Raw genomic sequence first — 115343 nt, 5'->3', positions numbered from 1 at the left:
CGGACGAGGTGATCGGGATCACCCGTCAGCAGGCCATCATCTCCGGGGTGACGGCCGCCTCGGTGTCCGGGATACCGAGGTCCCGGGCGCGCTTGTCGGCCAGGGCGAGCAGCCGCCGGATCCGCCCGGCGATCGCGTCCTTGGTCAGCGGCGGGTCGGCCAGGGCACCCAGTTCCTCCAGGGAGGCCTGACGGTGCTCGAGGCGCAGCTGACCGGCCGACGTCAGATGGTTCGGCGCGTCCTCGGACAGGATCTCCAGCGCCCGGGTGACCCGGGCCGCGGCCGCGACCGCCGCGCGGGCCGAGCGCCGCAGGTTCGCGTCGTCGAAGTTCGCCAGCCGGTTCGCGGTGGCACGCACCTCACGGCGTACCCTCCGCTCCTCCCAGGCCAGCACACTGGAATGCGCGCCGACTCGGGTGAGCAGCGCGGCGATCGCGTCGCCGTCCTTGATCACCACCCGGTCCACACCGCGCACCTCGCGGTCCTTCGCGGTGATGCCGATCCGGCGCGCGGCCCCGCGGAGCGCGAGAGCCGCCTCCGGGCCGGGGCAGGTGATCTCCAGCGCGCTGGAACGACCCGGCTCGGTGAGCGAGCCGTGCGCCATGAACGCACCCCGCCACGCCGCCACCGAGCAGCACACGTTGCCGCTCACCACGTGCTGCGGCAGTCCGCGGACCGGACGGCCGCGCACGTCGAGCAGGCCGGTCTGGCGGGCCAGCACCTCGCCGTCCTTGACGATCCGCACGATGTAGTGGCTGCCCTTGCGCAACCCGCCGGAGGCCAGCACGTGCACCTCGCTCGGGTAGCCGTAGACGTCGGCGATCTCCCGCCGCAACCGCCGGGCCACCGCGCCGGTGTCCAGCTCCGCCTCCACGACCACCCGGCCGGAGACGATGTGCAGCCCTCCGGCGAAGCGCAGCAGGGCCGCCATCTCCGCCCGCCGGCAGCAGGGCTTGGGCACGTCGACCCGGCTCAGCTCGTCTTTGACCGCTGCCGTCATCGCCATCGTGATGTCACCTCATGCGCCGGATCTTGAACAAACTGAGCCTTATTCACGACGGTGGAGACCGTCGTCCTTACCTTCGGCAACACCGGGGCTCAAGGTGGGTCGTGAACGAGCCTCGGTGTGTGCCGCACTACGTCTGTACTCAACGAGTGGCGCCCAATACTGGCACCAGGGCGGCGCCCAATGACTCAGGATCATGCCGTGGGCTGCCGTCCGCAACGGCCACGGGGACCAGAACCAGTTCCGCGCCGAGTGCCTGCGCGGCGGCCCGGACCGGCTCCGGCTCGCCGACCCATTTCGCGTCGGCCAGCACGGTGTCGACCCGGAGATCCGGAAGGTACCAGTGCAGCGCCGCCAGGTGATCGGCGGTGGAGAGCCCGGCCGTCTCCCGGTCCGGGCTGAGGTTCAGGGTGACCAGCCGGCGGGCCCCGCTGGCCACGATCGCGGCGGCGAGTTCCGGGACCAGCAGATGCGGCAGGACACTCGTGTACCAGCTGCCCGGCCCGAAGATCAGCCAATCGGCGTCCCGCACCGCGGCGATCGCCTCCGGACAGGCCGGCGGATTTTCCGGCACCAGCCGCAGCGAGGCCACCCGCCCGTCCGCGACGGCCACCGAGTGCTGGCCGGAGACGGTGACCCGGCTGCCGTCCGGCGCCACCATGTCCGCCTCGATGCCGACCGCGTGCAGCGCCATCGGCAGCACCCGGCCCCGCGCGCCGACCATCGTGGCGGCGTGGTCCAGGGCGGCCACCGGGTCGCCGAGCATCTCGATCAGTCCGAGCAGCAGCAGGTTGCCGACCGCGTGCCCGGCCAGGCCGTCCTGGCTGCGGTCGGCACGCCGCTCCACCCGCGGGCCCCGTCCCGGCACGGTCACCTGCGCCGGCACCGTCATCGAGGCGAACCGGTGCTGCATCAGACTCGCGGTCAACCGGTGCGCCGGATTGTCGGCGGCCAGCGCGGCGAGTGCCTGCCGCAGATCGCCCGGTGGCAGCAGGGCGTCCCGTTCGGCCCGGAGCCGGCCGCTGGAGCCGCCGTCGTCACCGACCGTGACGATCGCGGTGATATTCAGGTCGAGTCCCCGTGCGCTGTTCCGCAGAGCCCGCAACGACGCGCTCAACCCGTGCCCGCCGCCGAAGGCGACCACCCGGATCGCCGTCACTCGCGCCCCAGATCGCGGTGCGAGGTGTGTGCGGACAGGCGCATGCCGCTCAGCCGGGAGGTGAGTTCCTCGGCGATGGCGACACTGCGGTGCTTGCCACCGGTGCAGCCGATGGCGACGGTGAGGTAACGCTTGCCCTCCCGCTCGAAGCCGGGCGCGGTGGCGGCGATCAACCCGGCGTAGGTGGCGACGAAGTCGGTGGCACCCTCCTGGCCGAGGACGTAACTGCTCACCCCCTCCTCCAGGCCGGTGTGCTCGCGCAGCTCCGGCACCCAGAACGGGTTCGGCAGGAAGCGGGCGTCCAGCACGTAGTCGGCGTCCGGCGGAAGGCCGTACTTGAAGCCGAAGGAGAGCACGGTGATCCGCAGCCGGCGCGAGTCCTCCCCGCCGAACAGCTCCTCCACCCGGCGGCGCAGCTGGTTCACGTTCAGGTGACTGGTGTCGATGATCACATCGGACTGTTCGCGGGCCTCCGCGAGCAACTTGCGCTCGGCCGCGATGCCGTCGGCCAGCCGCCCGTCACCCTGCAGCGGATGCGAGCGCCGCACCGACTCGAACCGGCGGATCAGCACCTCGTCGTCGGCGTCCACGAACACCACGCGCGGCGAGAAGCCACGCTCCTTCAGAGCGCGGACCGCGCCCGCCAGGTCGGTGGAGAACGCCCGGCTGCGGACATCGAGAACCATGGCGGTCCGCCGGGCGGCGCCCCCGGCGGCGAACGCCAGCTCGGCCATCTCCAGCATCAGGGCCTGCGGCAGGTTGTCGACCACGTAGAAGCCGACGTTCTCCAGCGCCCGCGCCACCGTGCTGCGCCCACCGCCGGAGAGCCCGGTCACCACCACCAGGTCGGTCCCGGCCTCATCCGGTTCCACCACCTCGTCGGGTCCGAGGTCCGGCATCGCTTCGGTCACGCACGCCTCCCGCGCAATCACGCCCGCGCCGTTTTCGCGGACACAACATGGTAGGCCGACCGGGGCTACCGCCCCGTGGTCTTCCCCGTCTCGGGTGAACGCAGCGCGGCAAGCACGGATTCCGCGGTCTTCAAGCCGATGCCGGGCACCTCGGCGATCGCCTCCGGAGTGGCCTCGGACAGCCGCTTGAGCGACCCGAAATGGCGCAGCAACGCCTTGCGGCGAACCTCACCCAGGCCCGCCACCTCGTCGAGCGCCGACTCGGTCATCCGCTTGGACCGCCGCTGCCGGTGGAAGGTGATGGCGAACCGGTGCGCCTCGTCACGCACCCGCTGCAGCAGGTAGAGCGCCTCCGAGGTGCGCGGCAGGATCACCGGGAAGTCGTCGGCGGGCAGCCAGACCTCCTCGAGCCGCTTGGCCAGCCCGCACAGAGCGACATCGGTCACACCCATCTCGGCCAGCACCGCGGCGACCGCGTTGACCTGCGGCTGACCACCATCAACCACGATCAATTGCGGCGGGTACGCGAAACGCCGCGCCTTGCCGGTCAGCGGATCGATGCCGGGCAGCTCCCCCTCCTCCGGCTGCTCCATGGCCTTGAAGCGGGCGAACCGCCGCCGCATCACCTCGCTCATCGCGGACAGGTCGTCCATCCCGCTGCCGTCCGGGTTGCCGCGGACGATGAAGCGACGGTACTCGCTCTTGCGCTCGAGCCCGTCCTCGAAGACGACCATCGAGGCGACCACGTCGGTGCCCTGGATCTGCGACACGTCGAAGCACTCGATGCGCAGCGGCACGCCCTCCATGCCCAGCGACTCGGCGATCTCCTCGAGCGCCTTGTTCCGGGTGGTCAGGTCGCCGGCCCGGCGCAGCTTGTGCCGCTGGAGCACCTCGGCGGCGTTGCGCGCCACGGTCTCCATCAGCGCCTTCTTGTCGCCACGCTGCGGCACCCGCAGGCTGACCCGGCTGCCGCGGTGCACCGACAGCCACTCGGCGAGCGCCTCGTCGTCGTCGGGCAGCGCCGGCACCAGCAGCTCACGGGGCACGTCGTTCTCGCCGTGCTCCTCGCCGTACATCTGGGTGCAGAAGTGATGGACCAGATCGCCGGTGCTCAGGTCCTCGACCTTCTCCACCACCCAGCCCCGCTGACCCCGGACCCGGCCGCCACGCACGTGGAAGACCTGGACGGCGGCCTCGAGCGGGTCCTCGGCGAAGGCCACGATGTCGGCGTCGGTGCCGTCGCCGAGCACGACGGTCTGCTTCTCGAGGGCGCGGCGCAAGGCCACCAGGTCGTCGCGGAGGCGGGCGGCGCGCTCGAACTCCAGCTCCTCGGACGCCCGCAGCATCTCGCGCTCGACCCGCTTGAGGAACAGGTCGGTGCGGCCGGCCATGAAGTCGCAGAAATCGTCGACGATCACCCGGTGCTCGTCGGGACTCACCCGGGCGACGCACGGAGCCGAGCACTTGCCGATGTCGCCGAGCAGGCACGGCCGGCCGATCTGGTGGGCCCGTTTGAAGACGCCGGCCGAGCAGGTGCGCGCCGGGAAGACCCGCAGCAGCAGGTCGAGCGTCTCGCGGATGGCCCAGGCGTGCGAGTAGGGACCGAAGTAGCGGACGCCCTTGCGCTTGGCGCCGCGCATCACCTGCAGACGGGGGAACTCCTCGTCGAGCGTGACGGCAAGGAACGGGTACGACTTGTCGTCCCGGTATTTCACGTTGAAGCGCGGGTCGAACTCCTTGATCCAGGAGAACTCGAGCTGCAGCGCCTCGACCTCGGTCCCGACGGTGACCCAGTCCACACTGCCGGCCGTGGTGACCATCTGCTGGGTCCGCGCGTGCAGCGACCACACGTCCGCGAAGTAGGAGTTGAGCCGGTTACGCAGGCTTTTCGCCTTGCCGACATAGATCACCCGGCCGGCTGGATCGCGGAAGCGGTAGACGCCCGGGGCATCGGGGATGGTACCGGGCGCCGGACGATAGCTGGACGGGTCAGGCACAGATCCAACTTTAGTGCCTGGGACTGACAGAATTGCCCGGCCGGAGGCCCGGTGCCGCCGCCACGGCCCGGGCCTCCGGTCTCAGCAGAGGAGAACGACCGTCAGGCCGAGGCCACCACGTTGTCGCCGTCCAGCTCGACCTTGGTCGCGGCGAGCGGCTGAGCGGCCGGCCCGGAGACCGGGGAACCGTCCTCGATGGAGAAGAAGCTGCTGTGGCACCTGCAGACGATCTGCTTGTTCTTGATCTCGGTGACCTTGCAGCCCTGGTGCGTGCACACGTTGCTGAAGGCCTTGAAGGTGCCCTCCGCGGGCTGCGTGACGACCAGTTCGTCCAGGATCACGCCGCCGCCGACCGCCACCTTGGATGCCGCGACGAGCACCGTGCCGCCGCCACCGCCGGTGTTCCCGCCACCGGTGTCACCGCCGTCGCCGGCGGCGGTGCTGCCGGCCGGAATCGGGTTGTTGTTGAAGTCCGTCCCGTTCGGGTTGGTGCCGCTGGAGTCGGTGCCGCAGGCCGCCAGGGCCGCGGCGGCGCCGAGCCCGCCGGCACCCATCAGGACGACGCGGCGTGTCGAGGCGGTGCCAGTACGGTCCTGCTGGATCTCGGCGTCGGTCCTCGGCTGCACGTCAGTCATTTGTCGCCCTCCACTACCTGTCTTCTGCCGCTGATGTCACGCGGAGTCGCCCCGGGATACGGACCTTGACCGCGATCAGTTCAAACGTGCCGCGCGAGAATTCTCCCGCTTCCTCCGTGTTCGCCCCACCCATTTGCCGGGGTGGGATGAGCAGCGGTGCACCCGGCCGACCCTAGAAGACCAATCGGGTGGGGTAGCTGAGAGTCGTCTAAGAAGTTTCTAAATCAAGGAAGTTCCCGCATCAGGCCGTCGCCTTCGCCCGCGACCGCGTGGCGGTCCGGGTCCCGTTCGCCTTCGCCGCCCGGCCGACCGCGACCGACGAGCCGCCCGGCTCCCCGGACAGGCCCAGCATGTGCCGCAGGAAGCCGCCGGTGTGGCTCTCCTTCACCTCCGCCAACTGCTCGGGAGTACCGGTGGCGAGCACCAGGCCGCCCTTGCTGCCGCCCTCCGGGCCCATGTCGATCAGCCAGTCGGCCGTCTTGATCACGTCGAGGTTGTGCTCGATCGTGATCACCGTGTTGCCCTTGTCGACCAGACCGTTCAGCACGATCAGAAGCTTGCGGATGTCCTCGAAGTGCAGACCCGTGGTCGGCTCGTCGAGCACGTAGACGGTCCGCCCGGTCGAACGTTTCTGCAGCTCGGAGGCGAGTTTCACGCGCTGCGCCTCACCGCCGGACAGGGTGGTCGCCGGCTGGCCCAGGCGCACGTAACCGAGACCGACGTCGACAAGCGTGCGCAGGTGCCGGTGGATGGCCGGCAGCGCCGAAAAGAACTCCGCGGCCTCCTCGATCGGCATGTTCAGCACCTCGGAGATGGTCTTGCCCTTGTAGTGCACCTCCAGGGTCTCGCGGTTGTACCGCGCGCCCTTGCACACCTCGCACGGGACGTAGACGTCCGGCAGGAAGTTCATCTCGATCTTGATGGTGCCGTCGCCGGAGCAGTTCTCGCAGCGGCCGCCCTTGACGTTGAACGAGAACCGGCCGGGACCATACCCCCGCACCTTGGCCTCGGTGGTCTCCGCGAACAGCTTGCGGACGTGATCGAAGACACCGGTGTAGGTGGCCGGGTTCGATCGGGGGGTCCGGCCGATCGGTGACTGGTCGACCCCGACGACCTTGTCCACGTGTTCCAGCCCGGTCACCTTGGTGTGCCGGCCGGGCACCTGGCGGGCGCCGTTGATCTGGTTCGCCATGACGGTGTGCAGGATGTCGTTGACGAGCGTCGACTTGCCCGAGCCGCTGACCCCGGTGACCGCGATGAACTGGCCCAGCGGGAACGGGACGGTCAGGTTGCGCAGGTTGTGCTCGCGGGCGCCGTGCACGACGACCTCACGGCCGGGCGTCTGCGGCCGCCGGGTGGCCGGCACCGGGATCGACTTGCGGCCCGAGAGGTAGGCGCCGGTCGGCGAGTTCTCGTTCGCCAGCAGGCCCTCGACCGAACCGCTGTGCACGATGTGCCCGCCGTGCTCGCCGGCGCCGGGGCCGATGTCGACGATCCAGTCGGCGGTCCGGATGGTGTCCTCGTCGTGCTCCACCACGATCAGGGTGTTGCCCAGATTGCGCAGCCGCACCAGGGTCTCGATCAGCCGGCGGTTGTCACGCTGGTGCAGGCCGATCGACGGCTCGTCCAGCACGTAGAGCACGCCGACCAGGCCGGACCCGATCTGGGTGGCGAGCCGGATGCGCTGGGCCTCACCACCGGAGAGGGTGCCGGCGCCCCGGTCCAGGGACAGGTAGTCCAGGCCGACGTCGACGAGGAACCGCAGCCGGGCGTTGATCTCCTTGAGCACCCGCTCGGCGATCATCTTCTGGCGGTCGTCGAGCTCGATCGCGGCCAGCAGCTCGGCACACTCGCCGACGGACAGGTTGCAGACCTCGGCGATGTTCTTGCCGGCCACGGTCACGGCCAGCACCTCGGGCTTGAGCCGGGCGCCGCCGCAGACCGAGCAGGGCACGTCGCGCATGTAGCCCTCGTACTTGTCGCGCGACCAGTCACTCTCGGTGTCGTTGTGCCGCCGCTCGATCCACTGCACCACGCCCTCGAAGCCGGTGTAGTAGGAGCGCTCGCGGCCGTACTTGTTGCGGTACCGCACGTGGACCTGGTCGTCGGCGCCGTACAGCACGATCTTCTGGATCCGGGTCGGCAGGGCCCGCCAGGGCGTGTCCAGCTTGAAGCCCTCGGCGTTGGCAAGTGCCTCGAGAAGGCGGGTGAAGTACTCCTGGGTGGTGCCGCCGGCCCATGGCTGGATCGCGCCCTCGCCGAGGCTCTTCTCCTCGTCCGGGATGATCAGCTCGGGGTCGACCTCCTTCTTCGTGCCGAGGCCGGAGCACTCGGGGCAGGCGCCGTAGGGCGCGTTGAAGGAGAAGACCCGCGGCTCCAGGTCCTCGATGGCGAGCGGGTGGTCGTTGGGGCAGGCCAGATGCTCGGAGAAGCGGCGCTCGCGCTCCGGGTCGTCCTCCGGCAGATCGACGAAGTCGAGCAGGACGATGCCGCCGGCCAGCCCCAGCGCGGCCTCGACCGAGTCGGTGAGGCGCTGCTTGCTCGTCGCTTTCACGCTGAGCCGGTCGATCACCACCTCGATGGTGTGCTTCTCCTGCTTCTTCAGCTTCGGCGGCTCGGTGAGCGGGTGCACCACGCCGTTGACCCGGGCCCGGGCGTAACCCTTGGCCTGGAGCTCGGCGAACAGGTCGACGTACTCCCCCTTGCGGCCCCGGATCACCGGCGCCAGCACCATGAACCGGGTGCCCTCGGGCATCGCCAGGACCCGGTCGACGATCTGCTGCGGGGTCTGCCTGCTGATCCGCTCCTTGCAGACGGGGCAGTGCGGGATGCCGGTACGCGCGAAGAGCAGCCGCAGGTAGTCGTAGACCTCGGTGATCGTGCCGACGGTGGAACGCGGGTTGCGGTTCGTCGACTTCTGATCGATCGAGACGGCCGGCGACAGGCCCTCGATGAAGTCGACGTCGGGCTTGTCCATCTGGCCGAGGAACTGCCGCGCGTACGACGACAGGGACTCGACGTAGCGCCGCTGGCCCTCGGCGAAGATCGTGTCGAACGCGAGGCTCGACTTACCCGAACCGGAGAGCCCGGTGAAGACGATCATGGCGTCGCGGGGCAGGTCGAGGTTGACGTCGCGCAAGTTGTGCTCACGCGCGCCACGGATTGTCAGTCGGTCGGCCACGGCCAGCCTCTCTGCCTTAAAGACGAGTCCGTACAGGTGTTTGAAGTCGACCAGTCACTCTAACGACGGGGTACGACATTTTCTGGACCGGCCGCTCACTCTTACGAGTTAACCCGCCAGATCTCGACGCCGCCGACGAGCTCGGGCGAGCCGAGCGCATCCACCAGGGTGGCGCGTTGCGCGGCCACGTTGCGGTCGTCCGGGATCAGCACCACGACAGCCGCCCGCCAGTAGGCCAGATCCTCTCTGATCCGCCGCCGGTCGGTGTCGTTCAGCGCCGGCCGGTATCCATACTCCCGCACGCTCCACAGCAGCTGCGAGGTGTAACGGTGTGGGGCCCGCCACGAGCCGGTGTCGTCCCACGGCGGATCGGCCGGGCCCATGAAGTAGCCGCGCGGCGTGGCGTAGTCGAAGTTGTTGAGGGTGGCCCAGCGCTGGCCGGTACGGCCCGTCGTCACGTCCGGCAGTGGCACCGTGACCAGCGTCCTCCCCTCCGGGACGTACTGCCGCCAGATGCCCGCCGTGAGGAACTCCGGCATCGGGACGCCCTCGGCGACCGGCAGCGGCTTGGGGAACAGCGGCACGAGCGCCAGCACCATGCCGATCCGGAAACGCTTGCGGGTGATCGCCGGGTAGTCCCGGATCCGGTCGATCGCGAAGGCCAGCAGCACACCGGCGACCATGGCGGGCACCATCGCGAACCGGGTCACGCTCACCAGGTCGATCACCGGCACGTGGCTGATCAGCGCGAACGGCATCGGGATGCCGGTCTTGAAGCCGACCAGGCGCAACTCCGGGCCGAGCGACATGACCAGCAGCACGATGCCGGCGATCGCGGTGGCCCGCATCGCGGCCGAACGCCACAGGATGACGATCGACACGATGATCATCACGAGGCCGAACGGCCCGAAGAACGTGTTGTCCTCGGTCGCGCTGACGCTCAGCCGGCGGGTCACCGGGCCGATCCCGGCCAGCGACTGCCGGGCGAAGGCGCCCAGCGAGGCCAGATCCGTGACGTACACACTCGGCTCGAACGGCTGCCCGTGGTAATTGCCCGGACCGAAGAACTGGAACCACAGCGGGTAGCCGGTCAGCGCCCCGGAGGTAAGCGCCGCCACACCGAGCCCGGCCGTGAACCGCTTCCACACCCGCCGGGCCTCGTCCCGCTCCATCAGCGCGTACGACACCGCGAAGACGCCCAGCGTGAGCGCGAGGAAGAGCAGCGCCTCCTCGTTGATGAAGATCTGCAGGACGATCAGCAGGCCGAGGATCACACCGCCGCGCCACACCCGGCCGGTCTCGCGCAGCCGCAGAACCTGCCACACGATGAACGGCAGCACGTAGTTGCTGACGAAGTTCACGTGCCCGCTCGCGTGCGACACCATGGCCGGGGCGAACCCGCACCAGGCCGCGCCGATCACCGAGGCCAGCGGGCTGCGGCCCAGGTGACGCGAGAACACCCAGTACCAGGCGAACGCCGTACCGCCCAGACCCAGGGTGATCAGCAGGGCGACGGTCACCCCGCCGCCGAGGAAGTGGGTGACCGGGGCCAGCGGCAGGGACAGGGCCAGGATGGACGTGTTCGCCATCATGTTCACGCCGACCGGCACGTTGAACCGGTCCTCGTAGAACAGCGGCGCGCCGTCGAAGACGACCCGCTCGGCGTGCGCCAGCATGAACAGGAAGATCCCGTGGTCGTCCCGGTTGCCGGCCAGCACGTGCCCGTTCGGGTCGATCCAGAGCTGGAGCACGACGAACACGGCCAGGCCGAAGAACCCGAGGAACGTCCAGGTGTCGGTCCGGGTCCACCGGGGCCGCTTCACCACGCTCGGCGGTGCCTCCTCCGCGTCGTCCGCGACCTCTGCCGCCTGCCTACCGGTCACTTCATCCGCCGAACGCACCGGGCGAATTCTGCCAGAGCACCTTCCGCACCCCGCACCGCCGCCCAAACCCCGGCGCCCGCCCGGCCTGCGGGAGCGGGCAGCCACCCACGCCCCGCACACCCGGGAACGCGTGGCCCGTACCCGAGAATGTTCTAGAGACGATGCGGACCGGGTGGCGCGGGAGCACGCCGGGAACGGGCCATCCTCGCGGATTGCCGCCCGCTCTCCACCTCCACCTCCCGGCGGAGTTTGCGCCAGCTGGCCAGCCGCCTGGGCGGAAGCGAACCGTCGGCGAGAGCGTCCTGGACGGCACAGCCCGGTTCGCTCTCGTGCCGGCAGTTGTCGAAACGGCACCGTCCGGCCAGATCGGTGACGTCGGCGAAGGCCCGCTCGAGACCGCCCTCGGTGTCGAGAAGGCCGACACCCCGGATACCGGGGGTGTCGATGACGGCGCCGCCCTCGGGCAGCGTGATCATGTTCCGGTACGCGGTGGTGTGCCGGCCCTTGCCGTCGGCGTCCCGGATCGCCTGGACCGGCATCACGGTCGTGCCGGCCAGCGCGTTCGCGAGCGTCGACTTGCCGGCACCGGACCGGCCCAGCAGGGCGAGCGTGCGACCGGGCCCGGCGTACGCCCGCAGCTCGTCGACACCGGTGCCGCGCTGGACGCTGACCGGCAGCACGGGCACGCCGGGCGCCAGTTCGCCGATCTGCCGGGCGACCGCACCGGGATCGCGGGTGGTGTCGGTCTTGGTGAGAACGAGCAGCGGGTCGGCCCCGGACTCCCAGGCCAGCGCCAGGAGCCGCTCGACCCGGGCGTCGTCGGGCTCCGGATGGATCGGCTCGACGACGGCGACGGTGTCCATGTTGGCGGCCAGAACCTGGCCCGACGAGTCCTTGTCGGCGGTCCGCCGGATGAGTGTGGTGCGTCTGGGAAGAACCATCTCCAGGGTGGTCCGCCGGTCCGGCCAGTGGCGTAACACCACCCAGTCGCCGGAACACGGCAGCAGGGCGGGGTCACGAGCGGCGTCGATCATGACGCACCCGCCGAGTGTCGCCCGTGTCACCCCGGCCGCGGTCAGGACGGTACAGACGCCGCGGTCGGCCCGCAGCACCCGGCCCGGTGAGGTGTCCGGCCGGTCCCAGCGGCTGAACAGGGATGCGAAGTGTTCGTCCCAGCCGAGCTGGGACAGGGGAAACGACATGTGAACCCTTTACGGTCTTGATGGGGGACGGCGTTGCCTGCCGATCAGGCGAAGGCCCCCGGGTGAAGGGACGCGGCAAGAAGGAACGGCACGGTCCTCACCTCCTCCGCGGGTTGAGATCGTCGCGTCTGGCAACGACGGTACGGCCGTCGTCAGCCCAGGCGAAAGTGATTTCCTCCGGGGGTGCTTGCGGCACCGGATAGTGTCGTTGCGTGACGATCGATCCGCTGGTGTTGATGACCGACGTGGAGGACGCCACCGAGGCGCTCCTCCGGGCCGCGGAGACGCTGACCGATGGCGAGATCGGCGCTCCGTCGCTTCTTCCGGGCTGGTCGGCCGGTCATGTGCTCACGCATCTGGCGCGCAACGCGGACGCCTTGACCAATCTGCTGACCTGGGCGCGGACGGGGGTGGAGACCCCTGCCTACGCGTCGCCGGAAGCCCGCGCCGCCGGCATCGAGGCGGGCGCCGGCCGCCCGGTGGCCGAGCAACTGGCCGACCTGCGGGCCGCGCACGACCGCTTCGCCGACGCGGCCGCGGCCATGCCGGAGGCGGCCTGGGCCACACCGTTGCCGCTGGCCCGTTCAGCGGCAACGGTGCCCTGGTTGCGGCTGTGCGAGGTCGAGATCCACCGGGTCGACCTGGGCCGCGGCTACACGCCGGCCGACTGGCCGGAGGCGTTCGCGCTCCGCCTGCTGCGCGCGACCGTGAAGAACCCGCCGGCCGGCGCGCCCGCCATGGTGCTGCGCCCGTTCGGCCTGGAGCGTCCGCTGGTGATCGGCTCGGCGGACGCCCCCGTCGTCGGCGGGCCGACCCGGTCGCTCGCGGCGTGGCTCGTGGGCCGGGCCGACGGCTCCGACCTGACCGTCTCGCCGGACGGCGAGCTTCCCGAGCCCGCGAGGTGGAAATGAGCGAATACACCGGTGATGTGGTCCGCGGCGGTGCACCCGCGGTCCGTGACCTGGGCGGCGGCCTGACCCTGACGAAGGTGTCGGTCGGTCCGATGGACAACAACGCCTACCTGCTCAGCGCCGACGGCGAGCAGCTGCTGATCGATGCCGCCGGCGACGCCCGGACCCTGCTGGACCTGATCGGCCCGGCCGGGCTGCGGACCGTGGTGACCACGCACCGGCACGGCGACCACTGGCAGGCGCTCGCTGAAGTGGTGAAGGCCACGGGTGCCGAGTCGCTGGCCCACACCGACGACGCCGCCGAGATCCCGGTGGTGACCCGGACGCTGCGCGACGGCGACGTGGTCGAGGTGGGCGGGCACACCCTGGACGTGATCCACGTGGTCGGGCACACACCCGGTTCCATCGTGCTGGCCTGCCGGGGCGCCCATCTGTTCACCGGGGACAGCCTGTTCCCGGGCGGGGTCGGCAACACCCGCGGGGTGAAGGAGAACTTCGAGTCGCTCATCGGCGACGTCGAGCGCAAGCTGTTCGGCCGGTTCGGCGACGACACCTGGTTCTACCCCGGCCACGGCAGGGACTCGACGCTCGGTGCGGAACGGCCGCACCTCGCGGAGTGGCGCTCCCGCGGCTGGTGAACCGAACGTGGGGAGACCGGGGCGCTGACCTCGTCCCGGTCTCCCTGCTCCACTCAGGCGATCAGCCGCGGCCGGGCTTCGCGTTCGCGTTCACCTTGACGCCCTCGGCGAACGCCACGATCTGGTCGCGGGTCCAGCCGACGCCGTCCCAGACCTGGATCTCCAGATTCATGCCGGACGGTTGCTCGATGAAGAGCGTGATGCCGTCACCCTCGGTGCCGGGACGCTTCACGAAGAGGCCCTCCTGGTCACCTACCTTCACCTTCTCCGGCGTGCCCGGCATCTTGCCGTGCTCGTCGACGGACTGCAGCATCACGGCGACCTTGCCGACGAAGCTGTTCGGGTCCTTGTCGGCCATGCCCTCCGGGCCGACGGTCAGGGAGCTGTCGGTCACACCCTGGACCTCGTAACCGGCCGGTACCTGGGCCACCGTGAACGCGTCGGGCTGCTTGCCCTTGTAGGCCTTCAGCTCGAAGACCGGAGCCTTGGCGCCCGAGGTCGCCGTGCTGGTGATCGGGGCCTTGGCCTCGGGAGTGGTGGTGGCGGCCGGAGATCCGGCCGCGAAGGCGAACGCCGCAGCGACGGCGGCGACCGTGAAGGCCGAGCCGGCGGCGGCCTGCATCGTACGGCGGCGGCGCAGTGCCTTCTGCCCGCGGGCGAGGTCCGCGACGACCTGCTCCCGGGTCGGCTCAGTGCCCGGACCGGCGATCCGCGCCAGCCCGTCCTGAAGGTTCATCATGTCAGTTTCTCCTGTTCACAGAGTTGCCAGGGAGGGATTTGTGCCGAGGACCGCGCGGAGCCGGTCAAGCGCCCGGGCGGTCTGGCTCTTCACCGTCCCCTCGGAGCATCCGAGGGCGTCGGCGGTGTCGGCGACGTCGAGGTCGTAGAAGTAGCGGAACACCAGCGCGGCGCGCATCTTCGGTGGCAGCTCCTTCAGGGCCACGCGCAGCCCGTCGGAGACGTCACCGTTCACGTGTTCCGCCGCCGCCCGGTCGGGGACCTCGGCCATCGGCCGTTCGCTGCGCCGCCACCACCGCCGCCGCTCGTCGGTCAGCGCGTTCACCAGGGTCCGCCGGACGTAGCCGTCCGGGTTGTCGGCCCGCTGGAACGCCGGCCACGCGACGTACAGCTTCGTCAGCGTCGACTGCACCAGGTCCTCGGCCAGGTGGGCGTCACCCGCCGTGAGCAGAGTCGCGGTCCGCACCAGTGCGGCCCTCCGGCTGACCACGAACTGGTGGAATTGCTCATCACGCTCGTTCTTCACACGAGCCCCTCCTTCGCTCTCACGCCTCCCTGACGACTCCCACCTCCATCCGGTTGCATGAAGTCGCTGAGCAATCCGAGATACAGCTTGACCGGGGGCGCAGCGTACTCGTCGGAACCGTCCCGGATCAGGGCCTCGCGGGCCGGGGCGGCCACTCCCGGCAGCACCGAGGGACCGGACTCGAGCTCCAGGACCGGGATCTCACAGGCGTGCACGTCCTTGCACGCGCCGCAGCCGTACGTCCGAGGGTGGTGACCACGCTGAAGCCGCGCCCGACCAGCATCGCCGCATGCATCGCCGCCCCGGCGATGCCGACCACCGGCCCCGCCGCGACCTCCCGTGCGGCATGACGGCCCGGATCGCCGGACCAGGCGACGACGTAGCGGTCCGGACATGGCCGGACCCCAGCCGCCCGCGGTTGTCGGCATGTTCGGCACCACCGTGGATAGGCTGGCGTCATGCCGCTGTTCCCTCATCCACACCATCAGCCGGAGTGGCAGCCGCCGCACCTGCCACCGGCCGGCCCCGGTCTGCCCGGCTGGCTGGAGGAGCGACTCTTCGACCAGCGGATCGTGATGCTGCGCGGCCACCTCACCGCGGAGACCGCCACCGGGATCGCGGCCGCTCTGCTCACCCTCGACTCGGCCGGGCCGGAGGCGATCCACCTGCACGTGTCGAGTCCGGGCGGGGACCTGAGCGCCGCGCTGTCGGTGGTCGACGTGCTTGACGCGCTGACCGCGCCGGTGCAGGCGCTCGTCACGTCCGAGGCGGGCGGGGCGGCGCTGGCGGTGCTTGCCGCGGCGGATCAGCGGGCGGCGTACCGGCATGCCCGTTTCACACTCACCGAACCGCGCGCCGCCGGGGTGACCGGGACCGCCGACGAGGTCGCGGCCGCTGCCGGGCAGCATCTGCGGGAACTCGAGGAGGTCGTGGTCCGGCTCGCCGGAATCACCGGGAAACCGCGGAGCCGGATCGAGGACGACCTGTCCAGCGGGCGGCGCCTGAGCGCGGCCGAGGCCCTCGAGTACGGCCTGATCGGCGAGGTGGTGGCCCCGAAAAAGAACGGGCCCCGGTGAGAACCGGGGCCCGATCAGTAAAACCTGGAGCTCAGGACGCGACCTTGACACCCATGGAGCGGGCGGTACCGGCCACGATCTTGATCGCGGCGTCGAGGTCGTTCGCGTTGAGGTCCGGCAGCTTGCGCTCGGCGATCGCCTTGATCTGGTCGCCGCTGAGCGTGCCGACCGTGGTGGTCAGCGGGTTCGCGGCGCCGGAGTTGATGCCGAGGCTCTTCCGGATGAGGAAGCTGGTCGGCGGCGTCTTGTAGGCCAGCGTGTGGCTGCGGTCCTCGTAGACCGACACGATGACCGGGATGATCTCGCCCCGGTTCTTCGCGGTGGCCTCGTCGTACTCGACCTTGACGGCGCGCATGTTGGCGCCGGTCGGGCCGAGCATCTTACCGAGGTCGACCATCGCGGCGTTACCCGCCTCAAGCGCGAGGGTTACCTCATGGGTCTTCTTCTTGGGAGGCATTGGGTAAGGCTCCTTAGGGTGAGCTGCGGGCCGAGACAACGCAGCTCGCCAGCATCAACGACACACGACAACCCCGAGACCTTACTACCGTATCGACGAGAGGGTCAAAACGGGCTGGTAAGCGGGTCTCGGGTCCGCCGACCAGTGTAGCTCGCGGCTCCGGCACCCCCGGGACCGCCCCGGTTCAGAACCGGTCGCAGTCACACTCGCGCATGTTCGCCCGGATCAGGGCGGTGTATTTCGGGTTGGAGAGCTCCCGGTTCGCCAGGAAGGCCTCCTCGGTCGAGCCCTGTCCCATGTTGTACCCGTTGATCACCAGGTTGAGCAGGCACGGCGAGGCGTCGGTCTTGCACTTCGACGGGCTCAGATCGTAGTCCTTCTTGAAGTACTTCTCCCCGAAGTACTTCGTCAGCCAGGCCAGGTAGTTGGCGCCGAGGACCGCGTTCTGCCTGTGGTCCATGACGTCGTAGTTCTTCTCGAACCGCTGGTTGACGAAGTCCCGGGTGTCCGGCATGACCTGCATCAGGCCGTAGCCACCGTCACAGTTGCGGATGTTCGACACCCAGCCGCTCTCGTGCCACGCCACCGACCGGATCAGGTCGGCCGGCACCCGCAACTTCGGCGCCGAGCCCGGCCAGTACACCTTCGTCGCCGCCGCGTTCAGCGCGACCTTCGCCTTGGCGCGGGAGACCGCCTTGCCGACGTAGTCGGCGCACGGCGGCAGCTGCATGTTGAACGGGTCCTCGGTCGGCGACGGTTCCGCCGCGGGCTTCTTCGAGGTGGACTTCGGCTTCGGCTTCGGCTTCACCGTCGTCGGTTCCGGCTCCGGTGTCGCCTCCTCGACCGGTGTTTCCTCGGTCGTCGGCGCCGACACCGGTGCCTGCGCGGCCACGTTCTCCTTCTCGCCCGCCCCGGTCAGGCCACAGCCGCCGGCAACCATCAGAACCGCCGCCGCGGCCACAATCTTGATCTTTCGCATCGACGCGAGCCTCCCCCGTAAGACATCGACAGGGGACGCTAGCAGTGCCGAGTTGATCACCGCAGACCCGAAAACAGGACAGAAGACCACAAGATTCGGGTCTTGACCCCGTGTCACGAACGGCAACCTGAGCCGGGGACAATGGACGTCATGCAGACCCGCACCGACCTACGCAACGTCGCCATCATCGCTCACGTCGACCATGGCAAAACCACCCTGGTCGACGCCATGCTGCGCCAGGGCAGCCAGTCCCACGCGCGTGGCGAGATGGCCGACCGCGTCATGGACTCCATGGACCTGGAGCGGGAAAAGGGCATCACCATTCTCGCCAAGAACACGGCGATCAGCTACCAGCCCGCCGAGGGCGAACCCGTCATCATCAACATCATCGACACCCCGGGCCACGCCGACTTCGGCGGTGAGGTCGAGCGCGGCCTGACCATGGTCGACGGCGTCGCGCTGCTCGTCGACGCATCCGAGGGCCCGCTCCCGCAGACCCGCTTCGTGCTGCGCAAGGCGCTGCACGCCAAGCTGCCGATCATCCTGATCATCAACAAGGTGGACCGGCCGGACGCCCGCATCAAAGAGGTCGTCGACGAGACGTACGAACTCTTCCTCGATCTCGACGCCGACGAGCACCAGATCGAGTTCCCGATCGTCTACGCGTGCGCCCGCGACGGCATCGCCTCGCTGACGCAACCCAAGGACGGCACCGTCCCCGAGGACAGCGACTCGCTCGATGTGCTGTTCAGCACCATCCTCGAAACCATCCCGGCGCCGAAGTTCCACGAGGGCGCCCCGCTGCAGGCGCACGTGGTCAACCTCGACGCCTCGCCGTTCCTCGGCCGTCTCGCACTGTGCCGCGTCCACGAGGGCACCATCCGCAAGGGCCAGACCGTCGCCTGGTGCAAGACCGACGGCACGATCAGCAACGTGCGGATCTCCGAGCTGCTCGTCACCGAGGGCCTCGAGCGCAAGCCCGCCGAGAGCGCCGGCCCCGGCGACATCATTGCCCTCGCCGGCATCCCCGAGATCATGATCGGTGAGACCCTCGCCGACGCGGAGAACCCGATCCCGCTCCCCCTGATCACCGTCGACGAGCCGGCCATCTCGATGGTCCTCGGCACCAACACCTCGCCGCTGGTGGGCAAGGTCAAGGGCTCCAAGGTCACCGCGCGTATGGTCAAGGACCGCCTCGACAAGGAGCTGGTCGGCAACGTCTCGCTGCGGATCCTGCCGACCGACCGCCCCGACGCCTGGGAGGTCCAGGGCCGTGGTGAGCTGGCGCTGGCCATCCTCGTCGAGCAGATGCGCCGCGAAGGCTACGAACTGACCGTCGGCAAGCCGCAGGTGGTCACCCGGACCATCGACGGCAAGATCCACGAGCCCGTCGAGCGGCTCACCATCGACGCCCCCGACGAGTACATGGGCGCCATCACCACGCTGCTCTCCACCCGCAAGGGGCGCATGCAGGAGCTGATCAACCACGGCACCGGCTGGCTGCGGATGGAGTGGCTCGTCCCCGCCCGCGGCCTGATCGGCTTCCGCACCGAGTTCCTCACCGAGACCCGCGGCACCGGCATCATGCACCACCTCTACGAGGCGCACGAGCCGTGGTTCGGCGAGCTCCGCACCCGCCAGAACGGCTCCCTGGTCGCCGACCGGGCCGGTGCCGTCACCGGCTTCGCCATGATCAACCTGCAGGAGCGCGGCCAGCTCTTCGTCGAGCCGAGCACCGAGGTCTACGAAGGCATGATCGTCGGCGAGAACTCCCGCGAGGACGACATGGACGTCAACATCACCAAGGAGAAGAAGCTCACCAACATGCGCGCCGCCAGCGCGGACAACACCGAGCGCCTGATCCCGCCGCGCAAGCTGTCCCTGGAGCAGGCACTGGAGTTCTGCCGCGAGGACGAGTGCGTCGAGGTCACCCCGGCGGCTGTCCGGATCCGGAAGGTCGTCCTCGACCAGACGACCCGTGGCCGCGCCGCTGCCCGCCGCAAGCACCAGTAGGTTCGACCCCTTTTCGGCCCGCCTCCTTCTCCGAGGCGGGCCGGTCTGGTTTCCGGCTCGCCTCCTTCTCCGAGGCGGGCCGGCCTGGTTTCCGGCCCGCGTTCGGGTCGGTTCTGGGTGATATCTGGCCCACTCCGGGCCGTCGGGCTCGATCCGCCCGTGGGTCGGGTGCCACCCGGAACCTTGCGTCCCGGCGCTTCTCGCGGTTCGCGGTTTCGATCAAGACCTTCTCTGCTGTACGTCCGGAGCGGTCGGATTCGCCCACGCGCTTGCTGTCACGTGGTTCCGAGGTTTGCGTTGTTGCCGGGGTGCCTCACCCGCGTTCCGGCTCGGCCGACCGTGGCCCGCTGCGCCCCTGAGCTTTGGCGTCCCATGCCGGCGGGCCACCCTCGTCGCGGGCGAGTCGCCGGAGGTGCACTCCTACCTGGGCGGGCCACAGGCTGCGGCCCTCCCAGGGACTGCCGGAAAAGGGGCGGGCCCGGGCGACCGAAGTCGCCCGGGCCCGTGCCGGTTGGTTCTGAGACCTACTTGTTGGTCAGGAGCTCCCGCTTCTTGTCGCGGGAGGTCTTCATCAGGCTGGCCACCGTCGCTATGGCCAGGGTGCCGAGGATCACCAGTAGTGAGAGCCAGATCGGGATCTCCGGCGCCCAGTGGAAGCCCTCGCCGCCGTTGATGAACGACAGGCTGTTGGTGTGCAGCGCCTCGAGGACGAGCTTGACGCCGATGAAGGCGAGCACCACGGCCAAGCCGATGTTCAGGTAGACGAGGCGTTCCAGCAGGCCACCGAGGAGGAAGAACAGCTGCCGCAGGCCCATCAGCGCGAAGACGTTCGCGGTGAAGACCAGGTACGGCTCCTTGGTGATGCCGAAGATCGCCGGGATCGAGTCCAGCGCGAAGATCAGGTCGGTGGTACCGATCGCGATCATCACGATGAGCATCGGCGTGAAGAGACGCTTGCCGGTGGCGGAGACGGTCCGGAACTTGCCGTCGCCGAACTCGGAGGAGAGCGGCAGGGCACGCTTCGCCCAGCGGATGAGGATGTTCTCCTTGAACTCCTCTTCGTCGCTCTCGCCCTTGACCAGCGTGATCGCCGTGTAGACCAGGAACGCGCCGAAGATGTAGAAGACCCAGGAGAACTGTGTGATCAGTGCGGCGCCGGCGGCGATGAAGATGCCGCGCATGAGCAGCGCGAGCACGATGCCGATCAGCAGTACCTTCTGCTGAAGGTGCCGTGGCACGGCGAACCGGGCCATGATGATCACGAAGACGAAGAGATTGTCGACGCTCAGCGAATACTCGGTGAGCCAGCCGGTGTAGAACTCACCGGCAGCCTGGCCACCCGCGGTGACCCAGACCCCGATACCGAAGATCACGGCGAGGCCGACGTAGAACGCGACCCACCCGCCGGCTTCCTTCATGCTGGGCTCGTGTGGCCGGCGCCCGATGATGAGCAGATCGACAGCGAGAACTGCGATAAGCGCGACCAGCGTGGCGCCCCAGACCCAGGCGGAAACGTTCAACTAAGGACCTCCGGCAGACACGGGTCGTCGCTGTGCCCACCCAAAATCGGGGCGAGAACAGCGACGTGCGACTGTCGGAGGTCTCTTCCGCCACGGATATACCACCTCCGTGACCACCGGCCCCGGGTTCGCCCCGAAGGACGTTCCGTGTTGACGAGACCGGAGCGGGGGAATACTCCCCTCCCACAGGAGCCATTGTTGCGCATCCTCGGCGCGAACGGCACACCGGGAGCCCGAGAAGTGGTACGGCTCGCCGTCGAAACGCCCCATCCGGGCAGAACCGACATGTACCGCGCGACGCGCGGTCCCGTTTCGCCGCCGTTTTCCTCAGCCTACGCCCTGACCAGCAAAGATCCGCCGACTTCGGAATCCTCCCAGCTCGTGCGGCATCCTAGTATGCTGACTATCCGGTGCGTATGGGACGCTTGTGGACATGGTTCTCGAAGTCACAATGATCGTCGTCCTTCCCGGCCGCGAGGACGACTTCGTCGATGCCTACCAGCTCGCCCGCCCTCTGGTCGCCGGGAGCCCCGGCTGCCGCTCGGTCCGGCTGCAGCGCAGCCTAGGCTCGGCCACCCGCTTCGTCCTGCTCACCGAGTGGGACAGTCCCGAAGCCCACGAACACAACTTCCGCCGGACCGACCGGTTCGCCCAGTGGCGAGCCCTCATCGGCGGCGCACTGGCCCAGCCCCCACTGGCGGAGTACTTCACCGACATCCGGGCAGGCCAGGACCTCTTCACCCGTTGACCCCAGGCAGCGTTCTCGGGGACCTCCGGCGCCGGCATCCGAGATCCTCGCCGCCCGGGCCAACCTGAGCGTGGTGATCCGCGGTCCGATTCACGACACAACTCACCACACATCGCACCCCGGCGGCAGTTCGGTGACCTACGGCTGACATCGCGGCCGAGAACGCGCCACAACTCACCACACGAACCGCGGGCGCGGGGATCGCCGAGTGCGGTGCGTCACGGACCGGCTCGATGACGGCCGGGAGACGTCGTCGCCCGGCCCGGTGTGAACACCGTGGGGAGAGGACCCAGGGAGCGCCCGGCCCGGTGTGAACACCATGGGGAGGGGACTCAGGAACCCCCGGCCCGGTGTGAATACCGTGGGGAGAAACTCAGGAGCCAGCCGTCCGGTACCGGGCGCGCCGCCTGACGTCCTGGAAACCGATCCGCCGGTAGAGCGAGGCGGCCGGATTGTCGACGTTGACGCAGAGCCAGCCCTCCCGCAGCCCAGCGGCCGCCATTCGCCGCAACGCCTCGCGGATCAGCGCGCCGCCGAGGCCGGTCCGGCGGGCTGCGGGAACCACGCCCACCTGCTGGATCCAGCCCTCGGCCACGGAGACGAAACCGGCGTCCCCGCTATCCGGCAGGGTGGCCAGCAGCGACCACTCGGGCCGGAAGTCGTCGTCCTCAGCCGTGTCCCCGATCCATTCCTCGGCCGACGGGTCGGGGAAGCCCGGCCGTTCCCGGAACGATGTCGCGTACACGTCGAAGAACCGCCGCGCCGTGGCCGCGTTCCACTCGGTCACGGCAGTTCGCGCCGGCCACCCGGCCTCCCGCGGCAACGCGGCGGTCAGGTCGATCCGCATGACGTGCTCGGCGAAGAACTGCCGTAGCCCGCGCGACTCGAACAGGTCCTCGGCGTCCTTGGTGAGCCCTTCGGTCTCGACCGTCACATCCCCGCCGCTCTCCCCCGCCACCGCGAGCGCCGCGTCGAGAAGCCGGGAACCAGCGCCGTAGCCCCGGGCTGCCGGATCCACCATTCCGGTGATCATGGGCCCTTGCGGCCCCGGGCGGACCCCGACCGCGGCAAGCAGCCCACCACCGGGCCGACCGGCAGCGCTGAACCGGCCGACACCGGCCGGCAGACCAGCACCGTTCGGCTGACCGGCACCATCCGGCAAAGAGGCACCCTCCGGGAAATCAGCACCGTCGGGCAGAGCGGCACCCTGCGGGAGAGCAGCACCGTCGGGAAGAGTGGCACCGGCGGCCGCGACGTCGGAGCACCCAGGCGTCGCGTCCGCGGTGCGGATGGTGAAGGTCCGGGTGTCAGGGCGGGACCAGCGGCCTCGCACGAACCAGGGTTCGACCGCCAGGGGCAGCCCGCCGTCCGCTTCCCAGCAGCGCCGCGCGAGCACCACCAGCTCGTCCTCCTCGAGGGCCGGATCGTCGCTGATGATCTCGTGTGCCGCTGTCATGGCCGCCAGCCTAGTGACGCTCGCGGGAGCGGACGAACGCTTATTTCACCCCCGCCATGTCCATGCCACGCAGCTCCTTCTTCAGTTCGTGGATCTCGTCGCGGATCCGTGCGGCCAGCTCGAACTGCAGCTCCCGGGCGGCCCCGAGCATCTGCTCGTTGAGTTCCTGGATGAGCTGGGTGAGTTCGGCGCGGGCCATGCCGGCGCGGGCGGGTGTGGCCGCCGCCTTGCCCCTGGACCGGCTCTCCGGAACGGACGCCTTGCCGCGGGACATCTGCCGGCCGCCGCCGACCATCGGGCTGCCGACGACCTCCTCGGTGTCCTCGGCCTCCCTGTAGATGTCGTCGAGAATGTCGTGGATCTTCTTGCGGAGCGCCTGTGGCTTGATGCCGTTGGCCTCGTTGTGGGCGATCTGCTTGTCCCGGCGCCGATCGGTCTCGTCGATGGCGTCCCGCATCGACGGCGTGATCTTGTCGGCGTACATGTGAACCTCGCCGGAGACGTTTCGCGCGGCCCGGCCGATGGTCTGGATGAGCGACCGGCCGCTGCGCAGGAAGCCCTCCTTGTCGGCGTCGAGGATGGCTACCAGCGACACCTCGGGCAGGTCGAGGCCCTCCCGGAGCAGGTTGATGCCGACGAGGACGTCGTAGTCGCCCTTCCGCAGCTCCTTGAGCAGTTCCACCCGGCGCAGCGTGTCGACCTCGGAGTGCAGGTAACGCACCCGGATGCCGTTCTCCAGGAGGTAGTCGGTGAGATCCTCGGCCATCTTCTTAGTGAGCGTGGTGACCAGGACCCGCTCGTCCTTCTCGGTGCGCAGCTTGATCTCGTGCATGAGGTCGTCGATCTGGCCCTTGGTGGGTTTGACCACGACCTGCGGGTCGACCAGTCCGGTGGGGCGGATGACCTGCTCGACGAACTCGCCCTGCGCCTGCTCCATCTCCCAGTTGCCGGGGGTGGCGGACAGGAACACCATCTGACCGACGCGTTCCAGGAACTCGTCGAACCGCAGCGGGCGGTTGTCGGCGGCGCTGGGCAGCCGGAACCCGTGCTCGATCAGGATTCGTTTGCGCGACGCGTCACCCTCATACATGCCGCCGATCTGCGGGATGGTGACGTGCGACTCGTCGATGACGGTGACGAAGTCGTCGGGGAAGTAGTCGAGAAGGGTGAACGCCGGTTCGCCGGGCTGCCGGCCGTCCATGTGCATCGAATAGTTCTCGATGCCGTTGCAGAATCCGACCTGCCGCATCATCTCGAGGTCGTAGGTGGTGCGCATCCGCAGCCGCTGGGCCTCGAGCAGCTTGCCCTGCCGCTCGAACTCGGCGAGCCGGACCTCCAGCTCGGCCTCGATGTCGCGGATGGCCCGCTCCATCCGCTCCGGGCCTGCCCCGTAGTGGGTGGCCGGGAAGATGATCAGCTCGTCGACCTCTCGGATCACGTCGCCGGTGAGCGGGTGCAGGTAGTAGAGCTTCTCCACCTCGTCGCCGAACAGCTCGATCCGGATGGCCAGCTCCTCGTAGGCCGGGATGATCTCCAGGGTGTCGCCCCGGACCCGGAACGTGCCGCGCTGGAACGCCATGTCGTTGCGGGTGTACTGGATGTCGACCAGACGGCGCAGCAGCTTGTCCCGGTTGACGTCCTCGCCCACCTTGACCCGGACGGCCATGTCGACATATTCCTCCGGGGTGCCCAGACCGTAGATCGCGCTGACCGTGGCGACCACGATCGTGTCGCGCCGGGTCAGCAGGGACCTGGTGGCGGAATGGCGGAGGCGCTCCACCTCCTCGTTGACCGACGAGTCCTTCTCGATGTAGGTGTCGGTCTGGGCGATGTACGCCTCTGGCTGGTAGTAGTCGTAGTAACTGACGAAGTACTCGACGGCGTTGTTGGGCAGCAGCTCGCGGAACTCCTTGGCGAGCTGGGCGCAGAGGGTCTTGTTGGGCGCCATCACCAGGGCCGGCCGCTGCAGCCGCTCGATGAGCCACGCCGTGGTGGCGCTCTTACCGGTACCGGTGGCGCCGAGCAGGACGGTGTGCCGATCGCCGCTGCGGACCCGCCGCTCCAGTTCGTCGATCGCGGCGGGCTGGTCACCCGCGGGCTGGTAGTCGCTGACGACCTCGAACCGGCCGTCGAGTCGTGGGATGTCGAGCGCCATGCCACCACCGTACGTCGGGGGTATGACAAGAAAGCCCGCCGCCCGTGCCGATGGTGCACATTCGCCCCGGCCGGGCAGCATTGTCCGAGCTCAGCGGGGGCCCCTACGCTGGTCGGGCAGGCCGCTCGCGGCGGCCGCCGGCTCGGGCCCGTCAGGGCCGGATCCGCACCACGGTCGATGCGCGCCGAACGCCCTGGCGAGCGCACCCGAGGTGGGTCGTCCACGACCCGGTCGCCGCGAGAGCCCCCACTCCCTCGAGAGCCCTCACTCCCCGGGTTGCCAGCCGGTCGCCTCGGCCCAGTCGTCGGCCGCCAGTGCCTCCGCCTCGAACCACGGGTCCTTCGCCTCGGCGTACGCTGCCCGGTCCGGATTGTCCGCAGCCAGCCGCGCCTTCACCGCCGCGTAGGCGTCCCGTGCCGCCGGGACCGCCCGCAGGTGGTCGCGCATCAGGAGCGCGAACCGCCAGCCCGGCGAGCCGGCCACCCGGATGTGCAGGTTGACCCGGTAACCGGGGTCGGCGCAGCCGTGCAGCCGCTTCGGCCAGGTGGTGCCGGGATTGCCGTGGGCGCTGTCGGTCCAGTCGCCGGTCCGCGCCGGGAAGCCCAGCTCGCCGAGGCGTCCCGCGAGCCGGTCCGCCTCATCCAGGGTGCGCACACCGATCATCAGATCGAGGATGTCCTTGGCGGGCAGCCCGGGAACCGCGGTCGACCCGATGTGGTGGACGCCGACGTCCGCGCCGATCCCGTGCCGGATCCTGGCGATCAGCCGGCCCGCGGCCCGTGGCCACTCCGGGTCGGACGGCAGGATGCACAGCTCCGGACCTTTCACCACGGAACGGCCTGACCGGAGATTGCGGTCGAACTCCACCAGACGATCGCGCCACAGCTTGTCCACCCCGGCGTGCAGGTCGTCCAGGTCGCTCTCGTTCTCCAGGATCACGTCCGCGGCGGCGCGGCGGCTGGCATCGTCGGTCTGCGCGTCGATCCGGGCGGCGGCCTCCGCCACTGACATGCCACGCAGGCGGGTGAGACGTTCCAGCCGCACCCCACGGTCCGCCAGGACCACGATCACCAGATGGTACGAGGGACCGAGTCCCGCCTCGACCAGGAGCGGAACGTCGTTGACCACGATGGCGTCGCGCCCCGCCGCGTGCGTCAGTTCGGCGGTCCTGGTTCGTACCCGAGGGTGAATGATCTTCTCGAGGCGCCGCCGTGCCGCCTCGTCGCCGAAGACCCGGGCGCCCAGTGCCGGCCGGTCGAGTTCGCCGTCCCCGGTCAGCACCCCCGGCCCGAAGACCTCGACGATCTCGGCGAGCCCGTCGGTCCCCGGCGCCACCACCTCGCGGGCCAGCAGATCGGCGTCGATGACCACAGCTCCGTGATCGGCCAGGCGACGGGCGACCGCGCTCTTGCCTGCACCGATACCACCCGTGAGCCCGACTCTCAGCATGGATCGAGTATCCCCGGAGGGCCACCGTCCGGGCGCGCCGGGACCGGCTGGTTTCGCCAAAGAGCGAAAGGCCGCCCCGACCTGAGTCGGGACGGCCTTTCCGGGTACTACCGGCTGTTCTGCCTAGCGGCAGGTCAGCTCTTGCCGCCGGCCAGCTTCTCGCGCAGAGCCGCGAGAGCCTCGTCGGTGGCCAGGGTGCCCGCGGGCTCCTCGGCGGAACGCGCCGGAGCCGACGTGCTCGTGGAGGACGAGGTCGACGACGACGACGAGGTGGTCACGCCGCCGGCCGGAGCCGGGTTGAGCGCAGCCTCGGCGTCGGCGTCGCGGGACGCCTGCACCTGCTTGGTGTGGGCCTCCCAGCGCTCGCGAGCGTCGGCGTACTGCTTCTCCCACGTCTCGCGCTGCTTCTCGAAGCCCTCGAGCCACTCGCCCGTCTCCGGGTCGAAGCCCTCCGGGTAGATGTAGTTGCCCTCGGCGTCGTACGTCGCGGCCATGCCGTAGAGGGTCGGGTCGAAGTGCTCCTCGCCCTCGACGAAGCCCTCGTTGGCCTGCTTGAGCGACAGCGAGATCCGGCGGCGCTCGAGGTCGATGTCGATGACCTTGACGAGGACGTCCGAACCGACCTGGACGACCTGCTCGGGCAGCTCGACGTGACGCTCGGCCAGCTCGGAGATGTGCACCAGGCCCTCGATGCCGTCGTCGACGCGGACGAACGCGCCGAACGGGACGAGCTTGGTGACCTTGCCCGGCACGATCTGGTTGATCGCGTGGGTCCGGGCGAACTGACGCCACGGGTCTTCCTGGGTCGCCTTCAGCGACAGCGAGACGCGCTCGCGGTCCAGGTCCACGTCGAGAACCTCGACCTCGACCTCCTGGCCGACCTCGACAACCTCGGACGGGTGGTCGATGTGCTTCCAGGAGAGCTCGGAGACGTGCACGAGGCCGTCCACGCCACCCAGGTCAACGAAGGCACCGAAGTTGACGATGGAGGACACGACGCCCTTGCGGACCTGGCCCTTCTGCAGCTTGTTGAGGAACTCGGTGCGAACCTCGGACTGCGTCTGCTCGAGCCAGGCGCGGCGGGACAGAACCACGTTGTTGCGGTTCTTGTCCAGCTCGATGATCTTCGCCTCGAGCTCGCGGCCGACGTACGGCTGCAGGTCGCGGACGCGGCGCATCTCGACCAGCGAGGCCGGAAGGAAGCCGCGGAGGCCGATGTCGAGGATGAGGCCACCCTTGACAACCTCGATGACGGAGCCGCGAACGACGCCGTCGTCCTCCTTGATCTTCTCGATGGTGCCCCACGCGCGCTCGTACTGCGCACGCTTCTTCGAGAGGATCAGACGACCTTCCTTGTCCTCCTTGGTGAGGACGAGGGCTTCGATGTGGTCACCAACCGACACCACTTCCGCGGGGTCCACGTCATGCTTGATCGACAACTCGCGCGAGGGGATGACACCCTCGGTCTTGTAGCCGATGTCGAGCAGGACCTCGTCCCGATCGACCTTGACGACGGTGCCTTCGACAATGTCGCCGTCGTTGAAGTACTTGATGGTCTCGTCGATGGCCGCGAGGAATGCTTCCTCGGATCCGAGATCGTCGACGGTGACCTTGTTGGCGCTCGAGGTGGCCTCGATGCTGCTCGTCATGTGGACAGTTGCTCCGAACGGAATGGATTGGTGGTGTCTCTGCGCTCCACGGAACTGCCACCGGAAGCGGCACGAGCGAACGAGACGACCAACCCGAGAGCAGTCACATCAACGCAGTCGATCATGCCGAGACCGACGACCACGGAACCTGCTCCCTGCCGAGGCACACGATCCGCGAGCGCATCGACTAGCTTACCGTGCGCATTACCACAGGTTGCAAGCCCTCCTGAGTAGCGCGGCACATTGCCGGTCGAGAACCCGTCAGCATGCCCCTTATAGGCCGAATCGGGACGGTGGACACGCCTGCCGTACCGTGACTTGGTGACTTCGTCCCACTCGTTCGAGACCTCCGCCGGCCGTGTGACCGAATCGGAGGCGCGACGCGGCAACCGCACCTGGTGGGATCTCGACGCCGACGACTACCAGGACGAACACGGCTCCTTCCTGGGTGACGTCGACTTCGTCTGGTGCCCCGAGCGGCTGCGCGAGGCCGACGCACGGCTGCTCGGACCCGTACCGGGAAAAAAGATTCTGGAATTGGGCGCCGGGGCCGCGGCAGCCAGCCGGTGGCTGCGGCAACAGGGCGCCCAGCCCGTCGCCCTCGACCTGTCGGCGGGCATGCTGCGGCACGCCCGGGAGGCCGGAGACCGCAGCGGGGTACGGATTCCGCTGGTCCAGGCCGACGCGATGGCCCTCCCGTTCCCGGACGGCACGTTCGACATCGTGTGTACGGCGTTCGGCGCCATCCCGTTCGTGGCGGACTCGGGCGCGGCGATGCGCGAGGTGGCCCGGGTACTGCGGCCCGGCGGCAGCTGGGTGTTCTCCGTCACACACCCGATGCGCTGGATCTTCTGGGACGAGCCCGACGAGAGCGGGCTGCTGGCGCGCAACTCGTACTTCGACCGCACGCCCTACGTCGAACGCGACGACGACGGCACCGTCACCTACCTGGAACAGCACCGCACCCTCGGCGACCGGGTCCGCGAACTGGTGGCTGCCGGCTTCGTGCTGCGCGACCTGGTCGAGCCGGAGTGGCCGGAGGGGCATGAGCAGGTGTGGGGGCAGTGGAGCCCGCTCCGGGGACGCCTCTTCCCGGGTACCGCGATCTTCGTCTGCGATCTCCCGAGGCCCTGACGCCCGGCTCCCGGCTTCGCCACTGCCGCCCGGCGTCGCCGCCGCCGGACCTCACCGCATCGGCTTGCCCCGGCCCGCTGCCCCAGCGGCCTCACCGCCCCGCCGGCCCCGTCTCGCCCCAACGTCACGAGATCTGCGCTGAACCAGGCCTTCTCGCGCTGAGCCGAGGCCTTCTCGCGTCGGCCGGCAGTTTTTCCGCAGACCTGGCGGGTATCCGAACGATTATGACCAGTGCTGAGAAAAGCCTCAAAAAGGGCGACAAGGTGACCTGGCGGAGTCACGGCGAGAACGTCCACGGCACCGTGCAGCAGAAGATCACCGAGCGGACCGAGACTGCCGGACGGACCGTGGCCGCGTCGCCGGAAGAACCCCAGTACAAGGTGAAGAGCGACAAGACCGGGCGCGAGGCGGTGCACAAGCCGGGGTCGCTGGGCCATGGCTGACACCGACGTGCACGCCGAGTTCCGCGACGCCGTCAACATGACCGCGAGCGAACTGACGAAGTGGCTGGGCACCGACGAGTCCCGCGAAGTCGGGCAGAAGCAGTCGGCCGACGCCGAGTCGGTCGGCCACGACTCGGGCCGGAAGATCGTCCAGATTCTCGGCAAGAAGAAGGCCGACCTCACCGAGGACGACGAGCGGCACATGCGCAAGGTGGTCGGCTACGTACACCGGCACATGGCCCAGCGACCGGACGGTGACGTCAGCGAGAGCCGCTGGCGGCGGTCACTGATGAACTGGGGTCACGACCCGCTCAAGAAGGAATAGGCGGCGACACGCGACCTGACGTCCCGGACGCTGGTCCCGGTGAAGCGGAGGCATGCCCCCGAGGGCGCGGTCGGGAGCTATCCGGCTCCGGGACCGTGACGGTCGGCGTCGAGCACTCCGGCCAGGCGGGTCAACTGGCCGGGAATCGCGCGGTAGTAGACCCAGGTCCCCCGGCGGACGCCGTGGACCAGTCCGGCCTCGCGGAGGATGCGCAGGTGGTGGGAGATCGTCGGGCCGGTGAGCGGGAAGGCCTCGCTGAGGTCGCAGACACAGATCTCGCCGTCGGCCGCTGAGACGATCATCGACAGGAGACGCAGCCGGACCGGGTCGCCGAGTGCCTTGAACGAGCCGGCGAGATCTCCTGCCCGGTCGGAGTCCAGCGGGCCGTGGACCAGAGCCGCCACCGCGGCCGGCCCGGTCGACGTCCCGGGAGGCGCATCGGACACCGGCTCGGGACGAACCTCCATCGACATCGATCGGCTCGGCATCGGACCAGGGTGGCAGATCGTCGCAACCAGCGGCACCGATGCCACCCGGACGGGTTCACCGATCACCCGGCCGGGCGTCGGAGCGAGGGCCGGGCACCACCCGGGGGCGGCGGAGCGAGGGCCGGGCGCCACCCGGAGGCGGCGCCCGGATGGCGTCAGTGGTCGGCGCCGTTCCAGTCGCGGCCGGCGCCGATGGAGACCTCCAGGGGTACCGACAGCGGGTAGGCGCCGCCCATCTCGCGGCGGACCAGCTCCTCGAGGGAGTCGCGCTCGCCGGGGGCCACGTCGAAGACCAGCTCGTCGTGGACCTGCAGGAGCATGCGGGAGGCCAGACCGGTGTCGCGCAGCGCCTCGTCGACCCTCAGCATCGCGATCTTGATGATGTCGGCGGCGGAGCCCTGAATCGGCGCGTTCAGGGCCATCCGCTCGGCCATCTCGCGGCGCTGGCGGTTGTCGCTGCTCAGATCGGGAAGGTACCGCCGGCGGCCCAGGATGGTGGCGGTGTAGCCGTCCTTGCCGGCCCTCTGCACCACGGCCTGCAGGTAGTCGCGGACGCCGCCGAAGCGCTCGAAGTACTCCGTCATCAGCGTGCGCGCCTCCTCGGTGGAGATGCTCAGCTGGTTGGAGAGACCGAAGGCGCTCAGCCCGTACGCAAGGCCGTAGTTCATCGCCTTGATCTTGCGGCGCTGGTCGGGGGTCACCTCGCCGAGGCCGACGTGGAAGACCGACGACGCGGTGGCGGCGTGGAAGTCGGCGCCCGAGTTGAAGGCGGCGATCAGCGCGTCGTCGCCGGAGAGGTGCGCCATGATCCGCATCTCGATCTGGCTGTAGTCGGCGGTCAGCAGCTGCTCGAAGCCGGACCCGACGATGAAGGCCCGGCGGATGCGGCGGCCCTCCTCGGTCCGGATCGGGATGTTCTGCAGGTTGGGGTCGGTCGAGGAGAGCCGGCCGGTGGCGGCCACGGTCTGGTTGAACGTGGTGTGGATCCGCCCGTCGTCGGAGACCGACTTGAGCAGGCCGTCGACGGTCGACTTCAGCTTGGCGACGTCGCGGTGGCGCAGCAGGTGGGCCAGCAGCGGGTCGGCGGTCTGCTCGAACAGGTTGGTCAGGGCGTCGGCATCGGTGGTGTAACCGGACTTGATCTTCTTGGTCTTGGGCAGGTTGCGCTCGACGAAGAGGATCTCCTGGAGCTGTTTGGGTGAGCCCAGGTTGAACTCCCGGCCGACCACCTCGTGCGCGGCCTGCTGGGCGGATTTCACCTCGGCCGCGAAGTGCGACTCCAGCTCGGAGAGGTAGTCGGTGTCGGCGGCGATGCCGCGCTGCTCCATCTCGGCGAGGACCACCGAGAGCGGCTGCTCCACGTCGGCGAGCAGCCGCACCGACTCGCCGCCGTCGCGGGACAGCTCGGCGATCAGGACGTCGGCCAGGTCGAGGGTGGCCCGGGCGCGGAGCATCACGCCCTGCTCGGCGGTGGTGTCCTCGGCGTCGCCCTCGAAGGTGAAGGCGAGCTGCGCCTCCTGCGACTCCTCGACCTTCAGCTCGCGCTTGAGGTAGCGCAGAGCCAGGTCGTTCAGGTCGTAGGCCCGCTGGTCGGGCTTGGCCAGGTAGGCGGCGAGCGCCGTGTCGGTGGTGACCCCGGCGAGCTCCCAGCCGTGCGCGTGGAAGGCGAGCAGGGCCGGTTTCGCGTCGTGCAGCACCTTGGGGCGGGACGGCTCGGCCAGCCAGGCCGCGACGGCCCGCTCGTCGTTCTCGTCCAGGCCGGTCGGGTCGAACCAGGCGGCCGGGCCGCCGGCGGTGGCGACGGCGACGCCGGTGAGCCGGCCGGTGCCGCGGCCGAAGGTGCCGGTGACGGCCACGCCGACCGCGTCGGTCCCGGCGTGCTCCCGCAGCCAGGCGGCGACTCCACCGGAGCGAAGGACCTGCCCGTCGAGGTCGAAACCGGCCTCGGCCTCGGGCTCGACCGCGTCGAGGTAGGAGTAGAGGCGCTCGCGGAGGATCCGGAACTCCAGGGCGTCGAACACCCGGTGCACGGCTTCGCGGTCCCAGCCCTGCCAGCGCACGTCCTCGGGACGCAGCGGCAGCTCCAGGTCACAGATCAGGGCGTTGAGCTCGTAGTTGCGCATCACATCGGCCAGGTGAGCCCGCAGGCTGTCGCCGACCTTGCCCTTGATCTTGTCAACGTTCGCGATGATGCCGTCGAGTCCGCCGTACTCCTTGATCCACTTGGCCGCGGTCTTGTCCCCGACGCCGGGCACCCCGATCAGGTTGTCGCTGGTCTCGCCGACCAGGGCCGCCTTGTCACGGTACTGCTCGGGGCGTACGAAATATTTGGCCTCGATGGCGTCCGGGGTCATCCGCCAGACATCGGAGACGCCGCGCACCGGATAAATGATCGTGGTGTGCTCACCGGCGAGCTGGAAGGCGTCCCGGTCCCCCGTGGAGATCAGCACCTCCATGCCGCCGGCGCGGGCCTGGGTGGCCAGGGTGGCGATCACGTCGTCGGCCTCGTAACCGGGTTTCTCCAGCACCGGGATGCGGAGCGCCTCGAGGACCTCCTTGATCAGGCTGACCTGGCCCTGGAACGGCTGCGGGGTCTCCGAGCGGCCGGCCTTGTAGTCCGCGTACTTGTCGGTGCGGAAGGAATGCCGGGAGACGTCGAACGCGACCGCGATGTGGGTAGGCTTCTCATCGCGCAGCATGTTGATGAGCATCGACGTGAAACCGAACACGGCGTTGGTGGGCTGGCCGGTGTGTGTGCTGAAGTTCTCCACCGGCAGCGCGAAATAGGCACGATAGGCCAGTGAGTGGCCGTCGAGCAGCAGCAGGCGGGGGGTCTCGGCTTCATCGCTCACACCCCGGAACTCTAGTCGCCGGGTCTGACAATCCCGGGTACACCGTCCGGGGCCGCCACGTCACCCGCCCAAACGTCAGACCACTAGCGGAAAGTTACGGATAGGCAACTGTCCTGTTGCAACCGGAGCTTTGAGCTACCGCCGGGGTCTGAAGCTCATTAGGTTGCCACCATCAGCGTCATGGCAGTGGGGGCCACCCATGCACCCACCGCGCTGGACAAAGGAGAATTGATGATTCGCCGCAACTTCGCATGGCGCAGCGTCGCCGTGCTGGGTGCCGCTTGCCTTGCCCTGGGCGCGTGCTCGAACGACGGTGACCAGCCCACCACCGGCGGCTCCTCGGCCCCCGCGGCCACGGGTGGCGACGGTGTGCTGAAGGTCGGCACCCTGCTGCCGCAGACCGGCTCGCTCGCGTTCCTCGGCCCGCCGGAGTTCGCCGGTGTCGACCTGGCTGTCAAGGAGATCAACGCCGCCGGTGGCGTCCTGGGCAAGGACGTCGTGGTGAGCGACACCGACTCCGGTGACACCTCGACCGACATCGCCAGCCAGTCCGTTAACAAGCTGCTCGCGGAGAAGGTCGACGTCATCATCGGCGCCGCGTCTTCGTCGGTCTCCCTCTCCGTGATCGACAAGATCACCGGCGCGGGCGTCGTGCAGATCTCGCCGGCGAACACGTCGGACAAGTTCACCACATACAACGACAAGGGCCTCTACTACCGGACCGCGCCGCCGGACACCCTGCAGGGCCGCGTCCTCGGTGACCTCGTGGTCGCCGACGGCAACGCCACCGTCGGCCTCCTGGTCCTCCAGGACGCCTACGGCGAGGGTCTCGCCAAGAGCGTGACCGCTGCGGTCGAGAGCGGTGGCGGCCAGGTCGTCGCCCAGGAGGTCTACGACCCCAAGGCGGCCGACTTCTCGGCTGAGATCGGCAAGCTCAAGCAGGCCAACCCGGCCGCCATCGTGCTGATCGGCTTCGACGAGACCAAGAAGATCGTCCCCAAGCTGGTCGAGGCGGGCCTGACCGCGAAGACCAAGAAGTGGTACTTCGTCGACGGTAACCTGTCGAACTACGGCAAGGAGTTCCCGAACGGGACCTTCGAGGGCGCCAAGGGCACCCTGCCGGGCGCCAAGACCACCGAGGACTTCCAGAAGAAGCTTCTCGAGGTCGACCCGACCCTGAAGGACTACTCCTACTCGGCCGAGTCCTACGACGCCACCATGCTGGCCGCGCTGGCCGCTGAGGCCGCCAAGAGCGACGCTCCCGGCGACTACAGCAAGCAGCTCGCCGCGGTGAGCAAGGGCGGCGAGAAGTGCACGACCTTCCAGGCTTGCAAGGACGCCCTGGCGGCCGGCAAGGACATCGACTACGACGGCGTGAGCGGCCCGATCGAGTTCAACGACGCCGGTGACCCGGCCGAGGCGACGATCGGCATCTACCAGTACGGCGCCGACAACACCTACAAGAACGTCAGCTACTCGACCGGCAAGATCTGATCTGACCCGGTTTCAGCGAGGGCCCGGCCATTCGGCCGGGCCCTCGCCCTTTTCCGGCTTCTTGGTGACCGGCGCTCCAGAAGACACCACACATCACCACGGTGTACGGGGGCCGGCACGTCAGGGACCGCCTGCGCCGCCGCGGGAGCACGGCAGGGGTCCCGGCTGGGGCACGACCCCACCTGAGCGGCTACGGGGCAGGCAGACCGCCGCGGCACGGACGGTCGAGGGCGCCCGCACCGTCGTACCGCAGCAGGCTCTTGGAAGACGGCCCACCGGAAACGCGGCACACGCAAGGGCCCCGGAACCGATGATCGGTTCCGGGGCCCTTGCGTACGGAACTCAGGCCTTGGCCAGTGTCCCCAGGTAGAGCTCGATGACCTTCGGGTCGTGCATCAGGTCCTGGCCGGACGCGGTGTACGCGTTGCGGCCCTGGTCCAGCACGTAGCCCCGGTCACAGATCTGCAGGCACCGCCGCGCGTTCTGCTCCACCATGATCACGGTGACGCCGGTGTCGTTGATCTGCTTGGTCCGGAAGAACACCTCGTCCTGCATGGCCGGCGAGAGACCCGCCGACGGCTCGTCGAGCAGCAGGACACTGGGCTCCATCATCAGGGCCCGGCCCATCGCGACCATCTGCCGCTCACCACCGGAGAGCGCCCCGGCCCGCTGCTTGCGCCGGGTACCGAGGGTGGGGAACAGGTCGACCACGAAGTCGAAGCGCTCCTTGAAGCGCTTCGGCCGCTGGAACGTGCCCATCTCGAGGTTCTCCTCGATGGTGAGCGTGCCGAACACGTTGTTGGTCTGCGGGACGAACCCGATCCCCTTGGCCACAAGCTTGTTGGCCTTGAGGTTGGTGATGTTCTCCCCGCGCAGGGTGACCTCGCCAGACCGGACGTTCACGAGGCCGAAGAGGGCCTTGAGCAGGGTCGACTTACCGGCGCCGTTGGGGCCGATGATGCCGACCAGCTCGCCCTCCTTGGCGTACAGATCGCAGTTGTTGAGGATGTTGACGCCCGGAAGGTAACCGGCGATCAGGTCGTCGGCTCGGACCAGCGCGCCCTCGGCCGCCGCCACGTGCGCGGAACGGTCCTGGACCTCGTTGCTGGAGCTGCTACTCATCAGACTTGCCTCCCTCGACCTCGGCGGCCACCTCGTCGGGATCGTGCGCGGTGCCGTCGTGGTGCGCGCCCAGGTAGGCGTCGATGACCCGCGGGTCGGCCATCACCGTGTCGGGCGTGCCCTCGGCGATCACCTGGCCCTGGCCCATCACGATCACCCAGTCGCTGATGTCGCGGACCATGTCCATGTCGTGCTCGACGAAGAGAACGGTCATGCCGTCCTCGCGCAGACTCTTGACGTGGCCGAGCAGCGACTGCGTCAGCGCCGGGTTAACACCGGCCATCGGCTCGTCAAGCATGACCATGTCGGGCTGCACCATCAAGGCCCGCGCCATCTCCAGGAGCTTGCGCTGGCCACCGGAGAGGCTGCCGGCGAAGTCCTCGCGCTTGGCGTCGAGCTTGAATCGTGCGAGCAGCTCGTCGGCCCGTTCAGTGATCTCCTTCTCCTGGTCCCGCCAGGTGGCCGGGATCAGGCCCCGCCAGAAGGACTCGCCCTTCTGACCGGTCGCACCGAGCCGCATGTTGTCGATGACGGTCAGGCGGGACAGCGCCTTGGTGAGCTGGAAGGTCCGGACCATGCCCTGCCGGGCCACCTTGTGAGGCGCCACGCCGGCCAGGGGGTTGTTGTTGAACGTCCAGTTGCCCTCGTTCGGCTTGTCGAAGCCGGTGAGAAGGTTGAAGAACGTCGTCTTGCCGGCGCCGTTCGGGCCGATCAGCGCGGTGATCGCGCCGCGCTGGATCTCGATGTGGTCGACCTGCACCGCGGTGAGGCCGCCGAAGCGCCGCACCACCTTGTCGGCGACCAGGATCGGGTCCTTCTTCTTGGCACCCGGCTCGTGCGCGACGTCCTTGAGCGCTTCCCGTGCCTTTGCCACGCCGGGCGGGACATTGGTGTCAGCGGCCATCGAGCATGACCTCCTTCTTGTCACCGAACAGGCCCTGCGGACGGAAGATCAGCAGGAGCATGAGCCCCAGGCCGACCAGGATGTACTGGACTGCGCCCGCCTGCGTCTCGGTCATCAGCCAGGTCGGAATGTAACCCGCGCGGATCGCCTCCGGCAGTGTGGCGTTGACGAACGCCAGCAGGAACCAGAAGATCATCGACCCGGCGACCGGGCCGAAGACGCGGGCGGCGCCACCGAGGATGACGATCGCGTACGCGTAGAAGGTGAACTCGGTACCGAAGGTGTCCGGCTGTACCGCGGCGTTGCCCAGCGCGATGACGTAACCGCCGAGGGAGCCCAGGACACCACCGAGAACAAGGGCCTGCATCTTGTACGAGACGACGTTCTTACCGAGGCTCCGGACCGCGTCCTCGTCCTCACGGATCGCCTTGATGACCCGGCCCCAGGGGCTGCGCATCGCGAGGAACACGATGGTCACGGAGATCGCGATCAGCACCCAGCCGACCGTCATGATCCACAGCTCGCGGGAGCTGAAGCTGATCAGGTTGCCGATCTCCAGCGCCGAGCTGTACGGGTTCATGGCGTAGAAGTCGTCCGAGAACGCCTGGAGGCCGTCCGAGCCGCCGGTGTACTCGCTGAAGTAGCGGAACAGCAGGCGGACGATCTCGGCGGCCGCGATGGTCACGATCGCCAGATAGTCGGCGCGCAGCCGCAGGGTCGGGACGCCGAGCAGCAGCGCCAGGACGACCGCGCTGAGCAGGCCCACGATGAGGCCGAGCCAGAAGGGCAGGCCGAAGGTGGCAACCGTCATGGCCAAGCCGTAGGCGGCGACACCGAGGAACGCCGACTGGCCGAAGTTCAGCAGGCCGGTGTACCCGAAATGCACGTTCAGGCCGATCGCCGCCAGAGCGTAGGCGATCATCTGAGCGTTGATCAGCGACTCGAGGGAGACGCCGGCAATGATCTCGAAGTTCATCGGACTCCCCTCAGCCGATCCGCTCGCGGCGGCCCAGGATGCCCTGCGGCCGGACGAGGATGATCACGATCAGCACCGCGAGGGCACCGACATTCTTGAGCTCGGTCGGGATCCACAGGGTCGACAGCTGTGTGGCGAGACCGACGACGAGGCTGCCCAGCAGCGCACCGAACGCGGTCCCGAGACCGCCGAGGGTGACGGCGGCGAAGACCAGCAGGAGCATCTGGAAGCCCATCTGGTAGCCGACACCCTGGAAGACGCCGAGCATCACGCCACTCAGCGCGGCCAGCGCCCCACCGATGGTCCACACCAGGCGGATGATCGAGTCGACGTTGATACCGGACGCCGCAGCGAGAGCCGGGTTGGTCGAGACCGCCCGCGTTGCCTTGCCGAGCCGGGTCATGACCAGCGCGAGCGAGACCACGACCAGGACGACGATCGCGATGCCGTCCATGATCAGGTTCTTGGGGGCGACCGAGATCAGGCCGAGGTCGATACCGGGCTGGGCCACGTACTGCGAGAACTGCAGCGTGGAACCGCCGAAGATGTAGAGGTAGATGTAGCGGAGCACCAGCGCCAGGCCGATCGAGATGATCATCATGCCGATCAGGCCGGTCCGGCGGTTCCGCAGCCAGCCCCAGAAGATGCGGTCCTGGAAGTAACCGAACGCACCACCCAGTACGACCGCCACGACTGCGGCGATCTCCAGCGGCACACCGTTGTTGACGTTGAGGAACAGACAGACCACGGCGCCGAAGGTGATCAACTCACCGTGGGCGAAGTTGGTCAGGCCCATGGTGCCGAAGATCAGCGAGAGGCCGAGAGCGGCCAGCGCGATGATCAGACCGAAATGGATACCGGTGTAGACCAGGTCGAGAACCCGGCTCAACTGTGAGTTGTCGTCCTCGGGTGCCGGCGCGCCCGGGCCCGATGCGGCAGACGCACCGAGCGGGAACAGCACGTTACGTGCCGCGCCCTCGAACACCGTCAACGTCAGACTTGTTCGCCCGGTGGTGACTACCACGCCCTGCGGCAGCGTCGCGGGGTCGAGATCGACCTTGTAGGTGCCGGCCGCCTTGAGCGGAACCACCCACTTGCCGTCCGCACCGGACTTCGTCTCACCGGCCGATGTGCCGCCCTGGTCCGACACCTTGATCACAACGCCTGCCACTGGCTGGCTCGCATTGGTCAACGTGCCCTGCAACGCTTCACCCTCGGCCAAGGCGCTCGTGGCACCGAACCCGAGGGAAGTGAAGAGGAAACCGAGAACGGCCGTGAAGATGATCACGGCTCTACGCAACGATGCTCCTTGTGTTTAGCAGCAGAAATCCCCGCTAGACGTATCGCGGAAGGACTGGCGGATCATAGCTTGCCAAGGAGCCGTGCAGCCGGTCGTAACAAAGCCGTTACGGAGGCTCAACCTTTCGTCAAGGGCCAATAAAGAACCGGTGGCACGTGACCCGTACCACCGGCTCATGACCCTAGGACCAAACGGACTAAGCGGTCGGCGCGCCCCCGGTCGACTCCTGGAGGATGCGGTCCGCGACCTCACGCATCGTCATCCGGTTGTCCATCGCCGCCCGCTGGATCCACTTGAAGGCCTGCGGCTCGGTCATCGAGTACCTCGTCATCAGCTCGCCTTTGGCGCGTTCCACCGACTTACGCGTCTCCAGACGCTCGGTCAGGCCCGCGACCTCGGATTCGAGTACGGAGATCTCGGAGTAACGGGAGAGGGCGATCTCGATCGCCGGCACCAGGTCGGACTTCTGGAACGGCTTCACCAGGTACGCCATGGCACCCGCGGCACGAGCACGTTCGACCAGGTCACGCTGACTGAAGGCGGTCAGGATCACGACCGGCGCGATCCGGCCGCCGGCGATCCGCTCGGCAGCCGCCAGACCATCCATGATCGGCATCTTGATGTCCAGGATGACCAGGTCGGGCTTCAGATCCTCGGCCAGCCGGACGGCGGTCTCACCGTCGCCGGCCTCACCGACGACGTCGTAGCCCTCCTCCACGAGCATCTCGGCCAGGTCCAGCCGGATCAGGGCCTCGTCCTCGGCGATGAGCACCCGCTTGCGCTCCGCACCACCCTGCGTGTCGGCCACGGAAACCCCTACCCCCAGAACGTCGATGTCGCGACACCCCGGTATGTGGGTGTCGCCGCCCTAAGCCTAGTAGGTAGGCTGTCGGGGTCTCATCCTGGCGTGACCAACTCACGCCGTGCTGAGGCGGGATCATGCTGAGGCATAATCACGTCACGCGGAGGCATACAGCCTTCGGGTGATACCGCCCCTGTATTCCAACCGGCAGAGAAGATGGTCTCAAACACCATACAGTGTGGGTTCGAATCCCACCGGGGGCACAAAACACCGCGGCCGGCGCCGAGATGCGGAAACACGGCCGCCCCTCTCTGACGTCTGTCGATACGACGCGAGAGCGTGCACGGCGACCGCGGACATTTAAATCAGCGGCCCGTCCGGCCCTCCCATTCGCCGGCCAATCAATCACATGCCGATGACCGTCGCGTTACGGGTCCGGAATACAGCGGTAAAGCGGCCCTCAATCTGAGCGAATCTCGGGCCCCGGCCTGCCCAGGATGCTGTCATGGCAGGGGACAGCATCGTCGGGAGGCTCCATGTTGTGGTCCGGGTCGGCCGTCAGACGCGGCAGCATGTGGGGCTTCCTGATGTTCACGGGAGCGGCCTGGCTGGCGACCGGCTGGGCGGTGCTACGGCTGGAACCGACGAACGTCGCGGCGGTGGCCGGCCCGATCGTGCTCTTCGGCGCCCTCGGTGAGCTGATCCGGGCCCTGGCCGGCACCCGGACCTGGTGGATCAACGCCTTCCTCGCGGTCCTCTTCTGCGTGACCGGCGCCCTGCTGCTCACCGATCAGGACTCCACCCTGACAACACCGGCCGCGTTGATCGGCTGGTACCTGATGGTGCGCGGCGCGGTGGACGTGGCCGTGGGGATCATGACGCGGGGCACCGACCGCACCTGGAACCTGCTCGTCACGATCGGCGTGCTGCAGACCGGGCTGGGATTCTTCTCGGCGAGCCCGTTCGCTCGCGCGACCGACCTGGTACTCGTGGTGCTCGGCGCGCTCGGGGTGCTGCGGGCCGTCGCCGACCTGGTGACCGCGTTACGGCTGCGGGAGGTGGCCGGGCCACGCCGGGACGTGCTCGAACTGCCGCCGGAACGGGCCGCCGGGGTGAGCGGCTACACGGCCGGGCTCACCGACTACGAAGGCGCACCGACGCGATCACGGGCCCGGCACCGGGCCCGCCCGGGTGGCTCGACGGTCACGGCGGCCGGGCCGGCCACGTCCGGTGAAAGCTTCCACGAGCAGGTGGTCCGCACCACGGCCGACCTGGACGCGATGCTCGCGCAGGCGGGGATCACCGGCCCCCGCCCCGGCACCGCGCTGGAGATGCCGAAGGACATGCCCGCGGTCCCGGACACCCCGGCGGCCGTGGAGAGCGAGGTCGAACGCCCCGGCCGATGAGGCCGGGTCCCTGCCCGGCGGGGCCTCAGCCGCCGATCCGGCGAAGCCTCAGCCGCCGATCCGGCGGAGCAGGCCCTCCTGGACGGCGCTCGCGATGTGCCGCCCGTCACGGGTGAACATCCGCCCGTTGGCGAGGCCACGGGAGCCGCTGGCGGACGGACTGGCACTGTCGTAGAGGAACCACTCGTCGGCCCGGAACGGGCGGTGGAACCAGAGGGCGTGGTCGAGGCTGGCCCCGATGACACCGCCCGGCCCCCACACCTCACCGTGCGTCGAGAGGACGGAGTCGAGCAACGACATGTCCGACGCGTACGTCAGGGCGCAGGCGTGGATCAGCGGATCGTCGGGCAGCCGCCCGTCCAGGCGCATCCACACCCGCTGCAGGGGCTCGGCGTCGCGATCACCGGGCGGCACCCAGCCGGGCACACCCACGTAGCGCACGTCCACCGACCGCGGTGAGCCCTTGAACATGGCCATCCGCTCCGGATATTTGTCGGCCCAGTCGAGGAACGTGGGCACGTCCTCCGGAGCCGGCACGTCGACCGGGGCCGGGCTGTGGTGATCCAGACCTTCCTCGGGCACCTGGAACGACGCCGACATGAAGAAGATGGTCTTGCCGTGCTGCTTGGCCGTCGAGCGGCGGACCGAGAAGGATCGCCCGTCCCGGATCTCCTCGACGTGGAAGGTGATCGGCACGGTGGGATCACCCGGGCGCACGAAATAGCCGTGCAGCGAGTGCACGAGACGTGCCGGGTCGACGGTGCGGCCCGCGGCGACCAGCGCCTGCCCGGCGACCTGGCCGCCGAACACGCGCTGAGCCCCGGTCTGTGGGCTCTCGCCCTGGAAGGTGGCCGCGTCGACCTGCTTCAGATCGAGAAGCTCGAGAAGCTGGTCGACGGCGGCCTGTCCCTGCAACGTCACGCTGTCACCTTACGGCGCGGCGACGCGGTCCGGCGGGCTGCCGGCCGGTGCGTACGGTCACACCGTCGCAGGGTCGACGAGCGTCCCGAGCTGGTGCACCCGCAGGGTGTTGGTGGAGCCGGGCGCGTTCGGCGGGGAGCCAGCCACGACGACGACGTAGTCGCCGGGCTTGGCCAGGCCGAGACCCAGCATCTTCGCGTCGACCTGCCGGAACATGTCGTCGGTGTGCTCGACGAAGTCGGTCAGGAAGGTCTCCACGCCCCAGCTCAGGGCCAGGGTGTTGCGCACCTCGGCGACCGGGGTGAACGCGTAGAGCGGCAGGTCGCAGTGCAGCCGGGACAGACGCTTGACGGTGTCGCCGGTCTGCGAGAACGCCACCAGGGCCTTGGCACCGATGTTGCGGGCGATCTGGGAGGCGGCGACGGTCAGCGCGCCACCGTGGGTGCGCGGGTCGTGCTGCAGGCGCGGCACGCCCATGCCGCCGGCCTCGGTCGTCGTGACGATCTTGGCCATGGTGCTGACGGTGAGGACCGGGTACTTGCCGACCGAGGTCTCGCCGGACAGCATCACCGCGTCGGTGCCGTCGAGCACGGCGTTGGCCACGTCGGAGGCCTCGGCGCGGGTCGGCCGCGAGTTCTCGATCATCGAGTCGAGCATCTGGGTGGCGACGATGACCGGCTTCGCGTTCTCCCGGCAGAGCTGCACGGCGCGCTTCTGCACCAGCGGGACCTGGTCGAGCGGCAGCTCCACACCGAGGTCACCGCGGGCGACCATGACGCCGTCGAAGGCCAGCACGATCGCCTCGAGGTGCTCGACCGCCTCCGGCTTCTCCACCTTGGCGATGACCGGGACGCGACGACCCTCCTCGTCCATGATCTTGTGGACCAGGTTGATGTCCTCGGGCGCGCGGACGAACGACAGCGCGATCAGGTCGACGCCGAGACCGAGGGCGAACCGCAGGTCCTCCTCGTCCTTGTCACTCAGGGCCGGGACGCTGACCGCGACGTTCGGCAGCGAGACACCCTTGTTGTTGCTGACCGGGCCACCCTCGGTGACCAGGCAGTGGATGTCCTCGCCCTCGACACCGGTCACCTCGATGGCGACCTTGCCGTCGTCGATCAGCAGCCGGTCACCGACCTTGACCTCGTGCGGGAGCTTCTTGTAGGTGCAGGAGACGCGCTCCTTGGTGCCGACGATCTCCTCGCTGGTGATGACGACCCGGTCGCCGGTCTCCCAGCGGTGCGGGCCGTCGGAGAACTTGCCGAGGCGGATCTTCGGGCCCTGCAGGTCGGCGAGGATGGCGACCGGGCGATCGGCCTGCTCGGCGGCGGCGCGAACCAGCTCGTACATCTCCCGGTGGTTCTCACGGGTGTCGTGGCTGAAGTTCATCCGGGCCACGTTCATGCCCGCTTCCACCAGTCCGAGCATGCGCTCGGGTGACTTGGTGGCGGGGCCCATCGTGCAGACGATTTTTGCGCGGCGTGTCACGGCCATCAGGCTAGTCCTTCTCCTGGGGTGGCCCGGCGGCCGACCCCGGTCCTCGGCATGAACTGCGGGTGTCGACGGCGAGGTCAACCCGCGCCGTCGGCGGGGATGCGCTGCGTCGTCCGCGGGCTTCAGCGACCGCCGGTCCAGCCTAGCGGTCCCCTCACGGCGCCCGTCGGCACATGCCCCAACCCTTTGATCGGGTACGGACGACAAGCTCCCGGCCAGCAAAAAGAGCACCTGACCCATACACTGACGTCGATCGAAGCACCCGATGCGGCCACACCCCGGGCCGCCCGTCCGCACCGCACGATTCGGACGGATCGACACCCGACATTGCGTTGATACCCCGTTCGCCGATTAACGGCCGTTTTGGCGCGGGCCGGCGAAAAGCAGCGGCCCGCCACCGGATCGGGTGTTGTTCGCGACGGCGGAGACCGCATCCCGGACGCACGGGAAACGAACGTCCGGGTAGGTCGCGAACAATCCTCGAAGGTGACGGGCCCGCTTGCGGAAATGGGTCAGACGGACAGCGGCTGCGAGTCCGAACGGACCGGTGCCGGCAGTTCCCCGGCCGCTCCCAGGTACGAGTGGATGGCCGCGGCCGCGGCCCGCCCCTCGGCGATCGCCCACACGATCAGCGACGCACCCTTGTGCATGTCACCGGCCACGAACACGCCCTCGGCGGCGGTCTGCCACGTCAGGTCGGCGTCCAGGACGTTGCGCCGGTTGCGGGACAGGCCGAACTGGGCGAGCAGCGGCTGGTCCTCCGTACCCTCGAATCCGATGGCGAGAAGAACCAGATCGGCGGGCAACTCGCGCTCGCTGCCGGGAGTGATGCTGACCGTGCGCACGCCGTTGACCCTCTGCACCGACACGTCGGCGATGCGGATCGCGACCAGGTTGCCGTTGTCGTCGCCGACGAACTCCTGCACGGCGACGCCGAAGACGCGCTCGCCACCCTCCTCGTGCGCGGCGTAGTTGCGCAGGATCAGCGGCCAGGTCGGCCACGGGTCCTTGACGCCGGTACGCGCCTCGGGCGGCAGCGGGTACTGGTCGAGCTGAGTGATCGACGCGGCACCCTGGCGGTGGGCCACACCCAGGCAGTCGGCGCCGGTGTCACCGCCGCCGATGATGATGACGTGCTTGCCCTTGGCGTCGATCGGGGTGGTGTCCTGCAGCCCCGCGACGATCCGGTTGGCCGGGACCAGGTGCTCCATGGCCAGGTGCACGCCGTTCAGGTGACGGCCCGGCGTCTCCGGTGTGTCCCGGCCGGCCAGCGCGCCGGCGGCGAGCAGCACCGCGTCGTACCGGTCGCGCAGGTCGTCGGCGGTGATGTCGACGCCGACCTCGACCCCCGTCTGGAACTCGACGCCCTCGGCCGACATCTGCGCGAGCCGCGCGTCGATGACGTGCTTCTCGATCTTGAAGTCGGGGATGCCGTACCGCAGCAGGCCGCCGATCCGGTCGTCGCGCTCGTAGACCGTCACCGCGTGCCCGGCCCGCGCCAGCTGCTGCGCGGCGGCCAGGCCGGCCGGGCCGGAACCGACGATCGCGACCGACTTGCCGGAGGCCGACGGAGCCGGCTGCGGCCGGACGAAGCCCAGGTCGAACGCGTGGTTCGCGATCTCCACCTCGACCTGCTTGATCGTCACCGGGTCGTCGCCGATGCCGAGCACGCAGGCCGCCTCACACGGCGCCGGGCAGAGCCGGCCGGTGAACTCCGGGAAGTTGTTGGTGGCGTGCAGCGATTCCGCCGCCGCCTCCCACTGCTGAGTCCGGACCAGGTCGTTCCAGTCCGGGATGCGGTTGCCCAGCGGGCAGCCGTCGTGACAGAACGGGATGCCGCAGTCCATGCAGCGGGTCGCCTGGTCGCGGATCAGCTCCTCGCCCGCGGGCGGGTAGACCTCCTTGAAGTCCAGGATCCGCACCGGCACCGGCCGGCGCTTCGGGAGCTGCCGCTCGTAGCGGAGGAAACCGTTAGGGTCAGGCACTGGTGACTCCCATGACCGCCTCGTCCACGTTGCGACCGGCGGCTTCGGCGGTCCTGATCAGTTCCATGACGCGCTTGTAGTCGCGCGGCACCACGGCGGTGAAACGCTCGACCGCGGCACTCCAGTCCTTGAGCAGCCGGCCGGCGACGCCCGAGTCGGTCTCCGCGTGGTGCTTCTCGACGAGCGAACGCAGCAGGTCGCGCTCGTCGTCGGTGAGCGGGCCCAGATCGACCAGCTCCGGGTTGACCAGCGACTGGTCCAGGTCCAGCAGGAACGCCTTGCCGCCGCTCATACCGGCCGCGAAGTTGCGCCCGGTCGGGCCGAGCACCACCACGACACCACCGGTCATGTACTCGCAGCCGTGGTCGCCGACGCCCTCGACGACGGCCGAGCCGCCCGAGTTACGGACCGCGAACCGCTCGCCGACCTTGCCGCGCAGGAAGATCTCACCACCCGTCGCGCCGTACAGGATGGTGTTTCCGGCGATGGTGTTGTCCTCCGCCGTGAACGACGCGTCCTCGGCCGGGCGCACGATGAGGCGGCCACCGGACAGGCCCTTGCCGACGTAGTCGTTGCTGTCGCCGATGAGCCGCAGGGTGACACCGCGAGGCAGGAAGGCGCCGAACGAGTTGCCGCCGGTGCCGCGCAGAGTGAACGAGATGGTGTCGTCGGGCAGGCCGTTGCCGCCGTACCGCCGGCTCACCTCACCGCCCAGCATGGCACCGAGACTGCGCTGGTCGTTGGTCGCCTTCAGCTCGGCACGGACCGGCAGGCCGTCGGTCAGGGCCGGCTGGGCCAGCTCGATGAGCCGGTTGTCCAGAGCCTTCTCCAGACCGTGGTCCTGAGCCACGACACCGCGACGGGCCGCGCCCTCGGGCAGCTCGGGCACGTAGAGCACCGGCGACAGGTCGAGACCCTTGGCCTTCCAGTGGTCGACGGCCTCGGTCACGTTGAGGATCTCGGCGTGGCCGATCGCCTCGTCGATGGTGCGGAAGCCCAGCTCGGCGAGGATCTCACGGACCTCCTCGGCGAGGAACATGAAGAAGTTCTCGACGAACTCCGGCTTCCCGGTGAAACGCTCACGTAGCACCGGGTTCTGCGTGGCGATGCCGACCGGGCAGGTGTCCAGGTGGCAGACCCGCATCATGATGCAGCCCGAGACGATCAGCGGAGCGGTCGCGAAACCGAACTCCTCGGCACCGAGCAGCGCGGCCACCACGACGTCGCGGCCGGTCTTGAGCTGCCCGTCGACCTGCACGGTGACCCGGTCGCGCAGCCGGTTGAGCAGCAGCGTCTGCTGTGCCTCGGCCAGGCCCAGCTCCCACGGGGTGCCGGCGTGCTTGAGCGAGTTCAGCGGGGACGCGCCGGTGCCGCCGTCGTGGCCGGAGATCAGGATGACGTCGGCCTTGAGCTTGGCGACACCCGCCGCGACCGTGCCGACGCCGATCTCACTGACCAGCTTGACGTGCACCCGCGACCGCGGGTTGACCATCTTGAGGTCGTGGACCAGCTGGGCCAGGTCCTCGATGGAGTAGATGTCGTGGTGCGGCGGCGGCGAGATGAGGCCGACGCCCGGGGTGGCGTGCCGGGTCTTGGCGATCCACGGCCACACCTTGTTGCCGGGCAGCTGACCGCCCTCGCCGGGCTTCGCCCCCTGCGCCATCTTGATCTGCAGGTCGTCCGCGTTGACCAGGTATTCGCTGGTCACGCCGAATCGGCCGGACGCGATCTGCTTGATCGCGGAGCGGCGCTCCGGGTCGTACAGCCGCTCGACGTCCTCGCCGCCCTCACCGGTGTTCGACTTGGCACCGAGCCGGTTCATCGCGATCGCCAGTGTCTCGTGTGACTCGGCAGAGATGGAGCCGTAGCTCATCGCGCCGGTGGAGAACCGCTTGACGATCTCCGCTGCCGGCTCGACCTCGCTGATGTCGATGGCGGGCCGGTCGGACTCGAAGCGGAACAGGCCCCGCAGGTGGCCCGCCGCGGCGGACAACTCGTTGACCTTTTCGGTGTAGCGGCGGAACACGTCGTACTGCTTGCTGCGAGTGGCGTGCTGCAGCAGGAAGACGGTCTCCGGGTTGAACAGGTGCAGCTCACCCTCGCGACGCCACTGGTACTCGCCGCCGACCTCGAGCCGGCGGTGGGTCCGCTCGGCCTTGTTCGCCGGGTACGCCTTCTCGTGCCGCGCCTTGACCTCGGCGTGGATCTCCGCGAGACCCACCCCGCCGATCCGGCCGGAGGTGCCCGCGAAATAGCGCTGGAGCAGCTTGTTGTCCAGTCCGACAGCCTCGAACACCTGGGCGCCGCAGTACGACGAGACGGTCGAGATGCCCATCTTGGACATGATCTTCAGGACGCCCTTGCTGAGCGCCTTGATGTAGTTGCGGACCGCCTTGCGCGGCTCCACACCCACCAGCGCGCCGGTGGCGATCAGGTCCTCGGCGCTCTCGAACGCCAGGTACGGGTTGACCGCGGCCGCGCCGAAACCGATGAGCGTCGCCGCGTGGTGCACCTCGCGGCAGTCACCCGACTCGACGACCAGAGCCACCTGGGTACGGGTCTGCTCGCGCACCAGGTGCTGGTGCACGGCCGCGGTGAGCAGCAGCGAAGGGATCGGCGCCAGATCGGCGTTGGAGTCACGGTCGGACAGCACCAGGATGCGCACGCCGTCCTCGATCGCCTCCGACACGTGCCGGCAGATCTGGGTGAGCCGGGCCTTGATGCCGGCCGCGCCGTCCCGCAACGGGTACAGCCCGGAGACCCGGACCGCCTTGAAGCCGGGCAGGTCGCCGTCCTCGTCGATGGACAGGATCTTGGCGAGCTCGTCGTTGTCGATCACCGGGTACGGCAGGACGATCTGCCGGCAGCTGGCCGGGCCCGGCTTGAGCAGGTTGCCCTCCGGGCCGATCGTCGCCGCGAGGCTGGTGACCAGCTCCTCCCGGATGGCGTCCAGCGGCGGGTTGGTGACCTGCGCGAACAGCTGGTGGAAGTAGTCGAACAGCAGCCGCGGCCGGGTGGACAGCGGCGAGATGGGAGTGTCGGTACCCATCGAGCCGAGCGGCTCGGCTCCGGACCGCGCCATCGGCGCGACCAGGATCTTCAGCTCCTCCTCGGAGTAGCCGAACACCTGCTGGCGGCGGGTCACCGAGTCGTGCGTGTAGATGACGTGCTCACGCGCGGGCAAATCGTTGAGCTCGATCAGACCGGCGTGCAGCCAGTCCGCATACGGCTCGGCGGCGGCCAGCTCGGCCTTGATCTCACCGTCGTGGACGATGCGGCCGGCCTCGGTGTCGACCAGGAACATCTTGCCCGGCTGCAGACGGCCCTTGGCCACCACGTCGGCCGGGTCGGCGTCGATGATGCCTGCCTCGGAACCGAGCGCGACCAGGCCGTCCTTCGTGTGCCACCAGCGGCCCGGGCGCAGGCCGTTGCGGTCCAGCACGGCGCCGATGACGGTGCCGTCGGTGAATGCCACGGCGGCCGGGCCGTCCCACGGCTCCATGAGGCTCGCGTGGAACCGGTAGAAGGCGCGGCGGGCCGGCTCCATCCCCGGGTCGTTCTCCCACGCCTCGGGGATCATCATGAGCACCGCGTGCGGCAGGCTGCGGCCGGCCAGGTGCAGCAGCTCGAGGACCTCGTCGAAGCTGGCCGAGTCGGACGCCTCGGGCGAGTTGATCGGGAACAGCCGCTTGATGTTGCCCGGCAGGTTCGGCGTGGACAGCAGCGCCTCGCGCGCGGCCATCCAGTTCTTGTTGCCGCGGATCGTGTTGATCTCACCGTTGTGGGCGATCAGCCGGTACGGGTGGGCGAGCGGCCACGACGGGAAGGTGTTCGTCGAGAACCGGGAGTGCACCAGGGCGATGGCGCTCGAGACCCGCTCGTCGGACAGCTCCGGGAAGAACGCCGGGAGCTGCTCCGGGGTCAGCATGCCTTTGTACGTGACGGTCCGCGAGGACAGCGACGGGAAGTACGCCGCGACGCCGCGCTGCGAGGTCTCCCGTTCGGCCTGCTTGCGGATGCAGAACGCCACCCGGTCCAGCTCGATGCCGCTGAGCGCCTCACCGGCCCGGCCGGCGGGCGCGCCGACGAGCCGGTGCGCGGCCAGGAACACCTGGCGGATCGCGGGCCGGGCGTCCTCGGCGGTTGCGCCCAGGTCCGACGGGTCGACCGGCACCTCACGCCAGCCGAGCACCTCGCCGCCCTCGACGAGCACGTACTTCTCGAAGACCTTGATGGCACGGGCCGCATCGTCGGGGTCCGTGGGGAGGAACACGAGTCCGGTCGCGTACTGACCGGCGGGCGGCAGCTCGAAGCCGACCACGGCACGGTAGTACTCGTCCGGGATTCCGATCATGATGCCGGCGCCGTCACCGGTGTTCTGCTCGGCGCCTCGGGCGCCCCGGTGGTCGAGCCGGATCAGCGCGGACAGGCCCTTGGCAACCACATCGTGGGAGCGACGGCCGTGAATGTCGGCAATGAATGCGACACCACAGGCGTCTCGCTCCGTCTGAGGGTCATAAAGCCCCTGGGGGTGCGGATATGCCACCGGGCCTCCTGTCGTCACTGGTGTTTCATTCTGAGGTCGGGACGACGTCGGCCCTGCAAAGTCTCTTGAGTCTACGTTAAGAGCCTCTGACCTCCGCCAGATGCGGATTGATCACACCACGCACCGTTCACGTACCGGTCCGCGGAGGAACTGAATAGCACAGCCGGTGTGCCGACCGGTAGTCTCGCGCGATGGCGCCAGCGGATTCCGACCTCTTCGACCGACTCGAGCGGTTCTACGACGATCTGCCCCGCCCCTGGGCGCGGACCGAGGAGATCGGGTCACTCGTTCTCTTCATCCGCGAGGGAGAGGGCTGGCCCTACTATGCCCGGCCGATCGTGGGTTCGCACACCCCTTCGGCCGCCGACATCGCGGCGGTCCGTGTCCGGCAGCGTGAGCTGGGACTTCCGGAGAGCTTCGAGTGGGTGCACGAGACCACGCCCGACCTGCTGGCGGTCGCCCGCTCGGCCGGCCTGGACGTACTGCTCGCCCCGCTGCTCGCACTGGACCCGGCCGCCCTCGTCCCCGACCTGCCGCTGCGTGACGCACGTGTCCGATGGCTGGACCCGGCACAGCCGTCGTTCGCCGCGGACCTGCTTGCCGCACGCACCGTGGCCCGGCTCGGATTCGCCGCCCCGGCCTACCAGGCTCCGCTCGAAGCGGTCGAGAACACGCTGGTCATCGACGATGCCGGGCCGGCCGAACGGGATGCCGCCGCGCCGCTGAGCGCCGAGGCGGTGAAGCGGGCGCGTGACATGTTCGACAGCGGGGACTACCTGACCGCGGTGGCCGAGTCGCCGGTCGACGGCATCGTGGCCGCCGCGACCAGCCAGCGGTCCGGTGACGTCGCTGAGATCGTCGGGGTGGCGACGCTGCCGTCGGCACGCCGGCGCGGTTACGCCTCACAGCTCACCGCCACGCTCGCCGGACGGCTGCTTGCCGACGGTGTCCACCTGGTGTTCCTGTCCGCCGGCGACGACGACGTGGCCCGGCTCTACACCCGCGTCGGCTTCCGCCGGGTGGGCACGGCCTGCATCGCCGAACCGGCCGCCGCCACCCTCTAGGCAGCCACCGCGAATCCCTCACAGTTCCCACATGATGGTACGTGGTAAGCACCAACAGCCGCCCGGCCCATTACCGACCGACGACTCCCGACTCCCTCACCACGCCCTGCACCCACGGTCGATGATCGTTTCGAACGGGTGAACCGGAGTGTGAGATCTCCCATCCACCCGAACCCGGCTGGACACCACCGTTGTCTCAGTGCGGCTGAGACAGCGGTGGGGGCCAGCCGGTTACCGCCGCATGAGCCCGGCGCGGGCGCTGGAGGGCGGGAGCACCCGCCGGCGTCGCGTCGCACGGACGGGACATCAATGGAGCGGTTGTGTGCCTCACGTGCGTACCGAAAGAATTGAATTGGCGCATTGCCGGACGTGAACCGGTTGCCCCCATTCCCGGAGTGCTATTCCGGCGGCGCCCAATCCGAGGACGGGTCGAGAGAACGGGCCAGCATCCGCGGGCGCATGTGGTTGAGGGCGGCGTCACGGGCGCGCAACGCGAGCCGCCCGCGAGCCTGGACCACCGCCGACATCCGCCGGTTCTGCCGGACCACCGTGGTGGTACGCGGGTGGCGCAGGCGGCTGTAGGTCTCGACGGCGGTGTTCAGCGCGGCACCCGGCTCGGCGTCGGCCATCAGCCCGCGCAGCGTCGCCACGTCCTCGAAGGCGAGGCACGCCCCCTGACCCAGATGGTGCGGCATGGCGTGCGCGGCGTCACCGACCAGGACCACACCGCCCGGTCCGGCCGCGAAACCGTAGGAACGCGGCAGCGGGCGGAGCTCGCGGACGCCCTGCGGGACCAGATCCTCGGGCCGGGTCGCGGCGAGCAGCGCTCCGACCGATTCGTGCCAGCCGGAGAACCAGCGGCGCAGCAGGGCCAGCTGGGTGGTGGCCGACTCCGGGCGGGGAGCGCCCGCGGCGGTGGCGACCCAGTAGACGCCACCGCGACCGGCCGCGTGATCACCGAGCGGGATCGCCACGAAACGGTAGCCGGCGCCGAGGGTCTCGCCACCGACGCAGCGGTCGCCGTCGAGTCGCGGCACCCGGAACCCGGGGATGACGGCCTGCCAGGCGGCGAAGCCGGAGCCGACGGCCACCGACTCGGGCGCGACGGCGGCACGTACCCGGCTGTCGATGCCGTCCGCGCCGACGAGCAGGTCCGCCTCGATCGTCGTCCGGCCGTCGCCGACGACCGGCCGGGAGCCCGGCCCGGTCCGGATCACCGACGTGTCGAAGCCGGTACGGATCTCGACGTCACCGAGACCGGCGACCAGAGCGTCGTAGACGTCCTCCAGATGCGCGGCCGCCGGCGACGGACCGGCCCCGGCGCGGGCGCGGGGCGCGACCAGCCACTGCCCGTCCGGCCGGCGGACACCGCCGTCCGGAAGCGGCGACGCGATCGCGAGCCAGCCGCCGTCGGGGTGGAGGGACTGCAGGGCCCGCAGGCCGTTGGGCCACAGCACCACCGCGGTCGGTGGGGCGGTGACCCGTTCGGCCCGTTCCAGGACGGTGACCCGCCAGCCGGAACGGGACAACGCGCCCGCGGCGGCCAGGCCGGCCATCCCCGCGCCCACCACCACGGCCGTGCGCATAAGGGAGGTCAGCTCTCGTCTTTGTCGTCGGCGTCGCCGACCGTGGCGGAGACGGCCTCGCCCTCGTTCTTCCCGGCCGGCTTGTCGTCGGCGGGCACCTCGTCGTCCGGAACGTCCTCGGGCGGCAGGATCCCGGTCTCCTGGTACTCGCGGAACTGGGACTCGCTCACCACCCGGTAGGCGACCGGCACCTTGCGGGCGTCGCCCTTCGCGTCGGCGGTCACATCGACCTGCGAGACGTCGCTGTCGGCGTCGGCCGGTGCCGACGACGCGGTGTCGGGGGCGTCGATCGGCACGACGTAGCCACGCGGGCCCCGGACGACGGCGAAGTAGATCGCCGCACCGAGGAAGATGACGATCGAGGTGAAGACGTTGAGCCGGATGCCGAAGAAGGTGGTCGCCTCGTCAACGCGCAGCATCTCGATCCACAGGCGGCCCGCGGTGTAACCCATCACGTACAGGGCGAACGCACGGCCACGACCGAACTTGAACTTGCGGTCCAGCAGCCAGACCATCGCCGCGACGCCGAGGTTCCAGATCAGCTCGTACGCGAAAGCCGGGTGGTAGAGGTCGGGCCGGGTCACCGGCTCACCGTCGATCATCACGGCGTGCCCGGGGTTGGCCGAGTCCATCTCGTGCACCTCGAGGCCCCACGGCAGGGTGGTGACCTTGCCGTACAGCTCGTTGTTGAACCAGTTGCCGAGCCGGCCGATCGCCTGCGCGACCGGCAGCGCCGGTGCCAGGCTGTCGGCGATGACGCTCAGTGGCAGGCCGATCTGGCGGGCCGCGATCAGTGCGCCGACCGCGCCACCGGCGACCGCGCCCCAGATGCCGAGGCCGCCCTCCCAGATGTACAGCGCCCGGATCGGCTCGCCGCCGGCGCCGAAGTAGTCCTGCGGCGACGAGATCACGTGGTAGAGCCGGGCGCCGATGATGCCGAACGGGACCGCCCACACCACGATGTCGAGCGAGGTCCACGGCGCCACCCCGCGATGACGCAGCCGCTGCTCCAGAAGGAGCGTCGCGGCGACCATGCCGGCGATGATGCAGAGCGCGTAGGCCCGGATCGGGAACCCGAGCACGTGCCAGACCGACTCGGTGGGGCTGGGGATGGCGGCGATGTTCACGGGTGCACACGCTACCGCTGGGAAGCCACCCTGTGATGCCCAGGGCACCGGCCAAATTCGCCGATGCCCTCAGCCGTGTCTCAGCGCCGTGTGCGCATGCCGCCGGCCAGCTCGGCGCTGAGCGAACGCAGGTTCGCCAGGCCGGTGGCCCGGTCCGGAGCCTCCAGGACGCAGCGGATCAGCGCGCTGCCGACGATCACACCGTCGGCGAACGCCGCCACCTCGGCGGCCTGCTCGCCGTTGCCGACGCCCAGGCCGACACCGATCGGGATCGACGGATCGACCGCGCGGATCCGGGACACCAGGTCCGGGGCCTCCGAGGAGACGCTCGTACGGGCACCGGTGACCCCCATCAGGGCGGTGGCGTAGACGAAACCCCGGCAGTGCTCCAGGGTCATCGCGAGCCGCTCGTCGGTGGAGCTGGGCGCCACCAGGAACGTCCGGTCGATGTTGTGGGCGTCGGAGGCGGCGATCCACTCGCCGGCCTCGTCCGGGATCAGGTCCGGCGTGATCAGTCCGGTGGCCCCGGCCGCGGCCAGGTCACGGGCGAACGCGTCGACGCCGTACTTCTCGATCGGGTTCCAGTAGGTCATCAGCACGACGGTGGCCCCGGCCGACGCGACCGCCTCGATGATCTTCAGGGTGTCGCGGGTCCGGACACCGTTGGCGAGCGCGATGTCGCTCGCCTTCTGGATCACCGGGCCGTCCATCACCGGGTCCGAGTACGGCAGCTCGACCTCGATGACGTCGCAGCCGGCCTCGTGCATCGCGATCATCTGCTCGATGCTGTGGTCGACGGTCGGGAACCCGGCCGGCATGCAGCCGACCAGCACCGACCGGTTCTCCGCCTTGGCCTTCGCGAACGTCCCTGCGATGCTCACGTGTTCTCCCCCGGGACGATCGTCTCGGCCTCGTCGAGGATGCCGAAGTAGGCACCCGCCGTGTGCACGTCCTTGTCGCCGCGCCCGGACAGGTTCACCACGATCGTCGGCGTCCGGCCCAGCTCCTCGCGCAGCCGCGGGGCGATCTTCGCGGCACCGGCGAGAGCGTGCGCGCTCTCGATCGCCGGGATGATCCCCTCGGTACGGCACAGCAACTGGAAGGCCGTCATCGCCTCGGCGTCGGTGACCGGCTCGTAGACCGCGCGGCCGGTGTCGTGCAGCCAGGAGTGCTCCGGGCCGACGCCCGGATAGTCCAGGCCCGCCGAGATCGAGTGCGACTCGATGGTCTGCCCGTCCTCGTTCTGCAGCAGATAGGTGCGGTTGCCGTGCAGCACACCCACCGAGCCGCCGGTGATCGACGCCGCGTGCCGGCCGGTCTCCACACCGTCGCCGCCGGCCTCGAAGCCGTACAGGCGGACACCCTCGTCGGGAACGAAGGCGTGGAAGATGCCGATCGCGTTCGACCCGCCGCCCACGCACGCCGCGACCGCGTCCGGCAGCCGGCCGAGCTGCTCCAGGCACTGGGCCCGGGCCTCGATGCCGATACCGCCGACGAAGTCGCGCACCAGCTCCGGGAACGGGTGCGGACCGGCTGCCGTACCGAGCAGGTAGTGGGTGGTGTCAACGGTGGAGACCCAGTCCCGCAACGCCTCGTTGAGGGCGTCCTTGAGGGTCCGTGAACCGTTCGTCACCGGGATGACGGTCGCGCCGAGCATCCGCATCCGGGCCACGTTGAGCGCCTGCCGCTGGGTGTCGGTCTCGCCCATGTAGACGACGCACTCCAGGTCGAGCAGGGCGGCCGCGGTCGCGCTGGCCACGCCGTGCTGACCGGCGCCGGTCTCGGCGATCACCCGCGGCTTGCCCATCCGCTTGGCGAGCAGCGCCTGGCCCAGCACGTTGCGCACCTTGTGCGCGCCGGTGTGGTTCAGGTCCTCCCGCTTCAGCCAGATCTCCGCGCCGAGTGCCTCGGACAGCCGGTTCGCCCGGTAGAGCAGCGACGGCACGCCCGCGTAGTTCAGCAGCAGGTCCTGGAAGCGGGCCTGGAACTCCGGGTCCTGCTTCGCCGACCGGTACGCCGCGTCCAGCTCGTCGAGGGCCTTGATCAGGGCCTCGGGCACGAACCGGCCACCGAACCGGCCGAAGTGCCCGGCCAGGTCCGGCAAACTCGGCGCGCTCATCGAACCGGCCTCGGGGTGGCCGGGTGGTTCCCGGCGTTGACCAGTTCGGCCACCGCGTCACGCGGTGACTTCTGGGTCACCAGGCCCTCGCCCACCAGCACGGCGTCGGCACCGGCCGACGCGTACCGGATCAGGTCGTGCGGGCCTCGGACGCCGGACTCGGCGATCTTCACGACGTTCTGCGGAAGGCCGGGGGCGATCCGCTCGAAGACCGACCGGTCCACCTCGAGGGTGCGCAGGTCGCGGGCGTTCACCCCGATCACCTTCGCGTTCGCCTCGAGCGCCCGGTCCGCCTCCTCCTCGTTGTGCACCTCGACGAGGGCGGTCATGCCCAGCGACTCGATGCGCTCCAGGAGGCCCATCAGCACGTTCTGCTCGAGTGCCGCCACGATCAGCAGCACCAGGTCGGCGCCGTGTGCGCGCGCCTCGTGCACCTGATAGCTGGAGACCACGAAGTCCTTGCGCAGCACCGGGATCTTCACGGCGGCACGGACCGCGGCGAGATCGTCCAGCGAGCCGCCGAACCAGCGGCCCTCGGTCAGCACGCTGATACAGCGTGCGCCACCGGCCGCGTACTCACCGGCCAGCTCGGCCGGGTCGGGGATGTCAGCGAGCGCACCCTTGGACGGGGACGACCGCTTCACCTCGGCGATCACCGCCACCCCGGGCTTGCGCAGTGCCGCGTAAGCGTCGATGGCGGGCGGGGCCGCCGCCGCGAGCTCACGTACCCGCTCCAGCGGCACCTGTGCCTGACGTGCCGCTACGTCCTCCCGGACGCCGGCGAGGATCTCCTCGAGAACGTTCTGCGAAGCCGCTGCGCGCGCGGGTCCGCCACCGCCCGCTTCCGCCTGCTCGGATGTCACCGTAATGACTCCCCTCTCCGGGTGTCTTCGGCCTGATGCTAGGAGGTCACGGGGGGTGACGGGCTCCTGGGGGTATGGCGCGCCTCACGGAATGGACTGCGGCATAATGCCAGGCTGCCTGCCGCCGATGTCTCCTCGCTCACATCGTGCGCCCGGCCACCTCGCCGTTGTGCTGGGGTCCTTCCCCCGTTCGGTCGATACCACTTCACGTTGACACGAGTGTCACCGTGCGGAAATAGGACCCCACCATCATGTGACTCGGGCAGACTTGTCCCGGCGTCGGAGAAAACCGTCACGCCGCCAGCCAGCCGGACGATGATGCGGAGTCGACCCCATGGCCACTGAATCAACCCAGCCGATGAATTTCGTCGCCGTCTCCCGAGCCCTCGTCTCGGTGGCCGTCGAGGTCGCCACCGGGGTGCAGCGGGCCGTCGTCGGCCCGGACAGCGTGCGCACCGCGCGGGACAACGCGTGGGACGCCATCCAGGCCGACCGGGCCCGCGCCGCCGCCCGCGCGGAGACGGCCCGCGCGGTCGCTGCGATGCTCGCCGCCGAACCAGCCCGCCGCAGCGGGGCGCTCAGCGGCGCCTCCCGGTAACAGGTGGCTCAGCGGGCCGTGGGGTCGTCCCCACGGTCCAGGGCGTCCCACAGCTCACGACTGTCGGCCGGTCGCTCTACCGGCGAAGCCACGCCCGATGGGCCCGCGCCCGGCGGATCCACGGCCGGGCGGCGTTCGTACCGCGAGGACATCGCCGACCAGAGATGACCGTGACGCGCGGCCAGCACGCCGCCCGCCGCCACCGCCGCGCCGCCCAGGACGCACGCCGCCGGCCAGGCCGACCCCGCGAGGCCGGCCGCGCCCGGATCGATGCCCGCCTGCGCCAGTACCGCCCCGGCCGCGACGCCCGCGCCGGTCAGGGCCAGCAGCACCCCCAGCACCCGCCGGGCCACGCCGCGGGTCGCCAGCAACGCGCCCGTCCCGGCCAGCGCGACCACCGCCAGGCCGATCAGCCACGGCTGCACGTCCGCACCGGTCTGCTCGGTCCGCAGATCCGACAGACCGGGCCGCTGCTCCACCCTGACCGCCCACACCCGGGTCACCGCGAACAGGGTTAGACCCGCTCCGGCCAGGCACGCCGCGACAGCGGTCCGCTGGTCGCGTCTCATCGGGCGGCGCGCAGGGTCTCCGCGGACGCGATCGCGGCGAGCACGGCGGCGGCCTTGTTGCGGGTCTCCTGCTCCTCGGCTGCCGGGTCGGAGTCGGCCACGATGCCGGCACCCGCGCCCACGTAGGCGACACCGTCCTTGAGCAGCGCCGTCCGGATGGCGATCGCCATGTCCATGTCGCCGGCGAAACCGAAGTAGCCGACCGTGCCGCCGTAGAGGCCGCGCCGGGTCGGTTCGAGGCTCTCGATGATCTCCATGGCGCGGACCTTGGGTGCGCCGGAGAGCGTGCCGGCCGGGAACGTCGCGGCAAGCGCGTCGAACGCGGTCCGGTCGTCACGCAGCCGGCCGACCACGGTCGACACGATGTGCATGACGTGGCTGTACCGCTCGATCCGGGCGAATTCCGGCACCTCCACCGAGCCCGGCTCGCAGACCCGGCCCAGGTCGTTGCGGCCCAGGTCGACGAGCATGACGTGCTCGGAGCGTTCCTTCGGGTCGGCGAGCAGCTCGGCGGCCAGCGCCGCGTCCTGCTCCGGGGTGGCGCCGCGCCAGCGGGTGCCGGCGATCGGGTGCAGCAGTGCGGTCCGGTTGGCGCTGACCTTGAGGTGGGCCTCCGGTGACGAGCCGACGATGTCGAAGTCGTCGAAGCGGAGCAGATACATGTACGGGCTCGGATTGGTGGCCCGCAGCACCCGGTAGACGTCCAGCGGATCGGCGTCGGTGGGTCGCTCGAACCGTTGCGCCACCACGATCTGGAAGCACTCGCCGGCCCGGATCGCCTCCTTGGCCTCCTCGACCGCCTTCTGATATTCACCCGGAAGGGTTCGGCTGACCGGCTCGCCCGCGGGCCGGCGGTCCACCGTGGAGACCATCGGCGGGGTGGGCCGCGACAGCGCGGTGGTCATCGCGTCGAGCCGGCCGACCGCCTGGTGGTATGCGGCGCGCCGGGCCGTCTCACCGGCGTCCTCGTCCATCACCGCGTTGGCCACCAGCAGCGCCGAACCCTCGTGGTGGTCGAGCACCACCAGGTCGGTGGCGAGCATCATGCCCAGCTCGGGCAGGCGCAGGTCGTCGGCGGCGGTGGACGGCAGCCGCTCGAAGCGGCGGACCAGGTCGTAGCCGAGGTAGCCGACCATGCCTCCGGTCAGCGGCGGGAGGGTCTCGTCCAGGGTCCCGGTCAGGGCGGCCACCGTCTCGCGCAGCGCCGTCACGGGGTCACCGCTGAGCGGCACCCCGGACGGCGGCGTGCCGAGCCACGCCGCCTCGCCGTCCCGCTCGACGAGCGTCGCGGCGCTGCGCACCCCGATGAAGGAGTAGCGCGACCAGGCCAGGCCCTGTTCGGCGGACTCGAGCAGGAAGGTGCCCGGTCCACCGGCCAGTTTGGTGTAGACACCGACCGGGGTCTCGCCGTCGGCCAGCAGCTTGCGGGTGACCGGGACGACCCGCCGGTCCGCCGCGAGAAAGCCGGCCTCGTCCGGGAACGTGGCTCCGCTGGTCACTTCTCCTCCACGGGCAGGTCGTCGGTGAAGCACGTGTGGGTGCCGGTGTGGCAGGCCGCGCCGATCTGCACGACGGTGAGCAGCAGCGCGTCGCCGTCACAGTCCAACGAGACCCGTGTGACGTACTGGTGGTGGCCGGAGGTCGCGCCCTTCACCCAGTACTCCCCGCGGCTGCGGGACCAGTAGGTGGCCCGGCCGGTGGTCAGCGTGCGCCGCAGCGCCTCGTCGTCCATCCAGGCGAGCATCAGGACGTCGCCGGTGCCGTGCTCCTGCACGATCGCCGCGACGAGGCCGTCGGGCGTGCGCTTGAGTCGGGCGGCGATCGCCGGGTCCAGGGAGGTCTCAACATCGGGTACGGCCACGGACGCGATTCTCCCTCATCGCTTCGCGGGTCCGTAACGACCCGCAGAAGGCCCACGATCCGGTAACCGGGGGTGTGCTCGCGATCCTTCAGCGGTACCGTCGCCCGGGAAGCGCGGTACGTGCCTGACTGCCCGGCGCCCGCTGCCCGGTGTGCGGACTCAGGCATCCCGGCGGGCGCGGCCTCGCAACGGGAGTGGTGAACGCCAGATGGAGCCGACGTCCAGCCCCGACAACACCCGGTCCTCGAACGGCCTCGCCCGCTTCTGGCAGGTGCGCCCGGAGCCGGAGGTCCCGAGTCCCGATGAGGAGCCACCGGCGACACCCGCCGATCTGCTCCACGGCTCACCGCTGGGTACCTTCCGCAGCCGGCCGATCCCGCCGCTGGCGCCGATCGCCTCGGCGGCCCGCCATCCGGGTGCGGCCGATCCGTTCGGGCTGAACCGGGCGGCGGCCCGCGGTGCCCAGCGCAACCATCCCGCCGATGACCAGCAGGCGTCCGGCCCGCCGGACCGGGAACGGCACGGCGATACTGATCACTCCGTACCTCCGGACGACGAGGTGGAACCCGCGCAGGACGTAAAGTCCGAGGGCGCCTTCGGTGGCTTCGGCCTCGGGGGACGTACCGGGAGGTTCCTCTTCGGCGGACGGGACGACGGTCCCGGAGCCACGGATTCCGAGGACGGCGCTTCCCCGGCCGGTGAGTCTCAGGTCGGCGACGAGCCGACCGACCAGGAGACGGCCGGTGCCACACCGGCGGACGAGCCCGCGGACCAGACACCGCCGGACGCCGGCCAGGAGGCCGCCGAGGTGGCGGGACACAGCGACGAGAACGGACGTGAGGACATGAACGGACGGGCAGGCGCGCCCGGTTACGCGCAGACCGGCGAGGCCCACCCGGACGGGACGGGCGAGCCGGTCGACGAGTCGCCGGGGCAGGTTCCGGCCGACCCGCCGCGCGCGGCCTCCGGCTGGGCTTCCGTGCCCGGCATGACCCAGCAGGTCACGCCGGTGTCGGCCGGTCCGGTCTCGGGGGCACCGGTGTCACCGGCGTACCCGCCGAACCCGTACTCGGTCGCGGACTTCACCCCCGATCACCCGGCCGGGACCCTGCAGCCGGTGTCCGGCATGCCGGGCCGGGCTCCTGAGCCGGCCGACCCGGCGGCGCCCGCCCCGGTCTCCCCGGCTCAGGCCCCGAGCGCGCCGGTGTCCGCGTCGGCCTCGGTGCAGATCCCGGCGACCCGGACTCCACCGGATCTGACCATCGATCTCGGCGAACCGGGCGAGGGCGGCGGTTACGCCGGTCTGCCGCCGGCTGCGGAGGGCGGCTACGGCTTCGCGCCGGCGGGCTACAGCCTGGGCCGGCCGAGCGAGACATTCGGTGTGGCATCCGTCACTCCCGCGGCCCCGGCGGCCGGATCGGTCACTCCGCCCCCGCCGGAGTTCCTCACCTTCCCGCCGGCGCCGCCCGTCCGGCGTGCCCGTGAGGAGGCGGCCGCGGAGACGCCGGTCCCGTCGATGCGCCGGTCGGCCAGCCTGGAGGATGTGGAGCCGGTCCGCCGGAGCGCTCGCCGCGCCGCGGCGACCGAGGAGATGGCCCCCGCCGACACGGCCGCCGAGGAGCCGATGATCGGCCGTACCGTCTGGGACGAGGACGCGGCCCGGCACTTCCGGGCGGCGTGGCACGAGGTGAAGGCCGAGTTCGTCGACGACCCAGTCACCGCGCTGACCAGGGCGCACGACCTGCTCACCGACGCGGTCAACGAGCTCACCGAGGTGCTGCTGGCCGAGCGCGACGAGCTCGACCCGCTGCGCGGCACCGACACACCGGACACCGAGAGCATGCGGATGGCGATGCGCGGCTACCGGGAATTCCTGGAGCGCATCCTGTCCCTCTGACGGACAGGGTGGAAGACGAATGAGCCCTGCCACCCGCGGCACCGGGTGACAGGGCTCGAGGACGGGCTCCCACGGCCATGACGGCGGCAGAAGGTCGGCCGCAGGGGCCCGTCCCGATCAGGACCTCAGGCGGCGTTGCTGTTGCAGCAGCGGCGGCAGAGGATCGGGTGGAGCAGGTGCGCCAGGTCGTGCCGGTCGGTCACCGGGCGCGGGAAGGCGAGCCGGGCACTGCGGGTTCCCATGCGCACGAGAAAGCCGTACCGGTCCATCCGTACGACCTTCGGCTCGTCGCCGGGCCGCGCCTCGTTGCCCAGCTGCCGGCGCACGTAGTCGCTCATCTCGCCCATGTGGTGGTCGGCCAGATCGGCGATGAGGTCGAACTCGACGGCGCGCAGCGGGTCCGGGGTGGCCTCGGCGTAGTCGTCCGGGTCGATCTCGACGAGCTTCTCGTTGCGCTCGTAGCGGACCTCGGCGACCTCCATCCGGTAGAGCGTCTGGCTCTCGCCGATGTCCAGCAGGTCGCCGCAGGCGTCGGTGTCGGCGTAGTCGAGCGCCGCTGCGCGGGCGTCGTCGCCGTCGAGTTTCGCGGCCCAGCCGGAGATCCAGACCCGGCCCAGCGACGGTGATGTCGCCATGGGCGGGACGTCCCGGATGTCTAGAACGAGCGCGGTGTCGTCGTTACCGTCCTGCGGGCGCAACGCCCCGGCGAGAGTTCCCTCGCTCGGCACCAGAAGCAGGACCCGTCCCTGTGAGTCGGTCACGTGCCGGACCGGAAGCGGTCCCGGACGGCAGGCGATGTGGGCGACGGCGGGCAGGTGACCGGCGGCGAGAGTACGCGCGATCTCGGCGGGACTGGGTTGCATGACGAGCACCTCCGGGCACCGGTTAGGCTTACCTAAGTTAGGCAAGGCTAACCGTAACAGGAGATCGCAGTTGAACAACTCTCGACCCAAGGCGAAGCTCTCGCGGGCCCTCGGAATCCCTCTGACGCGTAAATGCGTCAAGTACTTCGAGCGGCGGCCGTTCCCGCCGGGCGTACACGGCCGTGGCCGTCGCAAGGCCTCCGACTACCAGGTCCGGCTGCTGGAGAAGCAGCGGCTGCGCCACCAGTACAACATCAGCGAGGTCCAGATGCGGGCGGCCTACGACGCCGCCCACAAGGCCGAGGGCAAGACCGGCGAGACCATGGTCACGCTGCTCGAGCGCCGGCTGGACGCCACCGTGTTCCGGGCCGGTTTCACCCGGACCATCTACCAGGCCCGTCAGCTGGTCGTGCACGGCCACTTCACGGTGGACGGCAAGAAGGTGGACCGGCCGGGCTACAAGCTGAAGCCGGGCCAGGTCATCGAGGTCAAGGAGACCAGCCGGCAGAAGCCGCCGTTCCAGATTGCGGCCACCGGCACGCACATCGACGGGCCGACCGCGCCGTACCTCTCCACCGTCCTGGAGGAGCTGCGGACCACGGTGATCCGTGCCCCGCAGCGGTCGGAGATCCCGGTGCTCTGCGACGAGCAGATGGTCGTCGAGTACTACGCCCGATAAGACGGTCCCGGCTCTTGAATCGCTGAAATGGCGGGCCTCTCGCAGCGGTCGCACCACCCCGCGGCCGCTGCGAGCGACGCGCTCATCTCACCGGGGATCCCCCGGTCAGCGTGTCTGTTCCAACCAGCTGGCGTAGAGCTTGGCGTAGATCGAACCCTCCTCGGCGACGAGAAGGGCATGCGGGCCGCGTTGCACGACGCGGCCCGCATCCACGACTATCACCTCGTCGGCGGCCTGGGCCGTGGAGAGCCGGTGCGCGATCGCGACCGTGGTCCGGCCACGGGTCACCAGGTCCAGGGCGTACTGCAGGCGCACCTCGGTGGCCGGGTCGACCGCACTGGTCGCCTCGTCGAGAACCAGCAGGTCAGGGTCGGCGACGTACGCGCGTACCAGAGCCACCAGCTGCCGCTCGCCGACGCTGAGCGACTCGCCGCGCTCGCCCACCGCCGTCTCGAGACCGGCCGGCAGGCCGGCGAGCCAGTCGCCGAGCCCCAGCTCGGTGAAGGCCGCGCGTAATTGGTCGTCGGTGAGTGAGGGCTCGGCGAAGCGGATGTTCTCGGCGATCGTCGCGTCGAAGAGGAAGCCGTCCTGCGGCACCATCACCACCCGTGCCCGCAGCGACGAGAACCGCACGCCGGTGAGCGGCGTCCCGGACAGCAGGACCGTGCCCTCGGCCGGATCCATCAGGCGGGTGAGCAGCTTGGCGAACGTCGTCTTGCCGCTGCCGGTCTCCCCGACCACCGCGTACTTCTTCCGGGCCTCGAGCTCCAGGTCCACGTGCGACAGCACGACCGGCCCGCCCGGGTAGCGGAACGACACGTCGTCGAAGCGCACCGACAGCGGGCCGGCCGGAAGCTCGACACCCTCGTCGTCGGGGTCGGCCACGTCCGGGTCCACGTCGAGCACGTCGAGGATGCGCCGCCAGCCGGCGACCGCGTTCTGCGCCTCGTTGAGCTGCTCGGTGGCGATCTGCACGGGCTGGATGAAGAGCGTCACCAGGAACAGGAACGCGGTCAGCCGGCCCACCGTGAGCTCACCGTCCACCCCGAGCAGGACACCGGCCACCACCACCCCGGCCAGGGCCAGGCCGCCGCTCAGCTCCCCGCTGGAGAAGCTGGCCACACTGGTACGCATGGCCCGCTGCTGAGCCGCGCGCAGGTCGTCGATGGACCGGTCGAGCCGCCGCCCGGTCCGGTCCGAGACACCGAACGCACGGATCACTGTGGCGCCCACCACACTTTCCGCGACCGTGCCGAGCATCACACCGCTGCGTTCGCGGACCGTACGGTAGGCGGCCGCCAGCCGTTTCTGGAACAGCCGGATCACCGCGACCGCCGGCCCGAATGCGAGCAGCACCACGATCGTGAGCTGCCACGAGTAGACGAACATCACCACCGTGGACACGATCAGCTGGCCGCCGGCGAGCAGCAGCTGCACCCCGCCGGTCTGCAGGAACTGCGAGATCTGGTCGACGTCGCCGGTCACCCGGGACACCATCGAACCCCGCCGCTCGGACTGCTGGTGCAGCATCGACAGGTCGTGGATGTGCCGGAAGGTCCGCGAGCGGATGCCACCGAGCGCGGTCTCGGTGACCGTGAAGAGCCGCCGGGTCATGAGGTAGCCGCAGAACGTCGAGACGGCCAGCGCGACCAGGGTCAGCGCCACCACCCCGAGCACGATCCGGGCGTCCGGGCCGCCGGGGGCGTTGATGCCGTGGTCGATGCCCTGCTGCACGGCGACCGGCACGGCGACCCGGCCGGACATCTGCAGGATCGCCAGGCCGATCGTCCCGGCCAGGCCGGTCCGCAGCTCCGGCGACAGCCCCAGCCCGCGCCGCAGGGTGACGAAGGTTCCGACGTCGCTCATTTCCCGGCCTTCTCGTACGCGGTGACAAGATCCCGGTAACCCGGCTGCGAGTCCATCAGCTCGGTGTGGGTGCCGGTCGCCACGACCCGGCCCCGATGCAGGTAGACCACCTCGTCGGCGAGCGCGATGCTGGCCCGCCGGTAGGCGACCACCAGCAGCGACGTGCCGGACTCGCGCAGCGCCCCGAGGATCGCGGCCTCCACCCGCGGGTCCACCGCACTGGTCGCGTCGTCGAGCACCAGCAGCCGGGGCCGGCCGGCCAGCGCGCGGGCCAGCGTGAGCCGCTGCCGCTGCCCGCCGGAGAGCGACGTGCCCCGCTCGCCGACCTCGGTGCCCAGCCCGTCCGGCAGGCCGCCGACGAACCCGTCGGCCTGTGCCAGGCGCAGCGCCGCCCAGACCCGGTCGTCGTCGGATTCCGGCCGGTCCAGAGCCACGTTGCCGCGGATCGTGTCGTCGAAGACGAACGGGATCTGCGGGACCAGCGCGGTCGCCGTGGCCAGCACGGGCGCCGACAGGTCGGGCAGTTTCATTCCGTCCAGGGAGACCGCGCCGGACTCCGGGTCGACCAGCCGCATGGCGAGCGCCGCGACGGTGGACTTGCCGGAGCCGGTCGCGCCGACCAGGGCCACCGTCTTCCCGGCCGGGACGGTGAAGGTCACGTCGGTGAGAACCGGCGGACCGTCGGCGTACCGGTAGCCGACCCGGTCGAAACGCAGTTCGGCGGGGCCGGAGCCGGGCAGCTCGCCGGAGCCGTACTCCAGGTCGCCCTCGGCGCTCAGCACCCACTCGACCCGTTCCCAGCCGGCGACGCTGCGCGGCAGCTCGCCGACCACCCAGCCGATCGCCCGGACCGGGAACGCCAGCACGGTGAACAGGAAAGCGACGCTGACCACCTCGGTCACGGTGATGGCGCCGGTCTGCAGCCGCCACGTCCCGAGAAACAGCACGGCCAGCGTGCCGACGCTGGGCAGGCTCTCCATCAGCGGGTCGAAGACGCCGCGCAGCCGGCCCACCGCGACCAGCGCGTCCCGCAGCTCGCTGACGAAGACACCGAACCGGCGCGACTCGTCGGCCTCCCGGCCCATCGTCTTGACCACCAGGGCGCCGTCGAAGCTCTCGTGCGCCACCGCGGCGACCTTGGCGCGCATCCGCTGGGCGTGGATCTGCCGGGGCGACATCCGGCGCGAGTAGAAGAAGTTCAGTGCGAACAGGGCCGGGAACAGTGCGACCCCGACCAGCGCGAGCACCCAGTCGGTGAGGAACAGCGAGACCAGGGCGCCGACGATCATCACGATGGTGCCGACCGCGAACGGCAGCGGCGCGATCGGTGCGAACGCGGCCTCGACGTCGGAACTCGCGTTGGAGAGCAGGGCACCGGTGGCGTGCCGCTGATGCCACTCCGGCGGCAGCGACAGGTAGCGGCGGGTCACCGCGCGCCGGTATCGCGCCTGCAGGCGGAACTGCATGAATCCGGCGCCCAGCCGGCGGGCCCAGATGCTGGCGATCCGCAGCATGCTGAGCCCCAGCAGGACGGCCACGGCCAGGGCCAGGCCGCCCGTGCCGACACGGCGCTCGGCGAAGGCGGGCACCACGACGTCGCCGATGACGGCACCCACGACGTACGAGTTCGCGATGATCAGAAACCCGAAGAAGCTACTGCCGATCGCACTGACGGTGAAAAGCCGCGGCTCCGTCCGGATCGCCCGGCCGAGCACCCGCAGTCCCCGTACCAGCACGTCATTGCCGGTGCTGCTGGTCACATTCCTACCTGACTGGTAAGCATTAGTCGGCACGTCCGACCTTACCGGTCCATCCTTGCCCACCACGCAGCCGTTTACATTGTGGCCACGATTACATCGTCAGGTGTCGCTTACCATCGGCTCATGACCAACTACGCCCGCAGCGAGCGGGAACTCCTGGCCGACCTGCTGCTCAGCGAAGGCCCGGACGCTCCGACGCTCTGCACCGGGTGGACCACGCGCGACCTCGCCGCGCACATCGTGGTCCGCGAGCGACGACCGGACTCGGCGGCCGGCATCCTCATCAAGCCGCTCGCCGGATACGGGGAGAAGGTGCGCCTGGCCCGCGCCGCGCTGCCGTACGAGGAACTGATCGCCCAGCTCCGTAACCCACCGGTCTGGAGCCCGGTGAGCAATCCGGTGGTCGATCCGCTCGCCAACACCATGGAGATGTTCATCCACCACGAGGACGTCCGGCGCGGCGGCGGCACGTGGGAACCACGGCGGCTGGACCCGGAGTTCGAGACCACCCTCTGGCGCAATCTGAAGCTGCTCGTCCGGGCCTCGCTGAGCCGCCTGCGGATCACCGCGTCGATCGAGCCGACCGGCCGGCCCGCGATCCGCAACGGCGAACGGCCGCAGATCCGGGTCATCGGTGATGTGGGCGAGATCGCAGTCTTCTTCTTCGGCCGTCAGCGGGCTGCCCAGGTCACCCTCGAAGGGCCTCCTGAGCTGGCCGAACGCCTCCGTACCGCCCGCCTCGGGGTCTGAGGAAAACGGTTCCGCCGGGGAGCCCTCCCCGTGGTTGGGTTCGCACCATGACCGCTAGCACCGACCTGTCCGTGTCCCAGGGTGCCGCCCTCTCCGTCGGCGCCGTCCTGGGCACCGGGCTGATCTCGCTCCCCGCGCTCGCCGCCGACGCGGCCGGGCCGGCGTCGCTGGTCGCATGGATCGCGCTGATCGCCCTGTCGGCGCCGCTGGCCTGGACGTTCGCCGCTCTCGGTGCCCGCTATCCGGACGGCGGCGGTGTCTCCACCTACGCCGGCATGGCGTTCGGCCCACGGGCCGCGGCGGCGGTCGGCTGGTGCTTCTACTTCGCGGTCCCGCTCGGTGCGCCGGTCGCCGTCGCCTTCACCGGCGGGTACGTCTCCGACGTCCTCGGTGGCGGCCGGGCCACCGAGCTCGGCACCTTCCTGGCGATCGTCGGTACGGCGTACGCGATGAACTGGTTCGGCCTGCGCGTCTCCGGCCGGATCCAGCTGGTCCTCTCGGTGGCGCTGGTGGCGCTGCTGGTGGTGACCGTGATCGCCGCCCTGCCGCACGCCCGCCTGTCGAACCTGACCCCGTTCGCCCCGCACGGCTGGGCCGGTGCCGGTGCGGCCGCCGCTCTGCTGGTCTGGGGTTTCGCCGGCTGGGAGGCGCTGTCCTCGCTCTCCGGCGAATACCGCGATCCCCGCCGTGACGTCCCCCGGGCCACCCTGATCGCGGTCGCCGTGGTCGGTGTCCTCTACCTCGCGGTCGCCACGGTGAGCGTGCTGGCGCTCGGCCCCGGCCTGGCCGGCAGCCGGGCGCCGCTGGCCGATCTGCTGGCGATCGGCCTCGGCGGCCCGGTCCGGGTCCTCACCGCGGTGGTCGCCGTGGTGCTGACCCTCGGCGCGGTCAACGCCTACTTCGCCGGGGCGAGCCGGCTCGGGGTGGCCCTGGCGGCCGAGGGCGCGCTGCCGGCCCGGGTGTTCGGGGCGCAGCGCCGCTCGCTGACCTTCCTCTTCCTCAGCGGTATCGGGGCCGTGCTGCTGCCGCTCGAGCTGCACACCGCCACGCTGCTGGTGACCGGCTGTTTCACCCTGGTGTACGTGATCGGCACGGCGGCCGCGCTGCGTCTGCTGCCGGCCGGCGGGTCCCGCGCGGTGGCCGGGATCGCGTTCGCCGCCGTGGTGGCGCTGCTCTGGCTGAACGGCCCGACGGCCCTGCTCAGCCTGGTGATCGCCGGTGGTGCCCTGGTGTACCAGGCAACCCACCGGCGGTCAGTGTCGCCCGGTCGATGAAGGCGTCCGCGCCGACCGGGGCGGTGCAGGCGTACGCCCCGGCCACCACCGCCTGGCCCAGGCAGTCGTCGTCACCGGCCCCGGACAGCCAGGCGCTCAGGAACGCGGCCGCGAACGCGTCCCCGGCCCCGTTGGTGTCGACGATCGGCGCGCCCGGGTCGGCCGCGTCCCGGTGCGTGACCCCGTCCCGGGTGTACAGGTCGGCGCCCCTCGCGCCGTCGGTGACGACGACCCGGCCGGCCACGCCGTCGGCCAGGATCCGCTCGGCGGCGCCCGCGGCCAGCTGGACGGCGCTGACGAAGACGATGTCCGCGCCGAGCGCGAAGTCGAGATGGTGCGGGTTGTCGCCGTCCCAGTCGTGCAGGTCGGTGGAGACGGTCACGCCTGCCTTCCGCAGCACCGGGATCAGGTGCCGGGCCCAGTCCATGATCGTCACGTGGACGTGCCGGATCCCCGCGGGCAGCGGCCGGTAGTACTCCTCGGGCAGCCGGTACCCGGGTACGTCGCGTCCGTCGTACAGCGACAGGCGCCGGCCGTCCGGGCTCATCAGGTTGACCGCCCGGCGGGTCCCGGCCGGTGCCGGCGCGGCCCGCAGGCCGATCCCCCATCCCTCGAACGCGGCGCGCACCCGGCGGCCCGGCTCGTCGTCACCCACCGTGTCGATCACCGTGACGTGTTCACCGAGCGCGCGCAGGGCGAGCGCCACACAGGTGCCGGTGTGCGAGACATGGTCCTCGATGGGGCCCCGCGGCCGCGCCGAGTCGGCACCGAGGACCGGCAGGTCCCCCACGTGCACCACGGTGTCGATACCGGTACCGCCGATCACGAGGAAGGTCATCCCCACAACGTAATGCGGCACCGGCAGGGGCCTGGAACCGGCACTCCGGCTGGCTAGGATGGAGGTGTTCAGCTCTAGCCGTGGTGCCGAACACACATTACCCTTCGGTAACACTCCGGTTACATACCCCCCGTTGAGGTTTAAGGCGGCACCCCATATGGCTCTCCAGGTTCCCTACCGCTCGATCCCGGACATGCTTTTTCAGCGCGTGGCGAAGACTCCGGACGCCCGGGCCCTCGCCGGCCCGAACGCGGACGACAGCGGTCCGGCCTGGCTGACCTGGCGCCAGGTGGGCGAGCGCACCCGGGCGATCGGTGCCGGACTGCGTGAACTGGGCATCGGCCTGGAGGACCGGGTCGCGATCCTGTCCAACACCCGTCTCGAGTGGATCCTGGTCGACCTGGGCATCAACGTGGCCGGCGCGGCCGCGACCACGGTGTACCCGACCACCGAACCGGAGGACACGTCGTTCATCGTGTCCGACTCCGGCTCAAAGATCCTGATCGCCGAGAACGCCAAGCAGGCGCTCAAGATCGCCGGCGCGGAGACCGCGGTGACCAAGGTCGTCCTGATCGACGGCCCCGCCGACGCCGGCGCCACCCCGCCGCAGATCACCCTGGCCGAGCTGGAGCGCCTCGGCACCGAGGCGCTGACCCGTGACCCGGGCATGATCGACGAGGTGGTCGCCCAGCTCGGCCCGGACAACGTCGCCACCCTGATCTACACCTCCGGCACCACCGGCCGCCCCAAGGGCGTCGAGCTGCTGCACAAGGGCTGGACCTGGGAGGGCGTGGCCCAGCAGGACCTCGGCCTGTTCGCCCCCGACGACCTGCACTACCTGTGGCTGCCGATGTCGCACGCGTTCGGCAAGACGCTGCTCTGCGGCATCCTGCACGTGGGCGTCCCGACCTACGTCGACGGCCGGGTGGACAAGCTGATCGACCTGCTCGCGGTGATCAAGCCGACGCTGATGTGCGCCCCGCCCCGCATCTACGAGAAGGTCTACAACAAGACCGTCACGAGCGGCCTCTCCGGCACCGGCCTCAAGCCGAAGATCTTCAGCTGGGCGGTTGCGACCGGCAAGAAGCGGGTGGCACTGCAGCAGGCCGGCAAGCCGGTCCCGGCCGGCCTGGCCGTCCAGTACTGGATCGCCGAGAAGCTGGTCTTCTCCAAGCTCCAGGCGAAGCTCGGCGGCAACATCAAGGTACTGGTCAGCGGTTCGGCCGCGCTCAGCCGCGACATCTCGGAGTTCTTCGCCGCGGCGAACCTGCCGATCCTCGAGGGCTACGGCATGACCGAGGCGTGCGCCGCGAACTTCGTCAATCGCAACGGCAAGCTGCGGATCGGCACGGTCGGCCAGCCGCTCGGTGACCTCGAGGTCCGCATCGACAGCGACGGCGAGGTGCTGCTGCGCGGCGCCCCGGTGATGCGCGGCTACCACAACCTGCCCGAAGCCACCGCCGAAGCGTTCACCGAGGACGGCTTCCTGCGCACCGGCGACATCGGCGAGCTCGACGCCGACGGCTACCTGAAGATCACCGACCGGAAGAAGGACCTGGTCAAGACCTCGGGCGGCAAGTTCATCGCCCCGTCGGCGATCGAGGGCGCGTTCAAGGCGGTCTGCCCGTACACCTCGCAGGCGGTCGTCGTCGGCCAGAACCGCAACTTCGTCACCATGCTGATCGCCCTCGACGAGGACGCCATCACGACGTGGGCGGCGAACGGCCCGCTGGCCGGCAAGAGCTACGACGAGATCGTCGCGGCGCCGGAGACACACGCGCTGGTCGAGGGCTACATCAAGGAGCTCAACGCCAAGCTGAACCGCTGGGAGACCGTCAAGAAGTTCGCGATCCTCCCCCGCGACCTCAGCATCGAGGCCGGCGAGGTCACTCCCTCGATGAAGATCAAGCGCCGCAGCGTCGAGACGAACTTCGCCGAGCAGATCGACAAGATGTACGAGGGCAGTCTCGCCCAGATCTGACACCTGCTCCACTCGAGGTCGGCGGTCCGCTTCCGGGCCGCCGGCCTCTTTTTCGTGTACGCCCGAAGCCCCCACAACCGCACCCACACGTACCGGGCCACCCACCCGCTGGACGGTGCCGCTGTCTCAGAGGCCCGGAGACCGCGGTAGCGCACAGCCGCGGGGTTGTGGCTGGACGGTGCGGCTGTGTCGGGCGGCTGTGGGCAGCGGCAGCGCGCGGCTGGATCGGATCTAGGCTGGGCCGGTGAGTGACGTCGTGCGATCGAGGGCTCAGCGCAAGGCCGACACCCTGGCCCGGCTGGCGGCACCGGTTCTGGACGCCTGGGTCGCCACCGACGGCCCGCATCTGGTCCCGCTGACGCTCGGCTGGTTCCAGGAGCGACTCGTCGTGGCCACCGGCCGCGACACTCCGACCGCAAAAAGCTTGATCGCGACCGGCCGTACCCGGATCGGCCTGGGCTCGACCCGCGACGTCGTCATGATCGACGCCGTCCTGGACCGCTGGCTTCCGGTCGCCGGCGCACCCGGGATCGGCGAGGCCTACGCCGCGCAGAACGACTGGGATCCGCGCACCGCCGGCCCGTCCTACGTATTCCTCATTCTCCGGATGGAGCGGGTCCAGGCATGGCGCGAGGAGGTCGAGATCGCCGGCCGTACCCTCATGCGGGACGGCGTCTGGCTGGACTGACCACAAAGGCCGACTGATCACAAGGACCGGCCGGATGCGGCGATCCGGTGGACGTCGCCCACACTACGAGCCATGCCCGCGCGGCACCGGTCCGGGTGCCGTCCGGCTGACGGCCCCGGCAGGGATGAAACCGGTCAGGTGATGACCACCGGGGTACGCCAGGCCGGGCGGGCCGCGTGGTCGAGGTCGTGGCGGACCGAGGCGATGCGCCGGACGGCTTCGCTGAGGTCGTCGGCGGGCAGGGTGAACGGCAGGCGCAGGAAGCGTTCGAGGGTGCCGTCGAGCCCGAACCGGGGCCCTGGCGCCAGCCGTACGCCCACGTCCTCGGCGGCACGGGACAGGGCGCTGGAGATCGGACCGTCGAGCTCGGCCCACAGGGTGACACCGCCGCGTGGCACGACGAGGCGCCATTCCGGAAGCTGTTCGCCCAGGGCGGCCACCAGGGTGTCACGCCGGAAACGCAGCTGGGCGCGGCGGGCGGTGACGATCTCGTCGGCGATCCGGAGCAGGTGTACGGCCACAAGCTGTTCCAGGACGGGACTGGCCATGTCGACACCGACCCGGATGGCGGCGAGCCGCTGAACGAGCGGGGCGGACGCGCGTACCCAGCCGATCCGCAATCCACCCCAGTAGGCCTTGCTCATGCCGCCGATGGACGTGACCCGGGAGTGCCGGTCGAAGACGGCGACGGGCGGCGGCATCGCGATGTCGTCGAGCGGAAGGTCCACGAAGGACTCGTCGACGATCAGGTCAGAGCCGGCTGAGTGTGCCGCTGCCACGAGACGTTCGCGCAGCTCGGTGGGCATGAGGTGGCCGGTCGGATTGTGGAACTCGGGTATCACGTACGTCATGCGGGGTCTGGTCTGCCGCAGCGCACCGAGGAGCATCTCGCCGTCCCACCCGGTTTCCAGGTCGAGGCCGTGGGTGCTGATCCGGGCGCGGCGGGCGGCGAGCGCGGCGAGCGCGTTGGGGTAGGTAGGTGTCTCGACGAGGACGGGTGCGCCGACCGGGACGGACAGGCGTAGCACCAGGTCGAGGGCCTGCTGGGTGCCGCTCGTGATGAGGATCTGCTCGGCTGAGGTGGGCACGCCACGTCTGCTGTAGGCCTCGGCGACGGCGGCGCGCAGCTCGGGCAGGCCGGTGGGGTGGTAGCCGGCGCTGCCCAGGTATCGGGGCAGGTCGTCGGCGGCGGCGCGGGCGGCGGGGACAAGTTCGACGGGGGCGGCGGAGGCCGCGCAGCCGAGGTCGATCATGTCGAGGTCGTCGTCGGGGGTCCACAGGCCGGAGGAGGCGACCCGGTGCCCGTGGGGCAGGGTGGTCCAGCTGCCGGCACCCCGGCGGCTGGCGAGGTGGCCGGTCTCGCGGAGTGCGCGGTAGGCGGCGGACACCGTGGTGCGGCTGATGGCGAGGGCTTCGGCGAGTTCGCGTTCGGCGGGCAGGCGTACGCCGAGAGCGAGCCGTCCGTCGGAGAGCAGCCCGCGGACCGCTCCGGCGAGGGCCGCGTAGTCGGGGCTGCGCCGGCGGCCCGGCAGAGAATGCCACCGGCCGAGCAGGCGAGCCAATTGGTCTCCACGAACCGACGTCGTCATAGCCACCTCCACAGAATTGGCACTTTAGCATCGGCTGATTGGCATCAATAGTGGCTGCTATGAACCTGTACCGTCGCGTCCCCCAGCTCTTCGCCGGGCTCCTGCTCTACGGCGTCAGCACGGCGCTGATGATCGAGTCGGGCCTCGGCCTCAATCCGTGGGACGTCTTCCACCAGGGACTCTCCGAAGTGACCGGTATCCGTTTCGGCTGGATAGTGCTGCTCGTGGGCGTTCCCGTGCTGCTGCTGTGGATCCCGTTGCGGCAGCGGCCGGGAGCCGGGACGGTGGCCAATCTGGTGGTGGTGGGGTTCGCCGCGGACGCGACGCTGTCGCTGCTGCCGGCCGGTGAGGGGCTGCCGACGCGCGTCGGGCTGCTGGTGTCGGGAATTCTGCTGAACGGCTTCGCGACCGGCCTGTACCTGGGCAGCCGGATGGGCCCGGGCCCGCGGGACGGGCTGATGACCGGCCTGGCCGCACGGTTCCCGAAGGTGCCCCTGCGGGTGATCCGCACCGGCATCGAGCTGACCGTGCTGGGCGCCGGTTTCCTGCTCGGCGGGACGGTCGGCGTCGGCACGATCGCGTACGCGCTGGCGATCGGCCCGCTCGTGCACCTGTTCCTCCCGAAGCTGTCGGTGCCGCCGCCGGTCCGCAGTGATCTTCCGGACACATTCGCTTCCCGGTGACGTCACCGCACGGCATCATTGCGACATGGGGGCCGGTGGCTGGAACTGGAACGACGCATGGATCTTCGTCTCCGCGGTCATCGCCGAGCGCCTGGAGCGCGACCGGGCACTGCACGCGGCATTGCCGGTGACCGGCGCTGCCCTGGCCGACGTTCTGGCCTCGGCCGACTTCCTGCACCACAGCGTGCCGACCCGCGAGGAACTGGAGACGTCGGTGCGCCGCCTCGCCGGAGCCGGCCTGATCATCGCGGAGGACGACCTGATCCGGATCGCGCCCCCGGGTGAGCAGCTGTGGCGGACGCGCCCGTTCAGTGGCCTGTCGTCCGCGGTGATGACGTTGCAGGCACAGCTGAACCGGCTGACCGAGCCGGGCGAGTCGGACTGGTCGCTGGACGAGCAGGCCTACAACGCGGCGGTCCGTGAATACAGCCTGCGGCTGGCCGACGGACGCTAGCGGACCGGGTTGCCGGCCTCGCGCAGGCTGTCCTTGACCTCACCGATGGTGAGGTCACCGAAGTGGAAGACGCTTGCCGCCAGCACCGCATCCGCACCGGCCTCGACCGCGGGCGCGAAGTGCGCGGTCTCGCCGGCGCCGCCGCTGGCGATCACCGGGATGTCGACGACGGCCCGCACCGCCCGGATCAGCGGCAGGTCGAAACCGGCCTTGGTCCCGTCGGCGTCCATCGAGTTCAGCAGGATCTCCCCGGCGCCGAGCTCGGCCACCCGCGACGCCCACTCGACGGCGTCGAGCCCGGCGCTGCGCCGCCCGCCGTGCGTGGTGACCTCCCAGCCGCTGGGCTGCCCGGCCGACCGGCGCACGTCCAGCGAGAGGACCAGCACCTGGTTGCCGAACCGCTCGGCGATCTCGGAGATCAGCTCCGGCCGGGCGATGGCCGCGGTGTTCACACCCACCTTGTCGGCGCCAGCCCGGAGCAGCACGTCCACGTTCTCCGGGGAGCGGACCCCGCCGCCGACGGTCAAGGGGATGAACACCGTCTCGGCGGTGCGGCGGACCACGTCGAGCATGGTGCCGCGGTCGTCGGAGGAAGCGGTCACGTCGAGGAAGGTCAGCTCGTCGGCACCGGCCGCGTCGTAGGCGGCGGCCAGCTCGACCGGGTCGCCGGCGTCACGCAGATCGACGAAGTTGACGCCCTTCACCACCCGTCCGGCGTCGACGTCCAGGCAGGGAATCACACGAACCGCGACCGTCATGCCCCAACCCTAACGAGCTCTTTCGTCACCGCCGGGCGGACCCTGACCAATCCCAGAAGCACACCGCCGACCACCAGCACACCGCCGGCCACCTCGATCGGCTGTACGGGCTCGTGGAGGAAAAGGGCGGCCGACGCGATGCCGAAGAACGGCACCAGCATCGAGAAGGGGGCGACGGTCGCCGCGCCGTACTTCTTGAGCAGGAATCCCCAGGCGGCGAAGCCGGCGAGGGTGGAGATCAGTGCGATGTAGAGCAGGGACAGCACCGCCCGGGTGTCGATCGCGCGCAGCGCGACCAGGTCAGCCGCCGGTCCGTCGAAGATCAGGGTGAGCACGACGAGCGGACCGGTGGCCACGGCACTGACCCAGACCATGAAGCGCAGCGAGTCCGGCGGGGACGCCTTGCGGGTCGCGACGTTGGACAGCCCCCAGGCCGCGGCGGCGCCGATCACCAGCAGGAAGGCGGGCAGCGGCGCGGTCGTGCGGGCCGCCACGAGGACGACGCCGGCAGCGGCGACGAGCAGTCCGGCCAGCTGCACCGGGCGCGGCCGTTCCCGCAGCAGCAGGACCGCGAAGAGCATCGTGAAGACGGCCTGACTCTGCAGGACCAGCGAGCTCAGCCCGGCCGGCATGCCCGCCTCCATCCCGATGAAGAGCAGGCTGAACTTGGTGACGGCGAGGACCAGCGCGACCGCGATCACCCAGCGCCACGGCACCTGCGGGCGGCCGACGAGGAGCAGGGCGGGAAAGGCCGCAAGCGCGAACCGGAGAGCTGAGAAGAGCAGGGGCGGGAAGGCGTCCAGCCCTACATGGATGACGACGAAGTTGAAACCCCAGACGGCCGCCACGGCGATCGCCAGAGCCAGGTCACGAGCTCTCATAGGTCCAGCCTCGTCCCGCCGGACCGTTAAGCACCAGCAAAATAACCTACATCCAGGATGTAGCATCGCTACATGATTGACCTGGGGAGACTGCGGGCGCTGCACGCGGTGGCCAGTTACGGCACGGTCATCGCCGCGGGCCAGGCGCTGCACTGCACACCCTCCGCCATCTCACAGCAGATCGGCAAGCTGGAACGCGAGATCAGCACCACGCTGGTGGAGAAGGACGGCCGCCGCCTGCGGCTCACCGAAGCCGGACGCCTCCTCGCCGACCACGCCGAACGGGTGCTGACCGGTCTCGACGAGGCCGAGGCGGCGCTCGCCGCACATCGGGACACGGTCACCGGGCGGCTCACCGTCTCCACCTTCGCGACCGCCTGCCGGGCCTTGCTGCCGCACGCCCTGCGCACGCTGACGGCCGCCCATCCGGGCCTGAGCATCAGCGTGATCGAGGTGAACCCGCACGAGGGGCTGGAGATGCTCCGCCGCGGCCACGTCGACATCGCCGTCCTCGACGACTGGCCGGAGGTCGCGCTGCGGTACCCGGACTGCGTGTCGAAGGTCCAACTCGGCGAGGATCACGCCGACCTGATCGTGCCCAGTGATCACCGGCTGACCGGGGAGGCGACCCTGGAGGACGCCCGGCACGAGCGCTGGATCGGAGTGCGGGCCGGCGACGTCTGCTACGAGTACCTGATCCGCAGCCTGCCCGGCGTGGTGCCGGACTTCCAGGTCGGCGAGTTCGAGACGCAGCTGACCCTCATCGCGGCGGGACTGGGGGTGGGGCTCATCCCCCGGCTGGCCCGCGCGGAACTCCCGCCCGGCACGCGCTCCGTCCGGATAACCCCGGTACCGACCCGCCGGGTGGTTCTCGCCTGGCGTGACTCCGCGGCTGCCCGGCCGGCGATCCGGGCAGCCGAGGAGGCACTACGCGAGGCGTGGAAACTCAACCAAGAACGGCAAGAGCTTCTCGTACGGTGAACGCGCCCGCATAGAGGGCCTTGCCGGCGATAACGCCCTCGACCCCGATCGGCTCCAGCGTCGCCAGGGCCCGCAGATCGTCCAGCGTGGACACGCCACCGCTCGCGATGATCGGCTTGTCGGTGGCGGCGCACACCTCGCGCAGCAGCTCCAGGTTCGGGCCGCGCATGGTGCCGTCCTTGGTGATGTCGGTGACGACGTAACGGGACGCGCCCGCCTTGTCGAGCCGGGTCAGCACCTCGTACAGGTCGCCGCCGTCGCGGGTCCAGCCGCGCGCCGACAGGGTGCGGCCGCGCACGTCCAGGCCGATCGCGACCCGGTCGCCGTACTCACCGCAGATCCGGTCGCACCACTCCGGGTCCTCCAGGGCGGCCGTACCGATGTTGACCCGCTGGGCGCCGGTGGACAGCGCACGGGTCAGCGACTCGTCGTCCCGGATGCCACCGGACAGCTCCACCTTCACGTCGAGGCGGCTGACCACGTCGGCGAGCAGCTCCGCGTTCGAACCGCGGCCGAACGCGGCGTCCAGGTCGACCAGGTGGATCCACTCGGCGCCGTCGTTCTGCCAGGCCAGCGCGGCCTCCAGCGGGTCACCGTAGGCGGTCTCCGAACCGGCGGCGCCCTGAACCAGGCGGACGGCCTGGCCGTCGGCGACGTCGACGGCGGGCAGCAGTTGCAGGGTCATGTTTCTCCTGATGGACGTAAGCCCGTGATGGGCGTTAAGCGCGGCGGCCGAGCACCACGACGACGAGGGCCGGCACGGCGAGAACGAGCATGGCGGTGAGGATGATGCGAAGGGGCAGGTCCGGGATCAGCGTCCAGACCGCGGCGACCGCGAGCAGCGTGGCGACGACGATACCGATCCGCTGCCGCCGGCTGCGGTGATAGAGGCGGCCGTCGCGGCCGAGCCGCGGCCGCAGCCGGCGCAGGTAGGCCTGCCGGCGCTCCCGGCGGACGACCCGCCGGGCCCGGACGGCCTTCTCCCGTTCCAGAACGGCGAGCCGCTCGGCCCGGCGTTTCGCGCGTTCCTTGCTCAAAGTGTCGCGACCCAGTTGCGCAGCAGAGCGAACCCCGCGTCCGCCGACTTCTCCGGGTGGAACTGGGCGGCGCTGAGCGGACCGGCCTCCACGACCGCCGCGAACGGCAGGTCATGGTTCGCGGTGGTCACCAGGGCGTTCTCCAGAAGATCAAGATCTTGGGCGGCGTACGAGTGGACAAAGTAGAACCGGGTCTCCGGATCTAGTCCCGCCAGCAGCCGCGACCCGGACGGGGCCGCCACGGTGTTCCAGCCCATGTGCGGGATCCGTTCGGCGGAGAGTTTCGTGACCGAACCCGGCAGCAGGCCCAGCCCTTTCGTCTCCACCCCGTGCTCCACGCCGGACTCGAAAAGGATCTGCATGCCGACGCAGATACCGATGACCGGCCGCCCGGCCGCCACCCGATCGGCGATGACCGGACCGGCGTTCAACGCCTCGATCCCGGCCATGCACGCCGCGTACGCCCCGACGCCCGGCACCACCAGGCCGTCCGCCTCGGCGGCCGCCGCCAGGTCACTGGTCACGGTCACGTCCGCGCCGGTCCGGGCCACCGCCCGCTCGGCCGACCGCAGGTTCCCCGACCCGTAGTCGAGGATCACCACCTTCGCCGCCATCAGGCCTCCCCCGGCCACCAGGCGAAACCGCCCGCGGCCGCCAGCACCGCGAGCACCGCGGTGATACCGACACTGAACTTCGTCGCGTCCGACTTGACCAGCTGGATCACCCCGCCGAGCAGGATGCCGGCCAGCGCGAACAGCACCAGGGAGATCACAGGACGCCCTTGGTGGACGGCAGCGCCCCGGCGTTGCGCGGGTCGATCTCGACAGCCTCACGCAACGCCCGGGAGAACGCCTTGAACTGGGCCTCCACCACATGGTGCGCGTCCGGGTGACCGCCCGGACGGCTGGCCCGCAGCACGTCCACGTGCAGAGTCACCTTCGCCGCGTGGCCGAACGCCTCGAAGATGTGCCGCGTCATGCTCGTCGCATAGACCGGGCCGATGTACGGCACGAGCAGCGGCTCGTCGTGCACCACATAGGCCCGCCCGGACAGGTCCACTGCGGCCCGGACCAGCACCTCGTCCATCGGGATCGTCGCCGAGCCGTACCGCCGGATGCCCCGCTTGTCGCCGAGGGCCTGAGCGAACGCCTCGCCGAGCGCGATCGCGGTGTCCTCGATGGTGTGGTGCGAGTCGATCTCCAGATCGCCCTCGGTACGCACGGTGAGGTCGAATCCGCCGTGCTTGGCGAGCTGGTTGAGCATGTGGTCGTAGAAACCGACCCCGGTGTGCAGGTCACCCTTGCCGGTGCCGTCGAGATCGATCTCGACGAGCACCTTGGTCTCGTTGGTGACGCGGTCGATGCGGCCGACGCGGCTCACAGCGCTTCCTCGCTTCGCAGTTGTCGGGGTTCGTTCCGCTCGCCGAGGATCTCTTCGGCGGCGCTGAGAAAGGCGGTCGTCTCCGATTCGGTGCCGGCGGTGACCCGCAGCCAGCCGGCCAGGCCCACGTCCCGGATCAGCACGCCCCGGTCGAGGAACGCCTGCCAGGCGGCCTTCTGGTCGTCTCCGGTGCGGAACAGCACGAAGTTGGCGTCGCTGTCGGCGACGGCCACACCGCGGTCCCGCAGAACGGAGACGATCCGGTCGCGCTGCACCTTGATCTGCTCGACCGTGGCCAGCAGCGCGGCGCTCTGCGACACGGCAGCCCGCGCGGCGGCCTGGGTCAGCGCGCTCAGGTGGTACGGCAGGCGGACCAGCTGCACCGCGTCGACCACGGCCGGGTCGGCGGCGAAGTAGCCCAGCCGGCCGCCGGCGAAACCGAACGCCTTGCTCATCGTCCGGGTCACCACCAGGCGGGGGTGGGCGGGCAGCAGCTCGATGGCGCTGCGGGTGCCGGTCCGGGCGTACTCGAAATAGGCCTCGTCGACAAGCACCATGCCGCGCGCCGCGCCGAGGACCGCGTCGATCACCATCGGGTCCAGGGCGGTGCCGGTCGGGTTGTTCGGCGAGCAGAGAAAGACCAGGTCGGGGTCGTGCCGGTGGATCTCGGCGACCGCCGCGTCGGCCCGCAGCCCGAAGTCGGGGTCACGCAGCGAGCCGATCCAGCGGGTACCGGTACCGGCGGCGAGCAGCGGGTGCATCGAATACGACGGGCCGAACCCCAGCGCTGTACGCCCGGGTCCGCCGAACGCCTGGAGCAGCTGCTGCTGCACCTCGTTCGACCCGTTGGCGGCCCAGACCGATTCGTACCCGAGGCCGTGACCGAGGTATCCGGCCAGGTCGGTGCGCAGCGCCACCGCGTCCCGGTCGGGGTAGCGGTTGAGATCGGCCAGCTCGGCGTCGAGGGTCTTGCGCATCGCCTCGATCACCGGCTGCGGCACCGCGTAGGCGTGCTCGTTCGTGTTCAGCCGGACCGCGACGTCGAGCTGCGGCGCGCCGTACGGCGTCTGTCCCCGCAGATCGTCCCGGATCGGCAGATCGTCGATCGTCGTCACCGGGCGAACCTCGCCGTCACCGCGTCGCCGTGGGCCGGCAGGTCCTCGGCGTTGGCCAGCGCCACCACGTGGCCCGCGACGTCCCGCAGTGCCTCCTCGGTGTACTCCACGACGTGGATGCCGCGCAGGAACGACTGCACCGACAGCCCCGACGAGTGCCGGGCGCACCCGGCGGTCGGCAGCACGTGGTTGGAACCGGCCGCATAGTCACCCAGCGACACCGGCGCCCACGCGCCCACGAAGATGGCGCCGGCGTTGCGGACCCGCATGGCCCACTCGCGCGCGTCCCGCGTCTGGATCTCCAGGTGCTCGGCGGCGTACTCGTCGACCACCCGCAGACCCTGCTCCAGGTCGTCGACAAGCACCACACCGGACTGCTCGCCGGTCAGGGAGGTGCGCACCCGCTCGGTGTGCTTCGTGGCCGCGACCTGCCTGTCCAGCTCGGCCTCGACCGCGTCGGCGAGCTCGGGCGACGGCGTGACCAGCACGCTCGCGGCGAGCGGGTCGTGCTCGGCCTGACTGATCAGGTCGGCCGCGACGTGCCGCGGGTCGGCCGTGTCGTCGGCCAGGATCGCGATCTCGGTCGGCCCGGCCTCGGCGTCGATCCCGACCCGGCCCTGCAGGAGCCGCTTCGCCGCGGTCACCCAGATGTTGCCCGGCCCGGTGATGACGTCGACCGGCTCGCACCGGTCGCTCTCGTCGATCCCATCGGAGCCGTACCCCAGCATCGCGATCGCCTGCGCGCCACCCACCGCATACACCTCGGTCACCCCGAGCAGTGCGCACGCGGCCAGCACCCGCGAGTCCGGCAGGCCGTTGTTGGACGCCTGCGGCGGCGACGCCACCACCAGGCCCTCCACCCCGGCCTCCTGTGCGGGCACCACGTTCATCACCACGGTCGAGGGGTAGACGGCCAGGCCGCCCGGCACGTAGAGACCGACCCGGCGGACCGGCACCCAGCGCTCGGTCACCGTGCCACCGTCGACCACCTGGGTGGTCACATCGGTGCGGCGCTGATCCGCGTGCACTTTGCGGGCCCGCTTGATCACCTCGAGCAGGGCGGCGCGCACGTCGTCCTCGAGTGTCTCGGCGGCCGTGGCGATCGCCTCGGCCGGCACCCGCAGGCGCTCCAGGGTGACACCGTCGAACTTCTCGGTCGCCTCCCGGATCGCGCTGAAGCCATGCTCATGGACCGCCTCGACGACCGGTCGAATCCGCTCGACGGCCACGGAGACGTCGAGCTGGGCACGGGGCAGCAGTCCGCGGGGGTCCCGTCGGGAGCCGCGCAGGTCGATCCGATTCAGCACCCGGCCAGTCTATGCCGCCCCGCGACCGGGTTTACGAGGTGACCGGGCGGCCCATGCGTTGAGACGTCAGCGGGACCACCATCGGCGCTTGGGCGACGGCGGGGCGACGAACGGCAGATCGGCGATCAGGTAGACCAAGCCGCCGACCACGTTGCCCGGCTCCGGGGTGGGCAGGTCGCCGGGCAGGCACACGTCCACCTCGAACCCGACCGAGCGCACCCGGGCAACCGAGAACTCGCCGCCGGTCGCCTCGACCCGCCGGCGCCCGGCGGCCAGGACGATGCCGTTGAGCCGGGCGACCGGCTCGCCGTTCTCGTGGTCGAAGGTCCCGTACGAGATGAACGACTCGGCACTCATTCGGGGCGGCCACGACCAGCCGTTCTCCACGTAGTGTGCGGGCGGTTCGCCGTCGTCGTCCCGCGGGCTCAGCAGGCTGTCGTCCGAGGCCGCAAACGTCTCCTCGTCGGCGTGCACACCGACCTGCACCCCGAGAGCCACCATCGAGGCCCGGCCGGCGAGCGCCGGACCGCCCGTGCCGAGCAGCCGCAACTGCTCCGCGGCCGTGGCCAGCATGGTGGTCTGCTCACCGTCGTCGTCGACCACGTTCGCCACCACCATGTCGTCGTTGACCCGGCGCAGTTCGGTCAGATTCGCACCGGGTACGCCGGCCAGGGACGGCAGCAGGTCGAGCACCTTCCCGCCCCGCAGGGTGAGCACGAGCCGGACCCCGGACGGGTCGGTCCAGCGGCGTACCGTGACCCCGTCCACCTCACCGATCAGCTCGGCGGACGGCAGGATCCGGTTGAGCAGAGTGTTCAGCCCGTCCCGGTCGAGCGATCCGAGTCCCAGGCAGTCGAAGTTCGAAGACACCGGGGCACGATATCGATCATGAGCACTCCGGGCGACCGAATACCGTCCCGGGCGGACTCGGCGGGTTGACCATGGTCGCGCGCGGACTAGGGTTAGAGCGTGAGCGATCGGCTGCCGGTCTTCCCGCTGAGCACGGTGCTCTTCCCCGGTCTGGTGCTGCCCCTGCACATCTTCGAGGAGCGTTACCGCACCCTCGTGCGTGAGCTGGTGGCCAAGTCGGAGGGGACACCGCATGAGTTCGGCGTGGTCACTCTCCGGCATGGCAGTGAGGTCGCGCCCGATACCGGGGAGGACGGCACCGCCCCCACGCCCCCCGTCGCCGCGGCGGACCTCTTCGAGGTGGGCTGCACGGCTGAGCTGAGGCACGTCACCGAGCTCCCCGACGGCCGCTTCGACATCATGACCGTCGGCCGCCGCCGTTTCTCGGTGGTCAGCGTGGAGCAGGGCGCCGAGCCCTATCTGACGGCCGAGGTGCGGTGGCTGCCCGAGGACGAGGAGCCGAGCGCGGCGTCACAGCTGCTGGCCCCGCGGGTTCTGGCCGCCTTCCGCGCCTACCTGGAGCTGCTGCGGCCCAACAGCGAGGTCCTCGAGCAGGTGCCCGACGACCCCACCGTGCTGTCCCATCTGATCGCGGCGACCGCGCAGCTCACCGTCGAGGAACGCCAGATGCTGCTGGCCATGCCCGACACGGCCACGCGGCTCCGCGCCGAGTTGCGGCTGCTCAACCGGGAGGTGGGTCTGCTGGCCCGGGTCCGCGCGGTCCCGGTCCCGCTCTCCGATCTGGCCCGCCCGGCCAGCCCCAACTAAGACCCTCTGCGGGTACGAACCACGACGCCCCCCCACCGCACCGGACGCAGTCCCGGACCACCGCGTGAGGTGGCGGGTGGCCCGGGCCGCGACGCGACCGCCGGGGCTGAGGCGGAACTCCCGAGCTACGCGTCCCCGCCCGGACGGGTTCCCTTCCCGGGCGCCGGGCCGTCCCCGGGTGGCGTCTCGATCCCGGCCGCTCCGCTGTCTCCCGGCCCGGCAGCCTGCGCATAGGAATCGCCGGCACCGGCTGGGCCGGTTGGTGCATAGGGATCGCCCGCACCGGCTGGGCCGGGTGGCGCATAGGGATTCGGCTCGTCGTACCCGGCCGCCGGTGGGTAGGGCACGGCCGGCCCCTCGGCGAAGGGCGCCGGGTAGCCGTGGTTCGGCCCGTACCCCGGCCGTGCACCCGGATGGTCCAGGTCCGGGTCGTTCGACCAGCCGGCGAGCAGGGTCAGCACGATCGCCGCGATGAACGCCGGCACCAGTTTCGGCCCGAGCGACTGCAGTTCCGGCGGCGCCAGGTAGGTCGCTCCCTGCGCCGCGGTCTCCCGCCAGTTCTGGTAGGCGTCCCGGCCGAGCCACTCACCGACCGCCGGAGCCACCCATCGACCGGCCACGAAGGCGCCACCCACGACCCCGAACAGCAGGAACGGCCCACGGTCCCGGCGCAGCACGAGCCACGAACCGACGGTCACGATCAGTCCGAAGCCGAGGCCGAGCAGGGTGAACCAGCCGTCGGCGGCGATGTACTGCTCGGGTGAGGCGTCGGTGACGAGTACCCCGGCGTCGCCCCCGTTCACCACCGGCACGGCCGGCGCGAGCCACGCCCAGAGCAGGCCGAGGAGCACACCGAGGACCATGATCGCCACGGCGGCGCCGGCACCGGCGGCAAGCGAGCGCCGCCACGGCCGGGGCGGGCCCTCCAGCCGCAGCCACTGCCGCCAGTCGATCGCCGGGCCGAACGGGCCGGGCGTGACGGGCACGGCCGGCTCGGGTCCCTCCGGAGGCTGGGACGGGCCGGCCGGCTGCTCAGTCGGGTACGCCACCCTGTGATCCTCCCAGATCGGCCGGGACGTCAGGCGACGGCCGAGGGGCCGAGGATCATCTTGAGGTCGGCACGCAGGGCCGGTGTCGCCGCCACCCGGACGCCGCCGAGCCGCATGACCGTGGTCCGGCTGCCGTTCTGCAGATGGACGTGCACCTCGGTGTCACCGGGATGACTCACCAGGATCTCCTTGAGCTCGTCGACCAGCGGCGGGGTGCACCGGGTGATCGGCATGGTGAGGGTCACCGGCTTGGTGTCCGGGTTGTGCGAGATATCCGGGATGGACATATCCATCGCCATGATCCGGGCCGCCCCGTCACGACGCTCGATCCGGCCCTTGACCACCACGATCGCGTCCTCGGCGATGTACTGGCCGACCAGTTCGTACGTGTTCGGGAAGAACAGCGCCTCGACGCCGCCGGCGAGATCCTCCAGTGTGGCCGAGGCCCACGACCGGCCCTGCTTGGTGATCCGCCGCTGAACGCCGGTGAGGATCCCGGCCAGCGTGACGACCGAGCCGTCCGGGACCGAGCCATCCTCGTTCAGGGTGGCGATGTTGGTGTCGGCCGCGTTCTGAAGCATCACTTCCAGACCGGCGAGCGGGTGGTCGGAGACATAGAGGCCGAGCATCTCCCGCTCGAAGGCCAGCTTGTCGCGCTTGTCCCACTCGCTGTCGCTGATCGGCGGCATGCTGACCGCGGACGATCCACCGGCGGTGTCGTCGCCGAACGCGCCGAACAGGTCGAACTGGCCGGCCGCCTCGTTGCGCTTGACGTCCGCGTACGCGTCGATCGCCTCGGCGTGCACGGCGAGCAGACCCTTGCGGCTGTGCCCCATCGAGTCGAACGCGCCTGCCTTGATCAGCGACTCGATCGTCCTCTTGTTGCAGGCCACCGCGTCGACCTTGGACAGGAAGTCGTAGAAGTCCTTGTAATCGGACTTGTCCTTGCGGCACCGGACGATCGCCTCGACCACGTTGCCGCCGACGTTACGGACGGCACCCAGACCGAACCGGATGTTCTTGCCGACCGGGGTGAACGGTCCGGCCGACTGGTTCACGTCCGGCGGCAGCACCTGGATACCCATGCGGCGGCACTCCGCCAGGTACATGGCCATCTTGTCCTTGTCGTCGCCGACGCTGGTGAGCAGACCGGCCATGTACTCCGCCGGGTAGTGCGCCTTCAAATAGGCGGTCCAGAACGACACCAGGCCGTACGCCGCCGAGTGCGCCTTGTTGAACGCGTAGCCGGCGAACGGCACCAGCACGTCCCACACCGCCTGGATGGCCTCGTCGGAGTAGCCGTTCTCGCGGCAGCCGTCCCGGAACGGGATGAACTCCTTGTCCAGGATCTCCTTTTTCTTCTTGCCCATCGCCCGGCGCAGCAGGTCGGCCTGGCCGAGCGTATAGCCGGCGAGGATCTGGGCGGCGCGCTGCACCTGCTCCTGGTAGACGATCAGGCCGTAGGTCGGCTCGAGGATCTCGCGCAGCGGCTCCTCCAGCTCCGGGTGGATCGGGGTGATCTCCTGGAGCTTGTTCTTGCGCAGCGCGTAGTTGGTGTGCGAGTCGACGCCCATCGGGCCGGGACGGTAGAGCGCCAGGACGGCGGAGATGTCCTCGAAGTTGTCCGGCTTCATCAGGCGCAGCAGCGAACGCATCGGCCCGCCGTCGAGCTGGAACACGCCGAGCGTGTCGCCGCGGGCGAGCAACTCGTACGCCTTGGGGTCGTCGAGCGGCAGCGACAGCAGGTCGAGCTTCTGACCGTGGTTGAGCTCGACGTTCCGGTTCGCGTCGTCGAGGATGGTCAGGTTGCGCAGGCCGAGGAAGTCCATCTTCAGCAGGCCGAGGGTCTCGCAGGTCGGGTAGTCGAACTGCGTGATGATCACGCCGTCACTGGCCCGGCGCATGAGCGGGATGTGGTCGATGATCGGCTCGGCGGACATGATGACGCCGGCGGCGTGCACACCGGTCTGCCGGATCAGGCCCTCGATGCCTCGTGCGGTGTCGATGACCTTCTTGACGTCCGGGTCGGTCTCGTAGAGCCCGCGGACCTCACCGGCCTCGTTGTACCGCTTGTCCTCCTTGTTGAAGATCCCGCCGAGGGTGATGCCCTTGCCCATGACGTCCGGCGGCATCGCCTTGGTGATCTTGTCACCGACCGCGAACGGGTAACCGAGCACCCGGGCCGAGTCCTTGATCGCGGCCTTGGCCTTGATCGTGCCGAACGTGGCGATCTGGGCGACCTTGTCCTCGCCCCACTTATCGGTGACGTAACGGATCACCTCGGCCCGCCGCCGGTCGTCGAAGTCGATGTCGACGTCGGGCATCGAGACGCGCTCCGGGTTGAGGAACCGCTCGAAGATCAGGCCGTGCGGGATCGGGTCGAGGTCGGTGATACCCATCGCGTACGCGATCAGCGAGCCCGCGGCCGAGCCACGGCCCGGGCCCACCGCGATGCCGTTGTTCTTCGCCCACTGGATGAAGTCGGCGACCACGAGGAAGTACGCCGGGAAGCCCATCGAGATGATGACACCGAGCTCGTAGTCGGCCTGTTTGACGTGGGACTCCGGGATGCCGTCCGGGAAGCGCTTGCGCAACCCCTCGAAGGCCACGTGCCGGAAGTACTCCTCCTCGGTGAAGCCGTCCGGGATGGGGAACCGCGGCATCAGGTTCTTGAAGGTGAACATCCCGTCGATGTCCACCTTCTCGGCCACCAGCAGGGTGTTGCGGCAGCCCTCCTGCCAGGCCTCCGAGGAGTCGACGGCACGCATCTGGTCGGCCGACTTCACGAAGTAGCCGGAACCGTCGAAACGGAACCGGTTCGGGTCGGCCACGTTGCTGCCGGTCTGCACGCACAGCAGCACGTCGTGCGCCGCGGACTGCTCCTCGTGCACGTAGTGCGAGTCGTTGGTGACCAGCGGCGGGATGCCCAGCTTCTTGCCGATCTCCAGCAGCCCGTCGCGGACCCGGCGCTCGATCGACAGGCCGTGATCCATGATCTCCAGGAAGTAGTGCTCCTTGCCGAGCGCCTCCTGGTACATCGCGGCGGACTTGAGCGCCTCGTCGAAGTGGCCCAGCCGCAGCCGGGTCTGCACGATGCCGGACGGGCAGCCGGTGGTGCCCATGATGCCCTCGGCGTGCTCCGCGATGATGTCGAAGTCCATCCGCGGGTACTTGCCTAGCTGGCCCTCCATGGAGCCGCGCGAGTTGAGCCGGAACAGGTTCTTCAGGCCGACCGCGTTCCGCGCCCACATGGTCATGTGCGTATACGCACCGTTACCGGAGACGTCGTCCGATTTCTGCTCCGGCCGGCCCCACTTGATGCGCTTCTTGTCCAGCCGGGACTCCGGCGCGACATAGGCCTCGACCCCGATGACCGGGGTCACGCCGGCGGCTTTGGCCTGCGTGTAGAAGTCGAAAGCCCCGTGCATGTTGCCGTGGTCGGTGATCGCCGCGGCCGGCATGCCGAGCCGCTTCGCCTCCGCGAGTAGTTCCTTGATCCGAGCCGCCCCGTCGAGCATTGAATACTCTGTGTGCACATGAAGATGCACAAACGAGTCAGACACCCGGACCCCCTCTTCCAAATGACAGCGCAGAGAAGCCTAGCCCCGGCGTACGACAGAACCTACTCCGCGAAGGGCTCCAACATCACCGACGCCGCGCGGAGCCAGGCCTGTCGCGTCTCCTGCTGGAGGTCGGCGTACTCGATCGACGAACCGACCTCCAGGGCCGGGTCGTAGGGCACCACGGCGACCGCCCTGGTGCGGGTCGCGAAGTGCCGTTTGAAGTCCTCGAGCAGCGGCAGGTTCCCCGGCGAGGGGCAGGAGATCAGGGTCACGGCGTTGGCCACCATCGCACCCTGCCCGCCCTCCTCCAGCACGTCGAGCATCCAGTCGGCGGTGAACGCGGCGTCCTCGCGAGGGACCGTGGTGATCACCAGCTGGTCGGCCGACCGCATCACGGTCTGCCAGTTCACGCTCTCCACGTTGTTGCCGGTGTCGACGCAGATCACGTCGTGGGTCCGGCGGAGCAGGTCCATCACGCGGCGCACGGTGTCCTGGTCGAGCCGGGCCGCGAACCGCGGGTTCTCCTCGCCGGCCAGCACGTCGTAGGAGCCGTCCGAGGCATGCCGCAGATAGGCGTCGAGCTCCTGCAGCAGGGCATCGCCGTGCAGGCTCTCGATCCGCATCAGGTCGGCCAGCAGGTGCTTTATCGTCCGTGCGTGCCGGGCGCTGCCGGCCCGCAGGCCGAGTGTGCCGCGCAGCTCGTTGTCGTCCCAGGCCAGGACACCACGCCCCCGGACGCTGCCGACGGTGGCCGCGGCCAGCACGGTCGCGGTGGTCTTGTGCACGCCGCCCTTGGGGTTGGCGAAGGCCAGCACCCGGGGCTTGCCGAGTTTGCGCCGCATGATCGCGACAGCCCGGTCCAAGCCGTCCTCGGACCGGGTCTGCCGCCACTCGATCCGGGCGGCCGCCGGGGCCGGGGAGACCGGCGCGGGAGCCCGGCCGGGCGCCGGCTGCGGTGGCATCTGCGGAGGCACGGTCTGCGGCGGAGCGGGCTGCGGTGGCGCGGGCGCGGGCGGGTAGGCCTGCTGGGGCGCGTACGCCGCCGGCGGCTGGGCGTAACCGTTGGCCGGGTAGTCACGCACCGATGGCGGATAGGCGGAGCCGTAGTCCCGGGGCGGCTGGGCGGCCGGCGCCGGTGGCGGCTGGACCGGCGGCGGGGCGGACCGCGGCGCCGGATCGAAGAAGCTGTGCTGCTGCGGCGAGGCCGGCTCGTTCTCCCGGCGGCTCTGCCAGCGCGGGTCGAGCGGGTTGATGGGCCGCTGCGGAACCGCGCGCTGCGGCTCGGCCGGCGGCCGCTGCGGCTCGTAGCCACCGGGCGGGGGTTGCTGGCCCTGGCGCGGGTCGAGCGGATTGACCGGGCGGCCCACCGCGGCCGAGCCACGGGTCGGCAACTGCTGGTTCCACTGCTGTTGCGGGGGCGTCTCCGGCTGCTTGGGCGCCTCCTCCGGCTCCTCGCTGCGGCCGGCATGCCGGGCTCGGTCGAGCAGCGCCCGCCAGCGCGGGGCTGGTTCCGCAGGCCGGCCCCAGCCGGTCTCGGTCCCGTCCACGGCTCGTCCTTTCTGCGCCTACCCGGCATCTTTCACGGCGATGGTCTCGCTCGCCCCTGACAGGCTACGGATGAGACCCTATTCGGGCCACCGGCCGACCGCCCATCCCCCGGTCGTTCTTGATCACACGACCAGGACCCGGTCGTGCACGATCTCCCAACCGCACGACATCGCCGCCGGAAGACCTAACGGCCGGGTTCTCCACTGGATGCCCCTGGAGACCCGTCCATTCCTTCGTGAGCTGGACTCGTGTCCGTTGCCGAGGGTACGGCACCCGAACCCTCGGAAGGGAATACGGCAGACGACGGTGTCGGACCTGAATTGCCGGGTGAGGCAGATGTCACATCCACCTCGATCGACGACGGTAACGGTGCCGGGGTGGCCGGGGCAACGCTCACCGTCATGGATGGCACGGCCGACGGCTCCGGTGGCACCACATCCACCTCCTCGGGCAGCGGCGGGCGGAACTCGGTACGGTCCAGTTCGCGAACCTCCGGCGCCGGATCCACCACCCGCACCCACGGCCGGGCCGAGATCCCGTCGAGCACCGCCGGCGTCGCCCGGACCACCGCGGCGAAGACGCACACGCAGCCGGCCCGATACGCCGCCGCCTCCTCGCCGGCCACCCGCGCGGCGGTCTCGTACGCCGCCCGCAGCCGCACCTCGTTGCGCCCGTCGCCGGTCAGCGCCCGGCTCAGCCGCTGATAGTCGGCCCGCTCCCGGTCCCGGGCCTGGGCCGCGCCGAGCATGCCCGCCGTGACGTCGCCCGGCAGGGCCACCACCGGGACACGCACCACCGGTGTCCGCGTGCCCGCCAGCGGAACCCGGGTGTAGACCTGGGCCGCGTGGGCCCCCGCCAGCATCGCGGGCAGGCCGTCGGCTGCCGCGTACCGCTCGAAGGCGACCAGGGCCCACGTCTCACCGCCGACCGGCGCGGACGGATCGGTGAGCCGGGCCAGTTCGTCCCGGGAGGACCGCAGGTAACCGGCGACCGACTGGCCCTCCACCACACCCACCCGGAGCACGTCGCCGGCCCGGTCACCGGTAGGCGACTCCCGGTCGGCCCAGAAGACCGCCAGGACCAGGGCGACGATAGCGGCCAGCGCCACTCCGGTCATGATCTGCAACCGGAGCGCGGCGCCCCCGAACCCGACGAGGACTGCCCGCATACGAGGAGCGGGGCCCACGTGTACTCCCGACGGTCAGCCGGCGTCCTGGAGGACGTCCAGCGCGTATTTCAGGTCGTCAGGGTAGTCGCTGACGAACCGCACCTGCTCATACGTCCGGGGGTGGACGAATGCCAGCTCCCGTGCGTGCAGCCACTGCCGGTCGAGTTTGAGCCGGGCCGCCAGGGTGGGGTCGGCGCCGTACGCCGTGTCACCTACGCACGGGTGCCGCATCGCCGACATGTGCACCCGGATCTGGTGCGTCCGCCCGGTCTCCAGCCGCACGTCCACCAGGCTGGCCGACCGGAACGCCTCGACCGTGTCGTAGTGGGTGATGCTCGGCTTCCCGTCGGACATGACCGCGAACTTCCAGTCGGCGGTCGGGTGCCGGTCGATCGGCGCGTCGATGGTCCCGCGCAGCGGGTCGAGGTGTCCCTGGACCACGGCGTGGTACCGCTTCTCCACCTCGCGCTCCTTGAACGCCCGCTTCAGCAGGGTGTAGGCCTGCTCGCTCTTGGCCACCACCATGAGGCCGGTGGTGCCCACGTCGAGCCGGTGCACGACACCCTGCCGCTCGGCGGCACCGCTGGTGGCGACGTTCTGCCCCATCGCGGCCAGTCCGCCGATCACGGTCGGGCCGGTCCAGCCGGGGCTCGGATGCGCGGCGACGCCGACCGGCTTGTCGACCACCACGATGTCGTCGTCGTTGTAGATGATGCCCAGTCCGTGCACCGGCTCGGCCACCACGGCGGGGGACGCCACCGGCGACGGCAGGGTCACCTCGAGCCAGGAGCCGGCCGCGACCTTCTCCGACTTGAGCCGGGGAACGCCGTCGACCAGCGCGTCACCCGACTCGACCAGGGTGGCCGCGGCGGTCCGGGACAGGCCGAACAACCTGGAGACGGCTTGGTCCAGCCGCATCCCGTCGAGCCCGTCCGGCACCGGCAGGGATCGCTGCCCGCTCACGCTTTACTTCCCTCTTCCGTCGTCGCCTGCTCGGCCGTCGCGGCCTTCTTCTTCTCACTGACCAGGCGCGTGCCGTCCCGCTGGCGGCCCGTCAGTTCGAGCAGCACGGCCAGGCACACGCCGACGGTGAGGCAGCTGTCCGCGATGTTGAAGACGGCGAACTTCTCCCCGTACGGCCCGAACACGCTGATCATGTCGACCACGTGGCCTTGGAACGGCCCCGGGGCGCGGAACAGCCGGTCACCCAGGTTGCCCAGGGCACCGCCCAGCACCAGGCCGAGCGAGAGCCCCCAGGGCACCGACCGCAGCCGGCTCGCCAGCCACACGATCACGCCGACCACCACCAGGGTGATCACCGGGAAGATCCAGGTGTAGTCGCTGCCGAGGCTGAACGCCGCTCCGCTGTTGCGCAGCAGCGACAGGTAGACCAGGCCGCCGAGGATCCGGACCGGCTCGCCGGGATCCAGATTCTCGGTGGAGAGGTGCTTGACCCACTGGTCGACCGCCATGGCGATGACCGCGGTCACGGCCAGGACGGCCACCGCACGGGGCGTGAACCCCCGGGTGGCCTGTTCGTCGGCGTTCAGCGTCGTTCCTCCAACTGCTTGCACGAGACACAGAGAGTGGCGGAGGGGAACGCAGCCAGCCGTTCCACCGGGATCTGGTTGCCGCACCGCTCACACCAACCGTAGTTGCCCTGCCCGAGACGATCGATCGCGCGTTCGACCTGTGTGATCCGTTCGAGCAGGTTGTTGGCCAGCGTGATCTCCTGCTCCCGCTCGAACGTCTTGGTCCCGGTGTCGGCCTGGTCGTCCCCGGCCGAGTCGGCCAGCCGCTCGCGCTGCAACTCGGTGATCTCGCTGAGCGACTGATCGTACTCGGCCTGCAACTCGTCGAGCCGCGCGACCATCGCCTGCCGGATCTGCTCGGTCTCCGCCTCACTCCGGGTACGCTCCGCGGCGGATCCGCCGGTCGTGCCGGACCGGGTCTGGCTTGCCTTGGCCATCGTCGCCCCCTCGGCCGCCGTCCGGCGGCTATCAGCGGTCTACGGAACCGGGCGGCCGATTCGCCGGGCCGCGCCGTTCCCTGGTCTGTCCCCGTGGTGTCCGGGCCATCGGGCGCCCGGGTCCGGCGGGCGGCCTCGGTTCGCCGCCGTAGATCTTCCCCTACCTGCACAAAGGGCGCGGCTGGAAAACAGCCGCGCACTCCGGAGGGTGGCAAGAATACGGAACGTGAGGTAGCCGGACAACCCGTCACCACTCGGCAGACCCGGCAAAAAGCGGCAAACCACCCGGCCACTCATGAGATTGCCAGCTTCGAACCACGGGTGACGGAATGACCACTATCCGTCGTCGCGAAGTTCGCTGAGCCGCCGTTCCCAATCACCCTCCGATGCCGTCACGGTGAAGACCTTGTCCCGGCTCGTCGCACCCAGCCGCAGCGACACCGCAGCCGGTCGCAGCCCCAGCGCGGCAGCAAGCGCCCGGCGCACCGCCTCGGTCGCCTTGCCGTCCACCGCGGGCGCGCCCACCGCCACGATCAACGCCGGGCCGTGCGGCCCGTCGTAGCGCCCGCCGACCCGGGTACGGCCGGCGCCCGGACGCACCCGCACCGGTACCGACACCCCGGGATCCGGGGAGCTCACCGCTGCTGAGCGACCGCGGCGACCAGCCGGTCCACCGGCCGGCACAGCCCGCACGGACTGAAGCCGAGCTCGACCGCCTCGTTCGCCGGCAACGGTTCGGTCAGCCGTCCGACCAGGTGCGGGCAGTCGGCCATGTGGTAGCGGGGCCGTCCGTCGACCACCAGCACCTCGGTGTCGAACCGCGCCACCAGCACGGCGTCGGCGGGCCGCACCGACTGCGGCAGAGGCTCGTCGTCCGGGTCGTCGTCGTCCGGCTCGTCGAACTCGTCGCCCTGCTCGGGCGCCCCGGGGGCGGCCGCGGCGGGCCGCCAGGCCTGCTCGTCGGCATCGTCGTCCGCGGACACACCGCCGGAGCGGGCGGCCGAATCATCCGTGGAGTCAGAATCGGCATAGTCTGCGCCGACCGGCACCAACGGCTCTCCACGGTCACCCAGACGGGTGGCGGTGTCCCGGGCACCGGCCGCGCGGGCCTCGTCCACATCGATCGATGGCGATTCCCGGGAGTGCGCCTCGTAGTCGGCGGATTCGCCTGCGGAGGGCATCGGCGCGGGGGCAGAATCTTCCGCGAAGGCGGGAGCGGGAGCCGCCGGCTCGTCGAACTCGGGATCGTGCTCGGCACGGCGATCGGGCCGGCCCACCGGGACGTGCATCGCCCCGGATGCCTCCGCCGCCCGGCGGGCGGCAGCCTGACGGGTGCCGATGACGAGAGCGACCGCGGCCAGCAGGCTGACCACGATCGAGGTTATGAGAAGACTGCTTGAGCCGTTGACCAGGCCCAACGCGAGAAACAGAACCGCGACGGGGATGAGCAGGAGACTAGCAACGATCATGGCTCATCCTCGTCGCGGTGCGGTGGGCTGGGGTCAGCGGCCCGATTCGATGGAGTTGGTGCGGCCACCGCTGTAGGAGCCGGCGAGACCGGCCGCGGCGAGGCCACCGGAACCACCGACGGCACGGCCCGAGTCGGCCCGCGTGAGCTCGGCCTCGAGTCCCTGACCACGACCGTCCAGGTCACGGAGCTGGCTCTCCAGGTACGCCTTGAGCCGGGTGCGGTACTCCCGCTCGAACTGCTTCAGCTCCTCGATGTGCTTCTGCAGCGCGGTCCGCTTCGCGTCCAGCCCACCCATGGCCTCCTGGTGGCGCTGACGAGCGTCGCGCTCGAGAGCGTCGGCCTTGGCCCGGGCCTCGCGGGTGACCTCCTCCGCCTTGGAACGGGCGTCGGAGAGAAGCTTGTCGGCCTCACGGCGCGCGTCGGCGACGTGGTCGTCGGCGGTCCGCTGGGCCATCATCAGCACGCGCAGAGCCTGCTGCTCGCCGTCCGCACCGCCGGCGGGGGCGCCTGGGCCGGGGCCCTGGGCACGAACCTGCTCCAGCTCAGCCTGCATCTGACGGGCCGCCTGCTCGGCTGCCGTCTTGTCCCGCTGCACGCGGTCCAGCTGCGCTTTCAGGTCGTTGAGCTCGACCGCGAGCCGGGGGTCGGCACTCGGTCCCGCCGGTGCACCGCCACGGCCGCCACGCTCCACCTGCGCACGAAGCTCGTTGTTCTCCTCGATGAGACGGGCGAGTTCGCGCTCCACCTCGTCAAGGAAAGCGTCGACCTCCTCCTCGTCATACCCCCGCTTGCCGATCGGGGGCTTCTTGAAGGCGACGTTATGAACGTCGGCCGGGGTCAGCGGCATCGAAACTCCTCGGGTCAGTCGCGGCCGCGGTTGGGGCTGCTGTCTAGCTGTAGTTCAGGATCAGTTTTCTCAGTACGACGTCCATGAGCACGAACAGGATAACCAGCAGCACGATGGAAGCCAGGTCCAAACTCACGTTACCAATGCGCAGCGGTGGGATCACACGCCTCAACGCCTTGAGGGGCGGATCCGTGACGCTCCACACGGTCTCGAGTGCGGCCGACGCCCCCCGGCTCGGCTGCCAGCGCCGTCCGTACTGGAGCACCGCACTCAGCACGAACCTGGCCAGCAGCACGATGAAGAAGAGGTAGAGCGATATGTAGAGAATCTGGAGCACGATCGACAGCACGTCAGGTGGATCCCTCGTTCGGGTCAATCAAATCCGGGCCTCAGGTCAGCCTTGGGGTCGCGATCGACTGGCGGCCACCCTGAACTGATCGACTGCGGGGCCGATCAGCCCTGGGTGAAGAAGCCGCCCTCCGCGATCTTGGCCTTGTCCTCCGCGGTGACCTGGACATTCGCCGGAGAGAGCAGGAAGACCCGGTTGGTGACGCGCTCGATCGTACCCCGGAGACCGAAAGCCAGCCCGGCGGCGAAGTCGACCAGGCGCCGGGCGTCCGACTCATCCATCTCGGTGAGATTGATGATCACCGGCACACCGTCGCGGAAGTGCTCGCCGATCGTGCGCGCCTCCCGGTACGTGGTCGGATGCAGCGTGGTGATCTGGTAACGCTGCTCCTCCTCGGCCGGCCGCTGGTGCACCGGCTGCGGGTGGGCCACCGGCTGCGGCTTCAGCGCCAGATTCTCCCGGGTGGAGTAGGTGAGCGCCGCGGGCTGCTCCGGCGCCGGCGCGGGCCGGGTGATGGAGCGGACGCTCGCCCGATCGAGACGCTCGCTGTCCTCCCGGTCCAGGTCGGCACGGGCGGCGATCCGCTCGCGCTCGCGGCGCTCGGTGCGCGCCCGCGGGACGGTACGCTCGTCCTCGTCCTCGTCCTCGGCGAACTCGTCCGAGTAACGGTCGCTGGAGTAACGGTCCCGGTCACGATCCCGGTCGCGATCCCGATCCCGGTCGCGCTCACGCGAACGGTAGGAGGTCTCCCGGTAACCACGGTCGTCGTACCCGCGCTCGTCGTCCTCCTCGACGAGGCCCAGCCAGACGCCCGCCTTGCGAAACGCGCCGCCGCTCATGCCCGTCCCCCCTCTCGGGAGTCAGAAGCGCAGCCCGCCGACAGCATGAACTCCCTCCGGTCGCTCATGCCGTCTCTCCCTGCCGAGAGTCCATGCCCCCACCTCCGTCCGCTGTTGCGGCGCGCGCCCCCTCCGGCGTGCCGCGTCCCCCCTTACGAGCCGGAAGGCCGGATCCAAATCGGACCTTCACCTCACGACCCGCTACGACGCCGCGTCGTCCAATGCGAGACCCGTGCCGGTTCGTCACGTTGAACAACACCTGTGTAGTTTGCTGCCCGCCGCAAGGCTACCGCAGCGAGTTTCGCATCCCGAGTAAAGAAGTACCGATCCGTACGTGTGTCGCCCCATGCAGAATCGCGGCCTCCAGATCGCCGCTCATACCCGCCGAGACGGTTGTCGAACCGGGGTGACGGGAGGCCATTTCAGCTGCCACGACAGCCAGCCGGGCGAAGGCCTGGCCGGGGTCCTCGCCCAGTGGTGCGACAGCCATCAGACCACCCAGCCGCAACCCCGGCGACGAGGCCACTGCGTCGGATACCCGCCAGAGATCATCACCGGTCACGCCGCCACGCGCAGGATCACCGTCGAGGCTCACCTGGACGAGGACCTCGAGCGGGACCTCACGGTCGGCGGCGGCCCGGCCGAGCGCCTCGGCGAGCCGCACCGAGTCCACCGATTCGACCACGTCGGCGTACCCGATAACCGATTTGGCCTTGTTGCGCTGCAGCTGGCCGATGAAGTGCCAGCGCGGGGCTGCCCCTCCGGCGCGCACGGCCGCCGCCTTGGCGGCAGCCTCCTGATCACGGTTCTCGCCGACGTCGGTGACACCGAGCCCGGCGAGCAACAGGACGTCGCTCGCCGGGTAGGTCTTGGTCACCGCGGTCAGGGTGACCGCGTCCGGTGGCCGTCCGGCCGCCGCGCAGGCACGCGCGATGCGCTCCCGCACCCGTTCGAGAGAGGCGGCGAGCTCAGCGCGCCGTCCGGCGTCGGTCAAGGTTCAACCTTCTTGGGGTACGGGAGAAAGCGTCGCGGGACAACGAGGAACGGACGTTCAGGAACCGTTCTTCAGGAAGTCCGGCACGTCGACGTCGTCGAAGAGCACCCGGCTGCGCGGCGGCGGGGTGGTCGTGGACGGCGGCGGGGCGACCGGCGTGGCCGGGACCGGGGGCAGGTGGCTCCCGGTCGACGGGGCCGGCACCTTGCGGGCGGGCTCGGACGGCTTGTAGGCGGGCGCACCCGCGTCGAAGCCGGCCGCGATCACCGTGACCCGGACCTCGTCACCGAGAGCGTCGTCGATCACCGCACCGAAGATGATGTTGGCGTCCGGGTGGGCCGCATCGGTCACCAGCTGTGCCGCGTCGTTGATCTCGAAGAGACCGAGGTCCGAGCCACCGGCGATGGAGAGCAGCACGCCGCGGGCGCCGTCCATGCTCTGTTCCAGCAGCGGGCTGGAGATCGCCTTCTCGGCGGCCTCGACCGCCCGGTTGTCGCCACGGGCACTACCGATGCCCATGAGGGCACTGCCGGCGTTGCTCATGACGCTCTTGACGTCGGCGAAGTCCAGGTTGATCAGACCCGGCGTGGTGATCAGGTCGGTGATGCCCTGGACACCGGAGAGCAACACCTGGTCGGCCTGACGGAACGCGTCCATCATGCTGATGCCGCGGTCGCCGAGCGCGAGCAGCCGGTCGTTCGGGATCACGATCAGGGTGTCGCACTGGTTGCGCAGCTCGTCGATGCCGGCCTCGGCCTGCACCTGGCGCCGCTTGCCCTCGAAGTTGAACGGGCGCGTCACCACGCCGATCGTGAGGGCGCCCAGTTTGCGCGCGATGTTGGCGACCACGGGCGCACCGCCGGTGCCGGTGCCACCGCCCTCGCCACAGGTGACGAAGACCATGTCGGCGCCCTTGAGCACCTCTTCGATCTCGTCCCGGTGGTCCTCGGCGGCGTTCTTGCCGACCTCGGGCTGGGCGCCGGCGCCCAAGCCACGGGTGAGTTCCCGGCCGACGTCCAGCTTGACGTCGGCGTCGCTCATCAACAGCGCCTGGGCATCGGTGTTGATCGCGATGAACTCCACACCCTTGAGCCCAACTTCGATCATGCGGTTGACGGCGTTGACGCCGCCACCGCCGATGCCGACGACCTTGATTACCGCGAGGTAGTTGTGCGGAGGTGTCATCGGGCTCAGCCTTCCCTTCCGGGGTTGGCGGATGTCGACGGCCCCTGCGGTCCCGGGAACCGCACTTCGACATCCGCTGTCCTACAAGGGAGGGCGAGGAAACCCTCACCCTCTACTAGAGGTTCAGAGTTATGTCAACCAGTTGAACCTCTCGACGCAACGTATGCGGACATGCCGCCGCAACCAAAGACCCGGGGCGGCGTGTCGCGTGCGCTTAGGAGGTGAGTATCCGACTCACCCGTAACCTTGGACCTTTTATTGCGTTCATCACGCTTTGTCCGATTAACCGCTGCGTCAGCGAATGGTCACCACTTTCACGGCGCTCACGTCGATCTCGTCGCCCTTCTGCTTCAGCAGTACGGTCGCGACGGTGCTCTTGCGTTCGCTCTTGGTGTCGTCACCCCAGATGACCACCCGCCCCTTGCGCAGCTCCAGACGGATCTGCACGGGTGACGGCACCGAGATGGCCACCAGCTGCTCGCGCAGCTCCTCACTGAGCGCGGCCAGCACGGTCAGCGCCGATGCGGTGTTCCCGTCCCCGGCGCCCGGTGTGGCCAGCCGGGCCAGCGGCAGCCCCTCCGGCGGAGCGGCCACCGCGCGGAACGGCACACCCTCGTCGTCGATCAGCAGGAACCGGTCCTGCGCCGGCACGGCGGCCACCGCCGTGCGCTCCACCACCTCGACCACCACGGCCGACGGCCAGCTGCGCCGGACCAGCACCCGATCCACCGCGGGCAGCCCGCGAACCCGGGACCCGACCGCGTCCAGATCCACCCGGGCGAGAGGGCGGAGCGGCTCGACGGCCGCGGCGCCCCGGATCTCGTCGGCGGTGAGCGTCACGGCGCCGACCACCCGCACATCCCGGACCCCGAGCACCGAGGTGCCGTAGACCAGCCAGGCCAGCCCGCCTACGACCAGCAGCACACCGGCACCGATCAGCCAGGGCATGGCGGCACGCAAACGCCGCTGCCGGGCACGCGCCATGAACCGCCGGGCCGACGGCGGCACGGCGTCCGTGTCGGCCCGGACCAGCCGCCAGTTACGTGTGCCCCCGCCGGCCACCGGACTCAGCCCGCCAGGTCCGGCTGGTGGTCGGCCTCCGCCAGCGCGGCGAGCAGCTCGTCCCCCATCAGCGAGATCGGCGGCGCGCCCATCGTCACCACCACGTCGCCGGGACGGCTGCGCCGGACCACCTCGGCCGGCACGTCCTCCCAGTCCGGCACGAACACCTTGCGCCCGGCCGGCAGGTCGATCGCCGCGGTCAGCGCCCGGCCGCCCTCGCCCGGCCCACGGGTCTCCCCCGGACCGAAGACCTCCATGCAGATCACCTCGTCGGCGACCGCCAGGCCGTCGGCGAGGTCGGCCTCCAGGTCCCGGGTGCGGTACACCCGGTACGGCTGGAAGACCACCAGCAGCCGCCCGTCCCCGGCCACCTCGCGCAGCGTGCGCAGCGCCGCCTTGACCGAGGTCGGGTGGTACGCGTACTCGTCGTACACCCGCACGCCGGCGGCGATGCCCTTGCGCTCGAAGCGGCGCCGGACACCGGGGAAGGACTCCAGTGCCTCGGTCACCTTGGTGAGCTCGATGCCCAGTTTCAGGGCGGTCAGGACGGTGGCCGCGCTGTTCAGGCCCATGTGGGTGCCGGGCAGGGCCAGCTTGAACTCGCCGAGCGGCTTCCCGTGCAGCTCCGCCCGGTAACGCACGCCGCTGGTCGAGGAGGTGATGTCGAAGATCCGCAGATCGGAGCCGGCCGACTCGCCGTACGTGTAGACGGTCTTGCCCTGGGCCTTGAGGCCCGCGATGAGCTCGTCGGTGCCCGGGCCGTCCGCGCAGGTCACCACGAACCCGTCGGCCAGGCCGCCGAACTCGAGGAACCCGGCCTTCAGCGTCTCCAGGTCGCCCCAGTTGTTGAGGTGATCGCCCTCGATGTTGGTGATGATCGCGACGTGCGGGCGGTAGATCAGGAACGTCCGGTCGTGCTCGTCGGCCTCGGCCACGAAGTGCGGGCCGGTGCCGTGGTGACCGTTGGACCCGGCGGCGGACATCTCACCGCCGATCACGAAGGACGGGTCCTGCCCGGCGTGCTGCAGGATCACCGTCATGATCGAAGTGGTGGTGGTCTTGCCATGGGTGCCGGCCACCGCGATGGTCTGCCGGTCGGTCATGGCCGCGGCCAGTGCCTCGGAGCGGTGCAGCACGCGCAGCCCGCGCCGGCGGGCCTCGACCATCTCCACATGATCCTTCGGGATGGCGGTCGAGTAGACCACCGTGTCCACCCCGTCGAGGTTGGACGGCTCGTGGGCCATGTGGATCGTGCCGCCGAGCGCACGCAGGGCGGTCAGCGCGGGCCACTCGCGCAGCTCGCTCCCGGAGACCGGCACACCGCGGGTGAGCAGGAGCCGGGCCAGGCCGGCCATGCCGACCCCGCCGATCCCGATCAGGTGCACACTGCCCAAATCCTCGGCGGTCATCTCACCGGCCGGCGTCAGCTCCGCCGTGTTCACAGTTCCACTCCCTCGATAAAGCTCACTCAGCTCACCGCTTCGAGAACGAAGCGCAGCAGTTGCTCGTCGCCGTCACGACGTCCGTACCGTGCGGCGGCCTCACCCATCGCGGCGAGCCGCTGCCGGTCCCGCGCCAGCGGGATGATGTTGCTCTCGATCCAGTCCGGGGTCAGTTCACTGTTGTCGACAAGCATGCCGCCCCCGGACTCGACCACGGGCAGCGCGTTGCGGCGCTGCTCCTGGTTGCTGAACGGGTACGGCACGTAGATCGCCGGCATGCCGAGCGCGGTCGTCTCGGCCACCGTGATCGCTCCGCCCCGGCAGAGCATCAGGTCGGCGGCAGCGTAGCCGAGCTGCATGTCCGACAGGTAGGGCACGACGACGTAGGGAACCGGCAGGTCGCTCGGCACCTCGAACGGGTCGTTGCGCCCGCCCTGCACGTGCAGCACCTGAATGCCGGCGTGCGCCAGCCGCTTCGCCGCCGCGGCCACCGCCAGGTTGATCGTGCGGGCGCCGGACGAGCCGCCGGAGACGAACAGCACCGGCAGGTCCGGGCGCAACCCGAAGTGGTAGAGCGCCTGCGGGCGCAACGCTGGCCGGTCCATCCCGGTGATCCCGGTGCGCAGCGGCACGCCGACGAGCCGGGCGTTGCGCAGCGACTCGGCCTGCTCCAGCTGGTGCGGGAACCCCACGGCGACCCGCTTGGTGAACTTCATGCCCATCCGGTTCGCGACACCGGGCGGCACGTTGACCTCGTGGATCACGATCGGCATCTCCCGGCGCCACGCGGCCAGATACGCCGGGACCGACACGTACCCGCCGAAGCCGACGACCACCTGGGCCTGCACCTCGTCGATGATCTCACCGGCCGCCTGGGCGGACTTGTACATCCGGTCCGGCGTGCGAAGCAGGTCCAGGTTGAGCGTCCGGGGCAGCTGGAACGCGGGGATGACCCGCAGGTCGTAACCGGCCGCGGGGATGAGCTCGTTCTCCATGCCCTTGGGGCTGCCCAGGGTGGTGATCCGGATGTCCGGGAAGTGGCGCCGCAGAGCGTCGGCGAAGGCGAGCAGCGGATAGATGTGACCGCCGGTGCCTCCTCCGGCGAGCACGACCGACCGCAGCGGACCCATCACCGTCTCCTTCCCTCCCCCACGCCCTCGGGTACCGCCCGGTTGCCCGGCTTCTTCTGGGCAGCCGGACGTTGCTCTCCGGGCCGCCGCGGCGGGGGCAGCGGCGGCAGCGGGGCCCAGACTAGCCGTACCCATCGAGGGGTCGGACGGGCGTTCAGGGCCCGGGCCGCGTCGGGCTCCGCGCGGGCGAACGACGCCAGGATGCCGACCGCCGCCATCGTCACGACAAGGGCACTGCCACCTGCGGAGATGAACGGCAGTGGCAGGCCGGTGATGGGCAGCAGCCCGACCACCCCACCCATGTTGATCACGGCTTGCGCGACCAGCCAGGTGGTGATCGCGGTCGCGGCGAGGCGCCGGAACGGGTCGCTCACCCGGCGCGCGATCCGGAAGCCGGTGTACGCCAGCACCGACAGCAGCGCCAGCACCACGGTGCAGCCGACCACGCCGAGCTCCTCGGCGACGATCGCGAAGATGAAGTCGTTGCCCGCCTCCGGCACCCAGCCCCACTTCAGGGCGCTCTCGCCGAGACCGACCCCGAACCAGCCGCCCTCGAAGATCGCCGAGCGGCCCTGGATCAGCTGATAGCAGTACTCACCGGCCGGGCTGGAGGTGTCGCACTGCTCGAGCGGCTCCAGGAAGGCGGTCAGCCGCCGCCAGCGGTAGTTGTCCGCTTCGGCCGAACCGGAACCGGCGCCGCGGGAGGCGGCTGCGATCAGCAGGCCCACACCGGCCAGGCCCAGCACACCGAGTGCACCGAAGACCCGCAGCCGCACACCGGCCGCCCAGAGCAGGCCGACGATCAGTGCCAGCAGCACCAGCATCGTGCCCAGGTCGTTGTAGCCGACCAGGATGAAGAGCAGCCCGACCACCGGGAAGAGCGGCATGGCCAGCTCACGCCAGTGGCCCAGGGCCGGGCCCTTGCGGGCGATCATGTCGGCACCCCAGAGCACCATGCCCAGTTTGGCCAGCTCGCCGGGCTGCATGCTGAACGACCCGAGATAGAGCCAGTTCAGGTTGGCGTGGACGGGGCCGAGCTCGGGACCGTCGGTGCCGACGTGCACCACTCCCGCGGCGCCCAGCACGTGGAGGCCGGCCAGCGCCGTCAACAGGACGATCGCCGACCCGAGCACCACCCGGCTGAGTGCCCGCAGGGTCACCGCCGGCAGCCGCTGGAAGATCCAGAACGCGACCAGGCCGAGCAGCGCGTAGACGACCTGGCTGCTGATGTCGGTGAAGGCGTTACCGGTCTTCGCGTACGCCTTCACGCTGGTGGCCGAGAAGACCATGGTGAGCCCGATCAGCAGCAGCAGACTGCAGCTGGCGATCAGCAGGTAGTACGACGACAGGGGTCTGGCCAGCAGCCCGTGCACCGCGGGCAGGAGCTGCCGGCTCAGTGACGGGCGGGCCATGTGAGAACGGTCGTCCGCCATACCCCCATCATCGTCCGATGTCCACACATGGACGCACACCGTCGATGGCGTGTCGCACGGGGCTTTGTCACCTGCGCCACGCGGACGCGCTCCCCATCAGATCGGCATCACGGCGCAGATTGCCGTACGGATCCCGGTTTGGGTCAGTGCCGGGCTGAAGGTGAACACCCACTGCTTCGGATCGGCGGGCTCCTGCTTGCTGGAGGTCACTACCGAGGTCTCCGATGCTCCCGGCGTGAAGTAGCCGTGAATCGCCATGCTGCCCACCGGGCAGGACACCCAGGCCGTGGTGACACCGGACACCGGCCAGCTCACCACCGTCAGTCCGGAGACGGCGTCAGCGCCGGCCGGCCCTGTTGGGCCTGCCGGTCCGATCGGGCCTTGGGCACCCGTCGCCCCGGTGGCACCCGTCGCCCCGGTGGCACCCGTGGCCCCGGTGGCACCCGTGGCACCGGTGGCTCCGGTAGCACCGGTTACTCCCGGCGGACCGACCGGGCCTGTCGGACCGGTCGCGCCCGCGGGCCCGGCGGGGCCGACGTCCCCAGCAGGCCCTTTCTCCCCGGCGGGCCCTCTTTCCCCCGCCTGCCCTCTTTCCCCCGCCTGCCCTCTTTCCCCGGCCGGCCCAGCAGGCCCTCGGTCCCCGGCGGGACCCGACGCGTTCCACTGGCGCAGGACCTCGCCCGGACGGCAGGCCGTCGTCGTGGGCAGCATCCAGCGGATGACGCCGTTCTTCGCCATCACGCAGACCTTGATCACCTCAGGGTCGTCCATGAGGCGCGACGGCACGACCGGACCGGCGGCGACCGCCGCGGTGGCACCGGGCAGCGCCATCGCGACGGCCCCGGCCGACGTGAGCAGGAATCTCGAGATCATCGAAATGACCCTCCGCAGGAATCAACAACGCTCGGTAGTTGGCGCAGTTGAGCCTAGGAATGATCTGATCTCTTCCGGATGAGGACCGGCATTCTGACCGGGCCGGCCCTCCTCGCGTGCTAGCCCATGACCGCCAGGTGCTCGCTGTAGAACAGGCCCAGACCGATCGCGGCACAGATGCCCGCGATGATCCAGAACCGCACCACGATGTTGACCTCGCTCCATCCGGCCAGCTCGAAGTGGTGCTGCAGCGGTGACATCCGGAAGACCCGCTTGCCGGTGGTCTTGAACGAGATGATCTGGATGACCACGGACATCGTGATGATGACGAAGAGCCCGCCGATGATGACCGACAGCAGCGTGGTGCGGGTGGCCACGGCAAGACCGCCGATCAGGCCGCCCAGCGCGAGCGCGCCCGTGTCGCCCATGAAGATCCGGGCCGGATTGGTGTTCCACCAGAGGAACCCGACACAGGCGGCGGCCGCGGCGGCCGCGATCATCGCGATCTCGAGGGGGTCGCGTACCTGATAACAGTGCTCCGCGGTGGCCGAGCCCGCCGCGCCGACGTAGTCGTCGTCACCGCACCAGTGCCGGTACTGCCAGAAACCGATGAGCGAGTAGGCACCGAGTACCAGGATCGACGCGCCGGTGGCGAGGCCGTCCAGACCGTCGGTGAGGTTCACGCCGTTCGACATCGCCATGATCACGAAGACGAACACCATGACCGAACCGACCTTGCCGACGTCCAGCCAGCTCACGTCCCGGATGAAGGAGATCTGCTCGCTGGCCACCGTCTGGCCGTTGGTGCTGGGGAAGTAGAGCGCGGCGATACCGAACACGGTGCCGATCACGAGCTGCCCGAGGAGCTTGCCCTTGGCGCTGAGACCGTCCGAGTTGCGTTTGCGCACCTTGAGGAAGTCGTCCATGAAGCCGACCGCGCCGCAGAACACGAAGAGACCGAGCAGGACCAGGGCGGTCATGGTCGGCTTCTCCTGGGCGATCTGCCGCTCCGGGAGGGTGGTCAGCGCCAGGTGGCCGGCGGCGTAGGCGAAGAGGGTGGCGAGGATGAACGCCACGCCGCCCATCGTGGGAGTGCCCCGCTTGCCCAGGTGGGTCTGCGGGCCGATGGTCCGGATCGGCTGACCGGCCTTGAGCGCCGAGAACACCCGGATCGCGAGTGGGGTGCCGAAGAGCGAGATGAGAAAGGCGACCGCGGCCGCGACGATGACTGCCCTCACGTGGGCTGAACCTCCTCTAGCGGGACCGAGCCGGCTTCCCCGTGGCTCCGGGGTTCGCTGCGCTCACTCCTCGCCACGGGACGCAGCCAGTCGGCGACATCCCATGTGCGGTACCGGGAACCCTTGACCAGCACGACATCGTCGGCGCGCAGGTCGTGGCGCAAGATCTCGATCGCGGCGGCCTGGTCGACGGCGAGGAGCCCCGTGCCCTGCCAGCCGGCCACTCCGGCGGCGCCGTCCAGAATCGGACCCGCATCGCCGGTCACCGCGATCAGCCGGTCCACCCCGAGCTCGGCGGCGAGCCGCCCGACCTCGGCGTGACCGGACACCTCGTGCTCACCGAGCTCGGCCATGAAACCGAGAACGGCGGTGGTGCGTCTGCCTCCGCTCATCGCCGCCAGGGCGCGCAGTGCGGCCGAGGTGGACGACGGGTTGGCGTTGTACGAGTCGTCGATGACCGTGACACCGTCGGGCCGGGCGAACACATCCATCCGGCGCTCGGAGGCGATGCCGACCTCGCCGAGCGCGACGACCAGGTCGTCGAAGGTCATCCCGGCGGCAAGTGCCACGGCGCCGGCCGCCAGCGTGTTCGCGACCTGGTGCTCCCCGGCCACAGCTAGCTGGACGGCGCCGGTCCGCGAACCGTCGGACAAGATGTAAGAGGCACGTCCGGCCGCGTCGAGCGTGACATCCGAGGCGGTGAGCGACCCGGTCGACCCGACCAGGACCACCGAGGCCGATGTACGCGAGGCCATCGCGGCCACCAGCGGATCGTCCGCGTTCAGCACCGCGACGCCGGACGACGGCAGCGCCTCGACCAGCTCGCCCTTGGCCAGCGCGGTGCCCTCCTTCGACCCGAACTCGCCGATGTGCGCCGTACCGATGTTCAGGACGACGCCGATCGACGGGCGGGCGATGCCGGTCAGGTACCTGATGTGCCCGATGCCACGGGCGCCCATCTCCAGCACCAGGAACCGGGTCTGTCCGGAGGCCCGCAGAACGGTGTACGGGAAACCCAGCTCGTTGTTGAGCGAGCCGGGCAGCGCGACCGTGGGCCCGAGCCGGGACAGCAGCTGCCCGATGTAGTCCTTCGTGGTGGTCTTGCCGGACGAGCCGGTCAGCCCGACCACGGTGAGTCCGTCGAGCCGGGACACCACGGCCCGGGCCAGCGCGGCGAGAGCGGCCAGCGGGTCGTCGACGACGATCCCGGGCACGCCGGTCTCCCGCGAGCCCAGTACGGCCGCGGCGCCCGCGGCGGCGGCGACGCCCGCGAAGTCGTGGCCGTCGACCTTCTCGCCCTCGAAGGCGACGAACAGGCCGCCCGGCCCGATCTTGCGGGAGTCGTACTCGACGTCACCGGTCACGGTCACGGCCGGGTCGTCGACGACCCGGCCACCGGTGATCGCGGCGATCTCGGCGAGGGAGAGCGGAATCATGCGCGGGCCTCCAGAGCGGCGGCGAGCTCGATGCGGTCGTCGAACGGCAGCACTTCGCCGTTCACCTCCTGCCCCTGTTCGTTGCCCTTGCCGAGCACGGCGATCACGTCACCGGCCGTGGCCAGGCGGACGGCCTCGGCGATGGCGGCACCACGGCCGGCCACTTCGATGACCTTGGCGGCCGAGGGCGCCTCCTCGGCACCACGGCGCACCGCCGACCGTACGACAGAGGGGTCCTCGGTCCTGGGATTGTCATCGGTGATGATCACCAGGTCGGCGCCCTGCGCCGCGGCCTCACCCATCAACGGTCGTTTGCCCTGGTCCCGGTCGCCACCGGCGCCGATCACGCAGATCAGCCGGCCGCCCCGGGTGATGGCGAGACCGCGCAGCGCCGCGAGCGCCGCCACGATCGCGTTGGGCTTGTGGGCGTAGTCGACCACGCCCAGCACGTCCCCGGGCGACGGCACCAGCTCGAGCCGGCCGGGCACACCCCGGCAGGCGGCGATGCCGTCCCCGGCGAGCCGGGCGTCCACGCCGGCCGCGACCAGCAGCGCCAGAGCGAGAAGCGCGTTGGCGACGTTGTGCAGGCCGGGCAAGGCCACTCCGGTCTCCACCGTCACGCCGTCCGGGCCGTGGGCGGTGAACCGCTGACCGAATGCGGACGGCCGGACATCGGTGGCCCACCAGGTGGCCGCCGGGTCGCCGGCCGCCGAGTACGTGACGGTCGACGGTTTGAGCAGCGGACGCAGCGCCGGGTCGTCGAAATTGATCACCTCGGCGGCCGAGCGGCCGTCGAAGAGGCGGGCCTTGGCCTCGAAGTAGTCCTTCGAGGTGGGGTGGAAGTCCAGGTGGTCCTGACCGAAGTTGGTGTAGCCGCCGGCCGCGAACCGGATGCCGTCGGCCCGGCCCATCACCAGCGCGTGGCTGGACACCTCCATGACCACCGCCTCGACACCGCGCTCGACGCCGGTGGCGAGGATCGCCTGCAGGTCGGTGGCCTCCGGGGTGGTCCGCACGCTCTTGACCACCAGGTCGCCGAGCCGCGTCTCCACCGTGCCGACCAGGCCGGTGACCCGCCCGGCAGCCCGCAGACCGGCCTCGACCAGGTACGCGGTGGAGGTCTTTCCGGCCGTGCCGGTGATGCCGATCATCTCCAGGCGCCGCGACGGCTCGCCGTAGATCGCCGACGCCGCCGCGCCGAGCACCGCCCGGGGATCGGCGGCCACCAGCACCGGCAGGCCCGCCGCGACAGCCGCGGCGGAACCGGCGGGATCGGTCAGCACGGCCACCGCGCCGGAGCGGGCGGCGTCGGCGACGAACTCCGCGCCGTGCCGGTTCGCGCCGGGCAAGGCCGCGTACAGATCACCAGGACGCACCTCCCGGCTACTGTGCGTGACACCAGTGACCGGGACGTCACCGCCGGTCAAAGCTGCCGGTAGCAGCTCCGCGAGCCGCCTCAACAGGCACGGCGCGACGGTCTCGGGACGTGGAATGCCGGACACGGCGTCAGACCCTACCCCGTCCCTGAGGGCTCGCTGTCAACGCCATGCGGCCCGCGTCATTCCTTGATCGTGAAGGTTGGCGGCTTGCTACCGGACGGTGGCACATGGTTATGAACGAGGACGTAGGACATCATGTCGCTGAACGCCGGTGCCGCCACGTCACCGCCGCCGCCGCTGCTGACGTCCATCGACACCGCGATCACGTACCGCGGGTTGTCGGCCGGGGCCATGCCGATGAACGAGCTGGCGTTGTGGCTGGTGTACTGCCCGTCGATGAGCAGCTTGCCGGTGCCGGTCTTGCCCGCCACCCGGTAACCGGTGACCCGCGCGGCCCGTCCGGTACCGCTGTCGGTCGCGACCACCGCTTCCATCATGTAGCGCAGCTGCTGCGACACGTCGGCGTCGAGCACCCGGTGCGTCGACGGCGCCGGAGCCGGGGTGACCTTGCCGTCCTCACCGGAGATGGTGGCCTTGATCAGATGCGGCTGGATGTAGACGCCGTCGTTCGCGATCGCGCCGTATCCGGCCGCCATCTGGATCAGCGTGGCCGAGACGCTGTGCCCGATCGGCACCGAGCCGTACGAGGAGCCGCTCCAGTCCTGTGGCGCCAGCAGCGCGCCCTCGGCCTCGGCGGGCGCACCCTCACCGGTCGCCTTCCCCAGCCCGAACTTCTGCTGGTACTCGTAGACCTTCTCCTTGCCGAGACGGTCGGCGATCAGGATCGTGCCGACGTTCGACGAGTGCGCGAGCAGTCCCGGCATCGTCATCCGGGTGCCCTTCTTCTCCTTGTGCGTGTCCTCGAAGAGGGTGTCGCCCTTGCGGATCGCCGGACCGATCTCGAGCAGCTCGTCCGGCTTGATGAGACCCTCCTGCAGGGCCGCACCGAAGATGAACGCCTTGTGACTCGAACCGGGATCGGTGACCACGCTGCTCGGCATGTCGATCCGCTTCTCGGCGGCTACCGCGTCCGGGTCGGCCGCGTTGTACGACGGATAACTGGCCTGGGCCAGCACCTCGCCGGTCCGGGCGTCGAGCACCACCGCGCCGCCGACCGTCGCGTTCTTCTTCTTGCCGGCCGCGTCAAGCACCCGCTGCACCTGGAACTGCAGGTCCTGGTCGATGGTGAGCTGCAACGAGTTGCCCGGCCGGGCCGGGGTGTCCTGCTGGAACCCGCCCGGGATCGGCGCGTTCAGGTTGCCGGCGCCCCGCTCGAACACCCGGTTGCCGTCCCGGCCGTGCAGCAGGTCGTCGTACCGGGCCTCCAGCCCTTCGAGGCCGCGGCCCTCGACACCGGTGAAGCCGATCAGGTTCGACGCGAGGTCGCCCTGCACGTGACGGCGCGCGTCGGTCGCGGTGTAGATGCCGGGCAGGCGCAGCGCGTCGACCTGGTCGGCGACCGTGATGTCCACGCCCCGGGTCAGGTAACGGAACCTCGACCACTTGCCGCCGACCAGCTGCTTGCGCTGCATGCTCGCGTACAGCTCGGACCTCGAGACGCCGAGCAGCCGTGCCAGCTTCTCGGCCGTACCGGGCAGGTCCTTCTGCAGGTCGGTGTTCTCCGGGTCGGCGTAGACGTAGCGCGCCTCGACGCTGTGCGCCAGCACGTTGCCGTTGCGGTCCAGGATGCTGCCGCGCGGAGCGGGGAGCTTCACACTGCTCAGCCGGTCCTGCCGCAGCTCCAGCAGGCTCGCGGCCTCCTCCGGGGAGGTGGCCACCTGCAGCACCACCAGCCGGACGCCGATGGTGATGAAGAGCGAGAGCGCGAGGACGGTGCCGAGCCGCAGCCGCCGGGTGCTGTTCGCGAGCTTCGGCGGTTCGCTCGGGACCGGCCGGCGGGCCGAGGTCCGTCGTGGTCCTTCTTTTTCTCTGGTACGGGTACGGTCAGCCCTCGCCCGGTCAGCGGCGCGCGCCCGGTCCGCGGTGGCCCGGTCACGGCGCTCCGGCTCACGGACACGGCTCTGCTCCCGCGGCTTGGCCTGCTCGCGGGTCTTGGCCTGCTCGCGCAGTTTGGCCTGCTCGCGGGCCTTGGCCTGCTCACGCGGTTTGGGCTGCTCGCGGGTCTTGGGCTGCTCGCGGGGCTTCTCCTGGTCACGCTGGGCGGGCGGCTCGGCATTGCGGCCACGGGTCCGGGAACGCTGGCCGCTCTCACCGCCGTCGAGCACCTGCAGCGCCGGCCGGAACGGGTCGGCGTTACGGCCCGCACCGCGCGGCAACCGGCCCCGCTCGGCCACGGTACGGCCGCGCGGGGTGTAGGCGCGCGCGTCCCCGATGCTGGAACGGCCACGCCGGCCCTCACGTGGGTCGTCGGCGGATTCCTCACCGGGCAGGTCACGTGACGAACCGCGCCGGGGTGGTGTCCCCCGGCGCGGTTCCTCGTCGTCGGCTCGCGGCGACATCGCTGCCCTACCGCTCGGCCACGGCGGACGGTGTACCCGTCTCGCGCAGCCCGTCATCGGTGGTCGGCGCGGTCGGGCCGCGGCCCGGCGCCGGCGGACGAACGATGTCGCCGTTGGGCAGCCAGATCACCGCGGGCTCGTCGGCTTGGACCAGGCCGAGCCGGCGCGCGGCCGCGTGCAGGTTGCCCGGGCCGGAGAGCTCGTAGATCTGCCGGTCCAGTTCCTGCTGACGCTTGTCGAGGGTGGTCTTCTCCTTGCGCAGCGCGTCGAGCCGGAAGGACTGCTCCATGGTCTTGGTGTTGATCAGCAGGATGCCGACCACGCCGACCAGCACCACGGCGATGATCGCTGCGGCGAAGGTGGCCCGCGGCGCGCGGACCGGAAGCGGCGGCGCCACCCAGAGCCGCGGACGGCTCTGCGGCGGCGTGTCGCCACTCACCTCGATGGACAGCGCGGTGGCACCGTCGACCGGTGCGGACGCGTCCGTTGCCTTCTGGCTCCGCATCCCTGACCGGCGCGTGTCGCCCCGCTCGGGACGGCGTGTCCCCCGAACGCCGGCACCCGTGGTCTCGGCATCGCGGCTCACCCGGCGCGTGTTGCGCGGCTGCGCCGGCCGGCCCCCCGACCGCGGCGCCTCGGATCGCTCGCTCATGCTCGTCCCTCCCCCTCTACATTCGCCCCGGGGCGTATCCGCCCTCGTCCCCCGCGCGTTGTAGACATTCGGGGCCGTTCGCGGTCGGCTCCGAACGCCTTCTCCAACTTCGTGACCTGCTCCTGCTCGTCGATCCGTTCCACCGCCCGCAGCTTCACCGAGGCCGCCCTCGGGTTCGCCGCCACCTCCGCCTCGATGGGCGGCTCGGACCCACGGGTCAGGAGCCTCAGGCTGGGACCGGTCCCGGGCAGTTCGACCGGCAGGTCGACCGGCCCGGTACTACGCGACCTCGCGGTGAGTTCGCGCTTGACGATCCTGTCCTCCAACGATTGATAACTCATCACCACAAGACGCCCCTTGGGCGCCAGCGCGTCCAAAGCAGCCGGAACCGCTCCTTCGAGCGCCTCCAGCTCGCCGTTCACCTCAATGCGTAGTGCCTGAAACGTCCGTTTTGCGGGATTTCCACCCGTTCGCCGCGCGGCGGCCGGGATGGCGTCCTTCACCAGCTCGGCCAGCCGTGCGGTCGAGGTGATCCGCGCCTTCGCCCGCTCCCGCACGATCGACGAGACAATCCGCGGGGCGAACTTCTCCTCGCCGTACTGCCGCAAAACGCGAACAAGATCACCCGGCTCGTAGCCGTTCACGACTTCCTCGGCGGTCACGCCGCGGGACTGGTCCATCCGCATGTCCAACGGGGCGTCCTGGGCGTACGCGAATCCGCGATCCGCCTCGTCCAGCTGCAACGAGGAGACCCCGAGATCGAACAACCCACTGTGGATCGCCGGAATCCCCAACTCCTCGAGAACCCGCGGCAGCTCGTCATAGACGGCGTGGACCAGGTGCGCCCGATCGCCGAAACGGATCAGCCGGTGCCGTGCGTGTGCGAGCGCCTCGGTGTCCCGGTCGAGTCCGACCAGGACGACGTCCGGGAATCGCTCGAGAACCGCTTCGGCGTGGCCCCCCAAGCCGAGCGTGAAGTCGACATGCACGGCGCCCGGCAACTCGAGGCCGGGAGCCAGCAGTTCGAGGCAGCGTTCCAGCAGCACCGGCACATGCGTGCCCCGCGGCTCCCCCATGTCGACCCCCATTGCCTCAACAGCTCGCGTCCCACTCGTTTGTTACCTGCGCTGTCCGGCCCGGTCGTCCATCCGTACCGCCAGATCCCCATCCGCTCTCATGTCCCGAGCCGGCGAACCGGCCCTGGACACGCGCCTGGCGCCGGGGAAGAGGCGCCAGGAGCGGGAGCGGCTGGAGATCTCGCAGTACGGCGGTAGTGACGTCGTCCGGGCCGACTCAGCGGCCAACGAGTGCCACGCCCTACAGCCCGCCGGGCAGCACCCCCTCCTCGATGTCGGCGAATTCCTGCTCGCTCGCCGAGAGGTAGTCGTCCCACGCCTGCTTGTCCCAGATCTCGACCCGGGTGCTGGCGCCGATCACCACAAGATCACGACCAAGGCTGGCATACTCCCGCAAATGGGCAGGAATCGTTACCCGGCCCTGCTTGTCGGGAACCTCGTCGTGCGCACTGGCGAAGAACACCCGGCCGTACGCCCGGGCCGCCTTGTTCGTAACCGGTGCCTCGCGCAGCTGACCGGCGATGCGCTGGAATTCCGGCATCGGGAACACATACAGACAGCGCTCCTGCCCCTTGGTGATCACGACACCTCCCGCCAGCTCATCACGGAACTTCGCCGGGAGGATCAGCCGGCCCTTTTCGTCCAGGCGCGGAGTGTGCGTGCCGAGAAACATCGGCCCCCACCCCTTTGCCGTGGCGCCCGCTCCTTCGCGGAGGGAGTGGACCGCCTGTCAACTCGGGCCGGCAGGTCCGGCGTCATTCCTCCGCCCTGCCACTGAGCTCCACTCTACTCCACTTCCCTCCACCTGCAACCCAAAAGCGAACGCTCGCGGGCCGTCTTCCCGGACGTAATCCCAGTTCACAGGCGGTGGAGCGAAGTGGGGGTGGTGACCATGATCAACAAGGTCCGGTTTCCGACATGGAGGCGTTCGGGTCGAAAAAACCCCGTCGAAATGGCCGCCGGCGCTCCGGTTGAGCCCCCCGTGGAGGGAAGTGGAGGCTTCCGTGGAGGAAAGTGGCGATGCGCGAACCACCCCGATCCACTTCGTTCCGTCGCCGCGGATCCACATCGCCCGGTCGCCGGCCTCCACATCGCTCAGCCCCCATTGGTCCCCGGGGCACCCCCAGCTCCCCCACCCCGCCGACTCCCCCACGGCACCTACCGCCCGGCGACCACCCACCTCCCGTCCGCCGCTTGAGACCCCACTCCCCGCGCCGTCCCTGGCATCCGGCGACTCCTCCTGCCGCCCAACTCACCCAACCCCGGCCGGCACACACCGCTGCCTCAGGCCCACCGAAACAGCGGTGGAGCACGGCCGGAAACGGAGACGCCCCGGGGGGCGGAACCACGTCCGGGGCAACGCCCACCGGCGGCGCGGGGGTTGGGGTAGAAAAA

100 protein-coding genes and 1 tRNA gene are annotated in these 115343 nt (G+C 70.1%); 23 read left to right on the top strand and 78 right to left on the bottom strand.

Annotated elements, in window-relative coordinates; translation table 11 throughout:
- Nucleotides 1–25 precede the first annotated feature (25 nt).
- The 8 genes from whiA to rsgA form a co-directional block, all read right to left on the bottom strand.
- On the bottom strand, nt 26–1006 hold the full coding sequence (whiA, locus tag AB0G04_RS23335; RefSeq protein ID WP_360986311.1) for a DNA-binding protein WhiA: 981 nt from the start codon (nt 1004–1006) through the stop codon (nt 26–28).
- 142 nt (nt 1007–1148) lie between these two features.
- A complete protein-coding gene (locus tag AB0G04_RS23330) occupies nt 1149–2165 on the bottom strand; it encodes a 2-phospho-L-lactate transferase CofD family protein (protein WP_360986308.1) in 1017 nt (338 codons plus the stop codon).
- Complete coding sequence (rapZ, locus tag AB0G04_RS23325; RefSeq protein WP_360332881.1) at nt 2162–3064, bottom strand: RNase adapter RapZ; 903 nt, start codon at nt 3062–3064, stop codon at nt 2162–2164. Before rapZ ends, AB0G04_RS23330 begins: the two co-directional genes overlap by 4 nt.
- A 77-nt stretch (nt 3065–3141) precedes the next feature.
- Nucleotides 3142–5073 (bottom strand): excinuclease ABC subunit UvrC, encoded by a 1932-nt coding sequence (gene uvrC / locus AB0G04_RS23320; protein WP_360986305.1) that lies wholly within the window; start codon nt 5071–5073, stop codon nt 3142–3144.
- A 101-nt stretch (nt 5074–5174) separates the two neighbouring features.
- Nucleotides 5175–5708 (bottom strand): Rieske (2Fe-2S) protein, encoded by a 534-nt coding sequence (locus AB0G04_RS23315; protein ID WP_360986302.1) that lies wholly within the window; start codon nt 5706–5708, stop codon nt 5175–5177.
- A 241-nt stretch (nt 5709–5949) separates the two neighbouring features.
- The gene (uvrA, locus tag AB0G04_RS23310) at nt 5950–8889 is read right to left on the bottom strand and encodes an excinuclease ABC subunit UvrA (protein ID WP_360986299.1); all 2940 of its coding nucleotides are present in this window, start codon (nt 8887–8889) and stop codon (nt 5950–5952) included.
- A 101-nt stretch (nt 8890–8990) separates the two neighbouring features.
- Nucleotides 8991–10790 (bottom strand): hypothetical protein, encoded by a 1800-nt coding sequence (locus tag AB0G04_RS23305; RefSeq protein ID WP_360986296.1) that lies wholly within the window; start codon nt 10788–10790, stop codon nt 8991–8993.
- Nucleotides 10791–10924: 134 nt separating this feature from the next.
- The gene (gene rsgA / locus AB0G04_RS23300; protein WP_360986293.1) at nt 10925–11974 is read right to left on the bottom strand and encodes a ribosome small subunit-dependent GTPase A; all 1050 of its coding nucleotides are present in this window, start codon (nt 11972–11974) and stop codon (nt 10925–10927) included.
- A 212-nt stretch (nt 11975–12186) separates the two neighbouring features.
- Between rsgA and AB0G04_RS23295 the strand changes: the two genes are divergently transcribed.
- Together AB0G04_RS23295 and AB0G04_RS23290 are read left to right on the top strand one after the other, a co-directional pair.
- The gene (locus AB0G04_RS23295; protein WP_360986290.1) at nt 12187–12885 is read left to right on the top strand and encodes a maleylpyruvate isomerase family mycothiol-dependent enzyme; all 699 of its coding nucleotides are present in this window, start codon (nt 12187–12189) and stop codon (nt 12883–12885) included.
- On the top strand, nt 12882–13523 hold the full coding sequence (locus AB0G04_RS23290) for an MBL fold metallo-hydrolase (RefSeq protein ID WP_360986287.1): 642 nt from the start codon (nt 12882–12884) through the stop codon (nt 13521–13523). The genes AB0G04_RS23295 and AB0G04_RS23290 overlap by 4 nt, the downstream gene beginning before the upstream one ends.
- 61 nt (nt 13524–13584) lie before the next feature.
- On the opposite strand, the gene AB0G04_RS23285 is transcribed toward AB0G04_RS23290, so the two are convergent.
- The 3 genes from AB0G04_RS23285 to AB0G04_RS23275 form a co-directional block, all read right to left on the bottom strand.
- Nucleotides 13585–14262 carry a hypothetical protein gene (locus AB0G04_RS23285; protein ID WP_360986284.1) on the bottom strand — a complete coding sequence of 226 codons (678 nt, stop codon included), beginning with the start codon at nt 14260–14262 and terminating at the stop codon, nt 13585–13587.
- Between the two features lie 15 nt (nt 14263–14277).
- Nucleotides 14278–14787 (bottom strand): SigE family RNA polymerase sigma factor, encoded by a 510-nt coding sequence (locus tag AB0G04_RS23280; protein WP_360986281.1) that lies wholly within the window; start codon nt 14785–14787, stop codon nt 14278–14280.
- A 127-nt stretch (nt 14788–14914) separates the two neighbouring features.
- Nucleotides 14915–15247, bottom strand: a complete 333-nt coding sequence (locus tag AB0G04_RS23275) for an aspartate/glutamate racemase family protein (protein ID WP_360986278.1) — start codon at nt 15245–15247, stop codon at nt 14915–14917.
- Here AB0G04_RS23275 and AB0G04_RS23270 point away from each other — a divergent pair.
- Nucleotides 15246–15863, top strand: a complete 618-nt coding sequence (locus tag AB0G04_RS23270; RefSeq protein ID WP_360986275.1) for an ATP-dependent Clp protease proteolytic subunit — start codon at nt 15246–15248, stop codon at nt 15861–15863. The two genes, AB0G04_RS23275 and AB0G04_RS23270, sit on opposite strands and share 2 nt — an antisense overlap.
- Nucleotides 15864–15894: 31 nt before the next feature.
- Here the strand turns inward: AB0G04_RS23270 and AB0G04_RS23265 are convergent, their stop codons facing one another.
- Nucleotides 15895–16320 carry a 50S ribosomal protein L11 gene (locus AB0G04_RS23265; protein ID WP_360986273.1) on the bottom strand — a complete coding sequence of 142 codons (426 nt, stop codon included), beginning with the start codon at nt 16318–16320 and terminating at the stop codon, nt 15895–15897.
- 184 nt (nt 16321–16504) lie between these two features.
- Nucleotides 16505–17299, bottom strand: coding sequence for a lytic transglycosylase domain-containing protein (locus AB0G04_RS23260; RefSeq protein ID WP_360986270.1), 795 nt, complete (start codon nt 17297–17299; stop codon nt 16505–16507).
- Nucleotides 17300–17449: 150 nt separating this feature from the next.
- On the opposite strand from AB0G04_RS23260, the gene typA reads away from it, so the two are divergent.
- The gene (gene typA, locus AB0G04_RS23255; RefSeq protein ID WP_360986267.1) at nt 17450–19312 is read left to right on the top strand and encodes a translational GTPase TypA; all 1863 of its coding nucleotides are present in this window, start codon (nt 17450–17452) and stop codon (nt 19310–19312) included.
- Nucleotides 19313–19836: 524 nt separating this feature from the next.
- Here the strand turns inward: typA and AB0G04_RS23250 are convergent.
- On the bottom strand, nt 19837–20832 hold the full coding sequence (locus AB0G04_RS23250) for a TerC family protein (RefSeq protein WP_360986264.1): 996 nt from the start codon (nt 20830–20832) through the stop codon (nt 19837–19839).
- Nucleotides 20833–21265: 433 nt separating this feature from the next.
- Between AB0G04_RS23250 and AB0G04_RS23245 the strand changes: the two genes are divergently transcribed.
- Nucleotides 21266–21580 carry an antibiotic biosynthesis monooxygenase family protein gene (locus AB0G04_RS23245; RefSeq protein ID WP_360986262.1) on the top strand — a complete coding sequence of 105 codons (315 nt, stop codon included), beginning with the start codon at nt 21266–21268 and terminating at the stop codon, nt 21578–21580.
- Between the two features lie 373 nt (nt 21581–21953).
- Here AB0G04_RS23245 and AB0G04_RS23240 read toward each other — a convergent pair whose 3' ends face one another.
- The 4 genes from AB0G04_RS23240 to rpsA form a co-directional block, all read right to left on the bottom strand.
- On the bottom strand, nt 21954–23036 hold the full coding sequence (locus AB0G04_RS23240; protein ID WP_360986259.1) for a GNAT family N-acetyltransferase: 1083 nt from the start codon (nt 23034–23036) through the stop codon (nt 21954–21956).
- A 40-nt stretch (nt 23037–23076) separates the two neighbouring features.
- Entirely contained in the window at nt 23077–25191 is a 2115-nt protein-coding gene (gene uvrB / locus AB0G04_RS23235; RefSeq protein ID WP_360986256.1) for an excinuclease ABC subunit UvrB, read from the bottom strand.
- A gap of 264 nt (nt 25192–25455) precedes the next feature.
- Complete coding sequence (coaE, locus tag AB0G04_RS23230; protein ID WP_360986253.1) at nt 25456–26640, bottom strand: dephospho-CoA kinase; 1185 nt, start codon at nt 26638–26640, stop codon at nt 25456–25458.
- A gap of 134 nt (nt 26641–26774) precedes the next feature.
- A complete protein-coding gene (gene rpsA, locus AB0G04_RS23225; protein ID WP_360986250.1) occupies nt 26775–28289 on the bottom strand; it encodes a 30S ribosomal protein S1 in 1515 nt (504 codons plus the stop codon).
- A gap of 321 nt (nt 28290–28610) precedes the next feature.
- Here rpsA and AB0G04_RS23220 point away from each other — a divergent pair, with 321 nt between their 5' ends.
- The 3 genes from AB0G04_RS23220 to AB0G04_RS23210 all read left to right on the top strand — a co-directional run bounded on the left by AB0G04_RS23220 (nt 28611) and on the right by AB0G04_RS23210 (nt 30191).
- Nucleotides 28611–29423: a class I SAM-dependent methyltransferase gene (locus AB0G04_RS23220; protein WP_360986247.1), complete on the top strand. Its 813-nt coding sequence runs from the start codon at nt 28611–28613 to the stop codon at nt 29421–29423.
- Nucleotides 29424–29647: 224 nt separating this feature from the next.
- Nucleotides 29648–29866 (top strand): DUF2945 domain-containing protein, encoded by a 219-nt coding sequence (locus AB0G04_RS23215; RefSeq protein WP_360986245.1) that lies wholly within the window; start codon nt 29648–29650, stop codon nt 29864–29866.
- Nucleotides 29859–30191 (top strand): DUF3140 domain-containing protein, encoded by a 333-nt coding sequence (locus AB0G04_RS23210; RefSeq protein ID WP_360986242.1) that lies wholly within the window; start codon nt 29859–29861, stop codon nt 30189–30191. The genes AB0G04_RS23215 and AB0G04_RS23210 overlap by 8 nt, the downstream gene beginning before the upstream one ends.
- Nucleotides 30192–30268: 77 nt before the next feature.
- On the opposite strand, the gene AB0G04_RS23205 is transcribed toward AB0G04_RS23210, so the two are convergent.
- The gene (locus AB0G04_RS23205; protein ID WP_360986239.1) at nt 30269–30679 is read right to left on the bottom strand and encodes a metalloregulator ArsR/SmtB family transcription factor; all 411 of its coding nucleotides are present in this window, start codon (nt 30677–30679) and stop codon (nt 30269–30271) included.
- A gap of 155 nt (nt 30680–30834) precedes the next feature.
- On the bottom strand, nt 30835–33531 hold the full coding sequence (polA, locus tag AB0G04_RS23200) for a DNA polymerase I (RefSeq protein WP_360986236.1): 2697 nt from the start codon (nt 33529–33531) through the stop codon (nt 30835–30837).
- A gap of 231 nt (nt 33532–33762) precedes the next feature.
- On the opposite strand from polA, the gene AB0G04_RS23195 reads away from it, so the two are divergent.
- A complete protein-coding gene (locus AB0G04_RS23195) occupies nt 33763–35025 on the top strand; it encodes an ABC transporter substrate-binding protein (RefSeq protein WP_360986233.1) in 1263 nt (420 codons plus the stop codon).
- A 342-nt stretch (nt 35026–35367) separates the two neighbouring features.
- Here AB0G04_RS23195 and AB0G04_RS23190 read toward each other — a convergent pair whose 3' ends face one another.
- The 5 genes from AB0G04_RS23190 to AB0G04_RS23170 form a co-directional block, all read right to left on the bottom strand.
- Nucleotides 35368–36147 carry an ABC transporter ATP-binding protein gene (locus tag AB0G04_RS23190; RefSeq protein ID WP_360986232.1) on the bottom strand — a complete coding sequence of 260 codons (780 nt, stop codon included), beginning with the start codon at nt 36145–36147 and terminating at the stop codon, nt 35368–35370.
- Nucleotides 36140–37051: an ABC transporter ATP-binding protein gene (locus AB0G04_RS23185; RefSeq protein ID WP_360986229.1), complete on the bottom strand. Its 912-nt coding sequence runs from the start codon at nt 37049–37051 to the stop codon at nt 36140–36142. The genes AB0G04_RS23190 and AB0G04_RS23185 overlap by 8 nt, the downstream gene beginning before the upstream one ends.
- On the bottom strand, nt 37041–38027 hold the full coding sequence (locus tag AB0G04_RS23180; protein WP_360986226.1) for a branched-chain amino acid ABC transporter permease: 987 nt from the start codon (nt 38025–38027) through the stop codon (nt 37041–37043). Before AB0G04_RS23180 ends, AB0G04_RS23185 begins: the two co-directional genes overlap by 11 nt.
- 10 nt (nt 38028–38037) lie before the next feature.
- Nucleotides 38038–39327 (bottom strand): branched-chain amino acid ABC transporter permease, encoded by a 1290-nt coding sequence (locus tag AB0G04_RS23175; protein WP_360986223.1) that lies wholly within the window; start codon nt 39325–39327, stop codon nt 38038–38040.
- Nucleotides 39328–39523: 196 nt separating this feature from the next.
- Nucleotides 39524–40135, bottom strand: coding sequence for a response regulator (locus AB0G04_RS23170; RefSeq protein ID WP_360986220.1), 612 nt, complete (start codon nt 40133–40135; stop codon nt 39524–39526).
- A 183-nt stretch (nt 40136–40318) separates the two neighbouring features.
- On the opposite strand from AB0G04_RS23170, the gene AB0G04_RS23165 reads away from it, so the two are divergent.
- A tRNA-Leu gene (locus AB0G04_RS23165) sits at nt 40319–40392 on the top strand.
- Between the two features lie 273 nt (nt 40393–40665).
- Nucleotides 40666–41535, top strand: a complete 870-nt coding sequence (locus AB0G04_RS23160) for a DUF308 domain-containing protein (protein ID WP_360986217.1) — start codon at nt 40666–40668, stop codon at nt 41533–41535.
- A gap of 48 nt (nt 41536–41583) precedes the next feature.
- On the opposite strand, the gene AB0G04_RS23155 is transcribed toward AB0G04_RS23160, so the two are convergent.
- The 4 genes from AB0G04_RS23155 to gltB form a co-directional block, all read right to left on the bottom strand.
- A complete protein-coding gene (locus AB0G04_RS23155; protein WP_360986214.1) occupies nt 41584–42456 on the bottom strand; it encodes an acyl-CoA thioesterase II in 873 nt (290 codons plus the stop codon).
- A gap of 57 nt (nt 42457–42513) precedes the next feature.
- Nucleotides 42514–43950 (bottom strand): pyruvate kinase, encoded by a 1437-nt coding sequence (gene pyk / locus AB0G04_RS23150; protein WP_360986211.1) that lies wholly within the window; start codon nt 43948–43950, stop codon nt 42514–42516.
- Nucleotides 43951–44462: 512 nt separating this feature from the next.
- Nucleotides 44463–45935 (bottom strand): glutamate synthase subunit beta, encoded by a 1473-nt coding sequence (locus tag AB0G04_RS23145; RefSeq protein WP_360986208.1) that lies wholly within the window; start codon nt 45933–45935, stop codon nt 44463–44465.
- On the bottom strand, nt 45928–50499 hold the full coding sequence (gltB, locus tag AB0G04_RS23140; RefSeq protein ID WP_360986205.1) for a glutamate synthase large subunit: 4572 nt from the start codon (nt 50497–50499) through the stop codon (nt 45928–45930). Before gltB ends, AB0G04_RS23145 begins: the two co-directional genes overlap by 8 nt.
- A 173-nt stretch (nt 50500–50672) precedes the next feature.
- Here gltB and AB0G04_RS23135 point away from each other — a divergent pair, with 173 nt between their 5' ends.
- On the top strand, nt 50673–51545 hold the full coding sequence (locus tag AB0G04_RS23135) for a GNAT family N-acetyltransferase (RefSeq protein ID WP_360986202.1): 873 nt from the start codon (nt 50673–50675) through the stop codon (nt 51543–51545).
- Between the two features lie 398 nt (nt 51546–51943).
- On the opposite strand, the gene AB0G04_RS23130 is transcribed toward AB0G04_RS23135, so the two are convergent.
- The 5 genes from AB0G04_RS23130 to trpC form a co-directional block, all read right to left on the bottom strand.
- On the bottom strand, nt 51944–53131 hold the full coding sequence (locus AB0G04_RS23130; protein ID WP_360986199.1) for an NAD(P)/FAD-dependent oxidoreductase: 1188 nt from the start codon (nt 53129–53131) through the stop codon (nt 51944–51946).
- Between the two features lie 8 nt (nt 53132–53139).
- Entirely contained in the window at nt 53140–54258 is a 1119-nt protein-coding gene (gene lgt / locus AB0G04_RS23125; RefSeq protein ID WP_360986196.1) for a prolipoprotein diacylglyceryl transferase, read from the bottom strand.
- Between the two features lie 80 nt (nt 54259–54338).
- Nucleotides 54339–55139: a tryptophan synthase subunit alpha gene (trpA, locus tag AB0G04_RS23120; RefSeq protein ID WP_360986194.1), complete on the bottom strand. Its 801-nt coding sequence runs from the start codon at nt 55137–55139 to the stop codon at nt 54339–54341.
- Nucleotides 55136–56377, bottom strand: coding sequence for a tryptophan synthase subunit beta (trpB, locus tag AB0G04_RS23115; protein WP_360986191.1), 1242 nt, complete (start codon nt 56375–56377; stop codon nt 55136–55138). Before trpB ends, trpA begins: the two co-directional genes overlap by 4 nt.
- Entirely contained in the window at nt 56374–57165 is a 792-nt protein-coding gene (gene trpC / locus AB0G04_RS23110; RefSeq protein WP_360986638.1) for an indole-3-glycerol phosphate synthase TrpC, read from the bottom strand. Before trpC ends, trpB begins: the two co-directional genes overlap by 4 nt.
- Before the next feature lie 409 nt (nt 57166–57574).
- Between trpC and AB0G04_RS23105 the strand changes: the two genes are divergently transcribed.
- Entirely contained in the window at nt 57575–57838 is a 264-nt protein-coding gene (locus AB0G04_RS23105; RefSeq protein ID WP_360986188.1) for a hypothetical protein, read from the top strand.
- A gap of 8 nt (nt 57839–57846) precedes the next feature.
- On the opposite strand, the gene AB0G04_RS23100 is transcribed toward AB0G04_RS23105, so the two are convergent.
- The 3 genes from AB0G04_RS23100 to hisI are packed head-to-tail and all read right to left on the bottom strand — an operon-like array spanning nt 57847 to nt 60268.
- Nucleotides 57847–58407 (bottom strand): Trp biosynthesis-associated membrane protein, encoded by a 561-nt coding sequence (locus AB0G04_RS23100; RefSeq protein WP_360986185.1) that lies wholly within the window; start codon nt 58405–58407, stop codon nt 57847–57849.
- The gene (locus tag AB0G04_RS23095; protein ID WP_360986182.1) at nt 58404–59906 is read right to left on the bottom strand and encodes an anthranilate synthase component I; all 1503 of its coding nucleotides are present in this window, start codon (nt 59904–59906) and stop codon (nt 58404–58406) included. The genes AB0G04_RS23100 and AB0G04_RS23095 overlap by 4 nt, the downstream gene beginning before the upstream one ends.
- On the bottom strand, nt 59903–60268 hold the full coding sequence (hisI, locus tag AB0G04_RS23090) for a phosphoribosyl-AMP cyclohydrolase (protein ID WP_360986179.1): 366 nt from the start codon (nt 60266–60268) through the stop codon (nt 59903–59905). The genes AB0G04_RS23095 and hisI overlap by 4 nt, the downstream gene beginning before the upstream one ends.
- Before the next feature lie 208 nt (nt 60269–60476).
- Between hisI and AB0G04_RS23085 the strand changes: the two genes are divergently transcribed.
- Entirely contained in the window at nt 60477–62165 is a 1689-nt protein-coding gene (locus AB0G04_RS23085) for a hypothetical protein (protein ID WP_360986176.1), read from the top strand.
- Nucleotides 62166–62290: 125 nt separating this feature from the next.
- Here AB0G04_RS23085 and AB0G04_RS23080 read toward each other — a convergent pair whose 3' ends face one another.
- Entirely contained in the window at nt 62291–63028 is a 738-nt protein-coding gene (locus AB0G04_RS23080; protein ID WP_360986173.1) for a DUF2470 domain-containing protein, read from the bottom strand.
- 70 nt (nt 63029–63098) lie between these two features.
- Between AB0G04_RS23080 and rpsD the strand changes: the two genes are divergently transcribed.
- On the top strand, nt 63099–63707 hold the full coding sequence (gene rpsD, locus AB0G04_RS23075) for a 30S ribosomal protein S4 (RefSeq protein WP_106317011.1): 609 nt from the start codon (nt 63099–63101) through the stop codon (nt 63705–63707).
- Nucleotides 63708–63812: 105 nt separating this feature from the next.
- Here rpsD and AB0G04_RS23070 read toward each other — a convergent pair whose 3' ends face one another.
- Nucleotides 63813–65573 (bottom strand): ABC transporter ATP-binding protein, encoded by a 1761-nt coding sequence (locus AB0G04_RS23070; RefSeq protein ID WP_360986168.1) that lies wholly within the window; start codon nt 65571–65573, stop codon nt 63813–63815.
- A complete protein-coding gene (locus AB0G04_RS23065; protein WP_360986635.1) occupies nt 65570–67309 on the bottom strand; it encodes an ABC transporter ATP-binding protein in 1740 nt (579 codons plus the stop codon). Before AB0G04_RS23065 ends, AB0G04_RS23070 begins: the two co-directional genes overlap by 4 nt.
- 147 nt (nt 67310–67456) lie before the next feature.
- On the opposite strand from AB0G04_RS23065, the gene AB0G04_RS23060 reads away from it, so the two are divergent.
- Nucleotides 67457–68083, top strand: coding sequence for a TIGR03085 family metal-binding protein (locus tag AB0G04_RS23060; RefSeq protein ID WP_360986165.1), 627 nt, complete (start codon nt 67457–67459; stop codon nt 68081–68083).
- A 47-nt stretch (nt 68084–68130) separates the two neighbouring features.
- On the top strand, nt 68131–69357 hold the full coding sequence (locus AB0G04_RS23055; protein ID WP_360986162.1) for an amino acid permease: 1227 nt from the start codon (nt 68131–68133) through the stop codon (nt 69355–69357).
- On the opposite strand, the gene AB0G04_RS23050 is transcribed toward AB0G04_RS23055, so the two are convergent.
- A complete protein-coding gene (locus AB0G04_RS23050) occupies nt 69284–70195 on the bottom strand; it encodes a carbohydrate kinase family protein (protein ID WP_360986159.1) in 912 nt (303 codons plus the stop codon). The two genes, AB0G04_RS23055 and AB0G04_RS23050, sit on opposite strands and share 74 nt — an antisense overlap.
- A 157-nt stretch (nt 70196–70352) precedes the next feature.
- Here AB0G04_RS23050 and AB0G04_RS23045 point away from each other — a divergent pair, with 157 nt between their 5' ends.
- Together AB0G04_RS23045 and AB0G04_RS23040 are read left to right on the top strand one after the other, a co-directional pair.
- Complete coding sequence (locus AB0G04_RS23045) at nt 70353–72176, top strand: long-chain fatty acid--CoA ligase (protein ID WP_360986156.1); 1824 nt, start codon at nt 70353–70355, stop codon at nt 72174–72176.
- Between the two features lie 244 nt (nt 72177–72420).
- Nucleotides 72421–72864 (top strand): pyridoxamine 5'-phosphate oxidase family protein, encoded by a 444-nt coding sequence (locus tag AB0G04_RS23040; RefSeq protein ID WP_360986153.1) that lies wholly within the window; start codon nt 72421–72423, stop codon nt 72862–72864.
- 134 nt (nt 72865–72998) lie between these two features.
- Here the strand turns inward: AB0G04_RS23040 and AB0G04_RS23035 are convergent, their stop codons facing one another.
- Nucleotides 72999–74453: a PLP-dependent aminotransferase family protein gene (locus AB0G04_RS23035; protein WP_360986150.1), complete on the bottom strand. Its 1455-nt coding sequence runs from the start codon at nt 74451–74453 to the stop codon at nt 72999–73001.
- Nucleotides 74454–74512: 59 nt separating this feature from the next.
- Here AB0G04_RS23035 and AB0G04_RS23030 point away from each other — a divergent pair, with 59 nt between their 5' ends.
- On the top strand, nt 74513–75136 hold the full coding sequence (locus tag AB0G04_RS23030) for a hypothetical protein (RefSeq protein WP_360986147.1): 624 nt from the start codon (nt 74513–74515) through the stop codon (nt 75134–75136).
- 25 nt (nt 75137–75161) lie between these two features.
- The gene (locus tag AB0G04_RS23025; protein ID WP_360986144.1) at nt 75162–75590 is read left to right on the top strand and encodes a hypothetical protein; all 429 of its coding nucleotides are present in this window, start codon (nt 75162–75164) and stop codon (nt 75588–75590) included.
- Here AB0G04_RS23025 and hisF read toward each other — a convergent pair.
- Nucleotides 75587–76348 carry an imidazole glycerol phosphate synthase subunit HisF gene (gene hisF / locus AB0G04_RS23020; RefSeq protein WP_360986141.1) on the bottom strand — a complete coding sequence of 254 codons (762 nt, stop codon included), beginning with the start codon at nt 76346–76348 and terminating at the stop codon, nt 75587–75589. The genes AB0G04_RS23025 and hisF overlap by 4 nt on opposite strands.
- A complete protein-coding gene (locus tag AB0G04_RS23015) occupies nt 76345–77229 on the bottom strand; it encodes an EamA family transporter (RefSeq protein ID WP_360986138.1) in 885 nt (294 codons plus the stop codon). The genes hisF and AB0G04_RS23015 overlap by 4 nt, the downstream gene beginning before the upstream one ends.
- Nucleotides 77230–77301: 72 nt before the next feature.
- On the opposite strand from AB0G04_RS23015, the gene AB0G04_RS23010 reads away from it, so the two are divergent.
- Nucleotides 77302–78210, top strand: a complete 909-nt coding sequence (locus AB0G04_RS23010; protein WP_360986135.1) for a LysR family transcriptional regulator — start codon at nt 77302–77304, stop codon at nt 78208–78210.
- Here the strand turns inward: AB0G04_RS23010 and priA are convergent.
- The 8 genes from priA to AB0G04_RS22970 form a co-directional block, all read right to left on the bottom strand.
- Nucleotides 78176–78895 (bottom strand): bifunctional 1-(5-phosphoribosyl)-5-((5-phosphoribosylamino)methylideneamino)imidazole-4-carboxamide isomerase/phosphoribosylanthranilate isomerase PriA, encoded by a 720-nt coding sequence (gene priA / locus AB0G04_RS23005; RefSeq protein WP_360986132.1) that lies wholly within the window; start codon nt 78893–78895, stop codon nt 78176–78178. The genes AB0G04_RS23010 and priA overlap by 35 nt on opposite strands.
- Before the next feature lie 34 nt (nt 78896–78929).
- Entirely contained in the window at nt 78930–79247 is a 318-nt protein-coding gene (locus tag AB0G04_RS23000; RefSeq protein WP_360986129.1) for a hypothetical protein, read from the bottom strand.
- Nucleotides 79244–79861 carry an imidazole glycerol phosphate synthase subunit HisH gene (gene hisH, locus AB0G04_RS22995; RefSeq protein WP_360986125.1) on the bottom strand — a complete coding sequence of 206 codons (618 nt, stop codon included), beginning with the start codon at nt 79859–79861 and terminating at the stop codon, nt 79244–79246. Before hisH ends, AB0G04_RS23000 begins: the two co-directional genes overlap by 4 nt.
- Nucleotides 79861–80019, bottom strand: a complete 159-nt coding sequence (locus tag AB0G04_RS22990) for a hypothetical protein (RefSeq protein WP_360986122.1) — start codon at nt 80017–80019, stop codon at nt 79861–79863. The genes hisH and AB0G04_RS22990 overlap by 1 nt, the downstream gene beginning before the upstream one ends.
- Nucleotides 80016–80627 (bottom strand): imidazoleglycerol-phosphate dehydratase HisB, encoded by a 612-nt coding sequence (hisB, locus tag AB0G04_RS22985; protein WP_106316996.1) that lies wholly within the window; start codon nt 80625–80627, stop codon nt 80016–80018. The genes AB0G04_RS22990 and hisB overlap by 4 nt, the downstream gene beginning before the upstream one ends.
- Complete coding sequence (locus AB0G04_RS22980) at nt 80624–81742, bottom strand: histidinol-phosphate transaminase (protein WP_360986119.1); 1119 nt, start codon at nt 81740–81742, stop codon at nt 80624–80626. The genes hisB and AB0G04_RS22980 overlap by 4 nt, the downstream gene beginning before the upstream one ends.
- Nucleotides 81739–83049: a histidinol dehydrogenase gene (gene hisD / locus AB0G04_RS22975; protein ID WP_360986116.1), complete on the bottom strand. Its 1311-nt coding sequence runs from the start codon at nt 83047–83049 to the stop codon at nt 81739–81741. The genes AB0G04_RS22980 and hisD overlap by 4 nt, the downstream gene beginning before the upstream one ends.
- 66 nt (nt 83050–83115) lie before the next feature.
- On the bottom strand, nt 83116–83919 hold the full coding sequence (locus AB0G04_RS22970; RefSeq protein WP_360986113.1) for a hypothetical protein: 804 nt from the start codon (nt 83917–83919) through the stop codon (nt 83116–83118).
- Between the two features lie 99 nt (nt 83920–84018).
- Here AB0G04_RS22970 and AB0G04_RS22965 point away from each other — a divergent pair, with 99 nt between their 5' ends.
- Nucleotides 84019–84726 (top strand): LON peptidase substrate-binding domain-containing protein, encoded by a 708-nt coding sequence (locus tag AB0G04_RS22965; RefSeq protein WP_360986110.1) that lies wholly within the window; start codon nt 84019–84021, stop codon nt 84724–84726.
- A gap of 125 nt (nt 84727–84851) precedes the next feature.
- Here the strand turns inward: AB0G04_RS22965 and AB0G04_RS22960 are convergent, their stop codons facing one another.
- The 26 genes from AB0G04_RS22960 to mraZ all read right to left on the bottom strand — a co-directional run bounded on the left by AB0G04_RS22960 (nt 84852) and on the right by mraZ (nt 114621).
- A complete protein-coding gene (locus AB0G04_RS22960; RefSeq protein WP_360986107.1) occupies nt 84852–85775 on the bottom strand; it encodes a hypothetical protein in 924 nt (307 codons plus the stop codon).
- 29 nt (nt 85776–85804) lie between these two features.
- Complete coding sequence (gene dnaE / locus AB0G04_RS22955; protein ID WP_360986104.1) at nt 85805–89338, bottom strand: DNA polymerase III subunit alpha; 3534 nt, start codon at nt 89336–89338, stop codon at nt 85805–85807.
- Between the two features lie 59 nt (nt 89339–89397).
- A complete protein-coding gene (locus tag AB0G04_RS22950) occupies nt 89398–90885 on the bottom strand; it encodes an AAA family ATPase (protein ID WP_360986101.1) in 1488 nt (495 codons plus the stop codon).
- 185 nt (nt 90886–91070) lie between these two features.
- Nucleotides 91071–92054, bottom strand: a complete 984-nt coding sequence (locus AB0G04_RS22945) for a hypothetical protein (protein ID WP_360986098.1) — start codon at nt 92052–92054, stop codon at nt 91071–91073.
- A gap of 33 nt (nt 92055–92087) precedes the next feature.
- Nucleotides 92088–92972, bottom strand: a complete 885-nt coding sequence (locus AB0G04_RS22940) for an RluA family pseudouridine synthase (RefSeq protein WP_360986632.1) — start codon at nt 92970–92972, stop codon at nt 92088–92090.
- A 41-nt stretch (nt 92973–93013) separates the two neighbouring features.
- Complete coding sequence (lspA, locus tag AB0G04_RS22935) at nt 93014–93604, bottom strand: signal peptidase II (protein WP_360986629.1); 591 nt, start codon at nt 93602–93604, stop codon at nt 93014–93016.
- Nucleotides 93601–94023, bottom strand: coding sequence for a TraR/DksA family transcriptional regulator (locus AB0G04_RS22930; protein WP_360986095.1), 423 nt, complete (start codon nt 94021–94023; stop codon nt 93601–93603). Before AB0G04_RS22930 ends, lspA begins: the two co-directional genes overlap by 4 nt.
- A 336-nt stretch (nt 94024–94359) precedes the next feature.
- Complete coding sequence (locus tag AB0G04_RS22925) at nt 94360–94662, bottom strand: DUF167 domain-containing protein (protein ID WP_360986092.1); 303 nt, start codon at nt 94660–94662, stop codon at nt 94360–94362.
- The gene (locus tag AB0G04_RS22920) at nt 94659–95312 is read right to left on the bottom strand and encodes a hypothetical protein (protein WP_360986626.1); all 654 of its coding nucleotides are present in this window, start codon (nt 95310–95312) and stop codon (nt 94659–94661) included. The genes AB0G04_RS22925 and AB0G04_RS22920 overlap by 4 nt, the downstream gene beginning before the upstream one ends.
- 213 nt (nt 95313–95525) lie before the next feature.
- A complete protein-coding gene (locus AB0G04_RS22915) occupies nt 95526–96341 on the bottom strand; it encodes a DivIVA domain-containing protein (RefSeq protein ID WP_360986089.1) in 816 nt (271 codons plus the stop codon).
- A 43-nt stretch (nt 96342–96384) separates the two neighbouring features.
- On the bottom strand, nt 96385–96690 hold the full coding sequence (locus AB0G04_RS22910) for a YggT family protein (RefSeq protein WP_360986086.1): 306 nt from the start codon (nt 96688–96690) through the stop codon (nt 96385–96387).
- 104 nt (nt 96691–96794) lie between these two features.
- Nucleotides 96795–97529, bottom strand: a complete 735-nt coding sequence (gene sepF / locus AB0G04_RS22905) for a cell division protein SepF (RefSeq protein ID WP_360986083.1) — start codon at nt 97527–97529, stop codon at nt 96795–96797.
- Nucleotides 97530–97815: 286 nt separating this feature from the next.
- Complete coding sequence (locus AB0G04_RS22900; RefSeq protein WP_360986080.1) at nt 97816–98523, bottom strand: YggS family pyridoxal phosphate-dependent enzyme; 708 nt, start codon at nt 98521–98523, stop codon at nt 97816–97818.
- Between the two features lie 57 nt (nt 98524–98580).
- Nucleotides 98581–99708 carry a cell division protein FtsZ gene (ftsZ, locus tag AB0G04_RS22895; RefSeq protein ID WP_360986077.1) on the bottom strand — a complete coding sequence of 376 codons (1128 nt, stop codon included), beginning with the start codon at nt 99706–99708 and terminating at the stop codon, nt 98581–98583.
- Nucleotides 99709–100002: 294 nt separating this feature from the next.
- Nucleotides 100003–100770: an FtsQ-type POTRA domain-containing protein gene (locus tag AB0G04_RS22890; protein WP_360986074.1), complete on the bottom strand. Its 768-nt coding sequence runs from the start codon at nt 100768–100770 to the stop codon at nt 100003–100005.
- Between the two features lie 5 nt (nt 100771–100775).
- A complete protein-coding gene (murC, locus tag AB0G04_RS22885) occupies nt 100776–102212 on the bottom strand; it encodes a UDP-N-acetylmuramate--L-alanine ligase (protein ID WP_360986071.1) in 1437 nt (478 codons plus the stop codon).
- A gap of 26 nt (nt 102213–102238) precedes the next feature.
- A complete protein-coding gene (gene murG / locus AB0G04_RS22880; protein ID WP_360986068.1) occupies nt 102239–103342 on the bottom strand; it encodes an undecaprenyldiphospho-muramoylpentapeptide beta-N-acetylglucosaminyltransferase in 1104 nt (367 codons plus the stop codon).
- The gene (locus AB0G04_RS22875) at nt 103342–104775 is read right to left on the bottom strand and encodes a putative peptidoglycan glycosyltransferase FtsW (RefSeq protein WP_360986065.1); all 1434 of its coding nucleotides are present in this window, start codon (nt 104773–104775) and stop codon (nt 103342–103344) included. Before AB0G04_RS22875 ends, murG begins: the two co-directional genes overlap by 1 nt.
- A 96-nt stretch (nt 104776–104871) precedes the next feature.
- Nucleotides 104872–105648 carry a hypothetical protein gene (locus AB0G04_RS22870; RefSeq protein WP_360986062.1) on the bottom strand — a complete coding sequence of 259 codons (777 nt, stop codon included), beginning with the start codon at nt 105646–105648 and terminating at the stop codon, nt 104872–104874.
- A 119-nt stretch (nt 105649–105767) separates the two neighbouring features.
- Nucleotides 105768–106886 carry a phospho-N-acetylmuramoyl-pentapeptide-transferase gene (gene mraY / locus AB0G04_RS22865; protein WP_360986059.1) on the bottom strand — a complete coding sequence of 373 codons (1119 nt, stop codon included), beginning with the start codon at nt 106884–106886 and terminating at the stop codon, nt 105768–105770.
- The gene (gene murF, locus AB0G04_RS22860; RefSeq protein ID WP_360986056.1) at nt 106883–108322 is read right to left on the bottom strand and encodes a UDP-N-acetylmuramoyl-tripeptide--D-alanyl-D-alanine ligase; all 1440 of its coding nucleotides are present in this window, start codon (nt 108320–108322) and stop codon (nt 106883–106885) included. Before murF ends, mraY begins: the two co-directional genes overlap by 4 nt.
- Nucleotides 108319–109785, bottom strand: a complete 1467-nt coding sequence (locus AB0G04_RS22855) for a UDP-N-acetylmuramoyl-L-alanyl-D-glutamate--2,6-diaminopimelate ligase (RefSeq protein WP_360986623.1) — start codon at nt 109783–109785, stop codon at nt 108319–108321. The genes murF and AB0G04_RS22855 overlap by 4 nt, the downstream gene beginning before the upstream one ends.
- Before the next feature lie 95 nt (nt 109786–109880).
- A complete protein-coding gene (locus AB0G04_RS22850; RefSeq protein WP_360986053.1) occupies nt 109881–112220 on the bottom strand; it encodes a penicillin-binding transpeptidase domain-containing protein in 2340 nt (779 codons plus the stop codon).
- A gap of 7 nt (nt 112221–112227) precedes the next feature.
- Nucleotides 112228–112725 (bottom strand): hypothetical protein, encoded by a 498-nt coding sequence (locus tag AB0G04_RS22845; RefSeq protein ID WP_360986050.1) that lies wholly within the window; start codon nt 112723–112725, stop codon nt 112228–112230.
- Between the two features lie 143 nt (nt 112726–112868).
- Nucleotides 112869–113960 carry a 16S rRNA (cytosine(1402)-N(4))-methyltransferase RsmH gene (rsmH, locus tag AB0G04_RS22840; RefSeq protein WP_360986047.1) on the bottom strand — a complete coding sequence of 364 codons (1092 nt, stop codon included), beginning with the start codon at nt 113958–113960 and terminating at the stop codon, nt 112869–112871.
- A 229-nt stretch (nt 113961–114189) separates the two neighbouring features.
- A complete protein-coding gene (mraZ, locus tag AB0G04_RS22835; RefSeq protein WP_106316969.1) occupies nt 114190–114621 on the bottom strand; it encodes a division/cell wall cluster transcriptional repressor MraZ in 432 nt (143 codons plus the stop codon).
- Nucleotides 114622–115343: the final 722 nt, after the last annotated feature.

This window comes from Actinoplanes sp. NPDC023801, assembly GCF_040639655.1.
In the GTDB taxonomy this organism is placed as follows: domain Bacteria; phylum Actinomycetota; class Actinomycetes; order Mycobacteriales; family Micromonosporaceae; genus Actinoplanes.
The sequence above is the reverse complement of the archived record's forward strand: the minus strand, read 5'-3'. Positions and strand labels throughout refer to the sequence as shown.

Bases quoted from the DNA above. Each gene is read 5' to 3' on its own strand.
- whiA (WP_360986311.1), bottom strand. From the start codon at position 1,006: ATGGCGATGACGGCAGCGGTCAAAGACGAGCTGAGCCGGGTCGACGTG.
- rapZ (WP_360332881.1), bottom strand. From the start codon at position 3,064: ATGCCGGACCTCGGACCCGACGAGGTGGTGGAACCGGATGAGGCCGGG.
- AB0G04_RS23315 (WP_360986302.1), bottom strand. From the start codon at position 5,708: ATGACTGACGTGCAGCCGAGGACCGACGCCGAGATCCAGCAGGACCGT.
- rsgA (WP_360986293.1), bottom strand. From the start codon at position 11,974: ATGTCGTTTCCCCTGTCCCAGCTCGGCTGGGACGAACACTTCGCATCC.
- AB0G04_RS23290 (WP_360986287.1), top strand. From the start codon at position 12,882: ATGAGCGAATACACCGGTGATGTGGTCCGCGGCGGTGCACCCGCGGTC.
- AB0G04_RS23285 (WP_360986284.1), bottom strand. From the start codon at position 14,262: ATGATGAACCTTCAGGACGGGCTGGCGCGGATCGCCGGTCCGGGCACT.
- AB0G04_RS23270 (WP_360986275.1), top strand. From the start codon at position 15,246: ATGCCGCTGTTCCCTCATCCACACCATCAGCCGGAGTGGCAGCCGCCG.
- AB0G04_RS23275 (WP_360986278.1), bottom strand. From the start codon at position 15,247: ATGACGCCAGCCTATCCACGGTGGTGCCGAACATGCCGACAACCGCGG.
- AB0G04_RS23265 (WP_360986273.1), bottom strand. From the start codon at position 16,320: ATGCCTCCCAAGAAGAAGACCCATGAGGTAACCCTCGCGCTTGAGGCG.
- AB0G04_RS23260 (WP_360986270.1), bottom strand. From the start codon at position 17,299: ATGCGAAAGATCAAGATTGTGGCCGCGGCGGCGGTTCTGATGGTTGCC.
- typA (WP_360986267.1), top strand. From the start codon at position 17,450: ATGCAGACCCGCACCGACCTACGCAACGTCGCCATCATCGCTCACGTC.
- AB0G04_RS23245 (WP_360986262.1), top strand. From the start codon at position 21,266: ATGGTTCTCGAAGTCACAATGATCGTCGTCCTTCCCGGCCGCGAGGAC.
- AB0G04_RS23240 (WP_360986259.1), bottom strand. From the start codon at position 23,036: ATGACAGCGGCACACGAGATCATCAGCGACGATCCGGCCCTCGAGGAG.
- uvrB (WP_360986256.1), bottom strand. From the start codon at position 25,191: ATGGCGCTCGACATCCCACGACTCGACGGCCGGTTCGAGGTCGTCAGC.
- coaE (WP_360986253.1), bottom strand. From the start codon at position 26,640: ATGCTGAGAGTCGGGCTCACGGGTGGTATCGGTGCAGGCAAGAGCGCG.
- rpsA (WP_360986250.1), bottom strand. From the start codon at position 28,289: ATGACGAGCAGCATCGAGGCCACCTCGAGCGCCAACAAGGTCACCGTC.
- AB0G04_RS23215 (WP_360986245.1), top strand. From the start codon at position 29,648: ATGACCAGTGCTGAGAAAAGCCTCAAAAAGGGCGACAAGGTGACCTGG.
- AB0G04_RS23210 (WP_360986242.1), top strand. From the start codon at position 29,859: ATGGCTGACACCGACGTGCACGCCGAGTTCCGCGACGCCGTCAACATG.
- AB0G04_RS23205 (WP_360986239.1), bottom strand. From the start codon at position 30,679: ATGCCGAGCCGATCGATGTCGATGGAGGTTCGTCCCGAGCCGGTGTCC.
- AB0G04_RS23195 (WP_360986233.1), top strand. From the start codon at position 33,763: ATGATTCGCCGCAACTTCGCATGGCGCAGCGTCGCCGTGCTGGGTGCC.
- AB0G04_RS23190 (WP_360986232.1), bottom strand. From the start codon at position 36,147: ATGAGTAGCAGCTCCAGCAACGAGGTCCAGGACCGTTCCGCGCACGTG.
- AB0G04_RS23185 (WP_360986229.1), bottom strand. From the start codon at position 37,051: ATGGCCGCTGACACCAATGTCCCGCCCGGCGTGGCAAAGGCACGGGAA.
- AB0G04_RS23180 (WP_360986226.1), bottom strand. From the start codon at position 38,027: ATGAACTTCGAGATCATTGCCGGCGTCTCCCTCGAGTCGCTGATCAAC.
- AB0G04_RS23160 (WP_360986217.1), top strand. From the start codon at position 40,666: ATGTTGTGGTCCGGGTCGGCCGTCAGACGCGGCAGCATGTGGGGCTTC.
- pyk (WP_360986211.1), bottom strand. From the start codon at position 43,950: ATGGCCGTGACACGCCGCGCAAAAATCGTCTGCACGATGGGCCCCGCC.
- AB0G04_RS23135 (WP_360986202.1), top strand. From the start codon at position 50,673: ATGGCGCCAGCGGATTCCGACCTCTTCGACCGACTCGAGCGGTTCTAC.
- AB0G04_RS23130 (WP_360986199.1), bottom strand. From the start codon at position 53,131: ATGCGCACGGCCGTGGTGGTGGGCGCGGGGATGGCCGGCCTGGCCGCC.
- trpB (WP_360986191.1), bottom strand. From the start codon at position 56,377: ATGAGCGCGCCGAGTTTGCCGGACCTGGCCGGGCACTTCGGCCGGTTC.
- AB0G04_RS23105 (WP_360986188.1), top strand. From the start codon at position 57,575: ATGGCCACTGAATCAACCCAGCCGATGAATTTCGTCGCCGTCTCCCGA.
- AB0G04_RS23100 (WP_360986185.1), bottom strand. From the start codon at position 58,407: ATGAGACGCGACCAGCGGACCGCTGTCGCGGCGTGCCTGGCCGGAGCG.
- AB0G04_RS23085 (WP_360986176.1), top strand. From the start codon at position 60,477: ATGGAGCCGACGTCCAGCCCCGACAACACCCGGTCCTCGAACGGCCTC.
- AB0G04_RS23080 (WP_360986173.1), bottom strand. From the start codon at position 63,028: ATGCAACCCAGTCCCGCCGAGATCGCGCGTACTCTCGCCGCCGGTCAC.
- AB0G04_RS23070 (WP_360986168.1), bottom strand. From the start codon at position 65,573: ATGAGCGACGTCGGAACCTTCGTCACCCTGCGGCGCGGGCTGGGGCTG.
- AB0G04_RS23060 (WP_360986165.1), top strand. From the start codon at position 67,457: ATGACCAACTACGCCCGCAGCGAGCGGGAACTCCTGGCCGACCTGCTG.
- AB0G04_RS23055 (WP_360986162.1), top strand. From the start codon at position 68,131: ATGACCGCTAGCACCGACCTGTCCGTGTCCCAGGGTGCCGCCCTCTCC.
- AB0G04_RS23050 (WP_360986159.1), bottom strand. From the start codon at position 70,195: ATGACCTTCCTCGTGATCGGCGGTACCGGTATCGACACCGTGGTGCAC.
- AB0G04_RS23045 (WP_360986156.1), top strand. From the start codon at position 70,353: ATGGCTCTCCAGGTTCCCTACCGCTCGATCCCGGACATGCTTTTTCAG.
- AB0G04_RS23035 (WP_360986150.1), bottom strand. From the start codon at position 74,453: ATGACGACGTCGGTTCGTGGAGACCAATTGGCTCGCCTGCTCGGCCGG.
- AB0G04_RS23030 (WP_360986147.1), top strand. From the start codon at position 74,513: ATGAACCTGTACCGTCGCGTCCCCCAGCTCTTCGCCGGGCTCCTGCTC.
- AB0G04_RS23025 (WP_360986144.1), top strand. From the start codon at position 75,162: ATGGGGGCCGGTGGCTGGAACTGGAACGACGCATGGATCTTCGTCTCC.
- hisF (WP_360986141.1), bottom strand. From the start codon at position 76,348: ATGACGGTCGCGGTTCGTGTGATTCCCTGCCTGGACGTCGACGCCGGA.
- AB0G04_RS23015 (WP_360986138.1), bottom strand. From the start codon at position 77,229: ATGAGAGCTCGTGACCTGGCTCTGGCGATCGCCGTGGCGGCCGTCTGG.
- AB0G04_RS23010 (WP_360986135.1), top strand. From the start codon at position 77,302: ATGATTGACCTGGGGAGACTGCGGGCGCTGCACGCGGTGGCCAGTTAC.
- priA (WP_360986132.1), bottom strand. From the start codon at position 78,895: ATGACCCTGCAACTGCTGCCCGCCGTCGACGTCGCCGACGGCCAGGCC.
- hisH (WP_360986125.1), bottom strand. From the start codon at position 79,861: ATGGCGGCGAAGGTGGTGATCCTCGACTACGGGTCGGGGAACCTGCGG.
- AB0G04_RS22945 (WP_360986098.1), bottom strand. From the start codon at position 92,054: ATGCGGGCAGTCCTCGTCGGGTTCGGGGGCGCCGCGCTCCGGTTGCAG.
- AB0G04_RS22940 (WP_360986632.1), bottom strand. From the start codon at position 92,972: ATGCGGCTGGACCAAGCCGTCTCCAGGTTGTTCGGCCTGTCCCGGACC.
- AB0G04_RS22930 (WP_360986095.1), bottom strand. From the start codon at position 94,023: ATGGCCAAGGCAAGCCAGACCCGGTCCGGCACGACCGGCGGATCCGCC.
- AB0G04_RS22920 (WP_360986626.1), bottom strand. From the start codon at position 95,312: ATGCACGTCCCGGTGGGCCGGCCCGATCGCCGTGCCGAGCACGATCCC.
- AB0G04_RS22915 (WP_360986089.1), bottom strand. From the start codon at position 96,341: ATGCCGCTGACCCCGGCCGACGTTCATAACGTCGCCTTCAAGAAGCCC.
- sepF (WP_360986083.1), bottom strand. From the start codon at position 97,529: ATGAGCGGCGGCGCGTTTCGCAAGGCGGGCGTCTGGCTGGGCCTCGTC.
- ftsZ (WP_360986077.1), bottom strand. From the start codon at position 99,708: ATGACACCTCCGCACAACTACCTCGCGGTAATCAAGGTCGTCGGCATC.
- murG (WP_360986068.1), bottom strand. From the start codon at position 103,342: ATGGGTCCGCTGCGGTCGGTCGTGCTCGCCGGAGGAGGCACCGGCGGT.
- AB0G04_RS22875 (WP_360986065.1), bottom strand. From the start codon at position 104,775: ATGGCGGACGACCGTTCTCACATGGCCCGCCCGTCACTGAGCCGGCAG.
- AB0G04_RS22870 (WP_360986062.1), bottom strand. From the start codon at position 105,648: ATGATCTCGAGATTCCTGCTCACGTCGGCCGGGGCCGTCGCGATGGCG.
- murF (WP_360986056.1), bottom strand. From the start codon at position 108,322: ATGATTCCGCTCTCCCTCGCCGAGATCGCCGCGATCACCGGTGGCCGG.
- AB0G04_RS22850 (WP_360986053.1), bottom strand. From the start codon at position 112,220: ATGTCGCCGCGAGCCGACGACGAGGAACCGCGCCGGGGGACACCACCC.
- AB0G04_RS22845 (WP_360986050.1), bottom strand. From the start codon at position 112,725: ATGCGGAGCCAGAAGGCAACGGACGCGTCCGCACCGGTCGACGGTGCC.
- rsmH (WP_360986047.1), bottom strand. From the start codon at position 113,960: ATGGGGGTCGACATGGGGGAGCCGCGGGGCACGCATGTGCCGGTGCTG.
- mraZ (WP_106316969.1), bottom strand. From the start codon at position 114,621: ATGTTTCTCGGCACGCACACTCCGCGCCTGGACGAAAAGGGCCGGCTG.